The sequence below is a fragment of the Candidatus Marinarcus aquaticus genome, assembly GCF_004116335.1.
GTDB lineage: Bacteria > Campylobacterota > Campylobacteria > Campylobacterales > Arcobacteraceae > Marinarcus > Marinarcus aquaticus.
The window spans coordinates 1-115343 of sequence record NZ_PDKN01000004.1 but is presented as its reverse complement, the minus strand read 5'-3'; the positions used below and the strand labels follow the sequence as shown (position 1 = coordinate 115343).

At 35.8% G+C, this 115343-nt stretch carries 114 protein-coding genes and 2 pseudogenes (1 of these 116 running past the window's edge); 77 read left to right on the top strand and 39 right to left on the bottom strand.

What is annotated here, in order from left to right; translation table 11 throughout:
- The 9 genes in view from CRV04_RS07365 to napA are tightly spaced (at most 24 nt apart) and all read right to left on the bottom strand, a layout consistent with a single transcriptional unit that may run on beyond the window.
- A protein-coding gene (locus CRV04_RS07365) for a hypothetical protein (RefSeq protein WP_128996193.1) crosses the window boundary here: on the bottom strand, positions 1-15 show its 5' end (the start). Its footprint begins 366 nt before the window's first position; 15 of the gene's 381 nt are visible here — the first part of the coding sequence; it begins with the start codon at positions 13-15; the stop codon falls past the left edge of the window.
- Positions 12-455, bottom strand: a complete 444-nt coding sequence (locus tag CRV04_RS07360) for a PAS domain-containing protein (protein ID WP_128996192.1) — start codon at positions 453-455, stop codon at positions 12-14. Before CRV04_RS07360 ends, CRV04_RS07365 begins: the two co-directional genes overlap by 4 nt.
- Positions 455-838: a chaperone NapD gene (locus CRV04_RS07355; protein WP_128996191.1), complete on the bottom strand. Its 384-nt coding sequence runs from the start codon at positions 836-838 to the stop codon at positions 455-457. The genes CRV04_RS07360 and CRV04_RS07355 overlap by 1 nt, the downstream gene beginning before the upstream one ends.
- Positions 835-1779 carry a WD40 repeat domain-containing protein gene (locus CRV04_RS07350; RefSeq protein ID WP_128996190.1) on the bottom strand — a complete coding sequence of 315 codons (945 nt, stop codon included), beginning with the start codon at positions 1777-1779 and terminating at the stop codon, positions 835-837. Before CRV04_RS07350 ends, CRV04_RS07355 begins: the two co-directional genes overlap by 4 nt.
- Entirely contained in the window at positions 1776-2264 is a 489-nt protein-coding gene (locus CRV04_RS07345; RefSeq protein WP_128996189.1) for a ferredoxin-type protein NapF, read from the bottom strand. Before CRV04_RS07345 ends, CRV04_RS07350 begins: the two co-directional genes overlap by 4 nt.
- A gap of 3 nt (positions 2265-2267) precedes the next feature.
- Positions 2268-2900, bottom strand: a complete 633-nt coding sequence (locus CRV04_RS07340; RefSeq protein ID WP_128996188.1) for a nitrate reductase cytochrome c-type subunit — start codon at positions 2898-2900, stop codon at positions 2268-2270.
- On the bottom strand, positions 2897-3712 hold the full coding sequence (gene napH / locus CRV04_RS07335) for a quinol dehydrogenase ferredoxin subunit NapH (RefSeq protein ID WP_128996187.1): 816 nt from the start codon (positions 3710-3712) through the stop codon (positions 2897-2899). The genes CRV04_RS07340 and napH overlap by 4 nt, the downstream gene beginning before the upstream one ends.
- Positions 3705-4487 (bottom strand): ferredoxin-type protein NapG, encoded by a 783-nt coding sequence (napG, locus tag CRV04_RS07330; protein WP_128996186.1) that lies wholly within the window; start codon positions 4485-4487, stop codon positions 3705-3707. Before napG ends, napH begins: the two co-directional genes overlap by 8 nt.
- A 24-nt stretch (positions 4488-4511) precedes the next feature.
- Entirely contained in the window at positions 4512-7322 is a 2811-nt protein-coding gene (napA, locus tag CRV04_RS07325) for a nitrate reductase catalytic subunit NapA (RefSeq protein ID WP_128996185.1), read from the bottom strand.
- Between the two features lie 230 nt (positions 7323-7552).
- Here napA and CRV04_RS07320 point away from each other — a divergent pair, with 230 nt between their 5' ends.
- Positions 7553-8467, top strand: a complete 915-nt coding sequence (locus CRV04_RS07320; protein WP_128996184.1) for a glycosyl transferase — start codon at positions 7553-7555, stop codon at positions 8465-8467.
- An 11-nt stretch (positions 8468-8478) separates the two neighbouring features.
- Positions 8479-9111 (top strand): Crp/Fnr family transcriptional regulator, encoded by a 633-nt coding sequence (locus CRV04_RS07315; protein ID WP_128996183.1) that lies wholly within the window; start codon positions 8479-8481, stop codon positions 9109-9111.
- On the opposite strand, the gene CRV04_RS07310 is transcribed toward CRV04_RS07315, so the two are convergent.
- Entirely contained in the window at positions 9108-9494 is a 387-nt protein-coding gene (locus tag CRV04_RS07310; RefSeq protein ID WP_128996182.1) for a hypothetical protein, read from the bottom strand. The two genes, CRV04_RS07315 and CRV04_RS07310, sit on opposite strands and share 4 nt — an antisense overlap.
- A gap of 11 nt (positions 9495-9505) precedes the next feature.
- Entirely contained in the window at positions 9506-10525 is a 1020-nt protein-coding gene (gene ahbA / locus CRV04_RS07305; RefSeq protein ID WP_228126508.1) for a siroheme decarboxylase subunit alpha, read from the bottom strand.
- A 155-nt stretch (positions 10526-10680) separates the two neighbouring features.
- Between ahbA and CRV04_RS07300 the strand changes: the two genes are divergently transcribed.
- The 4 genes from CRV04_RS07300 (at position 10681) to CRV04_RS07285 (ending at position 13480) form a co-directional block, all read left to right on the top strand.
- Entirely contained in the window at positions 10681-11511 is an 831-nt protein-coding gene (locus CRV04_RS07300) for an SDR family oxidoreductase (RefSeq protein ID WP_128996181.1), read from the top strand.
- Positions 11512-11608: 97 nt separating this feature from the next.
- A complete protein-coding gene (locus tag CRV04_RS07295) occupies positions 11609-12196 on the top strand; it encodes a precorrin-2 dehydrogenase/sirohydrochlorin ferrochelatase family protein (RefSeq protein WP_128996180.1) in 588 nt (195 codons plus the stop codon).
- Positions 12177-12557 (top strand): hypothetical protein, encoded by a 381-nt coding sequence (locus CRV04_RS07290; RefSeq protein ID WP_128996179.1) that lies wholly within the window; start codon positions 12177-12179, stop codon positions 12555-12557. Before CRV04_RS07295 ends, CRV04_RS07290 begins: the two co-directional genes overlap by 20 nt.
- A 290-nt stretch (positions 12558-12847) precedes the next feature.
- Positions 12848-13480 (top strand): Crp/Fnr family transcriptional regulator, encoded by a 633-nt coding sequence (locus CRV04_RS07285; protein WP_128996178.1) that lies wholly within the window; start codon positions 12848-12850, stop codon positions 13478-13480.
- Positions 13481-13492: 12 nt separating this feature from the next.
- On the opposite strand, the gene cobA is transcribed toward CRV04_RS07285, so the two are convergent.
- From cobA to CRV04_RS07225, 13 genes are all read right to left on the bottom strand, one after another.
- Positions 13493-14227, bottom strand: coding sequence for a uroporphyrinogen-III C-methyltransferase (cobA, locus tag CRV04_RS07280; protein WP_128996177.1), 735 nt, complete (start codon positions 14225-14227; stop codon positions 13493-13495).
- Entirely contained in the window at positions 14220-15320 is a 1101-nt protein-coding gene (locus CRV04_RS07275; protein ID WP_128996176.1) for a cytochrome D1 domain-containing protein, read from the bottom strand. The genes cobA and CRV04_RS07275 overlap by 8 nt, the downstream gene beginning before the upstream one ends.
- Positions 15307-16446, bottom strand: coding sequence for a radical SAM/SPASM domain-containing protein (locus CRV04_RS07270; protein WP_128996175.1), 1140 nt, complete (start codon positions 16444-16446; stop codon positions 15307-15309). The genes CRV04_RS07275 and CRV04_RS07270 overlap by 14 nt, the downstream gene beginning before the upstream one ends.
- Before the next feature lie 2 nt (positions 16447-16448).
- Complete coding sequence (locus CRV04_RS07265; RefSeq protein WP_128996174.1) at positions 16449-16751, bottom strand: c-type cytochrome; 303 nt, start codon at positions 16749-16751, stop codon at positions 16449-16451.
- Positions 16752-16808: 57 nt separating this feature from the next.
- A complete protein-coding gene (locus CRV04_RS07260) occupies positions 16809-17624 on the bottom strand; it encodes a peptidylprolyl isomerase (protein WP_128996173.1) in 816 nt (271 codons plus the stop codon).
- On the bottom strand, positions 17621-19198 hold the full coding sequence (locus CRV04_RS07255; protein WP_228126507.1) for a nitrite reductase: 1578 nt from the start codon (positions 19196-19198) through the stop codon (positions 17621-17623). The genes CRV04_RS07260 and CRV04_RS07255 overlap by 4 nt, the downstream gene beginning before the upstream one ends.
- 50 nt (positions 19199-19248) lie before the next feature.
- Positions 19249-20898, bottom strand: coding sequence for a nitrite reductase (locus tag CRV04_RS07250; protein ID WP_128996172.1), 1650 nt, complete (start codon positions 20896-20898; stop codon positions 19249-19251).
- A 95-nt stretch (positions 20899-20993) separates the two neighbouring features.
- Entirely contained in the window at positions 20994-21146 is a 153-nt protein-coding gene (locus CRV04_RS12870) for a hypothetical protein (protein ID WP_164969133.1), read from the bottom strand.
- Positions 21147-21157: 11 nt separating this feature from the next.
- Positions 21158-22576: a cbb3-type cytochrome c oxidase subunit I gene (locus tag CRV04_RS07245; RefSeq protein ID WP_128996171.1), complete on the bottom strand. Its 1419-nt coding sequence runs from the start codon at positions 22574-22576 to the stop codon at positions 21158-21160.
- Positions 22566-23225: a c-type cytochrome gene (locus CRV04_RS07240; protein WP_128996170.1), complete on the bottom strand. Its 660-nt coding sequence runs from the start codon at positions 23223-23225 to the stop codon at positions 22566-22568. Before CRV04_RS07240 ends, CRV04_RS07245 begins: the two co-directional genes overlap by 11 nt.
- Before the next feature lie 15 nt (positions 23226-23240).
- Positions 23241-23567 (bottom strand): hypothetical protein, encoded by a 327-nt coding sequence (locus CRV04_RS07235; protein WP_128996169.1) that lies wholly within the window; start codon positions 23565-23567, stop codon positions 23241-23243.
- 187 nt (positions 23568-23754) lie between these two features.
- Positions 23755-24756, bottom strand: a complete 1002-nt coding sequence (locus CRV04_RS07230) for a type IV pili methyl-accepting chemotaxis transducer N-terminal domain-containing protein (RefSeq protein ID WP_128996168.1) — start codon at positions 24754-24756, stop codon at positions 23755-23757.
- A 1-nt stretch (position 24757) separates the two neighbouring features.
- Positions 24758-25417, bottom strand: coding sequence for a Crp/Fnr family transcriptional regulator (locus tag CRV04_RS07225; RefSeq protein ID WP_128996167.1), 660 nt, complete (start codon positions 25415-25417; stop codon positions 24758-24760).
- A 107-nt stretch (positions 25418-25524) separates the two neighbouring features.
- On the opposite strand from CRV04_RS07225, the gene moaA reads away from it, so the two are divergent.
- The 6 genes from moaA (at position 25525) to CRV04_RS07195 (ending at position 30021) form a co-directional block, all read left to right on the top strand.
- Positions 25525-26484, top strand: coding sequence for a GTP 3',8-cyclase MoaA (gene moaA / locus CRV04_RS07220; RefSeq protein WP_128996166.1), 960 nt, complete (start codon positions 25525-25527; stop codon positions 26482-26484).
- Positions 26485-26613: 129 nt separating this feature from the next.
- Positions 26614-27654, top strand: a complete 1041-nt coding sequence (locus CRV04_RS07215) for a hypothetical protein (RefSeq protein WP_128996165.1) — start codon at positions 26614-26616, stop codon at positions 27652-27654.
- A 94-nt stretch (positions 27655-27748) separates the two neighbouring features.
- Positions 27749-28021 carry a 30S ribosomal protein S15 gene (gene rpsO, locus CRV04_RS07210; RefSeq protein ID WP_128996164.1) on the top strand — a complete coding sequence of 91 codons (273 nt, stop codon included), beginning with the start codon at positions 27749-27751 and terminating at the stop codon, positions 28019-28021.
- 124 nt (positions 28022-28145) lie between these two features.
- Positions 28146-28547 carry an RrF2 family transcriptional regulator gene (locus tag CRV04_RS07205; protein WP_128996163.1) on the top strand — a complete coding sequence of 134 codons (402 nt, stop codon included), beginning with the start codon at positions 28146-28148 and terminating at the stop codon, positions 28545-28547.
- Positions 28544-29590, top strand: coding sequence for a DHH family phosphoesterase (locus CRV04_RS07200; protein WP_128996162.1), 1047 nt, complete (start codon positions 28544-28546; stop codon positions 29588-29590). Before CRV04_RS07205 ends, CRV04_RS07200 begins: the two co-directional genes overlap by 4 nt.
- Positions 29590-30021, top strand: coding sequence for a CoA-binding protein (locus CRV04_RS07195; protein WP_128996161.1), 432 nt, complete (start codon positions 29590-29592; stop codon positions 30019-30021). Before CRV04_RS07200 ends, CRV04_RS07195 begins: the two co-directional genes overlap by 1 nt.
- Here CRV04_RS07195 and CRV04_RS07190 read toward each other — a convergent pair.
- Both CRV04_RS07190 and hsrA read right to left on the bottom strand, forming a co-directional pair.
- Positions 30018-31310, bottom strand: coding sequence for a sensor histidine kinase (locus CRV04_RS07190; RefSeq protein WP_128996160.1), 1293 nt, complete (start codon positions 31308-31310; stop codon positions 30018-30020). The two genes, CRV04_RS07195 and CRV04_RS07190, sit on opposite strands and share 4 nt — an antisense overlap.
- Before the next feature lie 12 nt (positions 31311-31322).
- Complete coding sequence (gene hsrA / locus CRV04_RS07185; RefSeq protein WP_128996159.1) at positions 31323-32009, bottom strand: homeostatic response regulator transcription factor HsrA; 687 nt, start codon at positions 32007-32009, stop codon at positions 31323-31325.
- 248 nt (positions 32010-32257) lie between these two features.
- Between hsrA and CRV04_RS07180 the strand changes: the two genes are divergently transcribed.
- The gene (locus tag CRV04_RS07180; protein WP_128996158.1) at positions 32258-33094 is read left to right on the top strand and encodes a peptidylprolyl isomerase; all 837 of its coding nucleotides are present in this window, start codon (positions 32258-32260) and stop codon (positions 33092-33094) included.
- A 9-nt stretch (positions 33095-33103) separates the two neighbouring features.
- Positions 33104-34171 (top strand): class II fructose-bisphosphate aldolase, encoded by a 1068-nt coding sequence (gene fbaA / locus CRV04_RS07175; protein ID WP_128996157.1) that lies wholly within the window; start codon positions 33104-33106, stop codon positions 34169-34171.
- Between the two features lie 312 nt (positions 34172-34483).
- On the opposite strand, the gene CRV04_RS07170 is transcribed toward fbaA, so the two are convergent.
- Positions 34484-34864 (bottom strand): ExbD/TolR family protein, encoded by a 381-nt coding sequence (locus tag CRV04_RS07170; protein ID WP_128996156.1) that lies wholly within the window; start codon positions 34862-34864, stop codon positions 34484-34486.
- The gene (locus CRV04_RS07165) at positions 34861-35334 is read right to left on the bottom strand and encodes a MotA/TolQ/ExbB proton channel family protein (protein WP_128996155.1); all 474 of its coding nucleotides are present in this window, start codon (positions 35332-35334) and stop codon (positions 34861-34863) included. Before CRV04_RS07165 ends, CRV04_RS07170 begins: the two co-directional genes overlap by 4 nt.
- A gap of 46 nt (positions 35335-35380) precedes the next feature.
- Here CRV04_RS07165 and CRV04_RS07160 point away from each other — a divergent pair, with 46 nt between their 5' ends.
- From CRV04_RS07160 to CRV04_RS07090, 15 genes are read left to right on the top strand one after another with little or no spacing between them, the layout of a single operon-like run.
- Positions 35381-36274, top strand: coding sequence for a 1-aminocyclopropane-1-carboxylate deaminase/D-cysteine desulfhydrase (locus CRV04_RS07160; protein WP_128996154.1), 894 nt, complete (start codon positions 35381-35383; stop codon positions 36272-36274).
- A gap of 58 nt (positions 36275-36332) precedes the next feature.
- A complete protein-coding gene (locus CRV04_RS07155) occupies positions 36333-39245 on the top strand; it encodes an ABC transporter substrate-binding protein (protein WP_128996153.1) in 2913 nt (970 codons plus the stop codon).
- Positions 39246-39281: 36 nt separating this feature from the next.
- Positions 39282-39794: a shikimate kinase gene (locus CRV04_RS07150; RefSeq protein WP_128996152.1), complete on the top strand. Its 513-nt coding sequence runs from the start codon at positions 39282-39284 to the stop codon at positions 39792-39794.
- An 8-nt stretch (positions 39795-39802) separates the two neighbouring features.
- Positions 39803-41101 carry a histidinol dehydrogenase gene (gene hisD, locus CRV04_RS07145; protein ID WP_128996151.1) on the top strand — a complete coding sequence of 433 codons (1299 nt, stop codon included), beginning with the start codon at positions 39803-39805 and terminating at the stop codon, positions 41099-41101.
- Between the two features lie 12 nt (positions 41102-41113).
- A complete protein-coding gene (locus tag CRV04_RS07140) occupies positions 41114-41416 on the top strand; it encodes a DUF2018 family protein (protein ID WP_128996150.1) in 303 nt (100 codons plus the stop codon).
- An 11-nt stretch (positions 41417-41427) separates the two neighbouring features.
- A complete protein-coding gene (locus tag CRV04_RS07135; RefSeq protein ID WP_128996149.1) occupies positions 41428-42324 on the top strand; it encodes a polyprenyl synthetase family protein in 897 nt (298 codons plus the stop codon).
- 3 nt (positions 42325-42327) lie between these two features.
- Positions 42328-43623, top strand: a complete 1296-nt coding sequence (gene hemA, locus CRV04_RS07130; protein WP_128996148.1) for a glutamyl-tRNA reductase — start codon at positions 42328-42330, stop codon at positions 43621-43623.
- Positions 43624-43633: 10 nt separating this feature from the next.
- A complete protein-coding gene (locus CRV04_RS07125) occupies positions 43634-45358 on the top strand; it encodes a proline--tRNA ligase (protein WP_128996147.1) in 1725 nt (574 codons plus the stop codon).
- 9 nt (positions 45359-45367) lie between these two features.
- On the top strand, positions 45368-46159 hold the full coding sequence (locus tag CRV04_RS07120) for a mechanosensitive ion channel family protein (RefSeq protein WP_128996146.1): 792 nt from the start codon (positions 45368-45370) through the stop codon (positions 46157-46159).
- Complete coding sequence (locus CRV04_RS07115; RefSeq protein WP_128996145.1) at positions 46131-47534, top strand: CCA tRNA nucleotidyltransferase; 1404 nt, start codon at positions 46131-46133, stop codon at positions 47532-47534. Before CRV04_RS07120 ends, CRV04_RS07115 begins: the two co-directional genes overlap by 29 nt.
- The gene (locus CRV04_RS07110) at positions 47531-48181 is read left to right on the top strand and encodes a DUF429 domain-containing protein (protein ID WP_128996144.1); all 651 of its coding nucleotides are present in this window, start codon (positions 47531-47533) and stop codon (positions 48179-48181) included. The genes CRV04_RS07115 and CRV04_RS07110 overlap by 4 nt, the downstream gene beginning before the upstream one ends.
- Before the next feature lie 48 nt (positions 48182-48229).
- A complete protein-coding gene (locus CRV04_RS07105; protein ID WP_128996143.1) occupies positions 48230-48700 on the top strand; it encodes a FixH family protein in 471 nt (156 codons plus the stop codon).
- The gene (locus CRV04_RS07100; protein ID WP_128996142.1) at positions 48700-49902 is read left to right on the top strand and encodes a TolC family protein; all 1203 of its coding nucleotides are present in this window, start codon (positions 48700-48702) and stop codon (positions 49900-49902) included. Before CRV04_RS07105 ends, CRV04_RS07100 begins: the two co-directional genes overlap by 1 nt.
- Complete coding sequence (locus CRV04_RS07095; RefSeq protein ID WP_128996141.1) at positions 49899-50924, top strand: efflux RND transporter periplasmic adaptor subunit; 1026 nt, start codon at positions 49899-49901, stop codon at positions 50922-50924. Before CRV04_RS07100 ends, CRV04_RS07095 begins: the two co-directional genes overlap by 4 nt.
- A 9-nt stretch (positions 50925-50933) precedes the next feature.
- Positions 50934-54053, top strand: a complete 3120-nt coding sequence (locus tag CRV04_RS07090; protein WP_128996140.1) for an efflux RND transporter permease subunit — start codon at positions 50934-50936, stop codon at positions 54051-54053.
- On the opposite strand, the gene CRV04_RS07085 is transcribed toward CRV04_RS07090, so the two are convergent.
- Complete coding sequence (locus CRV04_RS07085) at positions 54054-55274, bottom strand: apolipoprotein N-acyltransferase (protein ID WP_128996139.1); 1221 nt, start codon at positions 55272-55274, stop codon at positions 54054-54056.
- 25 nt (positions 55275-55299) lie between these two features.
- Here CRV04_RS07085 and yajC point away from each other — a divergent pair, with 25 nt between their 5' ends.
- The 17 genes from yajC (at position 55300) to CRV04_RS07000 (ending at position 74617) form a co-directional block, all read left to right on the top strand.
- Positions 55300-55569 (top strand): preprotein translocase subunit YajC, encoded by a 270-nt coding sequence (gene yajC / locus CRV04_RS07080; RefSeq protein ID WP_128996138.1) that lies wholly within the window; start codon positions 55300-55302, stop codon positions 55567-55569.
- A 79-nt stretch (positions 55570-55648) separates the two neighbouring features.
- Complete coding sequence (secD, locus tag CRV04_RS07075) at positions 55649-57217, top strand: protein translocase subunit SecD (RefSeq protein ID WP_128996137.1); 1569 nt, start codon at positions 55649-55651, stop codon at positions 57215-57217.
- Positions 57217-58188 (top strand): protein translocase subunit SecF, encoded by a 972-nt coding sequence (secF, locus tag CRV04_RS07070; protein WP_128996136.1) that lies wholly within the window; start codon positions 57217-57219, stop codon positions 58186-58188. Before secD ends, secF begins: the two co-directional genes overlap by 1 nt.
- 418 nt (positions 58189-58606) lie before the next feature.
- Entirely contained in the window at positions 58607-60040 is a 1434-nt protein-coding gene (locus CRV04_RS07065; protein WP_128996135.1) for a hypothetical protein, read from the top strand.
- A gap of 70 nt (positions 60041-60110) precedes the next feature.
- On the top strand, positions 60111-60581 hold the full coding sequence (locus tag CRV04_RS07060; RefSeq protein ID WP_128996134.1) for a hypothetical protein: 471 nt from the start codon (positions 60111-60113) through the stop codon (positions 60579-60581).
- Positions 60582-60652: 71 nt separating this feature from the next.
- The gene (locus CRV04_RS07055) at positions 60653-60997 is read left to right on the top strand and encodes a DUF6394 family protein (RefSeq protein ID WP_128996133.1); all 345 of its coding nucleotides are present in this window, start codon (positions 60653-60655) and stop codon (positions 60995-60997) included.
- Position 60998: 1 nt separating this feature from the next.
- Entirely contained in the window at positions 60999-63467 is a 2469-nt protein-coding gene (gene leuS / locus CRV04_RS07050) for a leucine--tRNA ligase (RefSeq protein WP_128996132.1), read from the top strand.
- A 2-nt stretch (positions 63468-63469) separates the two neighbouring features.
- Positions 63470-64003 carry an LPS assembly lipoprotein LptE gene (gene lptE, locus CRV04_RS07045; RefSeq protein ID WP_128996131.1) on the top strand — a complete coding sequence of 178 codons (534 nt, stop codon included), beginning with the start codon at positions 63470-63472 and terminating at the stop codon, positions 64001-64003.
- Complete coding sequence (locus CRV04_RS07040) at positions 63960-65105, top strand: bifunctional folylpolyglutamate synthase/dihydrofolate synthase (RefSeq protein WP_228126506.1); 1146 nt, start codon at positions 63960-63962, stop codon at positions 65103-65105. The genes lptE and CRV04_RS07040 overlap by 44 nt, the downstream gene beginning before the upstream one ends.
- A 3-nt stretch (positions 65106-65108) precedes the next feature.
- Positions 65109-66014, top strand: a complete 906-nt coding sequence (locus CRV04_RS07035; protein ID WP_128996129.1) for a M23 family metallopeptidase — start codon at positions 65109-65111, stop codon at positions 66012-66014.
- Positions 65957-66376: a bactofilin family protein gene (locus CRV04_RS07030; RefSeq protein WP_128996128.1), complete on the top strand. Its 420-nt coding sequence runs from the start codon at positions 65957-65959 to the stop codon at positions 66374-66376. Before CRV04_RS07035 ends, CRV04_RS07030 begins: the two co-directional genes overlap by 58 nt.
- Before the next feature lie 6 nt (positions 66377-66382).
- Positions 66383-68506: a DEAD/DEAH box helicase gene (locus CRV04_RS07025; RefSeq protein WP_128996127.1), complete on the top strand. Its 2124-nt coding sequence runs from the start codon at positions 66383-66385 to the stop codon at positions 68504-68506.
- A complete protein-coding gene (locus CRV04_RS07020; RefSeq protein ID WP_128996126.1) occupies positions 68506-70110 on the top strand; it encodes a cation:proton antiporter in 1605 nt (534 codons plus the stop codon). Before CRV04_RS07025 ends, CRV04_RS07020 begins: the two co-directional genes overlap by 1 nt.
- Positions 70111-70254: 144 nt before the next feature.
- Positions 70255-71448 carry a TolC family protein gene (locus CRV04_RS07015; protein WP_128996125.1) on the top strand — a complete coding sequence of 398 codons (1194 nt, stop codon included), beginning with the start codon at positions 70255-70257 and terminating at the stop codon, positions 71446-71448.
- Positions 71449-71451: 3 nt separating this feature from the next.
- Positions 71452-72705: an efflux RND transporter periplasmic adaptor subunit gene (locus tag CRV04_RS07010; RefSeq protein WP_128996124.1), complete on the top strand. Its 1254-nt coding sequence runs from the start codon at positions 71452-71454 to the stop codon at positions 72703-72705.
- A complete protein-coding gene (locus CRV04_RS07005; RefSeq protein ID WP_128996123.1) occupies positions 72702-73406 on the top strand; it encodes an ABC transporter ATP-binding protein in 705 nt (234 codons plus the stop codon). The genes CRV04_RS07010 and CRV04_RS07005 overlap by 4 nt, the downstream gene beginning before the upstream one ends.
- Positions 73406-74617: an ABC transporter permease gene (locus CRV04_RS07000; protein WP_128996122.1), complete on the top strand. Its 1212-nt coding sequence runs from the start codon at positions 73406-73408 to the stop codon at positions 74615-74617. Before CRV04_RS07005 ends, CRV04_RS07000 begins: the two co-directional genes overlap by 1 nt.
- A 31-nt stretch (positions 74618-74648) precedes the next feature.
- Here the strand turns inward: CRV04_RS07000 and CRV04_RS06995 are convergent, their stop codons facing one another.
- The 5 genes from CRV04_RS06995 to CRV04_RS06975 form a co-directional block, all read right to left on the bottom strand.
- Entirely contained in the window at positions 74649-75458 is an 810-nt protein-coding gene (locus CRV04_RS06995; RefSeq protein WP_128996121.1) for a DUF4198 domain-containing protein, read from the bottom strand.
- A gap of 12 nt (positions 75459-75470) precedes the next feature.
- Positions 75471-75791: a DUF3325 domain-containing protein gene (locus CRV04_RS06990; protein WP_128996120.1), complete on the bottom strand. Its 321-nt coding sequence runs from the start codon at positions 75789-75791 to the stop codon at positions 75471-75473.
- Positions 75788-77383 carry a PepSY-associated TM helix domain-containing protein gene (locus tag CRV04_RS06985; RefSeq protein WP_128996119.1) on the bottom strand — a complete coding sequence of 532 codons (1596 nt, stop codon included), beginning with the start codon at positions 77381-77383 and terminating at the stop codon, positions 75788-75790. Before CRV04_RS06985 ends, CRV04_RS06990 begins: the two co-directional genes overlap by 4 nt.
- Positions 77384-77392: 9 nt before the next feature.
- Positions 77393-77650 (bottom strand): hypothetical protein, encoded by a 258-nt coding sequence (locus CRV04_RS06980; RefSeq protein WP_128996118.1) that lies wholly within the window; start codon positions 77648-77650, stop codon positions 77393-77395.
- A gap of 73 nt (positions 77651-77723) precedes the next feature.
- Positions 77724-79727 carry a TonB-dependent receptor domain-containing protein gene (locus CRV04_RS06975; protein ID WP_128996117.1) on the bottom strand — a complete coding sequence of 668 codons (2004 nt, stop codon included), beginning with the start codon at positions 79725-79727 and terminating at the stop codon, positions 77724-77726.
- 308 nt (positions 79728-80035) lie between these two features.
- Between CRV04_RS06975 and CRV04_RS06970 the strand changes: the two genes are divergently transcribed.
- Both CRV04_RS06970 and CRV04_RS06965 read left to right on the top strand, forming a co-directional pair.
- The gene (locus CRV04_RS06970; protein WP_128996116.1) at positions 80036-80770 is read left to right on the top strand and encodes a response regulator; all 735 of its coding nucleotides are present in this window, start codon (positions 80036-80038) and stop codon (positions 80768-80770) included.
- Complete coding sequence (locus CRV04_RS06965) at positions 80754-82589, top strand: histidine kinase dimerization/phosphoacceptor domain -containing protein (RefSeq protein WP_228126505.1); 1836 nt, start codon at positions 80754-80756, stop codon at positions 82587-82589. The genes CRV04_RS06970 and CRV04_RS06965 overlap by 17 nt, the downstream gene beginning before the upstream one ends.
- Before the next feature lie 20 nt (positions 82590-82609).
- Here CRV04_RS06965 and olsF read toward each other — a convergent pair whose 3' ends face one another.
- On the bottom strand, positions 82610-84346 hold the full coding sequence (olsF, locus tag CRV04_RS06960; protein WP_128996115.1) for a bifunctional ornithine lipid synthase OlsF: 1737 nt from the start codon (positions 84344-84346) through the stop codon (positions 82610-82612).
- Positions 84347-84478: 132 nt separating this feature from the next.
- On the opposite strand from olsF, the gene CRV04_RS06955 reads away from it, so the two are divergent.
- The 3 genes from CRV04_RS06955 to mfd are packed head-to-tail and all read left to right on the top strand — an operon-like array spanning position 84479 to position 88452.
- Positions 84479-85186 (top strand): DUF445 domain-containing protein, encoded by a 708-nt coding sequence (locus CRV04_RS06955; protein WP_128996114.1) that lies wholly within the window; start codon positions 84479-84481, stop codon positions 85184-85186.
- Between the two features lie 9 nt (positions 85187-85195).
- Positions 85196-85483, top strand: a complete 288-nt coding sequence (locus CRV04_RS06950; protein WP_228126504.1) for a hypothetical protein — start codon at positions 85196-85198, stop codon at positions 85481-85483.
- A complete protein-coding gene (mfd, locus tag CRV04_RS06945; RefSeq protein ID WP_128996112.1) occupies positions 85483-88452 on the top strand; it encodes a transcription-repair coupling factor in 2970 nt (989 codons plus the stop codon). Before CRV04_RS06950 ends, mfd begins: the two co-directional genes overlap by 1 nt.
- Before the next feature lie 11 nt (positions 88453-88463).
- Here the strand turns inward: mfd and CRV04_RS06940 are convergent, their stop codons facing one another.
- Positions 88464-89750 (bottom strand): FAD-dependent oxidoreductase, encoded by a 1287-nt coding sequence (locus tag CRV04_RS06940; RefSeq protein WP_128996111.1) that lies wholly within the window; start codon positions 89748-89750, stop codon positions 88464-88466.
- Between the two features lie 153 nt (positions 89751-89903).
- Here CRV04_RS06940 and CRV04_RS06935 point away from each other — a divergent pair, with 153 nt between their 5' ends.
- The 18 genes and pseudogenes from CRV04_RS06935 to CRV04_RS06855 all read left to right on the top strand — a co-directional run bounded on the left by CRV04_RS06935 (position 89904) and on the right by CRV04_RS06855 (position 106884).
- Positions 89904-90380 (top strand): Spy/CpxP family protein refolding chaperone, encoded by a 477-nt coding sequence (locus CRV04_RS06935; protein WP_128996110.1) that lies wholly within the window; start codon positions 89904-89906, stop codon positions 90378-90380.
- The gene (locus CRV04_RS06930) at positions 90352-91032 is read left to right on the top strand and encodes a response regulator transcription factor (RefSeq protein WP_128996109.1); all 681 of its coding nucleotides are present in this window, start codon (positions 90352-90354) and stop codon (positions 91030-91032) included. Before CRV04_RS06935 ends, CRV04_RS06930 begins: the two co-directional genes overlap by 29 nt.
- On the top strand, positions 91029-92279 hold the full coding sequence (locus CRV04_RS06925; protein ID WP_128996108.1) for an ArsS family sensor histidine kinase: 1251 nt from the start codon (positions 91029-91031) through the stop codon (positions 92277-92279). The genes CRV04_RS06930 and CRV04_RS06925 overlap by 4 nt, the downstream gene beginning before the upstream one ends.
- Positions 92276-93409, top strand: a complete 1134-nt coding sequence (locus CRV04_RS06920) for a BaiN/RdsA family NAD(P)/FAD-dependent oxidoreductase (protein ID WP_128996107.1) — start codon at positions 92276-92278, stop codon at positions 93407-93409. The genes CRV04_RS06925 and CRV04_RS06920 overlap by 4 nt, the downstream gene beginning before the upstream one ends.
- 77 nt (positions 93410-93486) lie before the next feature.
- Positions 93487-94437 (top strand): annotated as a pseudogene (locus CRV04_RS13025) (methyl-accepting chemotaxis protein); the annotation flags it as partial.
- A complete protein-coding gene (locus CRV04_RS13045; RefSeq protein WP_419188591.1) occupies positions 94432-94890 on the top strand; it encodes a CZB domain-containing protein in 459 nt (152 codons plus the stop codon). The pseudogene CRV04_RS13025 and the gene CRV04_RS13045, both read left to right, overlap by 6 nt.
- A 9-nt stretch (positions 94891-94899) precedes the next feature.
- A complete protein-coding gene (locus CRV04_RS06910) occupies positions 94900-95271 on the top strand; it encodes a response regulator (RefSeq protein ID WP_128996105.1) in 372 nt (123 codons plus the stop codon).
- Positions 95272-95275: 4 nt separating this feature from the next.
- Positions 95276-97447, top strand: coding sequence for a sensor histidine kinase (locus CRV04_RS06905; protein ID WP_128996104.1), 2172 nt, complete (start codon positions 95276-95278; stop codon positions 97445-97447).
- Entirely contained in the window at positions 97448-99976 is a 2529-nt protein-coding gene (locus CRV04_RS06900; RefSeq protein WP_128996103.1) for a PAS domain-containing sensor histidine kinase, read from the top strand.
- Positions 99967-100779: a TIGR00282 family metallophosphoesterase gene (locus CRV04_RS06895; protein WP_128996102.1), complete on the top strand. Its 813-nt coding sequence runs from the start codon at positions 99967-99969 to the stop codon at positions 100777-100779. The genes CRV04_RS06900 and CRV04_RS06895 overlap by 10 nt, the downstream gene beginning before the upstream one ends.
- Entirely contained in the window at positions 100772-101404 is a 633-nt protein-coding gene (locus tag CRV04_RS06890; protein ID WP_128996101.1) for a 3-methyladenine DNA glycosylase, read from the top strand. Before CRV04_RS06895 ends, CRV04_RS06890 begins: the two co-directional genes overlap by 8 nt.
- A gap of 3 nt (positions 101405-101407) precedes the next feature.
- On the top strand, positions 101408-102199 hold the full coding sequence (locus tag CRV04_RS06885) for a nucleotide-binding protein (RefSeq protein WP_128996100.1): 792 nt from the start codon (positions 101408-101410) through the stop codon (positions 102197-102199).
- 5 nt (positions 102200-102204) lie between these two features.
- Positions 102205-102444: a hypothetical protein gene (locus tag CRV04_RS06880; RefSeq protein ID WP_228126503.1), complete on the top strand. Its 240-nt coding sequence runs from the start codon at positions 102205-102207 to the stop codon at positions 102442-102444.
- Positions 102445-102465: 21 nt separating this feature from the next.
- On the top strand, positions 102466-103176 hold the full coding sequence (gene ubiE, locus CRV04_RS06875) for a bifunctional demethylmenaquinone methyltransferase/2-methoxy-6-polyprenyl-1,4-benzoquinol methylase UbiE (RefSeq protein ID WP_128996098.1): 711 nt from the start codon (positions 102466-102468) through the stop codon (positions 103174-103176).
- A gap of 156 nt (positions 103177-103332) precedes the next feature.
- A complete protein-coding gene (gene xseA / locus CRV04_RS06870; RefSeq protein WP_128996097.1) occupies positions 103333-104523 on the top strand; it encodes an exodeoxyribonuclease VII large subunit in 1191 nt (396 codons plus the stop codon).
- 109 nt (positions 104524-104632) lie between these two features.
- Positions 104633-105115: a chemotaxis protein CheW gene (locus tag CRV04_RS06865; RefSeq protein WP_128996096.1), complete on the top strand. Its 483-nt coding sequence runs from the start codon at positions 104633-104635 to the stop codon at positions 105113-105115.
- Positions 105116-105123: 8 nt separating this feature from the next.
- Positions 105124-105513, top strand: coding sequence for a response regulator (locus CRV04_RS06860; RefSeq protein ID WP_128996095.1), 390 nt, complete (start codon positions 105124-105126; stop codon positions 105511-105513).
- 3 nt (positions 105514-105516) lie between these two features.
- Positions 105517-106884 carry a hybrid sensor histidine kinase/response regulator gene (locus CRV04_RS06855; protein ID WP_128996094.1) on the top strand — a complete coding sequence of 456 codons (1368 nt, stop codon included), beginning with the start codon at positions 105517-105519 and terminating at the stop codon, positions 106882-106884.
- 21 nt (positions 106885-106905) lie between these two features.
- Here the strand turns inward: CRV04_RS06855 and CRV04_RS06850 are convergent, their stop codons facing one another.
- On the bottom strand, positions 106906-107448 hold the full coding sequence (locus tag CRV04_RS06850; protein WP_128996093.1) for a peptidylprolyl isomerase: 543 nt from the start codon (positions 107446-107448) through the stop codon (positions 106906-106908).
- 151 nt (positions 107449-107599) lie between these two features.
- Here CRV04_RS06850 and CRV04_RS06845 point away from each other — a divergent pair, with 151 nt between their 5' ends.
- From CRV04_RS06845 to groL, 6 genes are all read left to right on the top strand, one after another.
- Positions 107600-107947: a (2Fe-2S) ferredoxin domain-containing protein gene (locus CRV04_RS06845; protein ID WP_128996092.1), complete on the top strand. Its 348-nt coding sequence runs from the start codon at positions 107600-107602 to the stop codon at positions 107945-107947.
- 28 nt (positions 107948-107975) lie between these two features.
- Positions 107976-108359, top strand: coding sequence for an aspartate 1-decarboxylase (gene panD, locus CRV04_RS06840; RefSeq protein WP_128996091.1), 384 nt, complete (start codon positions 107976-107978; stop codon positions 108357-108359).
- Positions 108352-108672, top strand: a complete 321-nt coding sequence (locus CRV04_RS06835; protein WP_128996317.1) for a YbaB/EbfC family nucleoid-associated protein — start codon at positions 108352-108354, stop codon at positions 108670-108672. Before panD ends, CRV04_RS06835 begins: the two co-directional genes overlap by 8 nt.
- Positions 108673-108678: 6 nt before the next feature.
- Complete coding sequence (locus CRV04_RS06830; protein WP_128996090.1) at positions 108679-109539, top strand: polyprenyl synthetase family protein; 861 nt, start codon at positions 108679-108681, stop codon at positions 109537-109539.
- Positions 109540-109671: 132 nt separating this feature from the next.
- A complete protein-coding gene (gene groES, locus CRV04_RS06825; RefSeq protein WP_128996089.1) occupies positions 109672-109932 on the top strand; it encodes a co-chaperone GroES in 261 nt (86 codons plus the stop codon).
- On the top strand, positions 109932-111566 hold the full coding sequence (groL, locus tag CRV04_RS06820) for a chaperonin GroEL (RefSeq protein WP_128996088.1): 1635 nt from the start codon (positions 109932-109934) through the stop codon (positions 111564-111566). The genes groES and groL overlap by 1 nt, the downstream gene beginning before the upstream one ends.
- Before the next feature lie 146 nt (positions 111567-111712).
- Here the strand turns inward: groL and CRV04_RS06815 are convergent, their stop codons facing one another.
- Positions 111713-112729, bottom strand: coding sequence for an AraC family transcriptional regulator (locus tag CRV04_RS06815; RefSeq protein WP_128996087.1), 1017 nt, complete (start codon positions 112727-112729; stop codon positions 111713-111715).
- Positions 112730-112812: 83 nt separating this feature from the next.
- Here CRV04_RS06815 and cowN point away from each other — a divergent pair, with 83 nt between their 5' ends.
- Both cowN and CRV04_RS06805 read left to right on the top strand, forming a co-directional pair.
- Entirely contained in the window at positions 112813-113148 is a 336-nt protein-coding gene (cowN, locus tag CRV04_RS06810; protein WP_228126502.1) for a N(2)-fixation sustaining protein CowN, read from the top strand.
- 88 nt (positions 113149-113236) lie between these two features.
- A complete protein-coding gene (locus CRV04_RS06805; protein ID WP_128996086.1) occupies positions 113237-114925 on the top strand; it encodes a sensor histidine kinase in 1689 nt (562 codons plus the stop codon).
- A gap of 2 nt (positions 114926-114927) precedes the next feature.
- Here CRV04_RS06805 and CRV04_RS06800 read toward each other — a convergent pair.
- Positions 114928-115343, bottom strand: a pseudogene (locus tag CRV04_RS06800) (HAMP domain-containing methyl-accepting chemotaxis protein); the annotation flags it as partial.

Genomic DNA, 115343 nt, shown 5'->3' with positions numbered 1-115343 from the left:
AGTCCGTAATATCATTCGTAAATCACTTTTCGTTTGAGTTCTCCCGGAGCTTCTTTCATGGCATCGTATTTTGTTTGAGCTTCAAGCTTTTGTTCATACGTCATAGGGGTGCGTATGGATTTGTACTCTGTAAGGATGTGGTCTTTAAATATCCCAGATACTTCGGCATGTACCCAATAAAAACCTCCATCTTTACGCATATTTTTAATGAATCCCGTCCATTTTTTATACTCTTTGATGGTTTGCCACATCTCTTTAAAAACCGCTTTGGGCATATCAGGATGTCGTACAATGTTATGAGGCTTTCCTATAAGTTCATCCACACTGTAGCCACTGATATCAGCGAAAGCTTCATTGGCATAGGTGATTTCACCTTTTAAATTGGTACGAGAAACAATTAATTCACTTTCAGGTACGCTGGTTTCAATTAAGAATTCACTGTTATTGTATTGCATTATTTTACCTCGTCAAACTGTTTTGCAAATCCTTCTAAATCTTTCTTTTTCAGATCTCCATTATATACTATTTTTGATGGATCTGTGGTGTCATCATTTAAAATTTTAGGTACAGCGTGTGCATTGTTTAAGACTTCCATATGCTCTTCCAACTCATCTTCACTGTACGCCATTTGCATATCTGCTGCAACGACGTGAGGGATGGCTTCAATGACTCGAAGCTTTTCCAACTCCTCTTTGACTCCATTGCCTTCAATGGTGATAATAATACGCCCTTTTTCATCGTGCATGTGATAATCACACACTTCACATGTTTTAATGTTCTCGACAACTTCTTCTAAATACTGTGGTGTTGTTTGCACAACGATACTTGAAATATTCATGGTAACCTCCAAAAGTTAATTTTTTTACTCTCACTGGCCACAAAGAGTTCTTTATGTTGTGTAAAAAGAATCTTTGTGATGACCGCTTTGTTTTGAATTAAACGGTACTTTTTATTTTGTGTGGATGTATCTATTATCACCACATCATTGTTTTCATTATAGGCAATGGCAGCTAAAGAGGCATTTTCATTTAAAGCACAACTGTAAATTAAAAAATCAAAATCAAACTCGTGTGTTTGGTTATTGATGTAAAGCACACTCTTTCTGTCTTGTCCCGCAGTCAGAAGCGTTTTATGTTTAAAATCGAGTTGAAAAATTTTATCTAAATTAAACGCTTTGTACTTTTTAATCTCTTTTAATGTTCGTGTCTCTAAAGCACGCACAACACCACTTTCATCAGTGGTGATAATCATCTGTTTATCTTCACTGAGTGTGAAGTCTGAAAAAGAGGAAGGGCTGACTTGCTCTATTTTAATCACACTGTTTTTATTTAAATCATACAACACCAACTCATTGCTTAAAAGTGCCAATAGGGCATGTTGTTCATCAATAAAACGTGCCTCTTTAATAAAAAAGTGTTGTGCAATATCTATTTTTTTCTCTAATGTTCCTTGGGTATACAACCACAAGTTGCGATACCCTTTCTCTCCTTGAGAGACAATTAAAAGCGTGTTGTTTAAAACGTCAACGCTGTACACTTTTGCACTCACTTCATCCCCCATAAAATCTTTTATGGCAGGTATTTGTATGGTGAGTGATTTCTTTTGTGTTTGCACATTAAACACATCCACAGTTCCATTACTCGTAGCAGTGTATAAATAAGGGACATGGTAGCTCATATCTTGCACATCACCACTGGCTTGTAACGAGTAGGTTGGTTGCAGTGTAGACATAGAAAAAAGGGATGAACTCAATATAACAATTAATAAAAGCAGTTTCACTGGTCACGCTCCTTTTTATAGTTGATGGCATTGGTAGGACAACGGCTTACACAAAACCCGCAAGCGGTGCATTTGTCGTCAATAATTGAGGGACGAAACATCCCTAAAAATTCTATGGCATTGTCCAAACAAGGCTCTTTACATGAAAAACACAAAGTGTTGTTCCAACTTAAACATTGTAACATATCAATCTCAAATTCAAGTGCTATTTTTTGTTTATACTCTGTATTTAAGACATCACTTGGACACGCCTTTGCACACTCATCACAATAAGTACAACCACTTTTTGAAAAGTTTAAAATGGGAGTTTTGTTTTCAGTAATAACAATAATATTCTCTTGACAAACAGTGCTGCAAATGCCATTGCATTCATGACAGTGTTTGTCAAAAGAATAGATATCTTTATAGTAAGGTGGGCGTATGATTATGTCTTCTCTTCTCTCTTTATCAGAAAAAAGAGAACCTAAAAGTTCTCTTCTTTTCATAATCTACTCTTTTACGGTATCCAGACCATCTGTTAGGTTAGTACCTGTCCAATGAGATTTTTCTGCCCCATCTTTGGTTGTAAAATCTGGGTCAAAATTGTTGTGTACCAACTCCCCTGTACTTTGTGGAGCATGACATAACGTACAGTTAAATCGTGATCCTGAAAGTTGACTGATTTTTTTAATTGAGACTTCGTTTTTCATATTATCAATTGATTTCTCAAATTTTTGACCATCAAATTTATGTTTAGGTCGAAAATCAATCATGTGTGATTCAGGGTAAGGCAATGCTCCTAAACTGCTTGCCACTTCAGGGGCATGACAGCTGACACACTGGTTGTTATTGATTTGTACAGGTAACATCCCTTCAACACTATGTGGAATCATTGGTGGTGCATCTTGGAATGCCCGTTTAAACTTATGACCACTTCCTGCCATACTTTCACTGTATTGTGTTTCGTCTGGTTTGACTTGTTGTTCACTGAACAAGTCGGTTTTTCGTAAACCAATTTCTGTGTCATCTATCACAGGTTTGGCAACTTCATTTTGACCCGGGCTTGCATTGTCGTAGCAACCTACGAACATAAAAGATGAAGCCACGATTAAACCTAAAGCAAATTTACTAACTAATTTCATTTTGTTTCTCCTACTTGAGTTCTTATAGAAAAATTTAAAGCATCATCGTCACATACTTCTACACATCGACCACAGTTTGTACACTCACCGCTTAATACCGGTTGAGTCTCTTTCCCTACCATCCAAAGAACTTGTTGCTCTGGACAGACATCTTTACATTTCATACAAACTGTACATTTTTGCTCATCATGTTTTACTCTTATAAGACTGTATTTTCCAATCACAGAGTAAAATCCACCAAGTGGACAAAGGTATCCACACCACCCATGTTTTAATATAAACAGGTCAAACAAGAACAGTACTAACATTGCTGCCCAAGCCAACCCTAATCCAAAGATAATCCCACGGTGTGTTATTGAAATAGGTGAAACAAACTCAAAAGCTGTTACTCCTAACACATACGAAAGAATCAGACTTAACCCCAGCACATAGTATCGAATGGCTCGACTGGCTGGTTGTTTTTTCTGAATGGCATTAAAGCCCAATTTACGTCGCAGATAATTGGCTGCATCGGTAATCATATTAACAGGACAAACCCAAGAACAAAAGACTCTTCCTCCAACGAGGGCATAAAAGAGTGTGATAATTAAAGCACCCACTAAAATATTGCTTGTAATGAGTGCCCCTGCACTGAACATTTGAAGCGCTGCAAAAGGGTCACTTAATGGAATGGCTCCAAACACCAATGAGGTGCTGAGGTTTCCTTGTAGAATACTCCATCCCCAAATGTTGCCACCCACATACAGAAGCAACAATGAAATTTGAACGATTCGTCGTAATATCAGGAATCTGTGTTTATAAATACTATTCATCGAACAGTCCTTGCATATCATTTAATGAATCCACTGCTTTCTCTTTGCTGAGTTCTGTGGTTGTGGTTTGGCTGTGTGCATTTTTAACACGTGCATCATCCTTTTGATCCCATCCTTTGATGTAGTGATCTCCTACTTGTCCTAAAGCAACCTCTCTTGGTAATACAAAGATGGCTGCTTTTTTAGTAACACAGGCGTGTTCACAAAGTCCACATCCCGTGCAAATATCGCTGTTAACAATGGGTTTTAAAAACGCATGCTTCCCTGTTCTTTCATTTTGTGAATACTCTAAATAAATCGCTTGGTCTAACAATGGACATGCTCGATAACAGGCATCACATTGAATTCCCCAATATGCAATACAGTTTTTTGTATCCACAACGGCTACACCCATTTGAGCTTTGTTAATATCAAGTTGTGCATTGCTTGTTACACTGGCTTCATTTAATGCTCCACTTGGGCATACAGGTACACATGGAATATCTGGACACATATAACATGGTGTTTTACGTGGTTCAAAAAATGGTGTCCCCAAAGGTTTGTTGTCCCCTGGTTTGGCTAAGTGAAGCGTATCAAAAGGACAGGCTTCTACGCACATACCACATTTAATACAGGTTTTTAAAAAATCCTCTTCTGCAAGTGCCCCAGGTGGTCGAAGGGTGAGTTTCGAAGCCGTAACTTCATCCACATACGCACTCCAAACCAATCCACCCAATGCTACTAAACCAATGGTTCGTGCACTGCCTAAGATAAACTTTCTTCTTTCACTTAACATTTTTGAACCTTTTCTAACAGACTATTATGCTTTGTAAATTTTTACCGCACACTTTTTAAAGTCTGTCTGTTTTGATTGTGGACACGTTGCATCCAAACATACTTTGTTGATGAATACTTTCTCATCGAACCAAGGTACAAATACCAATCCTCTTGATGGTCGGTTTCTTCCTCGTGTTTCAACACGTGCTTTGATTTTTCCACGTCGTGATTCAACCCAACACAATCCACCTTGTTTTACATCATATTTTTTTGCATCTTCAGGGTGCATGTAACACAATGCTTCAGGTACTGCTCTATAAAGTTCAGGAACTCTCATTGTCATGGTTCCACTGTGCCAGTGCTCTAAAACCCGACCAGTACTTAACCAAACTGGATACTCTGTATCTGGCATTTCTGGTGGATCCATGTATGGTCGTGCAAAGATTTTTGCTTTGTTAGTCAATGCTTTTTTCGTTTTATCTTTGATTCCAAGCAGGTCACCTTGTGGCAATGCTTTGGCTAATTTTCCATAGAATGCAAAGTCACTGTTCGGATTTGCTTTTTTTGCATATGGATCATATTTGGTGTTAAATCGCCATTGAGTCTCTTTACCATCTACTACGGGCCATTTAAGTCCTCTTACTTTATGGTAAGTATCAAAATCTGCTAAGTCGTGTGCATGTCCTCGACCAAATGAAGCATACTCTTCGAACAGATATTTTTGAATAAAGAATCCATATCCATCAAATACTTTTCCATCACTTCCCACGACATTTCTTGCATCTCCATACCCTTCAGAGTTATCGTACCCTTTTTGAATTGGGTCATTTTCATCGAGTTTGTATGATTTCGCATTTTCATTGGCAAACAGAATTTCATACATTGTTGTATCTTCGTTGTATCCCATTTTCTTAGCTTCTGCGACAACATCAGGAAGTTTTACTTTTCCACCACTGCTTAAGAGTTGTTGCTCTCCCCATACATCTTTTACGGTAAATCGTTTTGAAAGTTCAACCCATTGCCATGTGTCTGACATCGCATCCCCTACTGGTAAAACTTGTTGTCGCCAGTGTTGTGTTCTTCTTTCAGCATTCCCGTATGCTCCCCATTTTTCATAAATCATGGCACTTGGTAAAATCAAATCGGATACTTTGGCTGAAATACCTGGATATCCATCTGAAGTTACGATGAAGTTGTCCATTTGACGAGCAGCTTTTAGCCAGTGGCTGGCACTTGCAGTGTCTTGATATGGGTTACACACATTGACCCATGCAAATTTCATCGTACCATCTTCAAGGTCTCTGTGAATTTTCATGATGTGTTGATGCCCTTTAGGGTTGAGTGTTCCTTGAGGAACTTGCCACACTTTTTCAGTGACACTTCGGTGTTTTGGGTTAGCTACCATCATATCTGCAGGTAATCGGTGAGCAAAAGTTCCTACTTCTCTTGCTGTACCACAAGCACTTGGTTGACCCGTTAAACTGAACGCACCTGAACCAGGTTTGGCTTGTTTGTTCAATAGAAAGTGAACGTTATACGCTAAAGTATTCACCCAAGTACCTCTGGTGTGTTGGTTCATACCCATGGTCCAAAATGAGACCACTTTTCGGTTTTTCTCAATATAGAGGTTGGCTAATGTTTGAAGTTTTTTCTTAAACTCATTGATGTCTTCATCTGGATTCCCTTTAGAGATTTTTGCAACATAGTCTAACGTGTATGGCTCCAAGAATTTTTTATACTCTTCAAATGAGATTTCCCAGTGTTTTAATCCTGCAGGTTTATTCACCATTTTATCACCGGCTTTATATCCGTAAGGTGCTAAAGCAGGTGCTTCTGTTTCAGAAATGATTTTTTCCATCTCTTTAGAGACAATCTCCATCTCTTTTGCGGTGTATTTACCCTCTTTGATTGATTTCTCATCACTTCGTCTCAAACCATATCCCATGTTTACTGGACTGGCTGCAAAGACAATGTGTTCTTTAACGAAATCCCAATCAATGGCTTCAGGGTGGTTGTATACAATCTCTCGTGCAATGTAGTTCCACAATGCAAGATCCGTATTTGGTGTAAAAATAATCTCTATATCCGCTAAATCAGATGTTCTGTGAGTATAAGTTGATAAGTTGATGACTTTTACCTTGTCTGGGTCTGAAAGTTTTCTATCGGTAACTCTTGACCACAAAATAGGGTGCATCTCTGCCATATTGGAACCCCAAGTGACAACCGTATCTGTTAGTTCAATGTCATCATAACATCCACTTGGTTCATCAATACCAAAGGTTTGATAAAAACCAACCACCGCTGAGGCCATACAGTGTCTGGCATTAGGGTCAATGGCATTACTTCTGAAACCTGCTTTCATCATTTTTTGTGCTGCATACCCTTCCATGACAGTATATTGTCCAGAAGCAAAAACACCCACACCTTCAGGTCCTGAAGCTTTAAGTGCTTTTTTGATGTGCACTTCCATTTCATCAAATGCTCGCTTCCAAGAAACCGGTGCAAACTTTCCGTTTTTGTCAAACTCTCCTTTATCATTAACACGTAAAAGAGGTGTTTTTAGACGGTCGGCCCCGTACATAATTTTTGCATTAAAGTACCCTTTAATACAGTTTAACCCTCTGTTTACTGGAGCAGCGGGATCCCCTTTTACTGCAACAATTTTTCCATTTTTTGTTGCCATCATGATTCCACAGCCTGTACCACAAAATCTACACGCTGCTTTATCCCATCTCCAACCAGCTTCAGCTTGGTTTGCTGCTGCAGATAGGTTTGAGGGTACACTCATTCCCACTGCGGCGGCTGCACTTGCTGCTGCTGAACTTTTTAAGAATTCTCTTCTTGAAAGCGCCATGTTGTCTCCTTTAAAATTTTTTTTAACAAATTCATTGTAACACTTTGTAAATACATAAAGTTTGACCGTAGTCAAATTTTATAAGTTTTAAATAAGATAAAATCACTCTTATTTAGAGAACTTTACAACCAACTTATGATAATATAAGAAAGAGCAATTTAAGTTACCATAAAATTTTTTTATTAATAAGACTTATATACATATATTATACAATTACAAATGGAGAAAAAATGAGTTTTTTCAAATACATTAAAGCCGTAGCAACGGGCCCAAAGTCAAACAGAGATTTAACATATGAAGAGATACAAGAAGCGATACAACAAATTTTAGAACAAAAATGTGAGAGTGAACAAGCGGCCGCTTTTTTAATGTGTCTTCGTGTGAAGTTAGAGAGTGATGATGAACTTAAAGGCACATTGAAATCTTTTGATAAATATATCAAAAGAGATAAATTACCTCAAAGTGTAGAGCTGGGGTTTTCGTATGACGGAAAAACAGACCAACCCTTTTTATTCCCTTTAACGGCACAAGTTTTAGAAGCATTTTTTGCAAAAAATACAACTATTGAGCCTTTTTTCTTGGTCGTATCAGGGGATTTGGAACAACCAGCAAAACATGGATTAACACTCAAAGAAGTGGCACAAAGTGCAACGCTTTCATCTGTGGTTAGATTTTATGATCGAGTTGATTATTTTAGAGAGCTTTCACAATTGACTGTTTTACGTAAAAAACTCTTTATGCGGTCTGTGTTTAATACCGTTGAAAAACTGTTAAACCCAGCACAATCAAACTATGCTATTACATCAGCGTTTCATAAACCCTATGTACAGAAATATTTCAAACTCTTTGGTGAAAACTACCAAAACATGTGGGTTATTAAAGGAAGCGAAGGAAATCCAGAAGTGTTTGCTGACTTTAAATATTGGTATATGAATGAGGGTGAAATCACTGAAAAGAGTGTGAGTCTCAAAGAGTTTAATATACAGTACAATAATGAGTATGAAAAAATCTCCTTAGAAGAGAATCTCAAACTTTTAGAAAATCCAAGTGAAGTGCTGATGGATTTAGCCCGTTTGAATGCTGCGATTTTGCTTGTCACCGCACAACGTTATAATACCATTGAAGAAGCTTACGCTGTTTTATAAAAAGGAGAGAGATGTTTGAAGATTTAAAATCGATTTTTCTGTTTGCAGATTTAGATGAGAGTGTGGTCAAAGAAATTGCACAATTCAGTATAAAAACAAAATATAATAAAGAGTACATCCTTTTTTATGAAGGAGATGAGAGCAACTCTTTATATATTTTAAATAAAGGAATAGTCAAACTTTATAAAACGGCTTCCAATGGGAAAGAGTTAGTTTTAAAATATTTTCAAGACAATGAACTTATTGCAGAAGCAGCCAGTTTTCAAGGTATACCATACCCTGCAACAGCAGAAGCTTTTACAGATGTAGAAGTGATTAAAATTGATTTCAAGAAATTAAAAGAGGTGATGCTTTCAAATGCAGAGTTGTGTTTTAATATGCAAATTTCATTGATAAAAAAGATTAAAAATCTGGAAGGAATCATTGCTACAAACATGGTACTGGATACCAAGGAGAAAGTGGCTAAATATATCTGTGATCATAAAAACCAGTTTTTTAAAACAAAAAATATTCATATTGCACAGATGCTGAACATCACACCTGAGACCCTCTCTCGAACATTGAAAGTGTTCAAAGATGAAGGACTCATAGATCCACAAAAGAAGAGAATTGATACCGAAGGTTTGTCCGGCTATTTTCTTTAATCGGGATACTCCTCATTAAACAGCTCTAAACAGCGAGCAGTATGAAACCCTCTGTTGTATTGAGGGTTGGTAAAGATGTGCTCGTTTAAACTCCACCCTTGTGCTTGACTGATAATCACAGAAGGATTGACTTTACGTTGCACGCGATTTTCACAAATGACCGGTTTATGGTCTATAAAGCGTGTTTCTACGTCATTCATTCGATTGGTGGTGACAACATAGTGTGCAATGATAAAAAATGTTAAAATAAGAAAAACTCCTGGAAAACCAATCTTAAAAGCATTTCGGCCTACAAATGGACGAGTCGTGACAAAAGCCGTTACAGCTAAAATAAAAATACCGATTACAATATAAGCGGCTTCGAGTTCAAAAAATAGTTTCATGATATGTTCCTTTAGATATGGTTGAGTTCCCACTGCATAAAATCGTCGCTGAAGTAGCAAATGCGCACTTTTTTAAACTCTCGTGAAGAGTATAAGGGCATATAACCATTATGGGTAATGCGCTTTTTTATTTGGTCGATGACACTTTGCGTCTCTTCGTGGCTTTTCCCATGAATCATAGAAAAGAGATTGTATTGCCAATTGTCATATTTAGGACGTAAGTAGCAATGACTTACGGAGCTAAAACTGGCAACCTCTTTACCAATCTCTTCGGCTTGCTCTTCATTGATGTCCCAAACCACCATAGCGTTGGCATTAAAACCTGCTTTTCGATGGTTTAAAATGGAAGCATATCGTCGCATGACCCCTGCTTCTTGAAGTTCTTCAATCATCTCAAAGAGTTGGAGATAACTGATGTTTAAATATTGAGTAATATGTGCAAAAGGTTCTGATACAAATTCAATATTGTGTTGCAAAAGTTTAATGAGACGAAAATGCTCTTCTGTGAGTGTCAACGCTTTAAATTTTTTTGCTTTAATCTTCTCTTTGGTCTCTTTACGGTGAGTGGTATTGAGTTTAACCGCTATTTTATAGAGTTTTAGTGTGGGCAATATAATATGGTTTTTTGTATGTGTCAATTGAGCTAAAAGTTCAATGGTTTTGTTTAATCCCAATAATGAGTCTGGAGCAACGGCAATGGTAAACCAGATATTGAATTGGTGATTTCTTTCATAATTATGAGAAATACCTGGGTGAGAGTTCAATATCTCTATGGCTTGATCGATTTGCATTGGATCAATTTCAAAAGCAACCAGTGATGAAGTATAACCGAGTCTTGTTGTGTCAAAAATGGCGGAAGTTTGTCGTATAATCTTATCGTTTTTAGCTTTTTGGAGAGTGCTTAGAACAAAAGCTTCTGTAGTATGTAACTCTTTGGCAATGGCATCAAATGGTTGTGCTACGAGTGGAAAATTCTTTTGAATTCTAAAAAGAATTTCATTTTTCAAGTGATTACTGCTTATGCTTGTCATTATCCTTCCTCATAATGGGATTCCAAAATTATAACTTGAAGAAAAATATTAATCCTTGATTTAAAACAATTTTTAAAGTCAAAAGTACCTTGATATATATTAATGATTTGAAGTTGACTTCATACTATGATTGTCTAAATGATAAAGGAGTCAATATGAAAAAAGTTGTTTTAATTACAGGCGCAACTTCGGGTATGGGGTTGCAAACGGCACTGTTATTAGCACAAAAAGGGTATATTGTCTATGCGGGTGCACGAAAAGTGAGTCAAGATTTAGAAGAAATTATTGAGAAGCACAAGGTTACAATTAATATCATTCATGTGGATGTGACTCAAACTCAAAGTATTGAAGCAGCTGTGAATACCATTATGCAAAATGAAAAGAGAATTGATGTTTTAGTCAATAATGCAGGATTCGGTCTTTTGTCAACCTTAGAAGATGGTACAGATGAAGAGATGTACCAGCAGTTTGATGTGAATGTATTTGGTTTGATCAAGATGACCCGTGCAGTGTTGCCACATATGCGAAAAGCTAAAAAAGGTGTGATTATTAATATCTCCTCTTTTTTAGGGAAAATGGGATTACCTCTTTTAAGTCACTATAATGCGAGTAAGCATGCTGTAGAAGGGATTACAGACTCTTTACGATTTGAGGTGGCATCATATAATATTCGTGTACACTCTGTTTTAGCAGGGCTTTTTAAAACAAATTTTGTGAATAAAGGATTGAAGGTCAATGATCAAACCACTTCTTTAGACTCAGCTTATCAAGAGCTGGTTTCACACTTTGCTACGATTGTTGCAAATGCCATCAATGAAGGTCCATCGCCCGTGGCTATTGCTCAAGCAGTATTAAAGATTATTGAAGATGAACAGAGTGATATTGCTGTTCAAGTAGGTGCAGAATCAGAAATTTTTGTGCCTTTAAAAAAGCAGCTGGATGATAAAGCGTTTGAGCAAAAAGTCAAAGAGACATTTAATATATAATAAGCTTGAGCTTTAAACTGTGGGGTTTATTGATTTGAATTAAGAACTCTTTATACGCATTTGGTTAGAATTGTCTTTATTTAAAAAAAGGATGGGTATGGCATATTTCCCTGCATTTATTCGATTTGATGATAAAAAGATTCTTCTCATTGGAGGCGGAAATATCGCTTTGGAGAAGTTAGAAAAATTACTTGATTTTACGTCTGAGATTAAAGTGATTGCCACACGATTCAATGAAGAAACACAAAGTATTATACAAACACATCAACTCTCTTATGAAGAAAAAAAATATGAAGAACGAGATATTGAAGGGTTTGATATTGTTATTGCAGCAGTCGATGATTTTGATTTACAAGAAGAGATATTTAAACAAACCCGTGGGAAAAATATTTTATGCAACTGTGTTGATTTGCAGAAATATTGTGATTTTATCTTTCCTTCTTATATTAAAAGAGATGATTTAACCATTGCTGTATCTACAAGTGGGGCTTCTCCTGCTATGGCAAAACAGTTGAGAATTTTTCTTAGCCAATTAATTCCTGACTCTATTGGAACGTTTTTAGAGCAGATGAAGCATTATCGAAAAACGATGCCAAAAGGTAAAGAGAGAATGCAATTTTTAGATAAAAAAGCACAAGAATATATTCAAACTTGGGGAAAGAAACATGAAGAAAAAACAGACTAATTTACTATTTTTAGGCTTTTTGGCCATCTTTTTTATTATTGGGTATGTCTCTTTTAAAGAGGCACTTCCTGAAGCAAAAAATGAACGTGTGTATGCACTGATTAAACCCTATCTGCCTTATCAAGTAGAGCGCAGATTGGGTGGTTTTACTGTTATTGATAAACTCACAGGTGAAAAAGAGAAACCGCCAGCTTCTGAAGCTTTGAAGTTTATGGACAGCTTGGATAAACAGTGGGGGAAAGAGTATTTGCAGATCAAACAAAATCAACTCTATATTCTCAATAAAGAGAAAAAAGTGCTTAAAACCATATCGCTTTCAGCATCAGAAAAAGAGTGGGTTAAACGTTTTTTTGAAATTTAGATTTGATTAATACAGAGTAATTCTTTATTACTTTGTTTTTTCTCGCTGGGTTGTGTATTGAAAAACGATTTTTGCATCAGAAAAAACTTTTAAAGCAGGGCATCAATTGTTCTGCTTCTTTATCTTTTCCTATTCAGACCATCAATATCTTTATGTTAGTTTATACACGCAATGCCATTGCTTCTTTTCATAATCGCAGAGTAAAAAATCTTGATTAAGGTTAAGAAAAGCAACCTTACAAAATTGTACAATGAATCTCCAGATTAAAAAAATCTTAAACGAGGTGCACTATGACGGGTTATCTTAAAGAGTTCTTTTTGTTTGAAGATTTATGTGATGAAACACTCAGTGAAATTGAGAAGTTTACACGTAAAGTCTCTTATCCAAAGGAGAGCATTGTTTTTTATGAGGGTGATGATTCCAAAGAGTTATTTCTGCTACAAAGCGGTATTATTAAGTTATATAAAGTGACTTCTAATGATAAAGAGATTATTTTAAAATATTTTCACTCTAATGAACTCATTGCAGAGGTGGCCAATTTTGAAAATATGCCATACCCTGCAACAGCTCAAGCCTTCACCGATGTTGAGGTGATTAAAATCGATTTTGCTTCACTCAAAGATGTCATTTATGATAATCCCAGTTTGGCTTTTAAGATACAAGGATCCCTTATAAAAAAGATTAAGAATTTAGAAAATCTGGTCTCTTTGCATGTGGTTTTAGATTCTCAAGAACGCTTAGCAAAGTATATTCATGATCGCACCGAAGAGTTTTTTAGTACTAAAAATGTCTCCACCGCAGAGATTTTAAATATCTCTCCTGAGACACTTTCAAGAATATTGCGTACCTTTAAAGACGAAGGTATTGTAGATATGGGAAAACAGACCGTCAATAAAGAGCGTCTGAAACAGTTTTTTATGTAGTGTTTGAGTGGTTTAGATTTGAAACCACTCAATTTGTTCTTTTAAGTTGACCACTTCGCCAATTACAATCAGGGCAGGCGTTGGTAATCCTTTAGATTTTTGGGCAATATTTTCCAACGTACCTACGACCACTTTTTGTTCAGAGGTAGTTCCTTGTGAAATGACGGCACAGGGGTAATCTTTGCGTTTCCCAAGTTCCAAGAGTTTCGTGCTAATAAGATCAATATTGTGATACCCCATCAAAAAGATGATGGTCTCATCATTTAAAAACGTTTGCCACTCCAATTGGGAAATCTTTTTATTGGGTGTCTCATGCCCCGTTACGACTCTAAACGAGGTAGTGATACCGCGATGAGTTACAGGGATACCTGCATAAGCGGGCACACTGATACTTGAGGTGATACCGGGGATTATTTCATAGGTGACATCTCTTTGTTTTAAGTAGAGTGCCTCTTCACCTCCTCGACCAAATACAAAAGGATCTCCCCCTTTTAAACGCACAACGGTTTCATACTTTAAAGCCGATTGGTAAATAATTTCATTGATTTGATCTTGAGGGACAGAGTGTTTTCCATCTTGTTTACCTACATACGTCAAAACAACACCCTCTTTGGCCATTTTGAGAATTTCAGGATTGGCCAAACGGTCATAGATGATAATATCCGCTTCTTTAATGACTCGTGCAGCTTTCATCGTCATCAATTCAATGTCTCCTGGACCCGCCCCAGTTAAATAGACTTTACTCATTGTTTTTCTCCTCATAGATAAAGATGCCAGAGGGCTTTTTTACCTGTGTTATATTGTGCTCAACACTCCATTTTTTGGTATTGATAACAGCTACTTTGTTGCTGTCATTGACCGAGACATAAAGTTCATTTTTGGTATTTGACCAACGCACATGCAGCACTTTCCCATCAAATTCAAATGTATGAATAATTTTCAGAGTTTTCGTATCAATGATCTGTATGGTTGGAAAATCCTTACCTGAAAACGTGACGGCCAAATACTCTTTAGTGGGACTTAAACTGGTGAAAACCGGTAACCCTTTGGTTGTTATATTGTTCATAAAGTTAAATTCGTTGTCATAGACAAGGACTTTATTATCTCCCACTGCGGGGATAAAAATCTGTTTATGACTTAAACTCCAAAATCCAAAGTGGGGTACTTTTAGTACGCGTTGACGCTCTTTATTTAAAAAAATATCAATTTTTTTGTAACGCATGGTTTTTAAATCGACCACACCAAAATACTGAGATTTGAAAAATCCAGCAATGTACTTTTCATCTTGAATCATCGCATCAAAAGGAAGTTCTCCCACATCATGAAACTCTTTATACAGAGTAAAAAGAGGGGTTTTGGTACCATGAGTTTGGTCTTCATATACTGAAATGGTGTCTTTGTCCATTTGTGAGAAGATTAAAAAATCTTTATAGATTTTAATCCCTACATTTCTTGAACCTGTTTTTATTTTTTTTATGGGTTGTAAATCACGTGTCAAGATATCCACACTTTGATCATCATAATTAGCAACTGCTACATAATGTTCATTGATGACAAAACCAATGGCACTTTTACTGGTTTTATACTCATTGATGACCTCATATGTTTGAGGATTAAAACGAATCACATAGCCATCTCTTGAAATGACATATGCATCTTTGTTATAAAACTTTACGATACCGTGGTTCATATTTCTCATATGAGAGACCGTATGTGTTACTTTGTTATTGTTAATGACAGCAAGGGAGGAGTCCTCTCTTTGTACGACAAAAAGCTTTTCAGCTTGTAAACAGGTCAATAACATGCTTATAAGCAACAGAACTCTTTTAAATGGTTTCATTATCTCTTCTCCTTATCTCTGATTCACTTAAATAACAAGAGGGATCTTCCCTCCATAAATCTCCTGAAATGGCAAACGCACGACTTCTTGAACCTCCATTGCAGATTTCAAGATAGTTGCAGTCATTGCATCTTCCTTCAATTTGTCGAGGGTATTCTCTTAATCGTTTCAATAAAGGTTGTTGGGTGTTGCTCCATATATTTTCAAAATCATTTTCTAAATAGTTTCCCACGGTAAAAGGGAAAAAAGGGTCGGGTTTTACATTGCCCAACCAGTCCATATTTCCCAATCGGTTACCCGCACTGTTGCCTCCCCATTGGGTGAGTTTTTTATAAAGTGTCTTTGTATGTTCAGGATAGTGTTGCTCAAAATATTTCAATAACATGATGGCATCCATCTCCATGTTACCTGTAACAAGGTCAATGTTTTTTCCTTGTTTATAATACTCAAATGCTTTTTGAATAATGAACTCAACATACTCTCGTCGGCGCTCTTTTGAAATATCTATATTGAGGTTTTCTTCGCCTCTTCCTGAGTAGACCAAGTGTGAGATATAGAACTTATTGACATTGAGTTTTTCAACCAAGTCAAACATTGCATAAAAACTGCTTTGTGTCTCTTTGGTTAAGGTAAAACGTATCCCTGCATTTCCCCCATAGGTTTGTATCAGTTTTATGGCTTGTATGGCTTTCTCATAAGAGCCTATTTGCGCTCTGAAAAAGTCATGTACTTCTTTAATTCCATCAATGGATATACCAATGTAATTAAAAGTATCGATGATGTGTTGAACATTTTTAGGTGTAATATACAACCCGTTGGTTGAGAGATATGTGATAATATCATTCTCTTTCATCAATTGGGCAATATCAAAAATATCTTTTCTTAAAAGTGGTTCTCCCCCACTGAAGATGACAAAGTTGATTCCGGCTTTTTTCAGTTTAGGAATGGTCTGTTTTATCTGTTCAAAATGGAGTGTCTCCTTCTCATTGGCATCGGCTTTACTGTAGCAATGATGACAAAGAAGATTGCATCGATTGGTCATATTCCAGATGATAATAGAACCATTGAGTGTTCGACTGGGACTCTCTTCGAGTGTCGTTTTGATTAAGTTTGAAAGTCGAAACATTTTTAGTCCTTGAAACTTTGAATATATGAGGTGAGTGCTTGCAGTTGCTCTGAAGTGAGTCTGTTAAATGCAGGCATGGCACTGCGCTCATATCCCAAAGTGATTGCTGTGTTGGTTGGATCTACAATTTGTGCAATGATTTCTCCACTGTTACGTGTGTTTGCAATTTGTTGAAAAGAGGGACCAAATGCCATAGAAGTTTGGTGATGACACCCCCAACAATAGGTTTTAAAAAGCGTTTCACCCTCATTGGCTAAAAGTGACGTGTGTAAAAACAGTAAAAGGATCAGAAAATTTTTATACATTGGTAACCCCTCTTGAAAAAGTGTAACGTAATGAAAAGTGAATATTCTTGATTCAAATCAGAAATTATCATATTGCACTTCAATATGTGCCTCTTTTTTTAAACGTTGAATTTGTTGTGAGATCAAATGTTGAAATTTTTGCAATTGAACCTCTTGTTCTATGGTGCTATAAATCTCTTTTAGTGTGAGTGTTTTATCTTGTTGTTTGGCATCCAAGTAGATAATATGATATCCGTATTGCGTCTGTAACGGAGTTAATGTAAAGCTTTTTTCTTTGAGGTGTTTCGCTTTATTCCAAAAAGTATCCAGCATTTGTCCTTTTTTAAACCAACCCAAATCACCCCCTTTAGAAGCACTTGGACCAATAGAGTGTTTTTGTGCTAATTCGATAAAGAGTTTTTGAACATCTTTTTGTGTACTTTGCAACTCTTTGATGAGCTGTTGCGCTTTTTGTTCACTTTTGACAATAATATGACGTGCTTTGAGCATAAACTCTTGTTTGTAGTTTGCTTGATGTTCGTTATAATATGTTTGAACCTCTTGTTTGGTCACTGAGATGTTTTGAAATTGTTGTTTGAACCAAAACTCTTTTATAAGTTGATTTTTAATCACTTCTAAAGAGTCTATAAAATCTTTTTGTTGTGGAATATTTGTTTTTCTTGCATGCTGTATAATGAGTTTTTGCTCAATGGCTTGGTCAATTACAAGCTCTTTTTCTCTTGGACTCAATGCTGAAAAAGCAGGGATATCCTCGTGTGATTTGATGATGGCATTGATGTCCTCTATGGTCACTTTTTCATTGTTGACAACAGCAAAAGTGGTTGCATTGAGATAAACTGTAAAAATAATCAAATATAACAGAGTATTTTTCATGATCCTTCCTTCATACTTTTAAGATAATCAAACAGACTTTTTTTCTCATATTTTGAGAGATTTTCTGGTTGACAAGGTAGGGTATTGTTGCAGCGTTGTTTAAAGATATCCATTCCAAATAAACGAGGATAAAATACTCTGTTTTTATTGATAAAGTTGTATTTTCCTACAGGCATGTTGGCTTTATATGCAGTCAATTCTTTTAAAGATTGGGTGTCCAAAATCACAATAGCACCCTCTCTTTCATAGATGCTCAAATACGCATATTTCCCATCACCACTGTATTCTGTGTGAATATATTGTTGGTTTTTTCTGGGGGTAATGGTTTTAGTAGAAAAGTCATTTTTATCAATCAGTACTAATTTATCGCTGCCATTGTCGGCCCAAAGATAAGGGGTATAAGGGTGGGTTTTTACAAAAAAACCATCCCCTTGTATATCGACTTTTTTAATAAATGTCCAATCATACATTTTCCAAACCGTGACATAAGGTTTTTTGATATGCGGTGTTGCAAAATAGAAATCCCCATTATTGTACCAATAGGTTGCAGAAAAGAGGTGAGGCATCCCTTTCATTTCATGTTCAAAAACATATTCATTTTTATTTAAATCATACACGCTTAAGATGTTGCCTCGTCGTGCGGTACCAATAAGAAAATCCTCAAATGGGTCAATAAAAAAGTCTTCAATGGGCTCTTTGATTTTTTTGTAAGTAATATCAAATGTTTTAGTGTCCACCATTGCAAGCAGTGGTTTGTTTCTAAAAGTGAATATGGCTTTGTCTTTGGAATAGAACTCATACAAAGCAGAGATTTTTCCTTCAAGTTTTTGAATTTTTTTAGGCAACATACTCTTTGCATCTAAAACCACCATCTGTTCAGGTAACAAACACGTTGCAAAAATATGAGAACCATCACGACTTAAAGAGATATTTCTTAAGTTGATACAGGCACGTACTTTATTCATTCGCTGACCGGTTTTTAAAGAGTAACGTTGTACAAAACCATCACGTGTGGGGACATAGATGTTGTTGGCATCCATGGTGTATTTGATGCCACCATGGACATTATCTAAATGAAATTTTGAGAGTATTCTTGTATCTTCCATGACCCAAACTTTATTGCCATCACGCTCTACTACTGGAAGAATTTGCTCTTTGTTTTTTATTGCTAATGGAGACAACGGATCATTAAATGAGACGATGGAGTCTCTCATATTGGACGCATTCCATGCGATATGGGTATCAATGGGAGATTTGATATAACGCGCTAATTGTAAGAGTTCATATGGATTTAAAAAGTCAAACTTGGGCATGAGTGTTTGTGGAAAACCATTTTTGATTTTTTGTGCCAAATCTTTTTCTTGATATTTTCGTAAAAATTTGGGTAAAAGCGGTGGCCCCTCTCGTCCAATACGTTGTGTGTGGTGACATGAAGCGCAATATTGGTTATACAGTATTTTGCCAACTTCTTTTTTAGGCAATGCTTCAACCATATGGCCTGCTGCTGAATCTAATGCAAAGGCATTACATAAAAAAAGAGTTATCAGTGATATAAAAGTGAATAAAAGTTGCATAAAAGCTCCTGTAAAAGAGTGCCAAACCCGAAGGTTTGGCAGTATAAAAATCAGTATGTATCTGTCATTGTATTTGTTACGTTGAATTTACCTGTTGGTGTAATTAATCGTTTGTCATCAATTACATTTTTAAGTTTTAATGTTTTTGTATCAAATACTAAGATTGGCGAGGCTTGAAGTTTGTTCCCCCAGATACTTGTCCATACTTCTGAACCATCTGCATTGAATTCAAAGTGAACTGGACCTCTTGCTTTAACTTCTTTACCATCTTCAGTCATTCCTGATTTAAGATATTTTTTAGGAATTTTGATGGTTTTAACTACTTCTAATGAGTCTCTGTCAATCACATAAATTTGTGTTTGTAGCTCTCGGTTTGGATTAACCGGTCTGTCTGCAAAGATGTATTGACTGTTTGGATGACCCTTAACAAATAAGTTTCCTCCACCTTCACCAGGTAAAGCAATTTTTTTAACTACTTTCCATGCATTTTTAGGGTGTTTTTCTGGATCCGTTCCAATAAAGATAATATCATTTGAACCGATGTGTCCTGAACCCCAAATTGGTCCATATTTAGGATGATCAACATTGACCCCTCGACCTGGGTGAGGTTTATTCCCTTGAGAAGGAATATTGGCAACAAGTTTTCCTTCTTTTGTATCAATAACAGAGATGATGTTTTTAGCATTGGCTGCTGTCATAAAGTATCGTTTTGATAAATCCCAACCCCCATCGTGTAAAAATCTTTCAGCTTCTACCATGGTAATTTTTGGATTCATAACATTAGAGTAGTCGTATAACCAAACTTGACCTGTCTCTTTAATATTGACAACCCATTCAGGTTTATCGTGTGAAGCAATAATTGCAGCAACTCTTGCTTCTCTTGTAAATACATTTTCATCATATGTATAACTTGCAGTTGATACAATTTTTAATGGTTCTAATGTATCTGCTTCCAAAGTAACAATTGATGGTGGCCAATAACAACCTACAATCGCATATTTATCTTTATAGTCAGGATGTTTAGATGTATCAATTGCTCTTGCATCGTTACACGTACGAATCTCTGCAACGTTTTTAGGTTCTTTCATCCATAAGTCAATCATAGAGGCTTTCCCATCTCGACCAATAACATACATGTATCGTCCAGATGCACCTGTTCTTGTAATGTGTGTTGCGAACCCAGAAGGTACAACCGAAACAACGTCTTTGGTTACACCATCGACAATTGCAATTTTACCTACATCTCTTAAGATAACTGCAAAGTAATCTTTCCAGTTTTTAGCTTCAGGTGATTTTGGTCTGTCTTTAACAGGCACTAAAATTTTGTGGGTTTTTTTCATATCCGCCATAGATTTTTCAGGTGGTTGAGGTGCTTTAATTTGAATATATTTTGCCATTAGCTCTGTTTCAGCAGCTGTAAGCTCACCAGTTTTACCCCATCCTGGCATTCCTCCAGGAGTACCATTGTTGATGATATATTTAAGTGTCTCTGTACCCATCTCTTTGGATTTACTTGCTTCTAAAGATGGACCTAATGCACCTTTTCTTAACATACCGTGACAACCAGCACATCTATCAAAATAGACCTGTGTTGCTTTTTTCATCTCGGCATCAGAAAGTTTGATTTCTCCTGCGGTTGCTTGACTTACAAAACCGATGCAAGCAATGGTTGCAATACTTAATATTTTCGATAATTTCATACTCTTCTCCTTATATAAAATTATGTTTATCATAGTGATAATCAAACGTACAGCAGAAGTCCCCCAACCGCTACTGTACGTGTCGTATGGTTACATCAATTCTCTTCTTCCATTCTTCTTTTTTCTTGTGCATAAATCCAAAACATTGGAAGTATAATTACTGTATGAAGAAAGATGGTTAAAGTCATTGGTCCTTGATTCAGTGTTCCAAAGAAACTTGGAACCACATCTGTAAATGCTTCAATCATTGTCTGCTCCTTTACCGAACATGTTTCGGATTTTTACCGATACTTAAAAGGTCTTTAACAAGGAATAAGAAACCAATGAAGGTGACTACACCCATTGCTAAACGCCATCCATAACTTTGAGTCATCCAAGTACTCTCTTGAGCGGCAAAGTAACCAACCCAAGTTGCACCCCATTGAGCTCTTTCAATCATTGTTTGAACATACGCGGAGATTGTCAATGCTACAGTCATCCCTAAAACACCACCAGTAATTAACGTAATGGCCATTTTAGATGAGAAGGTTGCTCGTAAATATTTAATATTATTTGAACCTTGAACTCCCATATAAAACATACCAATTAAGATGGTTGCATAAGCACCATAGAACGCTAAGTGACCGTGTGCTGCAGGCCATTGTGTACCATGAGTATAGAGGTTGATTTGTGGCAATGTATGCATAAATCCCCAAACCCCAGCACCTAAAAAGTTACCAAAGGTATTGACAACAAACCAGCTGAATGCAGGTGTGTTTGAAATTTCATGTTTGTGTCCTTCTGCTGCGGCATGACCAGACTCTTTTCCCCAGTCATAAATAACGTGAACAAACATACCAATCAATGGTACAGGTTCTAAAGCAGAGAAAAGTGCACCAATTTCCCACCAGTACTCAGGCGTACCAATCCAGAAATAGTGGTGTCCAATACCTAAAATACCAGAACCAAAAAGCATTGCAACTTCAATCCATAACCACATCTCAACAATTTGTCGTGATGCACCGATGGTTTTAATTAAACCATAACCTGCTAAACAAGCAACAAATACTTCCCAAGTAGCTTCTACCCATAAGTGGATAACCCACCACCACCAGTATTGATCCATTGAGATATTTGCCGTATAGAACATACCTGCAAGATAAAGACCTGCTAATGCAAGTAAGTCTGCCATAAGAACCGTCATGATTCCTGTTCTTTCACCTTTGATGGATGTTAAATATACGTTGGCTAAGAATCCAAGTACAACTACAACGATTCCAATATCTGCCCACATAGGTGCTTCAATATACTCTCGTCCTTGTGTAATAAACCATAATGTTGAGTGATCAGCAGGGCCTACTTGAATTAAAATATAAACAAGCACCACCACTGTAACAGCAGCAACTAAAATACCAAACAACAGTTTTCCAATACCCACACCGACGGTTTCAATTCCAGTCTCTTCAGGCATGATATAGTACACTGAACCAATCATCGCACACAGTAGCCAAACAACTAAGGCATTGATGTGTACAATTCTGGCAATAGAAAAATCCAATACTTCAAATAAGAAGCTTGGGTAAAGGTATTGAATGGCTGCAATTAAACCGAAAAGCAATTGTGCTCCAAAGATTACTGCAGCAAATGTAAAATACCATGTACCTAGTTTTTGTGATTCCCACTTTAAACTATTTTCCATTTACAGCTCCTTTTATCTTTCCAAAGTTTCTAGGGAAACCGTTGGTGTCAATTGAAGACATATGTTTTAAGAATGCTACCAATCCTTTTGCCTCATGTTCAGTGATACCTAAATTTGGCATCATTCTTTCATGAGATGGATATGATGAAGGGTTGGTTAAAAACTCTACCATGGCATCCTCTTTTGTCGCTTGACCTGTCATGGCTTGATATGAACCATTATCTGCCCACATTGGATCTAACCACGCTTTTGTTAAATCAGGGGCATAATACGCACCGTTTCCTAATAGTGTATGGCAATCCATACAGTTCTTTGCTTGAGATGCTAACTTCCCTAAGTTCACCAATTCCATGGCTTCTTCTTCAGAATAGTCATCTCGCCCAAAAAACTTCTCTTTTTCACCAATTACTGGCACCTCATGACCTCTTTTATCACTCAATTCATAAGTGATTTTGTAGTTGATAACTGTAGGTGCTGGTACTCTTTTGGTAATACCACTTTGTAAATCAGCATCTGTTCCCATCGTGATTTGTGGAATAGTATCAAACGTAAGCCATACCAACAATGCAGCACTAAATCCAGTTACCCATGCAGCAGAACGTTTCCAGAAACGATTACTGCCCCAAACTGAAACTTTTTTATCAGTCACTACAACCTCCTTTATTTAATGTTCTACATTTTCATGAGTTTTTTCTAATAAAAAGTAAATGAAATGTGGAATGACTAAAAAGCCAAACATTGCGGCCATCAACACATATTGTGTAAAAGCTTCACTTCGAATTAGAATTCCCAAGTAATATAGACAAAATGTCTGTGCAAGCCAAAAAACGTATGCCACTGGCATAAAGCCGCTTTTTAACTTATTGATTTTTACAAGAGTAAAAATACCAATGTAAAAAAGCCCGAGTATAATTACAAATGCAGATGACAAAAAAATAGGAAAAAAATTCTCAAGAGCAATCTCAGGTCTTATAATTAGTGGTGCATCCATTTTTTCTATCCTCCGAATTTATACTGAACTGAAGATAATTTTAATGGAAAACAAAAAAAATGTGATTGATGTATATCAATGAATTTAAGTTTTAAAAATAAAATATAAAATTAAGTATTTTTTAATATTCTTAAAGAGAGTATAAAATAGAGCTGTTGTATATTGATAAAAAAGAGTCGAAGAGTGCTTATGAACTTTTACGTTCCTCTTTACACCCCTCTTTAAGACGATCAAGTTGCGCTTTTAGCTCTTCAAGTCTTCGCGTAGAGTTCATCAACTCTTCTGTGGATTCAATCACCATATCTTCACTCATATTAAGCTGTTTAGATATACTTGCAGAGTCTTTGAGTGAATCTAAAATTTCATCAAATTCATCGGTGATCTCTTCAAGTTGCAGTGAAGCTTGTTTAGATTGTTCAATTGCTTGCGCAGAGTGATTCATAGCAGAGCTGATTTTATTGATAAAGCAGTTGATCGTATCTGATACTTCCTCAATTTCGCTTTCAGCATTGATTTGAAGAGGTTTGAGCTCTTCCACATCATCTGAATCAATCAGTTGTTTTGTTGATTGAATAAAGTTTTTTGCATTGAGTTCAATGGTTCGCAGTTTAAAAAAGCCATAGATAAACAATATTATCAATGCCAAAGCTGCACCATACTGAAAATAGATGATGTATTGGGTTTTCCCTTGTGCATGATTGGTGTATAATGAAACCAAAGTATCAACCTCTTGAAGAAGTGCATTGTTGGTGTTATAAACTACCTCAAGATTGTGTTCTGCTTTTTGAAAACTTTTTTGTAGCATGTTTTGTTTAAACTCATTGACGTTTTTTAGATAGTTATTCCAAATCACATCAATGATGTAAAACTGTTTGGCAATGGCTTGTGTGGGTGCTGAATCAATTTCAAGCAATTGATTTCCATTTTTGAGTGAATTTAATCCATAGATAAATTCATCCACAGCACTCTCTAATTCTGTAAATTGGGTACTTTTTATATGGTATGTATAAAAAATATTTTTTGCAATTCTTTGAGAGAGCATTCTCTCTTTACCTGCAATGTTGATGATTAAAGCATCTTGTTTGGATTTTTGATTGAGATAAATTGTAGTGACAATAAGTGCCACAACAAGAATAAAAAAGAGTACGCCCAAAGTTTTGATTTTGGTACTGATACGTTGTGATTTCATGTTAGACTCCCATAAAGGTTGCAGTGAGCGCATCTTTGTTGAGTATACTCACTGTTGAACTGCTGATTTCGATGATGTTATTTCTTTTTAAACGGTTTAAGACTCGTGAGAGTGTCTCTGGTTGTATGTGCAATAAAAAAGAGACTTCTTGTCGTTTGAGTGAGTTGAACATTTCCAAGTCATGATGCAACATGAATGCGACCTTAGCTGTGGCATCAAACACCAGTTCTCGATTCAACACACATTGTAAATGGTGCGTTTTTTTTAACAATTCGTTCATAAACTCTTTCACGAAAATGTTTTTAGATAAAAAGTGCTCATTGAACTGTTCAAAGTTTATCGATAAGATTTTTGAATCTTTTGTAAATTCTGCATTTGAAAAACAGAAAATTTCATGTTGCTCAAATGAGGTGATTTCTGAGATCATTGAGTTTTTATAGATATGATAAAGAAAGATTTCATTGTCATATTTGTCAATTTTATAGATCTTTAAAAGCCCCTCTACTAAAAACAGAAGTGAGTTTGAATTCTCATTTTCATAGTATAAAATAGAGTCTTTACTGTATGATTGAACATTGCAAATCTCTTTTAAAACCGTAAGTTGGTCTTCTGTGATGTTATTAAAAAAGTCAATGTTACGGATGGTTTCTGAAATATTCAATATTAGCTCCAAACTCTGCTTTATTTCGTCAAAGTAGAATTTTTTTTAGATTTCCTCTTAAGCAATTTTATATTATCCTAACGAAATTTATAATTAAATGGATAGAGATGTTAGTAGATGGACACAACCGTGTGGTTGATTATTTAAGGGTATCGGTTACCGAAAGATGTAACTTCAGATGCCAGTATTGTATGCCTGAAAAGCCTTTTTCTTGGGTACCTAAAGAGAACTTACTGTCGTATGAAGAGCTGTTTAAGTTTGTACAAGTTGCCATAGATGAGGGCATTAAAAAAGTCAGAATCACTGGAGGAGAACCTCTTTTAAGAGAAGGGCTTGAACATTTTATTAAAATGATTTATGACTATAAAAATGACATTGACTTAGCTTTAACAAGCAATGCGTATTTACTTCCACAAGCAGCACAAAAACTTAAAAGTGCAGGACTTAAACGTATCAACATCTCTTTAGATTCACTTAAACCCGATGTGGCTGCAAAAATAGCACAAAAAGATGTTTTAAGTACGGTGCTAAAAGGGATACAAACAGCTCATGATGTAGGACTTAAAATCAAAATCAACTGTGTACCCATGCGTGGAGTCAATGACACAGAATTAGTTGATATTTTAGAGTTTTGTAAACAAAGAGGTTATACCGTACGGTTCATTGAGTTTATGGAGAATCAACATGCATACAGTGGCGCTAAAGGATATACTTCTGAAGAGATACAAGCCATTATTGCTCAAAAATATAACTTTAAAAAGTTAGAGCGAACGGGCAGCTCTCCATCACAAGATTATATATTGGATGATGGTTATGTTTTTGGTATCATTGAACCACATAAAGATGATTTTTGTGCCACGTGTAATCGAGTTCGACTTACAGCCAGTGGAGTGCTCATACCTTGCTTGTATTTTGAAGATGCACAAAGCATCAAAGAAGCCATAAAAAACAATGATATTGATAAAGCAGTGGCTATTTTAAAAGAGGTATTGGCTAATAAACCAGAGAAAAATAAGTGGAGTGCGGATGACACTTCAAGCCGTGCATTTTATGAAACAGGTGGTTAAGTCATTTCTTTAAATTAACTTAAAAATATTATTTTTTGATAAAAAATATTATTTCTATCATTTTTTTTCTTCCTTTTGAGACTTCTTTTATATTATTATAGTAGAACAGATAAGGTGAAAGGAGTCGTTATGAAAATAGAATCATCACAAGTTAACATGCAAACTTCAACACAAAGTCAGATGGAAATTCACTCAGAACAAGCAATGACGTTTTTACATGAGGTATTGGGGTTAGCTTATGACAACAACCCTAAGAATAAGAATAAAGAGACTTTTGAAGTGGTCGATGAGACTGCCAATCTTCTGGAGCTTCAACAAAATGAATCAAATCTCAGTGCTCGAGAATTGATGATGAAAATTATGTTGGAGCTTATTTTACAACGTTTATTGGGTGGTAAATCCATTAAAATGTATCCTAAAAATGAAGAGTCTGTTGCGTGTTCATGCAATCAAACACCAGTGAACCAACAAAAATCACTGAAAATAGCCGTATATCATAAAGTGGAAATCGAGCGAACCATTGAGTATAGTAAAAAACAGAGCATTGATTTCTCAACTCAAGCCACAGTTAAAACAGCTGACAAAGAGATAACAGTCGATTTGGAACTCTCTTTTTCACAAGAGTTTTATGAAAGACATAAAGAGAGTCTTCATTTTGAAGAAATCAGTTTTATAGACCCGTTGGTGATTCAGTACGATCAATCGTGTCATGCATTTGATATGATTGATGAGAAGATCACTTTCATGTTTGATATCAACAGTGATGAAAGTTGCGAAGAGATACCATTGTTAAAAGATGGCAATGGTTTTTTAGTCTTGGATAAAAATGACAATGGCATGATTGACAATGGAAATGAGATGTTTGGTCCCAATACCAATGATGGTTTTTCTGAGTTAGCAGCGTATGATGAGGATGGCAACAACTGGATAGATGAAAATGACTCTATTTTTGACCAACTGCGTATTTGGACAAAAACAAGTGAAAATGAGGACCAACTTTTAGCTTTAGGGCAAGTGGGAATTGGTGCATTGTATTTGACTCCTTCAGAAGCCAATATTACGATTGATAAATCGGTCAATGAGAGTTTGGCACACCTCAAATCAAACTCGATTTATCTTAAAGAGGATGGCACCGCGGGAGTAATCTCTGCGTTGGACTTTATTGCGTAAACTTGTTTTCTTAAAGAAGTTTTAATAATAGGTTTAATATAATACGCGACCACTTTTTTAAAGAGTGAGATTATATACCAATCAGGAGGTCATTATGGCTTTAGATCAGGACGTAAAAGCAGACATTATTGCGAAATACAGAAGAGATGACAAAGATACAGGTTCATCTGAGGTTCAAATTGCAATTTTAACAGAACAAATTAAAGTGTTAACAGAACATTTAAAAATCAATAAGAAAGATCACTCTTCAAGATTAGGTCTACTAAAAATGGTAGGTAAAAGAAAGAGACTTCTTAAATATCTTAGAAAAACAGATTACGCTAAATTTACGAGTTTAGTTGCTGATTTAGGTATCAGAGCTAAATAATTTAAGGGCCACTTGGCCTTTAAATATCCCCCTTCCAATAAACAAATCAAACTATTTTTTTCAATTTCGCAAACCTTAATCTTATTTTGTGTAAAATAGAACAAATTTTATTAATAGGAAATTTATGTTACTTACAAAAAAGAGTGAATATGCTTTGCTTTCATTGATTTCTATTGCAAAAAGTGATGAGCCTAAAAACGTCGATGTACTCTCACGTGATTTAAATATTTCTAAATCTTTTTTAGCGAAAATCATGCAAAATCTTGCCAAAAATAATATTGTAAAATCTTATAAAGGTGTGAATGGTGGGTTTTCATTGAACAAGCCGTATGATGAAATTACAATTTTAGAAATAACCACAGCAGCTGAAGAGCGAATACCTTCGGTTTTTGAGTGTTCACCTTCTGTACACTCTTGCCCATCTGATTTGGGAAGTTGCTGTACCATTTGGCCACTGTTGAACAACTTGCAAGCTAAAATTAACCTCTTTTTAGAAGACTTAACCTTGAAAGATATTGCTGAATGAGACTCTTCCATATTTCGCATACCGATTTAGATGGATATGGGTGTCAGCTTTTAACTCAAGAGGTTTTCAAAGAGGGATATTTTTTGAATGCCAATTATGGTTTAGAAGTCAAACTGAGTATTGAAACAACCTTATCGAAAATCAAAGAGCATTTAGATGAAGAGGTTCTACTTTTAATCAGTGATTTAAATCTGACAATGAATGAATCAAAAGATTTACACAATGCAGTCAATGAACTCAATGAAGCAGGCGCAAAGATAAATCTGCAACTTTTGGACCATCATGCTACGGGTGAAAAGTGTGCCAACAAGTATGAGTGGTACTATCTTGATACAACTCGATGTGCAACGAAAATAGTCTATGACTATTTAGTGAAAGAGTATGATGCTTTTAAAGAGTCAAACTGGATTGAATCTTTAGTGAATGCCATTAATGCAGTGGATATTTGGCTGGATCATGAGAGCAAAAACTTTGAGTTTGGAAAAGTATTGATGAGAATGGTCAGTCGTGCCCAAGAGATCAACAGTGTGCTTTTTGCCAATGAAAACAGAGCATACAGAATTGCACTGTTAAAAGAGGCATCACGTTTTATTGATGAACCGCATGGACATATTAAACTCGATGATGCCATTCACTTTATGAAAAAAGCCTATTTGGCATTAAGCGATACTGAAGTCGATACCATCGATAATCTCAGTGCCAAACACTTGGTGCACTCTTTAGAGAGTAAAAAAGAGGAACTCACGGTGATGTATAAAGGGCATAAAGGTTTGTTAACGTATACTTTAGGTTCTATTTCAATCCCTGCTAATGCCTTTTTAAAAGCCAATAAAGAGTATGATTTTTTTATCGATGTGAATAAACGAGGCAATGTCTCCTTTCGAGCAGATGGAAAAGTCAATGTGGCAGTGTTGGCTGAAAAAATGGCCAAGGGTGGAGGACACCCCAATGCCTCAGGTGCAAAGCTTTTAGACTTTGTTGAAACCATAAATTATGACGATGTCAAACAGTTTATGCAAGAACGATTAAAAAGGTGTGAATAATGGAATGTGAATTTGCAACAGTCAACTCAAATCAAGATGAGATTAAAGCAATCTTTGAAAAGACCAAAACCATTGCGATTATTGGATGCTCGCCTGATACAAGTAAAGCAAGTAATATGGTGGCAAGCTATCTTAAAAATGCTGGATTTACGATTGTTCCGGTTTATCCCAAAGAGGATGAAATCTTAGGAGAGAAAGTCTACAGAAGTCTAAAAGATATTCCTTTTAAAGTGGATATGGTGGATATTTTCAGAAAGCCCGAAGTGATTGCTCAAGTAGTGGATGCGTGTATTGAACGAGGAGACATTGATTGTGTTTGGACACAGTTAGGGTTGGTCAACAATGCTGCAGCACAAAAAGCGTGTGATGCGGGAATGAAAGTGGTACAAAACCACTGCACCAAGATTGAACACAAAGCAATCTTTGGTTAAATCTTACACGTAGGGTTGCTCGCTAAACACAGCGTAGCAACTGTCCCTTTCACTCCATCTTTTCGATTTTTCAAATCGATACTTGCGCCCAATGAATCCGCAGCATTTTTAGCTAAAAACAGACCCAATCCAGCACCTGCTTCTCCTCCCACTCGTTTAAAAGGAGCAAATAGGTCAATGGCTTCATCGATACCAATCCCTTCATCCATCACTTCAACCACTGCGGTGCCTTCGTTTTCATACAGCTTTACATGGATATGTTTACCCTTAGGTGTAAACTTGATGGCATTTTGAATGAAGTTTTGCAAAATATGCGTTAAAAGCGTGGGTTGAATGATGGTAATAAAGGATTTGACTTTACTGTTAAAGTGAAGTCCTATCTCTTTTTGATTGGCCAAAAGTTTGTAGTCGTTCATTTTTGATTGCATGAAGTTGACAATATCCAACTCAATGGGTTTTTCAAATTGTGCCCCTTCGGCTCGTCCCATGTCCAAAATAGAAGAGATCATTTTATTCATGTCATTAATCTCCTTGATGGTCACTTTCAACGTCTCTTCATATCTCTCTGGTTCTCTTTTTTTCATCAGAGTCACTTCATTTTTCAGCTTCACTACGGCCAATGGTGTTTTAAGCTCATGCGCAGCCCCAATAAAAAGCTCTTTTTTAAACTTTACAAAGTTTTGGATTTTATTGGTTAACGTATTAATGGAGTTTGCTAAAGGGTGAAACTCAATAGGCAGTCGCTCTTTATCGATGTGAGTTAAGAAGTTTTCATTCATCTTTGAAAGCTTCTCAGTGATTTGTAAAATTGGTTTAAGAAGGGTTTTTGAAACGGTAAAGGCATACAAAATAACCATGATAAAACCACCCAAACTCAGCAATAAAATGTTATTAAATATTTTACTGAGCATCTTTCGAGAAGAGTTGATGTTTCGCGTGATTTTAATAAATTTATTCGTGGATAAATCAAAAGGATAAATGAGTTGAACGTAGTAGTCATCATCTTGTTTGAAATTGGTGTATTTGATGTCTTTGACATTATCAATGGTAACAATATCAACGTTGACATCACTCAGTGTAATTACGTTAAAATTGGCGGTTTCTATTTTGGATTCTTTACTCACTTTGTAGATGAGTTTTGCATCTGAAAGCAGACCATCTTTGATATCTTCGTAGATGGTTGCTTTGGTGTATCCATAAAAAATAAAGGACAGTGTTATGATAAACAGTGAAGTCGCAAATATAAGCTTTTGATAAAACTGCTTATATATGCTTTTTGAGTATTTCATTTCGAATGAAAATTACAGACCAGATTCATCTTCTGTATTAGGGTAACAGAATCTATATCCTCTTCTTCTGATGGTTTCAATGGTTGAAATACTTAATGGTTTATCCATTTTTTGTCGAATTTGGTTGATTGCAACCTCGATAACATTTGGAGTTACTAATTCTGGTTCTTCCCAGATAGCATCAAGTAATTGCTCTTTAGAAACGATTTGATCTCTGTGTCGTGCAAGGTGTGTTAAGACTTCAAAAGGTTTCCCTTTTAATTCAATCTCTTCACCATCGTACATGATTTTCTCTTCATCAGGGTTGATTGACAGGTCATCAATCTCAATGATGTTTGTTCCACCAAATCGAAGTCTTGCTTCAATTCTTGCTAATAAAATATCAAAATCAAAAGGTTTTTTAATATAATCATCTGCTCCAGATTTCAGTGCTTCAATCTCACTCTCTTTGTCATCTCTTGCTGAAAGGATCACAACGGCAGTTCGTGAACTTCTGTTTTTTACAATTTTACAAAGTTCAATACCATCACCATCTGGTAACATCCAGTCAGTTAATACAAGGTCATAATTTCGAATGTCAATAAAATATTCTGCGTCTTTATAGTTCTCTGCTGTGTCCACTTGGTAACCAAAATCAGTTAAACCCTCTTGAAGTGTTCTGTTTAGTGTGATTTCGTCTTCTATGATTAAAATTCTCATTAAATTAATTCCCTTTTATGTCGCGTTTTTTAAGCTTAAGATTAAGTTAAGTTTAAAATTTTCGGCATTATAGCATAAGATCAGATAAAATTAAAGGGTTTTTAAGGTAAATTTTAAAATTTGTTGAAATTTGAAGGAGTTGCTTTATAAGTAATATGGTACAATTCGATTTTTACTTTCAGTCAATTAACACTATGTTAATAAAAAAAAGATAGAATAAAACCTACAAAACATTAAGGAAACAGATAATGCAAACAAATAACAGAGTATTTAATGGAAAAAGATTGGTTTTAAGTCTGGTGACTACACTGGCACTTACGACAACAAGTCTGCTCGCAAAAGATGTATATGCGACAGTTGATGGTGAAAATATCACGAAAGATGATATTTCAGTGGTTTTAAGAAACCCTAAAATTGATTTTGACACACTGCCAGAAAAAACACAAGAGACTGTAATCAATCAATTGGTTGAAAAAAAATTATTGACTAAGAAAGCACTTTCAAGTGGCATTGAAAAAGAAGCAACCTTTAAAGAGGCATTAGAGAAAATTAAAAAAGATTTGGCTTTAGAGATTTGGATGCAAGAAGAGTTTAAAAAAGTGAGCGTATCAGACAAAGAGATCAAAGAGTATTACACAAAAAACGAAGAGAAATTCAAAACAGATGAAAAACTCAAAGCGCGACACATTCTTTTAAAAGACGAAGCGGCTGCAAAATCAGTGATTAAAGAGCTTAATGGTGCAAAAGACAAATTGGCCAAATTCACAGAGTTAGCAAAAAGTAAATCAACAGGACCAACAGGTAAAAATGGTGGATCTTTAGGTGAATTTTCAGCAAAACAGATGGTACCTGAGTTTTCAAAAGCAGCCAGTGCATTGAAAAAAGGGGCGTACACAAAATCTCCAGTGAAAACACAATTTGGATATCACGTAATCTATTTAGAAGATAAAACACCAGCACAAAAACTCTCTTTTGATGATGTAAAAGTAAAAATCAAACAAGCATTAATCCAAGAGAAATTCAGAAACAATATCAAAGACGTGGTCTCTGAATTAAGAAAAAAAGCAAATATCAGTATCAAGTAAGGAGTAAAAGTGGGAGTCTTAGACGTTGTTAAACCGGGTGTTTTAAGTGGGAGTGAAGCACACAAATTGTTTGAATATGCAAAAGAGAATCAATTTGCAATTCCAGCAGTAAATGTTGTAGGAACAGATTCAGCCAATGCGGTTTTAGAAGCGGCTCACAGAGCAAAATCACCTGTAATTATTCAGTTTTCAAATGGCGGAGCAGGTTTTTTTGCAGGTAAAGGTTTAAAAAGTGATGATGCAGCCATTTTAGGTGGTATCAGTGGTGCGATGCATGTTCACACCATGGCAGAAGCGTATGGTATCCCCGTTATTTTACACACAGACCACGCAGCCAGAAAACTCTTGCCTTGGATTGATGGTCTGCTTGTTGCAGGTAAAAATCACTTTCAAAGAACAGGACGACCTCTTTATACTTCACACATGTTGGATTTAAGTGAAGAGTCACTTGAAGAGAACATTGCTACGTGTGTAGAGTATTTTAGAACCATGTCAGAAATTGATATGATGATAGAAATTGAATTGGGTATTACTGGTGGAGAAGAGGATGGTGTGGATAACACCAATGTGGATAATGCACTTCTGTATACGCAACCAAGTGAAGTGGCGTATGCTCACCAAGAGTTAAGCCAAATCAGTCCTCACTTTACGATTGCAGCCAGTTTTGGAAACGTTCATGGGGTCTATAAACCAGGAAACGTGAAACTCTCACCGGTGATTTTAGATAACTCACAAAAATTCATCCAAGAAAAACTTCAATGCGCTGCAAAACCAGTGAACTTTGTATTCCACGGTGGATCAGGTTCAGAGCTTTCTGAAATTCGAGAAGCGATTGAGTATGGTGTGATTAAGATGAACATTGATACGGATACTCAATGGGCATTCTGGGATGGAGTACGAGAGTATGAAGCGAAAAACAAAGGGTACTTACAAGGCCAAATTGGAAACCCTGATGGAGATGATAAACCAAATAAAGGGTACTATGACCCTAGAAAATGGTTACGAGCAGGTCAAGAGAGTATGATTAAGAGATTAGAAACGGCATACTCTGACTTACAATGTATTGGAAAGAACTAAGCGTTCTTTCCTTACGGTAAATAAATCAATTTACTGAACTCTCTTTTTTTAAATTTCTTCGTTATTCATATTTTCAAATTCAGTCACATACTACAAGTATGCTCCTAACTTTAAAAATTCTCATGCCTCGAACTTTTTCAAAATAGAATTCATTAAATTGATTTGGGATATTTTTTGAGATTTATAAACATCTGCTTCTTAAATTCAAAGTGAAAAGGTGAAAAAGTCATATTTTAGAGTATGTCAAGGAAGAGAAGCATTTTAAAATTGTTTATATGACGCAGAGATACTTTAAAAGATAGTTTTTAATTATTATTCATCGGTAATGAGAGCAAGATTATTGAGTTTATGCCGTTGCAACACATCCAACACTTCCACCACTTTTTGATATTTTACATTTTTATCAATCCGTAATATCACGGAGTCTTGTTTATTTCGTATCTTCATCAACGCCAAGTTCAGTTCATTTAAATTCACCACTTTTCCTTTGTAGGCCAGTTTATCAGGACCAAGTTCAATGGTGATGTTTTTCTCTTCATATTTGGCCTCTTTCGCATCTGAGCTTGGTAAATCCAAAATCAGTGCCAATTCCTCTTTTTTAAATACCGAAGTTACAATAAAGAAAATGAGTAAGATAAAGACCACATCCACTAAGGGGGTGAGGTCGATGTTGAGCTTTTCACGTCGTTTCATAGTTGCGTATTGGCCTCATTTTTTGCTTTGATTTCAAGTTCATCCAACAGGGCAATGAAGTAGTTATAACAAATATGGTGAGGAATGGCAACAATAAGTCCTGCTATGGTTGTAATCAGAGCAATAGAGATACCCGTAGAGAAAATCGTAGGATTTCCTAAACCGCTCTCACTGATGGCTTCAAAGGCTTTTAAAACCCCTATAACCGTTCCTAGTAATCCCAACAATGGAGCCACAGATGCGATGTTTTTTATAAAGTTTAATCCTATTTCCAAACGTTTAATTTCATACTCAATTTGAGCATTGATATTTTTAGTCAAGTCCAGTTTTGAAAGAATCGTTTGAGTGATGTTCTCTTTTCGTGGCAGGGTTAAAAACTTCCAAATAATAATAGTAAAGCCCACGATATTTAAAGCAATGAGAATATAAACAATGATTCCACCTTTTTCAACATATTCCATCAAATCCATAAAACATCCTCAATAATTTTTTGCTTATTGTAGTATAATCTATGTTATGAATGGTATAAACTCCCCCGTAGAAAAAATAAATTTTAATGGTTTTGAACTCTATGTCAAACGAGATGATTTGCTCAGTCACGATTTCAGTGGCAATAAAGCACGAAAATTTTTATATTTTTTAGAGCACGATTTTTCTAAAGTAAAAAAGCTCGTATCCTATGGCTCTGCTCAAGCAAACTCTTTATATTCATTGGCGGTTTTAGCACAACAAAAAAGATGGCAACTTGATTTTTACGTCAATCATATTGCTTCTTATTTAAAAAACAGTCCCGTAGGGAACTATAAAGCGGCACTGAATTTAGGAGCCAATATCATTGAAAAAAAGGGCGATATGCCTATTCATGACTATGTACTTCAATGCATTGATACCACAGATGAAACGCTGCTTTTTTTAGAAGAGGGTGGACGAGTTAAAGAGGCTCAATATGGCATAAAAAAACTGGCATTAGAAATCATACAATGGGCAAAAGATAAAGAGATAGAAAACCTGGAAGTGATGTTACCCAGTGGTACAGGTACGACCGCACTTTTTTTACAAAAGTATCTGCCTTTTAGAGTTTTAACATGCCCTTGTGTAGGAGATGTGAATTATTTAATGAGCCAATTCAGACATCTTGAACCCAACTTACAAAAGTATCCTACGGTTTTAGTTCCAAAGAAAAAATACCACTTTGGAAAGCTCTATACAGAGTTTTATGAACTCTATAAAACTCTTAAAAAACAGACACATATTGAGTTTGAATTACTTTATGATCCTTTGGGATTTCTCACTTTACAAGAGCATCTAAAAAATAAAAAAGAGCAGAGTGTCACTCTTTATATTCATCAAGGTGGAGTATTAGGAAACCCTTCTATGTGTGAACGATATGAAAGAAAAATAAGTTTTTAAGATATATTTTTAACTTAAAGTCGCTATAATGGTCTATCTTGGTAAAGGTGGGATATAAATGAGATTATTGCTCTTTCTTTTTTCCTTATTTCTTTTCACTTTTGCTTATGCAGCACAAGACGTAGAAAAAATTAAACTTCAACTGAACTGGAAATATCAATTTGAGTTCGCTGGTTTCATCGCCGCCAAAGAGAAAGGCTTTTATAAAGAGATGGGCTTGGACGTTGAACTTATTGAGTTTTCTAATCAAGACATCATTCAAGATTTAAAATCTCACGAAGTGACTTATGCACTCTATGATCTATCACTGCTTGCTTATTTGGATGAGCAGATGCCAGTGGTTCTGCTTGCAAACTATTTTAAACGTTCAGCACTCATTTTTGTTGCTCAACAAGATATTATCACTCCGTATGATTTACGCAATAAAATCATCATGGCTTCGCACAATGAATTGACAAACTCAGTTTTGGGTACACTGTTAAATAAGTTTCGTATAACACAAGATCAATACACTTACTATCCTCATAATTTTGGTTCAAAAGAGTTTATTGATGGCAAAGTGGACGTTATGAGTGCTTATATTTCAAATGAACTGTTTGAACTGCAAAAAGCAGGAAAACCGTATAACATTATTGATCCCATTAATTATGGAATCAATGGTTTAGGTTCAAACTTATTTGCCACACAAGAAGAGATTCAAAAAGACCCCATTAAAGCCAAAAAGTTTTTGGATGCGACTAAAAAAGGGTGGCAATATGCACTTAAAAATAAAGAAGAGATGGTTGATATCATCTATAAAAAATATTCGCAACATAAATCAAAAGAGGCCTTGCTGTTTGAAGCCAATGAGGTTGAAAAACTCATCATGCCAGAAATTTATAAAATGGGTGAAATTGATAAAACGCTTTTAAAGAAAAATATTTTTTATTTCATTAATAGTGAGAACTCTTCCAAAAAAATTGATTTGGACAAGTTGATTTTTGAACTCAATGTCAGTACCAATGAGATTGACACTTCAATCTTTTTTACACCCCAAGAGAAAGCCTATGCTGAAGAGAAAAAAGTCATTACGATGTGTATTGACCCTGATTGGATGCCGTATGAAAAGCTTGAAAATGGTGAACATATTGGAATGACATCCGATTATATGAGACTTATTGAGTCTAAAATAGGCATGAGCATCAAACTCATACCAACAAAAACATGGACACAATCAATTGAGTATGCCAAACAAAGAAGATGCGATATTTTATCGCTTGCAATGAAGACAAAAAGTCGCGAAAAATATTTAAATTTTACAGAACCATATTTGACCTTTCCATTGGTGGTTGCAACCAGAAATGATCAATTTTTTATTCCTAATGTCAAAGATGTAATTGCTAAAGAGACCTTGGCCATTGTTCGAAATTATGCTTTTACAGAGATTTTGAAACAAAAATACCCTGATAATAGACTGTTGGAAGTTTCCAGTGTAAGAGAAGGCTTAAAGCTTGTTTCGCAAGGAAAAGTGTTTGGGTTTGTTGGAACTTTAGCAACGGTGGGATATGAGTTGCAAAACTATTATATTGGGGAATTAAAAATTGCAGGAAAATTTGATGAACAGTGGGAGTTAGGAATTGGTGTACGTAATGATCAGCCAAAACTTTTAAGTTTACTAGATAAAGTCATTGAAACCATTAATACGGGGAATCAACAAGAGATTTTGAATAAATGGGTCGCGGTTAAATATGAAAAATCAATGGATTATGCCTTGATAACACAAATTGTTGTTTTCTTTTTAGCGGTGATTATTCTAATCATTATTCGAAATACGCAGCTGAAGAAATACAATGAAAAAATCGAATCACAATCCAAAAAACTCTCTGAAACCAATGACGAGCTTCATATCACTAAACAGCAACTGGAGAAGTCTTTAAAAAGTACGGAAGTACTCTTTGATTGTGTTTTAGATGCGGTGTTTGTGTTTGATTCTCAAATTTGTATTGATGTGAATGATGCCGCCGTTAAAATTATGGGTTATAACTCTAAAGATGAGATGAGAGGGTTACATATACGGCATTTTTCTCATCCTAACTCTTTTCAAGAAGTCAGACGAAAATTCAGACAAAGCACTTCTGTGTATGAGTCAAAAGCACTTCGAAAAGATGGTACCAGTTTTCCTGTGTTGGTCAAAGGAAGCAATGTGGTATTAAATGACAGAGAGGTGAGAATCTCTGCTTTGGTTGATATTTCTGAAGTGAAGAAAAAAGAGCAACTGTTGACTCAACAAAATAAACTCGCAGCCATGGGAGAGATGATTGGAAATATTGCACATCAATGGCGACAACCGCTCAATATTGTCAGTACAACCGTAACAGGACTCAAACTGCAATTGGAGTATGGTGGATTTAAACAAGAAGATGCCGTTGTTGAACTGGAACGACTCAATAATACCGTACAGCACCTCTCCCAAACCATTGATGACTTTAGGAACTTCTTTAAACAAGATAAAGAGAAAAGTACATTCAGTATCAAAAGTCTGTTAGAAAAAAATATGCATTTGCTTGAAGGGATGTTAAAAAGCAATCAAATTGAACTCATTTATGAAAATGTAGACAACGTCACCATTCATAATTTTGAAAATGAGTTTTTACAAGCACTGTTAAACATCATTTATAATGCCAAAGATGTGCTTCAAAATAAAGAGACTGAACGGTACATTTTCATCAATGTCAAAAAAAGAGAAAATAACTGGGTGGAGCTTTCAATTAAAGATAACGGTGGCGGTATAGCAAAAAATATCATTGAACATATTTTTGAACCCTATTTTACCACTAAACACAAAAGTCATGGCACAGGTATTGGGTTGTATATGACACATCAAATCATTGTAACGCATATGGGTGGAAAAATTGAGGTGGGCAATACCAAATACTACTATAATGAGAAGCAATATGAAGGTGCTGATTTTAAGATTCATCTGCCACTTTGACTAAAATTTACTTTTATTTCGATATAATCTACGACTATGAAAAAAGATAATATTATACTAATGGGTTTTATGGGTGTTGGAAAAGGCACCATTGCACGAGCACTGGCAAAAGAGTCAAAAATGTTTGCTATTGATACAGATGATTTAATTGAGAGTTTACAAAATCAAAAGATAAAAAAAATATTTGCCCAATACGGGGAAGCACATTTTCGAAGTTTAGAGCAAGAGTGCGCCAACTGGATTGAGCAAAATGTTCAAGGAACCATCATCTCAATTGGTGGAGGCTTTTTTAAACGTCCTAATTTTAAAAATTTAGGCACCATCATCTACTTACAATCAACATTTGATGGGATTTTAAATCGAATTAATGCTGCACCAAATGCCAAAAAAAAGCTCAAAAAAAGACCACTGTTACAAAACATTGAAGAGGCACGAAAACTCTTTGATGAACGACAACCGATTTATGCAGATGTTGCCAATATCGTTGTAAACGTAGAGAACAGAGAGATCGACGATATTGTACAAGAGATTATTGAAAAGACAAGATAGAGGACAAGATGAAAATTATTAACACAAAAGATGCTGATTTTAAAGCACAATTTGAACAAATCTTAGCACGAGCAAAAACAGATATTAAAGAGGTTTCATCAATTGTTACGAGTATCATTGATGATATTGTAGAGAATAAAAACCAAGCCATCAAAGAGCACATTGCCAAATTTGACAAATGGGATGTGAAAAGCGACGAGCAGTTACAAATTGACCCAGCAGATATGAAAAAAGCGTACGATAAGCTTGATCATAAATTAAGAAGTGCCTTGCATATGGCGTATGACAGAATCAAATCGTATCATGAAAAACAACTGCCAAAATCATGGGTTGATTTTGAAAAAAATGGAACGATTTTAGGGCAAAAAGTAACGCCTGTTGACAGAGCGGGGCTATATATCCCAGGTGGAAAAGCAGCGTATCCAAGCTCACTTTTGATGAATGCCATTCCTGCAATTGTAGCAGGAGTTGAAGAGATTGTGGTGTGCACTCCCACTCCTAATAATGAAGTCAATGAACTGTTGCTAGCTGCGTGTCACCTGTGTGGAATCACAAAAGCTTTTAAAGTAGGAGGAGCAAGTGCTGTTGCAGCCATGGCATATGGTACTGAAACTATTCCAAAAGTCGATGTAATTACTGGACCAGGAAACATCTTTGTGGCAACTGCGAAGAAGTTGGTTTTTGGAGAAGTACATATTGACATGATTGCAGGACCCAGTGAAATTGGTATTTTAAGTGATGGCAGTGCAAACCCTCACTACTTAGCCATTGACTTGCTTTCACAAGCAGAACACGATGAGATGGCCAGCTCAATTATGATTACGACATGTGATGAAATTGCAAACTATACCAGTAAAGAGGTGGAGAACTATTTGGAGACTCTTTCTCGACGTGAAATTGCAAAAAAATCGATTGATGAAAGAGGGGCAATTATCATTGCTCAAAACATGGATGAAGCAATTGATTTGATGAACGAGATTGCACCTGAACACTTAGAAGTGATGACGCACAATCCTTTTGAACTCTTACCAAAAATCAAACATGCTGGAGCTATTTTCTTAGGTCAAAATACACCTGAACCTATTGGGGATTATATTGCAGGTCCAAACCATACACTGCCTACAGGAAGTACAGCGAAGTTTTATAGTCCATTGAATGTGGAGAACTTCTTGAAGAAATCTTCAATTATTAACTTCTCAAAAGAAGCCATTGATGAGTTGGGTGAAGCGTGCGCACTGCTTGCAGATACGGAAGGTTTAACAGCGCACGCAGAGTCTGTACGTGTACGATTACGTAACGAACACTAAGAAGGAACAACTATGAGTTATATGAAAGATTGGTTCACTGAAGATGAAGATGACATCTTTATGGGAAGCCCAAAATCAAAATTCTTTGACATTGTACAACAAGCCAGTGAGGATGTGGTGCAAGATGAAATTGATAAAATCATTGAAAAATTTGCAGTGATGGAAATCTTGCTTTCAAAAGAGCATGGAGAGCATTTTGACATTGACAAGATGTTGTATCAATATGCATTTGAAAATTCAGATGAAGTAGAGAAGATGAAAAAAGGTCTCTACATGGAGTTCGCAGGCGAAATTATCTGTAGATTAGACTCATAAGGTGTAGTATAGTGGAAGCGTTAGAAGATGTAAAACAACAAATACGACTCTTTGTTCAAGAGTGTAATGACAAAAAGTCTTTAGAGCTTTTAGATTTATTGGCAACAGGAAAAATGTTGCGAAGTAAATTGGTTCTAAAAATTGCAGGAGTAAATGTAGAGACCATCAAACTGTGTGCAATCATTGAGATGATTCACGCGGCATCACTTCTTCATGATGATGTGATTGATGAAGCCGATACCAGACGAGGCGCCCCTTCAGTAAACGCCTTGCATGACAATAAAACGGCCATCATGTTTGGAGATATTCTTTATTCTAAAGCCTTTACAGAACTTTCACAAATGGACAAACGTGTTGCGTACACAGTTTCTAACGCCGTAACACTTTTAAGTATTGGTGAGATGTTGGACGTGGATTTAACCCAAAGTTTCAACAGCGACTATGATAAATACATCGATATGATTTATAAAAAAACAGGTTCATTGATTGAAGCGGCAGCAAAAGCAGCTGCTATTATGGCACAAAAAGATGAAGAAAAATTTGCTCTGTATGGAAAAAATCTGGGACTGGCGTTTCAAATGATCGATGATATTTTAGACATCACTCAAGACTCTGAAACATTAGGAAAACCTGCGATGCTTGACTTTGTTGAAGGAAAAGTAACAATTCCTTACTTGCTGTTACATGAAAGAATTGAAGATAAACAGACATTAGAAGATTTGTATAAAGTACCATTAAATCAAGAGCAACAAACGTGGATTAAAGATCAAATGATTCAAACTGGTGCACTTGCTGAAGCGATTAAACAAGCAAAAGTGCTAGGTCAAGAAGCCATCGATGCACTCCAAGATGAAAACAGTGAAGATTTAATTATGATTATGAAAGCGATGATTGAAAGAGAGTTTTAATAAATGAGCTATTTAAGTATCAGTTTCACACACAAAAATACCGACATTCAAACCAGAGAGAAATTGGCATTTTCTGATGATAACATGGTTGAAGCCTATCTCAAAACGATTTTAGATAACTCTATTATTCGTGAAGCAGTTTTATTGTCAACCTGTAACCGAGTGGAGATTATGACCACGGTTAATGATATAGAGCAAGCCAAAGAGGTGATTTTAAAAACACTTTCAAACTACTCTACGGTTGATTATGAGGAGCTTTCTAACCGTGCAGACATGTATGACAACACGGGAGCGATTCATCACCTCTTTACAGTGGCTTCTGCCTTGGACTCTTTGGTCATTGGAGAGACTCAAATTGTAGGGCAGCTCAAAGATGCCTATCGACTTTCCCTTGCAAAAGGACACTGTTCACAAGGCATTACGCGTGCCATGACCTACGCGTTTAAATGTGCAGCTGCTGTTCGAACTGCGACCAGTTTAGGAACAGGTTCTGTTTCAGTTGCAAGTACGGCTGTGGCTAAAGCCAAAGAGATTATTCACGATACACAAAATGTAAAAGCGCTGGTTATTGGTGCAGGTGAGATGAGTGAATTGACGATTAAACACCTTATCTCTTCTGGATTTGATGTGGTATTAGTCAGTCGAAACATTAAAAAAGCCAAACTGCTTGCAGATACCTTTGATAAACCTATTTGCGTTGAACCGTATGAAAAAGTAACACAACTGTTAAATGAAATTCCCGTGATGATTACAGCAACTTCTGCTCCGTATCCCATTATCAAACAAAACATGGTGCAAGAGTGCAGTTTCAACCGATATTGGTTTGATATTGCCGTACCACGAGATATTGATGACATTAAAAGCAATCATCTTCAAATCTTTGCGGTGGATGACTTACAAGATATTGTGAATGAAAACATGAGTTTGCGAGCTGAGAGTGCGAAACAGGCTTATTTGATTGTTAATCAACTCTCTATGGAGTTCTTTGAGTGGTTAAAATCTTTAGAGATTGAACCTGTAGTAAAACAACTCTATCTAAAAGCCAATGATGTGGTACAAAAAAAAGTTGAAAATGCCATTAAAAAAGGCTTTGTGGATGCAAGCAATGAAGAAAATATTCGAAAACTGTGTGAAACAGTCTTAACAGAGTTCTTGCATGAACCAACCAAGCAACTTAAAACTATCTCTCAAAATGTAGAGTGTGATGTTGTTTTAGGTGCCGTGCAATCAGTATTTGGACTGCAAAACGATTCCAATATGTTCCACCAATGTGAACACGCTATAAAATTTAATAACTAGGAAAATGTGAATGAAATTCAGTAAAATGTTTATCCCAACAACCAAAGAGACACCAAACGATGCAACGCTTCCATCGCATCAGTTTTTAGTACGTGCAGGATTTATTGCACAAACAGGTGCAGGAATTTATGACTTTATGCCGTTGGGAAAAATTGTTTTAGATAAAATCAGAGCGATTGTAAAAGAGGAGATGGATGAAGCCGGAGCCAATGAAGTACAGTTTGGTTTTGTAACGCCATTAAGCCTTTGGCAAGAGTCAGGTCGAGCCACGACAATGGGACCAGAGCTTTTACGATTTAAAGACAGAAAAAATGCGGATTTTGTTCTCAGTCCTACCAATGAGGAAGCGGTTGTAAATATGGTAAAAAATAGAATCACTTCATACAAAGACCTGCCTATTAATCTTTATCAAATCTATACAAAATTCAGAGATGAAGCACGACCAAGATTTGGTTTAATGCGAGGACGAGAGTTCTTGATGAAAGATGCTTACTCTTTTCATGCCACACAAGAGGATTTGGTGCGAGAGTTTGAACTCATGGAAGCAACCTATAAAAGAGTCTATGAGAGATTGGGATTAGAGTTCAGAGTGGTTGAAGCAGACTCGGGTGCCATTGGAGGAAGTGGTTCAAAAGAGTTTCATGTTCTTGCAAACTCAGGGGAAGACACCATTGTTGTATGTGATTCATGTGATTATGGTGCGAACATTGAAGCAGCAAAAAGAAAGAAACGACACTTTACGCCTTGGTTTGAAAACACTGAAATCGATGTGAAACAAGAGAGAGTGGAAACCGTTGGGTTTAAAACCATTGAAGAAGTGAGTAACTTCTTGAGTGTCTCACAAGCGCAAACGATTAAAGCTGTGATTAAAACTGCCGTGTATGAAGAAGAGAAAAAAGTGGTGGTCTTTTTTGTTCGAGGAGATGATGAACTTGAAGAGACCAAAGCGTGTAACTCGGTGGATGCTTTAGAATTGCTTGATTCAAGTGAAGATGAGATTACACAAGCTGGACTTTGTGCAGGTTATGTAGGACCATTTAATCTGCCTGCAGGTATCACATTTGTTATTGATGAAGAGATTAAAGGGGAGCACGGTTTGGTGTGTGGAGCCAATGAAGAGAACTACCACTTAACAGGTACGGACCTTTCATCACTTAAAGATGCAACCTATTTTGACTTAGTTGCGGTACAAGAGGGGGATAAATGTAACTGTTGTGGTGGAGAACTTCGATATACTAAAGGGATTGAAGCAGGGCACATCTTCCAATTGGGAAGCAAATACTCTGAAGCAATGGAGGCAAACTTTTTAGATGCCAATGGAAAATCTCAACCCTTTATCATGGGATGTTACGGAATTGGTGTATCACGACTCGTAGCAGCAGTGATTGAACAAAACCATGATGAAAAAGGGTGTATTTGGACAAAAACAACGGCACCATTTTTAGTGGATGTGATTGTATCAAATGCTAAAAAAGATGATGAACTTAATGCCGGCCTTGAAATCTATGAAGGATTGAAAAAAGCAGGTATTTCAACCATTATTGATGACAGAACCAAAGAGCGATTTGGTTTTAAAATGGGTGACTTTGAACTCATTGGTTTCCCATACGCTGTGGTTGTAGGTAAAAAACTCACTGAAGGGTTTGTTGAAATTGTGGAGAGAAAAACGCTAGAGAAACAAGAGGTGGCTTTAGATAAAGTGGTTGAAACCCTTCAAACTTTAATTGCACAATAAGGATAAGCGATGGATATGATTTTTGAATATGCAGTGAATATCATCTATGCACTGTTGATTTTTTTTATTGGTAAGTGGGTAGCTAAAGAGTTGACTGGATTCATTGCAAAAATGATGCATAAAAATCCAAAACTTGATGACATGTTGATTAACTTCTTTGAAGATATCTTATACTACTTATTGCTTGTAGTAGTGATTCTTACAGCCTTAGAGCAAGTAGGCGTTGAGACCACTTCATTCCTAGCTGTGCTTGGTGCTGCTGGTTTAGCGGTTGGTTTGGCTTTAAAAGATTCGTTGTCAAACTTTGCGTCTGGAGTAATGCTGATTTTCTTTAAACCTTTTAAAGTAGGTGATGTGGTAACAGCTGGTGGTGTGACAGGGAAAGTAACAGAGATTCATCTGTTTAATACGGAGTTTACAACACCCGATAATCAAAAGATTTTAGTACCCAACTCAGGTATCACTGGTGGAAACATCGTTAACATTAATGCACATGAAAAACGAAGAGTCGATTTGGTTGTGGGGATTGGTTATGATGATGACATTAAAAAAGCCAAAGAGGTGTTAACTTCAATTATCAATGCCAATGAAAAAGTATTGCTTGATGATGGTATCACCGTTGCCGTGAGTGAACTGGGCGATTCATCAGTGAACTTTGTAGTACGAGCATGGGTAAACACACCTGATTATTGGGATGTAAAGTTTAACCTGACTGAAACCATTAAAACAACATTTGATGCAGAGGGTATCTCTATTCCTTATCCTCAAACCGATGTACACGTATACAAAGAGAAAAAATAACTTCATACGCGTACCTTCTACGCTTGAACCTATTTTAAACGCTTTACAAGAACAAGGCATTGCTCCTGTTCTTGTAGGCGGTTGCGTTCGAGACTTCTATTTAGATAAACCCATTAAAGATTATGATATTGAACTCTTTGGTTGCAGCGATGAAGCTGTGATTGAAAAGACCCTTTCACGCTTTGGTGAGATAAAGTTTGTGGGAAAAAGTTTTGGTGTGTATAAACTGCATGTGGACAGTGATGAGTTTGACTTTGCGTTGCCAAGGCGAGAAGAGAAAACAGGAGTTGGGTATACGGGATTTGAAGTCACTTGCGATGCCAGCATGGATTTTATAACCGCAAGCTTACGCCGTGATTTCACCATGAATGCCATGGGGTTTGACTATACTACTCAAACATTTTTAGACCCACACAATGGTTTAGAGGATTTAAAAAAAGGAACTCTTCGGCATATTAAAGATGAAACTTTTGTGGAAGACCCCTTACGTGTCTATCGTGCCATACAGTTTTGTGCACGTTTTGATTTAACGTTGCATGAAGCAACCTTTTCTTTATGTCAATCTATAGTTAACTCTGGCGAATTAGAAGCGCTTTCTAATAACCGTATCTTTGAAGAGTTTAAAAAACTGCTTCTGAAATCAAAAAAACCCTCACGTGGCTTTGAACTGCTTAAAGATTTAAATATCCTGCCTTATTTTCCAGAACTTGAAGCTCTTGTAGGGTGTGAGCAAGAACCAGAATATCACCCAGAAGGGGATGTGTGGGTGCATACACTGATGTGCCTTGATGAGATGGTGAAAATCCAAACCACCGATGAGAGTGAAAAACTGTTATTGATGTTGGCAATTTTATGTCATGATTTGGGAAAACCAATGACAACGGAAATCATTAATGGAAAAATCACCTCTTATAAACATGAAAAAGAGGGAGTAGCTCCTACGCTTTCATTTTTAGAGCGTTTAACCAATGACAAAAAACTCATCAAAGCGATTGTGCCTTTAGTGGAGTATCATTTAGCACCTTTTCAACTCTTTTTACAACAATCCTCACTTAAAGCCGTCAAACGATTGGCAAGCAAAGTCAACATTGAGCTGTTGTGTAAAGTGGCCTTGGCTGATTGTAAAGGACGAACACTTCCAGATAGTTCTAAGTGTGATAAAGCCATAGCGTGGCTTTTAGAAACGGCACAAGAACTCAACGTGAAAAATGAAGCAGAAAAGCCTTTAGTCTTGGGAAGAGATTTACTTCAACTGGGGATGCAACCCTCACAAATGTTCAGTGAAATTTTAGAGTTTGCATATGAACTGCAACTGGACAATCCCAATAACGATAAAGAGCAGATTCTAAAAGCGATTAAGAAACACTATCTATGAGATACTTAGGGATTGACTTAGCGTGGTCAAGCAATAACATTACCTCTTTAGCACTCATTGAAGAGAATCAATTGTTGGAAGTTGTTGATTTACAAAGTACACAAGAAATCGTTGAATATATTAAAGAAAAAAAGCCTGATAAAATAGGCATCGATGCACCACTGCTTATTGAAAATGAGCAAGGTAATCGTCAAATAGAGAAAAACTTCTTAAAAGACTTTTCCAAATACAAACTGGGAGCCTACCCCGTTAATCGCACACTTTTTAAACGTTTGTATAAAGAGATACGAGGCGAAGAAATTGCAAACAGTATTGAATACACATTAAGAGAGAATCTTTTTGAAGTCTATCCTCATGCAACCATCATACAACTCTTTACAAAAGATCATGTCTTGCCTTATAAACGTAAAAAGGGAAGAGATGTTCAATATATAAAAGAGCAACTGCAACGATATGCCGAATATCTTTCACTGTATATTTGTAATATTCCTGATATGAATATCCCGCATGCAAAAGGGAAGCAACTTAAAACCACTGAAGACAGACTCGATGCCATTTGTTGTGCATTAACCCTTTGGTACGGTTTTAAGCATGGACATCACTCTTATGATAATCTGCTGATTGTCCCTCAAAAACTACACATATAATCCACACGTAACATCGTATACTTTCTGAAATCAAGTAAAGGAAGAAGTATGCAAAAGTTAAAATCAATTGTTGTTGCCTCAGTACTTATTGCTGCAACAAGTATGATGGCTGAGAGTCATAATATGAATAACATGGATCACTCTAAAATGAATCATGCACAAATGAATCATGACATGGGACAAGGTAATGCAATGGCGTATCACAATGAGATGATGACACGAGAAGGGTTCAATGTAATATTAAGCAGTGAGAAACCATTGACCAATGGAAACAATGAAATGCACATCATGATTGGACACCAAGGAATGATGATCAATGATGCACAAGTGAAAGTGAAATTCTTCATGCCAGAGATGCCAGGTATGCCATATATGGAACATAAAGGTAATGCAAAATTTGAAAACGGTAAATATAAGTGTGATGTGAATTTAAGTATGAACGGAACATGGCAATACCAAATCAAGTTTAAAACAGCCGATGGAAAAGTTCAAATGGTTAAAGGGAGTGTAAACTACTGATGTTTAAAAAATCTCTTTGGCTTATCTTCTTAGCAGCGCAATTGAGTTTTGCCCAAAATATACAGTCGCTTATTGATAAAAGTCTTGAACAAAACTATACGATTCAAGGGTTAGAAAAAGCAATAAAAACGGCTGATGAGAACATCAAACTCTCTACAAAGTGGCAAAACCCGACATTAACATTTGGTGTAAATGATGTGCAATCAGGAGATATCAGTCGAAGAGATTTAGAACCCATGCAAGCTCAATATATTGGAGTTTCGCAAGTGGTTCCTTTAAGCAGTCGTTTAGACATACAAGAGCAAATCGCCAAAAAAGACAGAGCCATCACGGCTTTGGTTTTAGAGGATAAAAAACTGCAACTCAAATCTAAAATCATAGAGTTGGGATACTCTATTGTGGTTTTAGAGAAAAAAAAAGCACTTTTTAAAACCTATTTGCACAACATTGAACAACTTAAAGCACTCACCACAGCACTGTATGAAAATGACCAAACATTGCAAACAGAGAGTTTAAATGTGGAAGTGTTGTATCATAAAACGCTTTTAAACATTGAGCGATTGGATAACATCATTGCAAACTTGTATCTCAAACTTGAAGAGATAACACAGCAAAAAGTTGAGCATCTTGAAGTGGCATTAGAAACCACTCAAAAGCATTTGAATATTGATTATTTGAGTCATCCAAAAATCAAAATTCAAGAGCTTAAAATCAAACGGTTTTTAGACCAAGAGGCACTGGAGTATGAAAAGAAAATTCCCGATGTGAAACTCAATATGGCGTATTTTCAAAGAGATGATAAGTATGAAGACTACTTTAACTTCTCTTTGGGGATTCCATTGGCCATTTATGGCAGTGAAAATATCAAAGCTTTGCAAGCGAAGTCAAAGTCGTATGAAGAGAGAAGCAAACTTGAAGATTTGAAAACAAATTTTCAAACCAATATTGCACAAATTCAAAATGAACTTGATATGAGTATACGAGCATTGGAAATTTTACAACAAAGCATTATCCCTACCAAACAAAAAATGCAAGAGGCCGTTGAGGTGTATAACTCTTTACAAAAAATCAAACCTCAAGCAGTGATACAAAATCTCAATGAGCTTATCAGCTTTGAGTTTGAGGTTTTAGATGAACAAAAAAACTATTACAATAATTTAGCACAAGCCATCTATTATGGCTACGCTTGGAGCAATCAATGAAAACACTACTTACTTTGATAATACTGTTCGTGCTTATGACACAAGCTAGCAGTGCAAAAATTTTAGAAGCCAAACAACTCTTTAACAAAGAGGTGGTTGAGGTTGTTAAAAAAAATATTCATGAACAAAAAACCTTTTATGGAAACACCGCTGTAAGTACAAGTGCCATTGAAGATGTGGTGATACGTTTTGATGGATATATTACGAACTTAAATGCTTCAAAAGATTATATGCTCTTAAAAAAAGGAGAGCCACTTTTCTCTGTTGATTCCAATGAAGTGCAAACGATTCAAAAAGAGTTACACATTGTAAAAAGCATCAATGAAAAACTCTATGCAAGTGCCTATGAAAAACTGATTGCTTTAGATATTGATACTAAGATGCTTCAAAAGATAAAATCGTCATCGAAAGCTTTAGATGAGGTGAGTTTTTATACGCCTTTTAATGCACTGGTTTTAAAACGAAACATCAATAAAGGAAGCTTTGCTAAAAAAGGGCAACTGCTTTTACAATTGGCCAATATTGACCAACTTTGGTTTATTGCTAAAGTCTATCAAAACGATGTGGCATCACTCAAAGAGGGGATGAAAGCTTTAGTCAAGATTGATGGTGTTGAGCAAGTGTTAAAAACAAGAGTTGATTTTGTCTACCCTTATTTGGATGAAAAGAGTCAAACGGTGGACGTGCGATTTGTGGTGCAAAACCAAGACTTACAACTGCGTCCCAATATGTTTGGAAAAGTACAAGTGATGATTCAAAGCAAAGAGGCATTGGTATTGCCTAAAACAGCTGTGATTACCAAAGGGGAAAAACACTATGTTTTCTTGTTTTTATCACAACAAGAGTATGAACCAATAGAGGTCACAGCAAAACGAATCTCAAGCAGTGAATATGAGATTATCAGTGGGGTAAAAGAGGGTGAAAAAGTAATCAACAATGCTCTTTTTTTACTTGATTCAGATGCCCTAACCAATGCTTTATACAAAAGTGGCGGTGATGATTGGGATAATGAGGATTGGTAGGAAAACATCATGGTTGAAAAAGTAATATCATACAGTGTAAAAAACCGATTTATCATTCTGTTTTTATGTGCCGTTTTAGCAGTGGCGTCTTTATGGTCGGTTAAAAACACCAGCCTTGATGCTTTGCCAGACCTTTCACCTCCACAAGTGATTGTGCAAGTCAAATGGCCAGGGCAAAGTCCTAAAACCATTGAAGAACAGATTTCATACCCTTTGATTTCAAACTTGATGAGTCTGCCAAACATTGAAACCGTTCGAGCCATGAGCAGTTTTCAAAATGCATTGATTTATGTTATTTTCAAAGATGGCAGTGATTTATACGATGCAAGAAACCGTATCTTAGAACAGCTCTCAACGTTGCAAGGAACTTTTCCACAAGGTGCGAGTGTGGCTATTGGACCAGATGCCACTGGGGTTGGTTGGGCGTATGAGTATGCTCTTAAATCAGATACTAAAACACTAGCCGAGCTTCGAACGCTTCAAGATTATTACTATAAGTTTGCACTATTAGGTGTGGATGGGGTTTCTGAAGTTGCATCCATTGGTGGCTTCATTAAAAATTATGAAATCACACTCAACCAAGACAGGCTCGTGCAGTACAATGTCAGCATCAATGAGGTGCAACAAGCCTTAACAAAAAACAACGATGACAAAGGGGGTCGACTCCTTTTAGAAAATGGCTTTGAGCATATCATCACTGCCCGTGGATATTTACAAAGTGTGGTGGATATTGAGAATATCACCGTCAAAACCATTGGCAGCAATCCTTTAAAAATAAAAGACATTGCACAAGTTAATGTCACTTCAAGCAACCGTCGAGGGATGGCGGATTTAAATGGAGAGGGTGAAACCGTTGGGGGAATCATCGTTGTACGATATGGTGAAAATCCCTATAAAGTCATCAAAGCTGTAAAAGAGAAACTGAAAACTCTTCAAGTGCCTGATGTGGAAGTAGTAGAAACCTATGACAGAAGTTCTCTGATTGATAAAGCCATTGATACACTCAAACATACACTCATAGAAGAGAGCATCATTGTGATGATTGTAAGTGGGTTGTTTCTGTTTCACTTTAGAAGTGCGTTGATTATCATCATTACGTTGCCATTGACCGTGTTGTTTGCCTTTTTACTGATGAAGTTTTTTAACTTGGGTTCAAACATCATGAGTTTAGGAGGGATTGCCATTGCCATTGGTGCGATGGTGGATGCCACCATTGTCATGGTTGAAAATGCCCATAAACACTTGCAAAACAAAGAAAACCTCACTTCCCAAGAGCGCATGGATATAGTCGTGCAATCAGCCAAACAAGTAGGGCGTCCTATCTTCTTTGCACTGGTGTTAGTCGTGGTCTCTTTTTTACCTATTTTTGCATTGACGGGTCAAGAGGGACGTCTCTTTTCCCCATTGGCATTTACGAAGTCGTTTGCCATGATTGCTGGGGCAGTTATCTCAATTACACTCGTACCAATTTTGATGATTTATTTTATCAAAGGGCGTATTGTGCCTGAAGATAGAAACTATTTGAATAAGTTTTTTGTGAAGTTGTATTCGCCTCTACTCAAGCTTGCCTTGAGATTTCGATACGCGGTGGTAGCTGTTTTTGCGGTGACGGTGATGGCAGCTTATCCGGTGTATAAAAACATGAACTGGGAATTCATGCCCATGATGAACGAGCAAACCTTTATGTATATGCCTGTTACTCCGTATGGTATCGGTGTGGATTTGGCCAAAGAACTCACGCAAAAAACCAATGAAGTTTTAAAATCATTTCCAGAAGTACAGACGGTGTTTGGTAAAGCAGGGCGAGCAGACACAGCAACTGACCCAGCCCCATTGGCCATGATTGAAACTATTATTCAGTTTAAACCAGAAGAGCAATGGCGTGAGGGCATGACCTATAAGCAACTCATGAAAGAGATGGACCAAAAACTTCAAGTGGCGGGTTTGATTAACTCATGGACCTATCCTATTCGAGGACGAATTGATATGTTACTCACAGGGATTCGAACCCCATTGGGAATTAAGCTTTATGGAAACGACCATGAGAAACTGGAAGAAGTAGCACTGCAAATTGAGCAAACACTCAAAAAGTTTGACAAAACGTTGAGTGTCTCAAGTGATAAAATCAACTCAGGATATTATTTGGATATTGCTTTAGAGCAAGAAGCCTTGGCACGGTATGGAATTACCAAAAATGATGTGTTAAGCACCATCTCTTTAGGTGTGGCAGGAACACAAGTCTCTACGATGTTTGATGGCTTAGAGCGATATCCAATCAGTTTGCGATATGAAATGAGTCAACGTGAAGATATCACTACACTCAATAACTTGCAAATCAAAACCAAGTTAGGGTTTCAACCTTTAAGTACTTTTGCAAAGCTTGTTTATGAAGAGGGACCATCGGTGATTAAGTCTGAGAAGGCATTGAATGTAAACTTTATTTACATCACCCCAAATCAAGAGATTTCAGCCAAAGCGTATAAAGATGAGGCCAAAGAACTCTTAAAAAGCATCGAGTTGCCCTCAGGCTTTTATATGGAGTGGGCAGGACAAAGTGAGTATTTAGAGAGTGCCATGAAACGTTTAGTGTATATCATTCCTTTGACGTTTGTGATTATCTTTTTGCTTATTTTCTTTGCACTAAGAAACATGATTTATACAGCAATCATATTCTTCACCTTACCGTTTGCACTCACGGGTGGGATATTTTATTTGGAGTATTTGAACTTTAATATCTCAATTGCTGTGATTGTGGGATTCTTAGCGTTGCTTGGAGTAGCAGCAGAAACCTCGATTGTGATGTTGGTTTATTTGCATGAAGCGATGTTGGAACTCAAAGAGAAGTGTTTAGAGGAAATCAATAAAACGCACATTTTCCATGCCATTTATAAAGGAGCAGTGTTACGACTTCGTCCAAAACTCATGACACTCTTTGCTATTTTAGGGGGGCTTATTCCTATCATGTATATTGATGGAGTGGGAAGTGAAGTGATGCAACGAATTGCTGCACCGATGATTGGAGGAATGATAAGTTCAGCCTTTTTAACGCTGATTATTATTCCTTCAATTTTCTATATCTTAGCCATTCGTAAAAAAGGTGAGATGGGACGCGTTGATTTATCTCATTAATTACGGAGTGATGATGGCATTCTCGCTGCCATTGGCTACTGCGTAAATCGTCACGCCATATAATCGAGCATAATACTTCATCAACAGTTTTTGTAACACTGGCTCAATAGAGGGTGTAAACCAGGCATTGTTTGAAATAGAAATCATCTGTTTGACTCCATTGAGATTCTCAAAAATCTCATGTGTGGTGGTCTCATAACAAATGGCATTTCTAAACGACTCCCCTTTGATATTAAAATCTGTAGGTGCAGTAGCTCTAGTGTAGTCTTTAGCCCCATTGTAAAAGGTGTCATTGATAAAGTTGCGAAGCACTTCAGGAAGCGGTACGGCTTCTCCAAAAGGCACAAGTACCACTTTGTTGGCTACACTCATTTTCCCTTGTGAAAAGTGATAGGTTGAGTTATGGTAAAGCTCTCCTTCTTTAAACAAAGAACCCAAAACAATCTCAATGTAAAACGATTTCTCTTTAAGTTTATCCAGTAAAACATCGTTTTGATTCAGAAGCAATGGCAAGGTGGTTTCAGGTAAGATAATCAACTCTTTGTCTTCCCAAATGGCATTATCAATGAGAGTCAAATTAAGTTCAATGATTTTATTTAAATTGCTTCTTTTCCACTTCTGCTCTTGTGCAATTTCCAGTTGAGGCATGGCAATATCAAGTTTACTTGTAATCATTGTTGGCGTACCAAACTGCACGGCAAATACTAAAGGAATAAGTGCAATGAGTCGAAACTGTGTCACCATCGCCATACTTAAAACGATGAGCATAAATGAGAGTTTATCGATATCAAAATAGCTGTGCACAAAGAGCAGTTCAGGGTTGAACCAGTTAAATCCAAAAGGTTCTAAGAAACTCAATCCAATCAGTGCCAGTGAACGAAAGATGATATTGTCTATAATAGTGCACGCAAAAAAGAGAAAACCATAAAACAAAGCAAAGCCTAAAATCACTAGAGGGATTAAGTAAGCAAGTTCATAATAGGTAAAACTGAAACCCACCCAATAAAACCATAAAATGCCCACAAAAAAACCAGCCATAAAGAGTGCTTGACGAGGCACACGCAAAAAGTGATAAATCGCCAAAAGAGCTAAAAGTGTATGCAAAAGTTTGAATTCAATCTCAAAGAGGCTTAAATAGATAAAAGCACTGAAAAAAAAGCTGGTATACAAGCCTTTTATTATATTTGTTTTGTTAGAATTTATGCGTTTTATTAAAAACATAAAAAATACTCATAAAGGAAATTTGATGGGACAAGGTGGAGATTTAATAAGCTCATTATTACCTCTGGTTGCATTATTTGCAATTTTTTATTTTCTAATCATTCGACCGCAACAAAAACAAGCTAAACAGCATAAAGAGATGGTTGCTAACTTAAAAAAAGGTGATAAGATTGTAACACACGGTGGCTTAATGGTTGAAATTACTAAAGTAGAAGAAGAGTACTTAATTGTTAAAAACCATGACAACAGTGAAATGAAACTTGTTCGAGAGTTTGTTTCTAAAGTAGAAGCATAAAAAACACTGCACGATAAAACATGTAAATCTTTACATGTTTTAGCCGATTTATACATACCAACTCACTTAAGGGAAAGACTTGAAAATCTTTAATTACAGACTAATAATATTTGCACTCAGTATCGTCTTTGGTGTTGTTTTTGCTATGCCTTCATTTTTACAAATGGAGAGTGGAAAAAAGATTAACTTAGGGCTTGATTTACAAGGTGGATTGCACATGCTTTTAGGGGTGAATACCGATGAAGCAGTCTCTTCAAAAATTAAAACATACGCAACGTCAATTAAATACTTCGCTGAAGATGAAGAGATTTTAATTGATGATTTAAGCATGAAAAATGATACCATTCGTTTCATGGTTTTAGATGAAGATGAACTGCCAAAAGTAGATGAAATGCTTTCGACTATCAAAGGATTAAGTATCCAAAAACCAACACCGTTGGACTATGTGATTACTTTAACTGCGGAAGAACAAGCTATTGTAAAAGACCTCTCAGTGACACAAGCTGTAGAGACCATTCGAAATCGTTTGGATCAATTTGGTTTAGCAGAACCAACTGTAATACGACAGGGTGAAGCCGACATTGTGGTGGAGTTACCAGGAATTAAAACCATTGAAGAGGAGAGAGCCGCACGAGAGCTTATCTCAAAACCTGCCAACTTAGAGCTCATGGCCGTCGATGAAGATATGGCGGATCAAGTTTATTCTTTAAGTCCAGAACAAGCGGCACAATATGGTGATATCATCTTAGAACAACAAGATGACCCAGCGCTTAAATATTTGGTCAAAGAGATTCCGATTTTAAATGGAAGTCAAATCATCGATGCTAAAGTGGCGTTTGACCAATCCAATCAACCCATCATTAACTTTACACTTAATTCAAGTGGGGCAAGAATTTTTGGTGAATTCACTGCAAAAAGTATCGGTAAACGACTGGCGGTGGTGTTGGATGGAAAAGTCTACTCAGCACCGAATATTCGAGAACGAATTGGTGGAGGAAGTGGTCAAATCTCAGGTGGATTTACCATTACTGAAGCAGGAAACGTGGCGATTGCTTTACGAAGTGGGGCATTACCAGCAAGCGTGAAACTTTTAGAGAAACGAAGTGTGGGACCAAGTTTGGGTGCGGATTCGATTCAAGCATCACTGCTTGCACTTATTTTAGGTTTTATTTGTGTGGTTGTTTTTATGATTGTTTATTACCGAATGGCAGGAATCGTGGCAAACATTGCATTGATTACCAACATCTTTATTATCGTTGCTGTTATGGCGATGTTTGGCGCAACCTTAACGCTGCCGGGTATGGCAGGGATTGTTTTGACTGTGGGTATGGCTGTGGATGCAAACGTTATTATCACAGAGCGTATACGAGAGTTGCTTAAATCAGGCACCTCAATTGGTAAAGCCATTGAAGATGGATACGCCAATGCCATGAGTGCAATTTTAGATGCAAACATTACCACGCTTTTAGTAGCAGTGATTTTGTATGCATACGGTACGGGTCCTATTAAAGGATTTGCTGTAACGATTTCTATTGGTATTTTGGCCTCAATGCTCACTGCAATTTTAGGGACACACGGTATTTATGAGATGCTTTTAAATAAAATTCAAAAATCTAAAAACACACTGTTTTGGTTTGGAGTGAAATAATGGAAATTTTTAAATCAGATAAAATCTTTGACTTTATGGGAAAACGACTTCCATTTTTAGCGCTTTCTGCACTTTTGTTTTTAGGTTCATTAGGGATTATTTTTACAAAAGGTTTGAATTTTGGTATTGACTTTGCGGGAGGAACACTCGTACAAGTAAAATATGAGCAAAATGCACCCATTGATGATATTCGTCAGATACTGCAAGCTCATCCAAAGTTTGCCAATGCAAGTATCACGGAGTTTGGAACTCCACAAGAGATTGTTATTCGAATCTCTGGGTCGTCAACGGAACTGGGAAATGATATTGGCGATACCGTACATACACTTTTGGATCCTACGGGAGCATTTGAAGTTCGACGTGTGGACATGGTGGGACCAAAAGTAGGGGATGAACTACGAGAAAAAGGGATTATGGCGATGTCTCTGTCATTGCTTGTGATTTTGGCGTATGTGAGTTTCCGATTTGAGTGGCGTTTTGCGGTGGCTTCTATTTTGGCACTCATTCATGACGTGACCATTGCCATTGGGGCATTGGCACTTTTTCAAGTGGATGTGAACTTGGATATTTTAGCCGCGATTTTAACAATCATGGGATACTCGCTGAACGATACAATTATTGTATTTGATCGTATTCGAGAAGGGATTAATACCTCTAAAGAGTCGAAACTTCTGTTGGTCATTAATGAGTCGGTTTCACGAACACTTTCAAGAACTACGTTGACATCATTAACCACATTCTTCGTGGTGGTAACGTTGTTTGTATTTGGAGGTGAGATTATTCATGGATTTGCCTTTACGATGGTTGTAGGTATCATTGTGGGGACCTATTCATCTATCTTTGTTGCTTCGTCATTTTTGGCACAGTTGAAGTTCTCTGTGAATAATTATAGAGCACGTGAGGCTGAGAAGCTCAAAAAACAAAAAGAGAAAGAGAAAATGCGGGCTATGTATGAGAAAGGCACCGTCTAGAAATATTTGTTTCTAAGCATCATCTTTCACACAATTTCTGCGTTGAAGAGAGATTTTAAATGCTCACGTACTTCATGTACGCTCCGCTTTAAAATCTCTCTTCGCCTTGAACTTCCATAAAATCTAATCCTTATAAACAAATATTTGTAAAAAAATTAATTAAAATCTAAAAAAACTACTTAAAAACTTCAATATAACAACGTACATGGGAATATTAAAACTCAACTCCTGCAAGAGCTGAGAAGAGGAAAATATTTTTTGATTTGAAGGAATTTACGAAGTAAACTCTGAAGCTGTTGAGGAGGTTCTTTGCTAAGTTTCTTTACGGAGAAAGAAAGTGTAAGCGAAAAGCTTTAGCTTTTTAAGATAATAATATATATTATGATAATATTGAGACAATAAATTTAAAAGAGTATAAATGAGTAGTTGTAGTTTGCATGATTGTACATTAGAGGTTTTTGAAAATAAAGATAAATGTATTTTACATTGTGAAAAAGATGATTGGTATGATATACATGATAATGTTAAAATCTGGAATAATAAGAAAGTTAATGATTTCTGGCAGTTTATTCAAGATGATTTATCAACTATAAAAGATATAAGTCTAGAAGATTCATATGTCTTATCAGAAAGACAAATCTATAGTTTTGTCATATTTCCTAAATTTCAAAAAGAATATTTGTATAACCATTATGAAGATAATCGTATGGATTTAGCAACTAATTTTTATTCTTTTGAATATCATGTAAATGATTTAAATACAGTATTTAATGAATTAAATATTATGTTTTATCAGTGTACTTTTTTAGAAGTTGCAGATTTTAAAAAATATGCATTTAAAAAGAAATTGAACTTTATGTTATGTAAATTCTATGATGAACTTAAATTACCCAATCATATTACAGAACCATTAACAATAGATAAATGTTTTTTTGCTAGAAATTTATTTTTAAAAGGTATAAATTTTTCTAAAAAAACTGTAATTTTATCACCAAGAGGTGAATCTAGCCTTATAATCGATAATTGTAATTTTGAAGATGATTTTTTATTAAGGCTAGAAAAATTAAATCTGCTTGCAATTAGCAATACCTCTTTTAAAAATAATGTATGGATATTAGGTAATAATTCACAATTTGATGCATTAGATTTTCATAATAGTAGTTTTTATAATTTATTGACATTAAAAAATATAAAAATACAGAATCCAGTTACGTTTACTGATATAAGGTTATTTAATAAAACAAGATTTTCTAATATAGATTTTCCTGTTCAAAATAGAGAGACAGCGCGAATTATAAAGGATTCTTTTGAACAAGAAAATAATATAATCGATGCGAATAAGTTTTATGCACTAGAGATGAGACAGTATGATAAAGAAATAACTTGGAAAGATAATTTTAAAGAAAAATTAATATTTAAATTACATGATTATTCTAGTCAACATTCACAAAATTGGCTTTTAGCACTGTTTTGGATACTTATTTTAAGCATGGGATGTGGATTTATTCAGAACTATTTTTTAGATGTAAAAATAGAGTTTATGAAACCTTTGATAGCAAATATATTTGGTTATTGTTTTATTAGTATATCTATACCATTGTTGATTGATAATATATTAGAAAATCAAAAGTTAAAGAAGTATACATTATCGTTTGTATTTTTAATAATAGGATTTTACATATTAAGTACCAAGGATTTGTTGTTGGAATTACCAGCAAAAGCAATAAATCCATTTTCTTTTATGTATAGTGATAGTCATATAAATGGTTTAGAACTTATTTTTAAAGTCATCATCGCCTACTTGATTTACCAACTCATCATCTCCATTCGACAAAACACTCGTCGAAAATAATTTTTAAAAATGTGATTATTTAAATTATTATTTGCTATAATTTTTATTATATAACGAAACGGATATGACCATGAGTAAACTGAAAAAATTACGACACGGTTTTGATAAAATCACTTCAAACCACGCTCAAAACTGGCAACTGGTTATTTTTTGGATTATCATCTTTGAAATCTTTGCCACCATATTTGAGTACCTATTTATCGGCACGGGTTCAGTGTATATTGATAAAACAGACGACACGGTAGCAAAAGAACTCTTTGCAGGGTTGTATTTCACAATCTTTATTTGGGGTTGTGTTTATAACTTTATATTCTGGAATTTGACCACTCTTTTATGGCTTTTCCTCTTTGGAGTTACGGGTCTGTATTTTGTTATTACTGATGACTTAACCTTTAATATGATGATACATAATCTCTTTCCTATACACTATTTGCAAGCAGGTTTTAGTATTGCTTTGATGGTGGAACTCTTTTTTAAACTCATCATCACCTATTTGATTTACCAATTGGTGGTTGCTTTACGAAATAAAAACCAAGACTAAAAGCATTTTCTTACCAATCTTTAGATAAAATAGAGCCTTTATTACAACATTCAACAAATAAAAGGACAAACATGGATTGGGGTAAAGTAACCTATATTTTCTTTTCACTTATGTCATTGACAACTACGGCAGGTTTCCTCTATGAGCCAAATGCCATTGCACTGTTTCTAGCAGCAGGTGTTAATGTGATTTCTACAATTTTAAAAATAGGTGTAAAAAATCTTCTCGCAGCAGAACTCTTAGCAAGTTCTTTAGTAGCAGACTTACACTTGATTCCAGCATTCATGGTTTTAACTTTTACAGACAATATTAGAATGGCGATTGCCTTAGCAATCGGTGCGATTGTTGCAAATATTTTTTCAGTAGCATTAGCATTGATTGAAAGCGCAAAGAGCCAAGAGAAGGACACGTATTAAGATGGATTATAGCCCAAAAGATATTGAATATAAATGGCAGTCATATTGGGATGCAAACAACAGTTTTGAACCAAGTGACGAACAAAATAAAGAGAAAAAATATATTTTAAGTATGTTCCCGTATCCAAGTGGACGAATTCATATGGGACATGTTCGAAACTACTGTTTGGGTGATGCGTTTGCACGTTATTATCGAAAAGCAGATTACAATGTATTGCACCCAATTGGGTGGGACAGTTTTGGAATGCCAGCAGAGAATGCCGCTATTAAACACAAACTGCACCCTAAAAAATGGACGTATGAAAACATCGATTATATGAGAAAAGAGCTCAACTCGTTAGGGTTGTCTTTTTCAAAAACACGAGAGTTTGCTACAAGCGATGAATTGTATACCAAATGGGAACAAGAGTTCATCATTAAAATGTTTGAACAAGGGTTACTCTACCGACACTCAACAACAGTAAACTGGTGTGAAGATTGTCATACGGTTTTAGCCAACGAACAAGTAGAAGATGGATGTTGTTGGCGATGCGGTAATGAAATTGAGCAAAAAGAGATGCCCGGATACTACGTGGCAATCACACAATATGCCCAAGAGCTTTTGGATGATTTAAAAAGCTTAGAAAACGATTGGCCAAGCCAAGTTTTGACCATGCAAGAGAACTGGATTGGACGAAGTGAAGGGTTAGAGTTTACGTTTAATTTAACACTGGATTCACGATATAAATTGGATAAAAACTTTAATTTATATAAAGTTTTCACCACTCGACCCGATACCATTTATGGGGTAACGTATTCAGCCATTGCGCCTGAACATCCTATTGTGGAGTACATGTTAGAGAACAATTTATTAGATGAGTACAAAACAGAGAAAATCAAAAACATGCTCAAACACTCTGAAAGAGACAGAGCAACGATGCCTAAAGAGGGAGTGAGTTTAGAGATTGATGTGCTTCATCCTTTAACCGATGAGAAAATCCCTGTATGGGTGGCGAACTTTGTGTTAGGTTCATACGGAGGAGGTGCAGTGATGTGTGTGCCTGCGCATGACCAACGAGACTATGAGTTTGCACGTGAGTATGATTTACCGATTAAACAGGTTATTGCAAAATCAGATGGTTCAGAAGTGCCGTTGTATAAAGAGGCTTTTACTGAACCCGGTGTGTTAATTGAGAGTGAAACCTTCACTGGATTAAAAAGCAATGAAGCGAAAAAAGCGATTATCTATCACTTTGAGAAAAACTCATTTGGTAAGAAACAAATCAATTATAAATTAAGAGATTGGGGTGTTTCACGACAACGATATTGGGGAGCACCTATTCCATTTGTTCATTGCGATGATTGTGGATTGGTGCCTGAAAAGATTGAAAACCTTCCCATTGTACTACCTGAAGATGTAGAAATCACAGGAAGCGGAAATCCTTTGGATTCTCACCCAACATGGAAACACTGTAAGTGTCCAAAATGTGGGAAAGACGCCATCAGAGAGACCGATACGTTGGATACGTTTGTACAATCAAGCTGGTATTTCTTACGATACGCAACCAATCCAAAAGTGTGGAACAAAGAGGGTGTGAGCAAGAGTGACTCGAATTATTGGATGGATGTGGATCAATACATCGGTGGAATTGAACACGCCATTTTACACCTGTTGTATGCACGATTCTTCACCAAAGCACTCAATGCATTAGGGTACACCAACTCTAAAGAGCCTTTTAAAAAGCTTTTAACCCAAGGGATGGTGTTAAAAGACGGGGCTAAAATGTCCAAATCAAAAGGAAATGTGGTTGACCCTGATAAAATCATTGAGCAATATGGTGCAGATACCGCGCGATTGTTTATGATGTTTGCTGCTCCTCCGACCAAAGAGTTAGAGTGGAATGACAGTGCGGTTGAGGGTGCGTTTAGATTTATTAAAAGATTTGCAGAGCGTTCTTCTTTGGTTGATTTTGAAAATATCGAACAAATAGAGAGCATCAATCATGATGCTTTAGATAAAGAGGAAAAAGAGGCGCGGAAAAAAGTTTATGAAGCACTGAAAAAATCAAATGAAGTGTTCAATAAAACGTTTGCATTTAATACGTTGATCGCCTCATCTATGGAAGCGATGAATGCACTTCAAGCACAAAAGAACCCACTCCTTTGGGCTGAAGGGTATTATATCTTAACCAATATTTTAGAGCCAATCATCCCTCATCTTTGTTGGGAGCTTTCAGAGAAGTTGTTTGAGCGACTCAATTTTGATAAGCCACTGCCAATCAAAGAAGAGGTCTTTACGCTTGACAGCATTGAATTGGCTGTTACTATTAATGGAAAAAAACGGTGTGAAATCGTCGTCAGTCCTGATGCGAGTAAAGAGGAGATTTTAGCTTTAGCAAAAGAGACAGCGGTGAAACACCTTGAAGGTAAAGAGTTAATCAAAGAGATTTTAGTACCAAATAAATTGGTGAACTTAGTTATAAAAGGGTAAGTATGAGATTTAACAGAGGGTTATTGGCTGTTTTAGCAGTGCTGTTTTTAGTAGGGTGTGGGTATAAACCTTCATCGCATTACGCAAAAGAGCGAATCAAAGGGAAAGTCTTTGTGGATATGTATGTAAGCTTGGAGGACCCTAAAAACTCTGTTATTATCAAAGACTCGATGAGTGAGATTTTAGTAAGCCGATTTGGTGCTACATTGGTTCATGACAGAGAGTTAGCAGACACACTTGTCTTTTTACGACTGGCTTCTGTATCAATGTCAACGTTGCAATACGATGAGATTGGGTATGAGAAACTCTATCGAGCCAATGTTACGATTAATGTAAAGTATGACGGTCCTGAAGGAAAAGGAAGCTTTAACGTTACAGGACGTTATGACTTCAGTGTCGATGGGGACAATGAAATTTCAGAAGCAAAACGGTTTGAAGCAATTCGAAACGCATCAAGTAAAGCTTTAGAAGAGGTTATCTCTAAAGTGGCGATTGACTCTTTTAGAAAAGAACCATCAAGCGATGCAAAACAGTAAACACTCATTAGAAGGATTTTTAGAGCACAAAACGCTCTATTATGATAAGATTGATTTTAATACCATTAAAATGGCATGGGAGTTTTTACGTCTATATGTAAAACTTCCCTATGTCATTCATATTGTGGGCACAAATGGAAAAGGCAGTACGGGACGATTTTTAGCCTCGTATTTACACCAAAGTCGATACACCACCATGCACTACTCTTCACCACATATCATTAAATTTAATGAACGCATCTGGATCAATGGAGAGGATGCCAATGATGAAACACTCGAACAAGCACACAAAAAACTGCAAGATATTCTGCCGGATGATTTAATTGAAAAACTGACTTACTTTGAGTACACCACATTAATGGCATTGTTGTTAAGCTCTCACTTGGACTATCTTGTCTTAGAAGCAGGTTTAGGAGGAGAGTTTGATGCCACCAATGTGGTGATTAATGATTTAAGTTTGATTACCGCGATTGATTTAGACCACCAAAGTTTTTTAGGCAACACCATTGCTGAAATTGCAAGCACTAAAATGCGTGCCTGTGACAATAAAATGATTGTCAATAAACAAGCTCATGAAGAGGTCTATGATATTGCTTCTTGTTATAACTACGAAAAAGCCAAAGAGTATGACACGAGTTCAATCAAAGGCTTACCTTCATATTTACATGAGAATTTGAACCTTGTTATTTCAGCCTTAGAGTACATGAATATCCCAGTAGATTTAGAGAAATTCCAAAACATACAACTCTTTGGACGATGTCAAAAAATTGCTTCAGATATCACCATTGATGTAGGGCATAACCCTCTTGCAGCCAAAGCTATTGCTAAAGAGTTTGAAGACAAAGGTGAGAAAGTAACTTTGGTCTATAACAGTTTTGAAGATAAAGACTATAAAGGCGTATTGATGCTTTTAAAACCAATTATAGAAAGCATTGAAATCATTGAAGTAGAAGATAAACGGGTCTTAAAAAAAGAGGCACTCCAAAGAGTGTGCAGTGAACTTGGGCTTAAAGCCAGTGATTTCAAAGGCGTTGAAAAAGGGAAAAATTATTTGGTGTTTGGCTCTTTTACTGTTGTAGAAAAATTTTTGAAGATGATGTAACCTATGAAAAACAGATTGATTATTACCGTATCGGATATTAATGGAACCAAATCCTATAATGTCCATCAGTTTATAAAAAAGAGTGTCAAAATCCTCATTCCTTTAATTCTTTTGATTTTGGGAGGTTCTTTTTGGTTTATTTCAACACTCAAAGATGATATTGACGAAATTAAACAAGAAAAAGAACAAAAAATCAAAATCTTAGAAGAGCGAGAGAATAAACTTAAAGCTCAAAACTCGATGTACTCAATGCAGATTAAAGATAAAATCAAAGACATCGATGAGTTGGGTTCGAAACTGGATGATATTGAAGAACTCATTGGTATCAAAGGGGATGACACAGCCACACTCATTCAAAGAGCCACTTTAGCACGAATGGACATGAAGCAAAAGACCTTTATGTTGCAAATCATTCCAAGTGGAAGCCCTTTAACAGATTTTCATGTTACAGCCAGTTACGGGTACCGAATTCACCCTGTGACTAAAACCAAAAAATTCCACCGTGGGATCGATTTACGTGCTAAAATGAGAACACCCGTACATGCAACAGCCGATGGAGTCGTAAAATATGTACAAAATCGAGACCGAGGTGGTTTTGGAAAAGTGGTCATGGTTTTACACAATTACGGTTTTGAGACAGTGTATGCACACTTAAATCGAACCAAAGTAAAAGTGGGAGATGTAATACGGAAGGGGCAAATCATTGGTTTAAGTGGAAACAGTGGACGAAGTACAGGGCCACACTTGCACTATGAAATTAAGTATGCAACGAAGATTTTAAACCCTTGGCATTTTATTAAGTGGAACATTAAAAACTATGAAAACATCTTTCAACAACAAAGGAGAGTAGAATGGGAATCTTTAGTGGCAATGATAAACGGTCACAAGAACAAATTGGAGCAACAGTAATCCCACAAGGTACCCATTTAATTGGGGGCTTGACCACTAAAGGTACCATTCACATTGATGGTAAATTTGAGGGGGTGATTACCATGGCCAAATATGTGATTATTGGAAAAACCGGAGAATTCTACGGTAAAATTGAAGCAGAAAATCTCTCTGTGAATGGTTATGTCGATGGTAAAATTGATTGCGATGAAATTGAAATCTTAGCCAATGGAAAAGTAAGAGGAGATTTAAAATATCGTCATTTGACCATTGAACCAAAAGGTCTTTTTGAAGGTCAAGGAAAAGTGAAGAATTACACACTCAGCAGTCGGTATGCTCATTTACAAGAGAGTATAAAAAGCAGAATCCCAAACAACCAATAATCCTTTATGAATGAGTTAAAACGGCGTCTTAGCGAGCTTCATGCACAAAAAGAGGCCATAGAAAATGAAATTGCAGCATTAGAGCAACAACTCAATTTTCATACTAAAAAAGAGCTTTCCAAAGAAGAGAAAATAGAACTTTTTAAAGCTCTGTTTATATCAAATCCCACTATTTTTGCTCGTAAATGGATCAGTCAAGATGGCAGCAAACAGAATTACTTTCCTGTCACACAAACCTTTAAAGGAGAAGACTATCTGCCCTTAACCAACGAGATGATAGAGAAACATTTACGAGGGTTAGAGGAGTTAGCAACCTATCCCATTACTTCAGAAAACAATTGCACCTATGTAGTGTTGCAACTTTTACAACAAGATGTCTCAAAAGTGCAAAAAGTATTACAGCATTTGCATATTCAAGCAGCTTTTGAGTGCAATGCCAATGCCGATATTCATGCGTGGATTTTTTTCAGTACGTCTATTGAAGCAAAACGAGCCAGAGCTTTAGCTGAGAAGATTTTACGACAAGCGCATGTGGGCGCTAAGATTTACCCCTCACAAGAATTTATCAATGCGTCTAATTTGGGCGATGCTTTGCCTCTACCACTTCATTTAAAACATCGACAGCATCATAAAACCATCTTCTTGGATGTAAAGACCATGAAAGTCTTAGAACATCAATGGCAATACTTGCAACAACTCAAACGACTTTCACGAATTGAAATTGAGCATTTAACCAGTGAAGAGGCGTTAAAACCAAAAGCACTTGAAGACTTGGATGTGGAGTTTCCCACGTTTGGTTTGAAACTTTTTTTAAATGACTTTATCTATATCAATACCAAACATCTCTCTAAAAGTTTTTTAAATAAGCTTAAATCCTTTGCGATGTTTGATAACCCACAAGTTCAAGTGCTACTTCGGCTTCGACGACCTTTGTATAACACCCCTCGTGTGATTAAATCTTTTGAAGAGGAGAAGAATTTTTTAAAACTTCCACGAGGATTGTTTCAAACACTCATTGAGTATTTTAACCAACACGGTGTGAGTTATGAAGTGGATGACCGACGTTTCTTTGAAGCCCACCATTTTCCTCCTATTTTGTACACGTTAAGAGAGGAGCAAGAGGAGGCCATAGCAGCCATTTTAAATTATGATTGCTCTATTTGTGTGGCACCTCCAGGGTTTGGAAAAACACTCATAGGTGCAGCCATGATTGAAAAACGTGCAAGCAAGACTTTGATTGTGGTGAATAAAAATATGCTATTAAATCAATGGATGGATCGTTTTAAAGAGTACTTTGGCATGCCAAAAAAAGAGATAGGATATTTGGGAAAAGGAAAAAACAGACTCAATGGCGTGTTGGACGTGGCAACCATGCAGAGTTTGAAAAATGCACCTGAAATCATAGAAAACTACTCGTTTGTGATTGTCGATGAGTGCCACCATATCCCAGCAGTTACTTTCGAGCAAATCATTAAAACTTTTAAAGGAAAATACATCTTAGGGTTGAGTGCTACACCCAAAAGAAAAGATGGTTTGGAACCTATTTTGTTTCAACAACTGGGCGATGTGGCGTATGAGTTTAAACCCAAAAAAAGTTTTTTAAATCGTGTGGAAGTGGTGCGAACTGCCTTTCAATCAAACTTAGACAACTACTCCAATATCATCACAGAGTTGTGCCTGAATAAAGAGAGAAATCTTCAAATTGTGCAAGTAATTAAAGCGCATCAAGAGCGCTCCATTTTGGTCTTAACAGACCGACTTGAACACATCAGTGAGTTGGAAAAACTCTTAGATGAACACCAAGTGACTTACTTAAGCGTGCACGGGAATTTAAGTAAAAAAGAGCAACAAGAGAACATGGATGCAGTAAAATCGAATCAACTCATTTTAGCCACCACTTCTTTTTTTGGAGAAGGTATAGACTTCCCTCATTTAAACACGATTATTTTTGCAACGCCCATCTCATATTATGGTAGACTTATACAATATTTGGGTAGAATCGGGCGAGACGGTCAAGAGTGTTTGGCCATTGATTTTTTAGATTCTCAAAATGCAATGCTCAATTCTGCATTCAGTAAACGAAAAGAGGGATACAAACAGATGCATTATAAATTTACGAAAGGATTTTGATGTTGGGCATCATTGTAACAACAACATTCATTGCTATTGTTGTTAATTTACTATTAAAACGTTTTCATTTACCCACAATTATTGGATACATTATTACTGGAACCATTATTGCTTATCTCTTTGGTCTGCATGATGCAGTTAATAACCATGACTTAAAAGAGATTGCAGAGTTTGGAGTGGTCTTTTTAATGTTCACCATTGGATTGGAGTTCTCCTTTCACTCTTTGATGCGCATGAAAAAAGAGGTGTTTGTTACGGGCTCTTTACAAATCATCGTCACCACAGCCTTTGTTTATATCATTTGTTATTATGTATTAGGGCTTGATTTTAGAACCTCCATGGTCATTGGAGCGGCGTTATCTCTCTCCTCAACGGCTATTGTTTTAAAAACATTTAATGAAACCAGAGAGATCAATAAACCGTATGGACGACGAGTATTGGGGATTTTAATCATGCAAGACATTGCGGTTATCCCAATTCTTTTAATGATTTCGATTTTCTCTTCATCGGGGCATGACAACATTATCAGCATTGTATTGCATACTACCGTTGCAGCATTTGCTTTGATTACGGTTCTTTTTTTATGTGGAAAATATCTGCTAGAGCCCTTCTTTGAACATGTGGCAAAGTCAAAATCAGATGAACTTTTTGTGGCGTCTGTTTTGTTTGTGGCCATTGGGGCTTCATATTTAGCACACTATTTTGGTTTTTCTCACTCACTGGGAGCTTTTGTTGCAGGGATGATGATTGCAGAAACCAAATTTAAACATCAAGTGGAAGCCGATTTAACCCCTTTTAGAAATATCTTATTGGGGATTTTCTTTATCACCGTGGGAATGCAGATTAACTTTGCAGTGATTGGGGAACACTTCTTTAAAATCTTGATTTTATTGCCTATTTTAATCATTGTAAAATACATCATTATTTATACCATCGTGCGAATAGATGACACCAAACGAGTTGCTTTTAAAACGGCGGTTTCTTTGGTGCAAATTGGAGAGTTTTCACTGGCTGTTTTAGAACTTGCCAGAAACAACCATTTAATTAACCCCACGCACTCTCAAATTTTGATTGTAACGATTGTGATTTCGATGATTTTAACCCCTGTGGTGTTAAAGAATCTTTCACGAATGGCTGCAAGCATTATCCCTGAAGACAGCATGATGATCTGCAATGCCTTGCAAGTCGATGAAGACACGAAGAATCATGTCATTGTACTTGGGTATGGTAATTTAGGGCAAGAGGTTGTAAAAGAGTTAAAAAAAGAGGGCAAAGAGTATTTTATCATTGAGCACAATATGAAGTATTTTGAAGAGGGTAAAGATGCCAACGAGCCAATTTTATTTGGAAATGCCGTACAAAAGCATATTTTGGAATCGGTGAAAATCAAACGTGCTTCTGCAATTATTGTGGCCATTGATAACCCTGAAAAATTGCACCTTATTTGTGAAGTGATTGATGATTTGACCAAAAATATTAAAACCATTGTAAAAGTGGCTAAATGTTCAGAAAAAGAGGAACTCGATGGTCTTCACCTTAAACACATCATCGTACAAAATTCTGAAATAGCCAAAGCATTGGTTAAAGAGACCAATACTTTTTAAAAAGAGAGCGCTGAGCTCTCTTTTTTTTTGTCTTATTAATGATAATAATTATAAATATTAATCTTGTTAATAAGTGGTTAATATCGTGTTCAAGAATGGTTTAAAAGAATTATTTATAATGAACGTATTGAAAAAGGAGTGCGATTGAAAAGAACAGTTATCGTATTGGGTCTGTTGACCACATTGTTGTGTGCAGATGATTTAAGTCTATTAAATAAAGAGAAACAAGAACTTCGTGAAGTAGAAAAAAAGATGTTAGAACAAGAGCATGAAGCTTCTAAAAACAGTTGGATATCTCCTGTAAAGATGAGTGGCAGTATCACCCGAAATCACTCATTCAGTGAAGAGAGCAACAGTCTGCGAAAAACAGTTTCTATTGGGTTTTCACAATCTGTATTTGAATCAGGCGGTATTGGCTTTACCATTGATTATGCCAATGACAAATTTAAATCAGATCTGCTGGCATGGGAGAATGAGAATAAGCAGATTTTGCTTTCACTGTACAATACATTGTTAGAAATCAATAAATTGAACATTGAGCTTAAACAAAACAGAGTGGAGCTTGAAAATGCAGAAATAGAGTTAACATTAAAGCGTATTCAGTATGAGAATGGAAACAGTGATATTACAGAACTCAATGATGCCATCATGGCAAAAAACAACCAACGACAGCAAAATGTCAATTTACAAAACTCTTTAAAACAACAAAAAATAGAGTTGTCAAAATATACGACATTGCAATTTGAAGAGATTCAATTGTTGAATTTCAGTGCTATTGATGAAAAAGCATATTTGAATAATCATATTGACCTGTTCTATGAAGATGCATTGATACAACTGGCTCAAACAGCCTATAACCAACAAAAGACAGACTATTTACCCAAATTGAGTTTTTCAGCTTCAGCATCCTATACGCATAATGAAGAGATGGTCAATGAACGTAAAGAGGACAGTACGGATGGTTCTCTTGGATTGACTCTTTCAATGCCTCTGTATGACATCAATAAAAAGCCTACACTTGAAAAAGCACGTTTAGAAATACTCAAACAAAAAGTGACTCGAATGGATTTAAAAAATGAACTTTTACAAGAGTTTGAAGCGGCATTAAATAAAATTAATACTTACAGAGAGTATAACCAAATACTTAAAGAGAACATTGCCTTATATGGGGATTTAATAGAGGTTAATCAAGCATCTAATGCGGTAGGAATGTCTTCTGATTTTGATTTAGAGATATTAAAAAATACCCAAGTGATTAATGAGTATGGGATTGAAATCAATCGCATCAATATGCAACAAGAGTATGCAAAACTATATTTTAAAGTAAAGGCAGATTAAGCAATGGATTCTAATTTACAAGAGCAGTTGAATATGTACCAACAAGAGGGAAAAAAGAAAAAAGTTACGGCAAAAATTTTGGTCGTACTTGTTCTGGGCTTGATTTTGGCTTTATGGTTTGTGTTAAAAAATATGAACAGCAATGATGAAATCAGTTATGAAACACAAAAAGTAACTCAAGGTGATATGCAAGTGACCGTTATGGCCACAGGGAATCTCAATCCTACAAACAGCGTGGATATTGGTATTGAGGTTTCAGGTACGATTAAAGAGATTTATGTTGATTTTAATGACCAAGTCACTGTAGGACAAATACTTGCAAAACTTGATACCACGAAACTCAAAGCACAAGTGGACAGTTCTAAAGCTTCTCTTTCAATAGTAAAAGCCAATTTAAAAGAGAGCGAAGTGAATGTGAAAAACAAAAAGCTCTTTTTGAATCGAACCCAAAAGATGTTTGCTCAATCTAAAGGAAAATATCCTTCTCAAAATGATGTAGATGATGCACAGTTTTCATATGAGAGTGCCATTGCTTCTTATGAGGCTGCAAAAGCACGTGTGATGCAAGCAGAGTATAACCTTAAAACCGATGAAGAGAATTTAGAAAAAGCCGTTGTCAAATCTTCAATCAATGGGTTGGTGCTCAATCGTGCGGTTGAAGTAGGGCAAACCGTTGCTGCCTCCATGTCTACACCAATACTTTTTACTTTAGCAAAAGATCTTTCAAAGATGGATTTAATCGTCAGCATTGATGAAGCCGATGTAGCAGATATTAAAGAGGGATTAAATGTAACCTTTACCGTGGATGCTTACCCCAAAGAGAATTTCAAAGGAAAAATAAAACAAGTACGGTTTAATCCTATTGAAGAGAGTGGGGTGATTACTTATGAGACAGTTGCATTGGTTGAAAATGAGAAGTTACTTCTTCGACCAGGGATGACTGCATCTGCAAAAATTATCACCAAAGAGCTGAAAAACACACTGTTAGTACCTAATAGTGCATTGAGATTTAAACCCACCAATATGCAAGAGAGCAAGTCAGTCTCTTTTGTAGGTCCACCAAAACGGGATCGACCTGCAAGAAAACCCAAAGATCTTGGCAAAGAGAGTTTCAAATTTCTTTATGTATTGCAAAATGCTGAGCCCAAAAGAATTCGTGTAAAAGTATTAGAAACCGATGGAAAAATGACCAGTATTCAAAGCAAAGAGATTCAAGCAGGTGATGAGGTCATCACCTCACAAAAGAGCGCTTCATGAGTGAAGCCAAAATCATCATAGAATTTAAAGATATTGTTAAAACCTATGGGAAAGATGAAGCCAAAACATTTGCTTTAAACAGGGTGAGTCTTTCTATCAAACAAGGTGAGTTTGTCGCCATCATGGGTGCAAGTGGAAGCGGAAAATCCACTTCTATGAACATGATAGGGTGTTTGGATTCTCCTTCAAGTGGAGAATACCTTTTTGATGGTTTGCATGTTGAAAAACTCAACCGAAATCAAATGGCACTTATACGCAGAAACTACATTGGGTTTGTCTTTCAAGGTTTTAATCTTTTAGGACGTACCAGTGCTTTAGAGAATGTGGAATTGCCTCTTATTTATAGACGCATTCCTGTAGAGCAAAGGAAAGAGATGGCGTATGAAGCCTTAAAAAAAGTAGGTTTAGAAAGTGTTGTAAAGCATACGCCTGCTGAGCTTTCAGGAGGGCAACAACAGCGTGTGGCGATTGCACGAGCAATTGTGAGTAATCCATTGATTCTATTAGCAGATGAACCCACCGGAAACTTGGACAGTATTAAAAGTGTGGAGATTATGAATTTATTAAAGGTCTTAAATAAAGACTCAGGGATTACCATTATTATGGTGACACACGAAGAGGAGATGGCTGCGTATGCGGACAGAATTGTTTACTTCAGAGATGGGCATATTGAAAAAAGTCTGAAAAAAGGGAATAAATAATGTTAACCAACGCATTTTTAATTGCAATCAAAGAGATAAAGAGAAATATATTGCGTTCCATATTAACAATTTTGGGTATTGTCATAGGTGTGGCTTCAGTAATTTCTATGGTGATGATCGGTGATGGAACAACCGCGAATGTACAAGAGGGTATTTCAAAACTGGGTACAAATATGTTGACTTTACGTGTGGGACAAGAACGAAGAGGAAAACCAAGAGGTGATAACAGTGCACGAGCCTTTAAAGAAGAGGATATTAATGTCATAAAAAGTGAGATACCTCATGTTAAAGCAGTTGCTGCTGAAAACAGTAGCACCATGAATGCCATTTATCTCAATAAAAGTTATGCCACCAGTGTCGTTGGGACGAGCAATGATTATTTCATCATCAAAGATTGGGGCATACAAAGTGGGCGTGTATTTGAAGAAGCGGAACTCAGTTTTGGACAAACCTCGTGTATTTTGGGAACGACCATTGTCAAACAGCTCTTTGAAGATGCAAATCCCATTGGAAACAAGATCCGACTCAACAGTTTTGGGTGTACGGTTGTGGGAGTTTTAGAATCCAAAGGAGCCGCTGCTTTTGGACGAGACCAAGATGAAATCATTATCGTGCCATTAAAGATGTTTCAACGTAAAATCCAAGGAGATAAAGATATCAGTTCCATACTGATTTCCATTGATGAAAGTGAGCATATCAACCAAGCCAAAGCAGACATCACGCTTTTAATGCAAGAAAGACGAGCTATAAAACCAGGAGAGGATGATAATTTTCATATTCGAGATATGGCCGATTTACTTTCAACCATGACATCCACAACGAAAATGTTAACTTATTTATTGGGCTCGATTGCAGCTATTTCTTTGCTTGTTGGTGGAATTGGCATTATGAATATCATGTTGGTTTCTGTAACAGAACGAACCAGAGAGATTGGTACGCGTTTGGCCATCGGTGCCATGGAGAATGAAGTGTTGTTGCAGTTCTTGGTGGAAGCCGTAGTATTATCAACCTTAGGTGGTATGATAGGGATTGTGTTAGGCTTACTTATTGGAGTAGGGGTTGTAAATATGATGGATCTGCCTTTTATTTTAAACATGCCCATCATCGTTATTTCATTTATCTTCTCGACGATTATTGGAGTGGTATTTGGGTATTTCCCTGCAAAAAAAGCAGCCAGATTAAATCCGATTGATGCGTTACGATATGAGTAGTCAGTAGAAAGATTTCTCTTTCTACTGTGATTTATTGAATATTTAAAGTAGCCGAAGTTTTTTGAATATGAGTTATATCACTTTCAGTTTTATGCGTCACATTGAAAATCCATACACCTTTGTGTGGTACAACAAATGAAGCTTTTCCTTTTTTAACTGGAGCAAACAAAGCATTGGCTCTTGGATTTAATGCACTTTTGGCAGTAACATAACCACTGCTTAAAGGCTTACCTTCTAATAAAACATCAAACGTAACACCTTCACTTTGATTAATAGTTGTAAAGTCATTGGTTGGTATTAGTTCGATTGGGTGTCCAACTGGTTTTGGTGCACTCCATTGATTAAACACAAAATAGCTTTTTGCAAAAGTATTGATTTGATTGGATTGTAAAATCTTTTTTGCATCGGTAATTTTATCTTTTGATAGACGTTTAAAACGCTCTTTTCCTTTGATATCAATATATTTTGTAAAATACCCCGTTTTAGTTGCCAAAGCAACACTGTAAGTCCCTTTGAGTGCCTTTTCTTGAAAACTTATTTTTTGCATTGCCATATTACTTTTTGAAATAGCCAGTTGAGCATCTTTATAGATTTCCTCCACTTTTTCTAAAGGCATTTCTAAAGCAATTGCTTGATTGGAAGGGTCAATTAAGTTAAATGAGTTCAGCTTCATTTTTGTTGGAACCGAGTCGTCAATACTAAGATGATGACCCCATCCAATAGAAACGGTCGTATGACCACCTTTTGGTGTTGTTGAATTAAATGAATTTACCCAAAGTGAGTGGGCAAAAAGACTACTTGCTGTAAGTGTTCCAGCAACAATTATTTTAGATATGTTCATGATTTTCCTTTGTTATAAAATTGATACGATACTCAAAAGCAATACAAGTGCAGAGATTTTGAGTATGAGTTTTGGTCTGTAAGTCAATAGCAATGCTATAAAGACAACAATGGGCGTAAGTGCTCCAACCCAATAGGTGGCTCCTAAACCAAAGCCAAACTGTTGAATATAGAGCACAAAAGAGATAAGAAGAAAAAAATACCCCAATGCAGTAATAATATATTTAAACTTTTGAGTGAACTCTTTGTTTAAAATCTGCTTGTAGTGTTTTTCTAAACTCATTGATAGCAGTAAAAACCCAACATACAAAACAGAAGTTGCAATGGCTGTCATACGGTCTCCTTTTTGAGATTGAATTTTTTAGAGAGAATATAAGCACTCAGAATAAAAACAATGGCACTGAAAATAAAATAAATATCAAAATAGTGCACAATGCTGTCCCTGCTTACAAACTCTTTCCAACTTGGTGTTAAGATGACAACATTAATTAAAGGCAGGCTGATATAGATCAAGGCAGTTGCATAGAGTTGTTCAATCCACGCATGACGTGTCTCTCTTACAAACGCATGGATATAACTGAGTAACCAAGTAATAAAAAAGGCTTTTATCTCTAAACTTGAACGACTTTCAGCCATAACTGAGATGAGTCGATTGGCAATAAAATAGGCACCTATCCCTATAAACAGACCCACAATGGTTCCTAAGTTGAGTTTTTCAACCAATGTAAACCCTAAGCTGTTTTTTTGTTCATACTTCTTTTTTCGTTTAACAACCCAAATAATGAGGCCACTTCCTATTAAAACACATCCACTTATACCTGCAATGAAAAAGAGAAACCGTAATACAGAGTCTGCAAATCGTGCTTGGTGTAAAGACTCAAATACATAGAGAGTATTTAGGATACTGCTTGGCGTTGTCGGTGGGATATTTTTCTTTAAAAGTTCACCACTTTGACCATCAAATACCAGATACTCTCGTTCAAATTTTAAGCTAAAAATAGTTGACTGCTCTTTTGGACGTACTTGTACTTCAATGCCTCTTTTGGTTTTAGAAACGGAGTAACCTCCGATATTATTTGGCCAATAACTCTGTGCTTCTTGTAAAATGGTATTGAGTGTTTCAGGAGTCAATTGTTGAGGTTTTTGCTCTTTGAGTGCTTTTCTTTTAGCCGGTCTTTGTTTTTTTACGGACTCACTTTGATTGAGGTTTTGAGTTTGCAGTTGAGTGATATCTGCTCGATAAGCTCTGAAATCATTTTTATACGCTGCATCCATTCCCCAAGGCATCATCAAACGCATAAACAAAAGAAGACCAGAATAAGTAATCATAATATGAAAAGGAAGTGCTGCCACGGCAGGCAAAATATGGACGTCCATCCAGCTTCGAACCCCTTTTTTAGGTCGAAATAAAAACATATCTTTAAAAATACGTTTATGTATAATTACCCCTGTGATAATGGCCACAAACATAAACATGGTAGCAATTCCCACAATCCAACGTGCAAGATGTCTTGGCATGTTGTAAAGTTCAAAATGGAATCGATATAAGAAGTGTCCACCTGCAGTCTCTCTGGAGATCAGTTCTTCTCCTGTGGAGGCATCATAGTTTTTATAAACACGCCGACCTCTGCTTCCTTGTTCACCTTGTTCTCTCCACATAGCAGAGATGGTGTTGGAACGCTCATTGGGCAAAGTAACGAAGAAATTTGTTTGATGTTGTGCCAGTTCTATGACTTTTTGATGAGCGATTTCAAAACTCTTGGTAGACTCTTTTGAAAAGTGTAGTTCGGGTTTCATCCACAGTGTGGTTTCATCCTTATAGTAAGCACTGGTACCTGTCACAAAAACAGCAAACAGAAGCCATCCAACAAGCAGACCACTCCACGTGTGTAACCAACGCATTGATTGTCTAAAACTTTGTTCCATACGGTCTCCTTATACCGATTCTAAGTAAGTGTTTAAAGAAAACAGCAAAGCACAGGCCACAATCATACGAATCAATAAAGAGTTGGCATTGACACGGCTGAAAGTATAAAGAACAAAAAGCAACCAAAGAACAAACGAGAGCATGGATGCAAAGACAACACTTTCTGCTTTATTTGTAAAAGGTAAAAGGTGGACCAGTGTTACCGTAACAAGAGAAGAGAGCAAATAGCCTCCCACGCTTGCAGATAAAATTTTTTGTATATACATAGTTCTTCCAATAAAAAAATTTGTTATAAGTAATTTGTGTCAACAGACAGAGAGTTCTGTCTGTTTAAGAAAATTAGAATTTCATTTGCATAGCAACGCTGTAACGTCTTCCATCTAATACCATGCTGTATTCATCACGGTTGATCTCTTTGTTCATAAGGTTATATACCCCAGCACTGATTGTTAAGTTTTCTGCTAAGTCATAAACCAAACCTAAGTCAGCCAGTGTGTATGATGGGTCACCATCCTCTTCCTTAGCAGTATGACTTCGATAATTCACTTGTGTCCACATATCGAGTTTGTTGGTCACTTCCCAATCTAAACCAACATTGAACATGTGTTTAGAGATATCGTTTAAGGGTTCACCAGCACTGTCACCTGTTTTTTGCTCAGAGTCTGTGTAGGTATAACTGTGTCGGTATTTTAAGGCTGAAGTGATATAGTAATCAGTCGTTAATTCTACCCCTCTAATCTCTGCTTCATCAACATTGATTCGAACTTTATACCCATATTGATGTGGGTCATACGTTACACCATTATAAGTACAAGGGGCATTTTTAGCACACACATAATCTGACCGTGTGATTTTGTTTTTAAAATCAGTTTGATACACCGTCAGTGTTGAGTTGAAACCTAAGTCATCATTGTTGTAAGCAATGGCTGCTTCATAGTTGACACTCTCTTCTGGTTCTAAATCAGGGTTACCAATACTGACCCCACCTCTTGAAACAGCAGCATAGTTTGGTGCAGTGTTTCGTAGTGTTGGGGTTTTATATCCTGTTGTTACCCCACCTTTAATCGTGAATGCATCATTGATATGATAAACAGCATAGGCTTTAGGACTGAAATGTGTACCAAAATACTCATTTTTATCCAATCGACCACCCACAGTTAATGAAAGGCTGTCTGTGATGGCCCATTCATCTTCTAGAAAAAGTGCATATTGATAAGCATCCATTTTTACGATGTCATCATTTAAAGCACTCGTTGCACCATCTTCTAAATTCTCTTTTTTATAGTTAAAACCAAGTGTAGCAACGTTATTCTCAAAGAAGTATGTACCTTGTGTATTGAACGTTAAGGTATCTGCTTCAATACCATTTCCCGTTGTGGCATTGGTTCGTGAAGGGTTTCGTGCTTCATCATAGTTCACATATGAACTGATGCTGTAATTTTTTACTCGATAATCATGCGTTAAGTAGTAGTTCTCTTTATATGAGATGTAACTTCTGTCATCTTGTGGATTTCCTCGTGAGTCCAATTCAGATAAACTTCCACCTACATTGTAGTAACGCTCTTGTTTATTGTACATATACCCAAGTGTAAGGGTGTTGTATTCATCGGGTGTTAATGTAAATTTAACTCCTAAGTTTTTCTTTTTATACTCAGGGTCACTTCCTGCACTTTCGGTGTTATTGGCTTGATAATCACTCTCTTCAGTGTAGTTGTATGAGCCATTTAATGACAATGATAAAAGGTTATCAATCAATGGAGTGTTGATGTACATGGTGGTATTCATACCATCATTATTGATATCATTAGACGAATCAGCTGCAATATATTCATAGGTGATTCCAGCAGAAGTTTTATTGATGTTTTTCTTTGTAATGATATTAATCACCCCACCCATTGCATCTGAACCATATAAAGATGAAGCAGGTCCTCTTACAATCTCAATTCGTTCAATGTTTTCAACTGAAGGTAAGAAGTTCATTTGAACTCCTCGTAGATTCCCGTTTGGAGTAAATGCGTCTGCATTTTGCATTGGTCGTCCATCAATTAAGAACAGTGTATAGTCACTTGCCATTCCTCTCATGATGATTGATTGATTGGCACCACCTCCATCAACAAAGACACCCGGTACATTTTTTAACGCATCCGCAACGTCTGTGTATGACTTCTTTTGCAGTTCTTCACCTGAAATAACCGTAATGGTTGCAGGAGCATCGGTAATATTTTGTTCAAAACCAGCAGCACTGACAACGATGACTTCTCCCATCTTAGCAGTTTCATCTGCATATACTGAATGTAATGATGCAATAACAGCCAATGATAATAGACTTTTTTTTAAATTCATAAACTCTCTCCATTTAATTTTTGATGATGGTATTGTATTGATAAAAAATGATTAAAAAATGATATTATGATAATCATTATTAAAAAGAGAGAAAAAATAAGATGCAACTGTTACGGCACAGCTGCATCTTATTTAATATATTAAAGAATAGCTCTAAGTTGTGAATATTAGGAGTTTAAAACTATTCAAAAGAGATTCTATATAAATATAATGATAGAAAAATGATATTTAATATTTAGGGAAAATTTAAATAAAATTATATATAATACTGAATATGATTATCAAAATTAAATAAAAAGGAAGACTTTTTGTCAACGAATCTAATAGCAAATCGAGACTTTGATGTGTTGGTAGTAGAGGATGAACCCATTCTTGCCATGGCCATGGAATTAAAACTCAAAAAGTTGGGATTAAATGTGAGTGGCATTGCCAACTCTCATGACAAAGCCATCATGCATGTACAAAATAACTTTCCTGATGTCGCTATCATTGATATTAATTTAAACTCAACAAAAACAGGCATTGATGTGGCAAACTATTTATGGAAGAACTATAATATACCCATTATTTTTTTAACTTCATACTATAACGACAATATTCTAAGTAAAGCAATGGAGTCTGAACCGTATGCGTATTTAATAAAGCCTTGTAGAAAAGAAGAGCTTAAAGTCGCCATCAGCACGGTTATGCATAAACATCAATTCTTTTTTAAAAACAAACAACTCTTTGCTTGTAAAAAAGAGAAGTTTATAAAAATAACTGAAAATTTAAAGTTTGACCGTTGTAATTCTGAACTTTACAACGACAATGAAATCATAAAACTGACAAAAAACGAGAAAAAACTTTTTGAAATTCTTTCAAATAACCCAGGCGAAATTTTGAGTTTTGATGCTATTTTTAACTATATATGGCGAGAGGATGTGTACGATTTATCAAAACTGCGCTCTTTGATTTATCGTTTGAAAAATAAATTGGGGTGTAATCCTTTTGAGAATTTGTATGAAGAGGGATATAGGATAAAACTGTTTGGAAAAAATCATTAATCTCTTTCGTCTGAAAAACTACTCCTTTACAACCAAGGTTATTTTTGCTTTTTTTATTATCATTGTGATGTTCTCAATTATTCGGGCCATTTTGACACTGCCTAAAATTCAAGCCAAAAATGAAAAAGAGGTGGTTGATTATGTGAGTCGAACCTTGGGTATTATTACAAACCAGTTTGCCATGACGGGAAAATCAATTAAAATGCAAGCGCAGTTAGAGATGGATTTAAACCGACAAAAGATTGCTCTTGAACTGCTTACATTAAAGAGCAAATCACAGAACAAAAGCCTTGAAGAAGTTTTAGAGCGTTTTTCCCAAAATAAAGTGTTGAGTCTGTGCAATCAGACAACGAGTTTGGAGTCTCAAACACAAAGATTTCACTACAATCAAAAAGATGTTTTAAATCAATGGCTAGAAGTAGAATCAAGCCAACTGAACAAAACATATAAAAACAAGAAGTACTATTTTTATAATACATTTTTTCCTGCACAAAATATCACACTCAGTATGGCATGTACACGACAAGAGTTAAACAAAGGGCATGGCCCTTTTGAAAAGAGTCTTAAAGCTCATATCCACACCAAACTTTTAGAAGACTCAACGCTTCCAAGTACACAAACAGCACTCTTTTGGGTCAATAATCGTATGAAAAGTCAAATGGATGAGCCTCTATATATGCAAAATGAACAACGAAGAAAAGAGCGATACACGGTCAGTTTGTTATCCAATGTACGCAATATCCCAACGGGAAATCTATCCTTGCAAAATATCTTAAATGCAAAACAGAATGAACCCATTGAGCATGAGATTGAAGGGCGCAGAGTTTTAACGTGGATCATCAACCTTTCAAACAATGCAAAAGGGCAGTACTTCTTTTTAGCACACACGATTGATAAAAAAGAGATACAACAACGCAACAATGCAGGGCTCTCTTTTTTATTAACCGAGACACTCATTGCCATTGGGTTGAGTTTTTTGATTATTCTGTTTTTATTTAAAAAAGCGTTTACAAAAGTCGATACCATTACCAAAACAGCACTGCTTGTCAATCAAGGAAGTAAGAATATAAGAAGTCATGTTAAAGGAGAAGATGACATTGGTATTTTAGGTCAAGCGTTTGATTCGATGTTGGATCGCTTTGAAAACAGCATACAAACCTTGGATAAAAAAGTGGAAGAGAAAACCAAAGAGATCAGTAAATCTTTAAAAGAGAAAGAGATATTACTCAAAGAGATTCATCACCGTGTGAAGAACAATTTGGCGTTAACCATAGGATTACTCGAACTTCAAGAAGAAGAGGTGCAAGATTCTAAAACCAAAAAAGTCTTAATAGAGATTCAAGAGAGAATCTTTACCATGGAGTTACTGCATCGAAAACTCTATGAGTCATCCAATATCAACGACATCCCCTTTAAAGAGTATGTGATAGATTTGGTTCAAGCCATTGCACGTACCTATGATATGAATAAAGAGGTGAAAGTTGATATTGTCATGAATGCACTTCAAATGAACATTGAAAAAGCGATGCCATTTGGTTTGGTTCTGAATGAACTTGTAACCAATGCTTTTAAATATGCATTTAAAGAGAATCCTTCTCCTACACTGCTTATCTCTATTTGTGAAGAAAATGAGCAGTTAATTATGACCATACATGATAATGGAAAAGGGTTGCAAAAGAGTTTTGAAGAGATACAAAATAACACCTTGGGACTTAAATTGATGAGTACGATTGTTCGCCATCAACTCTTTGGAAAGATTGTGTATGAGTATGATAAGGGTGCGAAATTTACGATTACAGGAGAGTTTCAAAACGCTTAAACGTTTTAAACTCAATGTTGTTAACCCTCTTGATTTTTTCTTTTTTTCTTATTTTCAATATAGCGCTCTTTTTGTGAAGTTTTGATTTTAGTAACATCGACTAAAATAAAACCATCGATACAATCCGAAAAACTCTTATCCACATTAAACCCTAAAAATTGAACCCCATCTGCTTCACACAAATCAGCATACTGTTTATAAAGCGTTGGTACCGTTACTTGCATGTTTGAAAGTGCAAATTTGAGATTCTTAAAATCTTTTTTTGCACTGTCTAAAGAGTACAACTCTTGTATATCTACAATTGAGTTGTGGTATTGGTAGGGTTGTTTGGGTTCGGCGAATTTTTGTTTGCTTTTAAAGTAGTAATCATAATAAAAAATAATCAAATCTTTGGCCGTTTTAGGGTATGTACTGCTTAAACTCACGGGTCCAAACATATATTTTATATGTGGATTTTGTTTTAAATACGCACCAATACCATACCACAAATAATCCAATGCTCTTGTGCCCCAATATTTTGGTTGTACAAAACTTCGTCCCAATTCAATGGAGTTGTCCAATTTTTTATACAATTCATTGGAGAATTTAAACAAAGAGTGTGAATAAAAACCCTCCATACCCAAATGTTCTTTGATAAAATTGCTCTCTCCAATACGGTAAGCTCCCACAATTTCTAATGCCTCTTCGTCCCATAAAATAATATGTCGATAGTAAATGTCATATTTGTCGGTGTCGCGTTTTTTATTCACTCCTTCACCCACTTTGCGAAAGCTTATTTCTCGAAGTCGTCCAAGCTCCTTTAATACAATGGAATCATCGCTGTAATCATACAAATAGATTTTTTTACCGTCGCTGGTTTGTCCAATGAGTTGTGCCGTTTTAAGCTCCTCTTTAATCGCTCTTGGGTCTTGGGGATGAGAGATGGCCTTTTGTGTAATAAAGTAAGATTTTTTCCCTTTTTTCAAGCTGTAAAGATGTTTTTTATAGAGATTAATCAGGTACTTTTTATCGATACCCTTGGGTGCAATGAACTCGTTTGGAATGAGTTCTCCTACTTTGATATTGATGTTTTTAGACTTTTTATTGAACATCTCATTGCTTAAAAGAAGGGTAGAAAAAGTTTTGTTTAACACAGAAATCGTATAGAACGTACGTGAGTTTTTGCCATCTACAAAAATAGGTAAAATAGGTGCATTGGCGTTGATCGCAAAATTTAAAAATCCTTTTGACCATACGGGATCTTTTATCCCTTTCGCACTCACTCGACTCACTTCTCCTGCAGGAAAAATAATGATGGCATGTTCATTTTCAAGTGCCTCATAAATGGTTTTAATGTCTTTTTTAGACTGTTTGACTTTAAAATTATCAATGGGAATAAAAAGTGATTTCAGCGCATCAAAGCCTGCTAAAAAATCGTTGGCAATGATTTTTACATCACGTCTTATTTGTCCAATGAGTTTAAGCAGACAAAGTGCATCCAAACCACCTAAAGGGTGATTGGCAATAATGACCACTTTGCCTGTGCTTGGAATATTTTCCATGTCATTACTTGAAACGGTATAATCAAAATCAAAATACTCCAACACCGCATCAATAAACTCAAACCCTTTGAGATGAGCATTATCTTGTATAAATTGATTGATGGTATCTTCGTGTACGATACGTTTGGCTATTTTAAGCAGTGATTTTTTCAGTATGGAACTGTCTTTTTCCAAGTTTGGAAACTTCTTCATTATCTCTTTTTCTACATCTATCATCTGTTTTTATCCTTGAATTTGCAAAATTGTAGAACAAATTGATTACAAGCAAGTTACGTCATACAGGCTATTAGGCAGTAAGTATTTTTATGCTAAAATCCCGTTTTTAAAATAAATAAAAGGAAAACATCGATGAATAAATCTTTGATTTCAAATTTGATGGCTTTTGTTATAGCCATTGTAGGCTTTTTTTTAAACAACGACATTTTATTAATGGTAGGGCTTTTTGCGTTAAGTGGGGCTTTGACCAATGCCATTGCAGTGCATATGTTGTTTGAAAAGGTGCCTTTTTTATATGGAAGTGGTGTGGTTGAAAACCAATTTACTCAGTTTAAAGAGGGGATTCATCATTTGATGATGACGCAGTTTTTTACGCAAGAAAATTTACAAACATTTTTTGAACAAGAGGTGACTTCAAAGGAGTCGCATTTTAACTTAACGCCCATTTTAGAAAAAACAGATTTTACACCTGCGTTTGACTCACTCAAAACAGCTGTGGTTGAATCATCTTTTGGTGGAATGTTGGGCATGTTTGGTGGTGAAGCAGCACTGGAACCACTCAAAGAGCCTTTTATTAAAAAGTTGCAAGCTTCATTGGTGAGTATTTCAAAAAATGACTCCTTTCAAAAAGCATTGCATGAGAGCTTAGAAAACAGTCATGTTACTGATGATATCCACGAAAAAATAGGTGCAGTAGTCAACAGACGATTAGAAGAACTCACACCTAAGATGGTCAAAGAGATTGTACAAACCATGATTAAAGAGCATTTGGGTTGGCTTGTGGTTTGGGGTGCCGTTTTTGGTGGTGCTATTGGGCTTATTGCCGCAATAATTAAATAAGGAGAAATTGTGGAACTCATATTGGTTGTAGATGTTGAAGGCTTGGAAGATAAAGAACGGTTTAATAAACATCTTAAAAAAGAGGGTTTTGTTTTAGTAGAAGGGGAAGAGTTAGTGTATACTGCAACTTCAAATACCACGACATTTTCAACCAAAGCCTATATTTTAGAAGTGGTGAAAGTGGGATTAAAAAAGAGTGGTTTTAAAGAGTGTAAATTGATTTTTCAACTCGATGAACTGCCTTGGCAAGCCTATAAGTTTGACCACTCTACCAATGATTTTGAAGAAGCAAAATAATGCAACACCTTTTTGAATTTTTTAAGAGTAAAAATGAGTGTCAACTTTTGGTTGTTAATGATGACAAACAAGCCATCGTTGGACGAGATATCGTGGCATTCAGTGGTTTGCAACCATTCGTTTTAGCTGATTTTAGAGCCAATTTTGGGGATGATTTGCTCTCTTTTAGTGAAGAGTTACAGCACATCACCAAAGTTTTAGGAGAATACTACAATTATAAAAAACAAAACAAAGTGCTTATTGCTCCTTTACGAACCATCAGTTTTGCCCTTCCAAAAGAGCAGTGTTTTGACAGCTTTACCATAGAGTTTGCACAAACGTTAGATATAGAAACGTTTAAATCCAAACTCTTTAACTGGGGATACTATTTTGTGGATATTGTTACGAGTGAAGGGGAGGTTTCTGTTCGTGGAGATATCATTGATATTTGCCCTTTAGGAAACAGTTTTGGATACAGAATCTCTTTATTTGATGATGAAGTAGAGAGTATTCGACAGTTTGATATTGAAGATCAAAAATCCAATAAAGAAGAGATTGAGTCGTTTACAATAAACCCTGCCTTTTTAGCACTCAATGAAGAGCATTTTGAAAAAATCAATGACGAAATTCAAAAGGTGCAAACGGATGCCTTTATTCAAGACATTCACTCTTTGGGATTTTGGTATTTGGATGACTTAGGAGAGTATCTTCCGCAACGATTGAATACTTATATAACGTATGAAGCGTTAGATGAACTGGAAGAAGCCTATATTTTTGATGCCAAAAGAGTTCATAAAGAGAAGTTTTTGACGCTTCCAAAAGTACCCAAAAGCAGAAATTATGAAGTGGTCAGTCCTGCAAATATTCAAGAGTTTATCACCTTTCATGAAGGCAAAAAACTCACCATTATCTCTGCTTCTGAAGCCAAAATCAAAGCGCATGATTTCGATTTGGCCAATAAAAACATTAAGTATGTTTTAGAAGATTATATCATTAACCTTGTCAGTGATGATGAGGTGATTTTATCGCTGAATAAAGAGCATAAAAAGCGGCGTAAAAAACGTGTCAAACTCGTACTTGATGAGCTTCAAGTGGGTGATTATGTGGTGCATGAAGAGTATGGAATAGGACAATTTAAAGGCATTGAACCTGTGGTTGTTATGGGTGCAAAACGTGATTTTGTGATTGTGATGTATGCCAATGAAGACAAACTGTTGTTGCCTGTTGAAAACATTGATGTCATTGACCGATATGTTGCAGATGGTTCAAGTTATGCAATGCTTGATAAACTGGGGAAAGGAAGCTTTGCTAAACTAAAATCCAAAGTCAAAGAGCGTCTGTTTGCCATTGCCAATGATATCATACAACTGGCAGCTGCCAGAGAGTTGGTCAATGGAATTCAAATGGATACCAACAGTGAAACGCTTAAACAGTTTGCTTTAAGTGCAGGTTTTGAGTACACCAAAGACCAAAATCGTTCAGTCAAAGAGATATTTGATGATTTAAGTTCGGGTCGTGTGATGGACAGATTGTTAAGCGGTGATGTGGGATTTGGTAAAACTGAAGTGGCGATGAATGCTATTTTGGCGTGTTTTGTCAATGGGTATCAATCTTTGTTTATTTGTCCAACAACGCTGCTTGCTACGCAACACTTTCACAGTATGCAAAAACGGTTTGCCCCTTTGGGACTTAAAATGGCAAAACTTGATGGAAAAAGCTCCACAAAAGAGAAAAATGAGATAAAAAAAGGTTTAGAGCAAGGAGTCTATGACTTAGTAGTGGGAACACATTCACTGCTTGGAGTTAAAACCAACAACTTAGCACTTGTCATCATTGATGAAGAGCATAAGTTTGGAGTGAAACAAAAAGAGAAACTTAAAGCTTTAAGAGAGGATGTGCATATCTTCTCCATGAGTGCGACTCCCATTCCTAGAACATTGAACTTGGCATTAAGTAAGCTTAAAGGGATGAGTTCACTTTTAACGCCACCAAGCGAGCGACTGGGAGTAAGAACCTATGTCAAAGAGTACAGTGAACAGCTCATTAAAGAGATTATTTTAAGAGAGAAACGACGAGGTGGACAGCTTTTTTATGTGCATAATAACATCGCTTCCATTGAGGCAAAAAAAGCGGACTTAGAATCCATTTTACCCAATATTAAAATCGAGATCATTCACTCTCAAATCAAACCAGCCGATGCTGAAAAAATCATTGACGCGTTCAGTGAAGGTCAGTTTGATATTCTTTTAGCCACTTCTATTGTGGAATCAGGACTTCACTTGCCACAAGCCAATACCATTGTCATTGATGGGGCAGACCGATTTGGAATTGCTGATTTGCATCAACTTCGAGGTCGAGTAGGGCGTGGAAACAAAGAGGGTTTTTGTTACTTTGTGGTTGAAGATAAAAAACGTATCACGCAAGATGCCATCAAACGCTTAGTCGCACTGGAGTCAAACTCATATTTAGGAAGTGGTACGGCGTTAGCCCATCAAGATTTGGAAATCCGAGGGGGTGGAAATATCATTGGAGAAGCTCAAAGTGGACACATCAAACAAATTGGTTATGGTCTCTATCTTAAAATGCTTGAAGATGCCTTGGCAAGTCTGAGTGGTGAGAATAAAACAACACACAAAACGGTGGATATTAAACTTGCCATCAGTGCCTATATCAGCAGTGATTATATTACCCAAGACAGAGTACGTTTAGAGTTGTACAGACGTCTTTCAAAAGCGGTAAATAAAGAGGAAGTCTATACCATTGAAGAGGAGATGGAAGACCGATTTGGAAAACCAGATATTCCAACCAAACAGTTTATTGAGCTGATTTTAATTAAAATTTATGCGCTTCAAAAAGAGATTAAAACCATCTCCAGTTATGAGATGAATATCACCTTTACCAAAGAAGATGACACAAAGCAGACCATTAAGTCTCCTTCAAAAGATGATGATGACATCATCGCAACTACCCTACAATTTTTGCGAAAGTAGCCTTTTAAAGGCTACTTAAAAAGCTCAGCTGTTAACCCTTCATACCAATTTTTAGCAGACAATGCGGTGCCTTCATCAATAGCAGAAACAAAACTGCTCACCGTTGGTTTTTTATCATACGTATAGGTGTGCATGATGGAGACCGCTTTGGTATCAGAAACCAATGAATAACAAATATTACCTGGCATGTTCTCTTTAAGCGAGTAGGGCAAATTATACAGACGCGATACAATCTCATTGGCCACATTCAGTGCACAGGAGTTGGCCATTTGTGCTGATTTTGGAAAAGGGTATTCCCCTTGAGCATCTCCTAAAATATAGACATCATCATCGATACTGGATTGAAAAGTAGGAGGTTTGAGTTTGGCAAAACCGTGGTCATTGAGTTCCAGTTTTGCCTGTTTAATAAGCTCATTGGCTTTGTTGGGTGGAATGATATTCGCTTGCTCAAACGGCACTGTTTTATCCACATAATCAAAGTTTTTTTTATCAAAACTCTCTACATAAACCTCTTTAATTTTAAAGTTAATGTCTTTAAGGTTGGTAAGTCCATGATACTCAATGGTGTTTTTATAAAGCGTATTAAAGACTTCTAAAAACTGTTTTGGTTTGGCTGCAGGTTGTTCTCTTGGGTCAAGAATGATGACTTTTCCCTCAATACCATGCGTTTGAAAATAGTGCGCAATCATGCACGCTCTTTCATAGGGTGCTGGTGGGCATTTGTATGAACCATTGGGTACGGTGATAATAAAATTGCCCTTTGTAAAGGTTTCAATCATACCTTTGAGTTGTTCATGTTCAAAAGGAGGTTTTAATCCAGCAGGTGCTTTACTCATAACCTCTTTGATGGTTTTTTCATTGTTAAAAAGTGCCTCATAGTTATAATCAATGCCTACAGCCATAATGAGAATATCATAAGAGATATTTTGATATTTGGTGTAAACCTCTTTTTTGTCTCGATTGATTTCATAAATCTCTTCATTGATAAATCGACATTTGTTTTTCTTTATGGCATCTTTATATGAAAATGTTAAAGAGGATAGAGTAATATCTTGAACTTCACCTAAATAGGCATTTGAAAAAGGACAAGAGACAAAACGTCTGTTTTTCTCTATGATGGTAATATCTAAATAATTGTTGAGCTCTTTTAAGTAGTGTGCAACACTCAATCCTGCATACCCACCGCCACAAATCACAATTTTTGGTTGCATACTTTTTTGAAAACGTGCAAAGTTAGAGAGTGGAAAGAGCAGGGCAGCAGAAAAAAGTGAATAGCGCAAGAAATCTCGTCGTTGCATGACCACTCCTTATATTATTTGAACTAATAATAATTATAACTCAAAAGCGATTGTTTAAAACTTACAATGGTTTATAAACGGTTAATCTGGGATTTAAGCTTGGTTTATTTACTCATTTTATAATTTGATTAACAAAACACTAAGGAGTTTTTTATGAAAACAAAAATGATAACAGGTTTAATGGCAACACTTTTAGGTGCCAGTTTATTAAATGCACAAATGATGAATCAAAATGATTCAAGATGTGATGGGAAAAAAGCAAAAATGTCGTATTATAAAGGCGTTCATGGAATGAAAGGAAGTCATATGGGCATCATGCCACTTCTTTTTAAACTCAATTTAACACAAGAGCAAGAAGAGAGAGTTCAAAAGATCATGACAACGTTTAAATCTCAAATGCCTTCACCGTATGAATCATTCAGTGCAGACAAGTTTGACGAAGAGAAATACATCCAACAAGCTATGACAAAAAAAGAAAATATGATAAAATTACGAGCAAAAATGATTTCCAAAGTCTATGATGTGTTAACGGATAAGCAAAAGTCTCAACTGAGAGTCTTAATGGATTTAAAAGAGGAAAAACTAAAACAAGGATGCCGTTTTGATAAAAATAGCAATGGTCGAAGATGATACCGAACTGGCGTGTGTCTTGACCCAATATTTAAAACAGTTTAATATGGAAGTAACGAACTTTGAAGAGCCTTTTTTGGCTCTTTCAAGTTTGAATTTGCACTCGTACGATTTGATTATCTTGGATTTAAGTCTTCCTGGAATGGATGGTTTGGATCTGTGTAAAGAGATCGTAAAAAAACATGATGTGCCTATTATTATCTCAAGTGCCAGAAGTGATATCACGGATAAAGTCATTGCGTTAGAATTGGGTGCGGATGATTACTTGCCTAAACCATACGACCCACGTGAACTTGAAGTACGTGTAAAAACGATTTTAAGACGTTTTAATAAAAACAGTCAAACCACACCTGAATTGAATAAAAAAACATTTGAATTTGATGAAGACAAAAAAGAGATTCGAAAAAATGGCGAATATGTCAAATTAACGGCTGCTGAGTATGAAGTGGTATTACTGTTGTTAAAGCGAGAAGGTTTTGTCGTCTCACGAGATGAAATTTTTGAGAACTCAGATTTACTCAACAGTGATTATGACAATGTAGGAAGTTTGGCGGTGATCATCAACCGAATTCGACAAAAAATAGAAGCAAATCCTAAACAGCCTGAGTTCTTACAAACCATACGAGGTATGGGGTATAAGTTTGTACAATGAGACGTGATTCTATTCTCTTTACTCTGACCATTACGTTTGTCATTACACTTATTTTGCTGGCAATCAGCTTTTTAATTCTTATGGGGCATGCTATAGAAGAGAGAGACCACCATATAAAAAAGAAATACTCACCTGTTGCACGAATGGTTTTAAGAGAATACTTTGAAAACCATAAAGCAACACAACCTTTTATTAATGCCATGGATGAGATTGGCTTTACTTACAGTGAAGATAAAAAAGAGATTTCTGCTTTAAAATACAACCCAAAAACAAAAGTAGAGTTTGAACGTTTTTATCGAGATATACTCTTTCGAGTTTTACAATTAAAAGGGGAGTACTATATCTATTTAAAACAAGAAAACAATCGTTTTGAAATTATTCTAAAAGATACTCAAGCAGAGATACGAAATGGTAGGGTTTATATTATGGCGGTGTTTACTCTGCTTCTTATTGGAATGTGTTTTGCGTATTTAACCACGTATCGTAAAATCTATCCACTCAAACAGTTAAAAGAGAAAGTGATGAACTTAGCTGAAGAAAACTTTGATATCCAAGGGTGTGATACGAATAAAAACGATGAAGTTTCAGCATTAGCGAGAGAGTTTAAAAAAGCAGCACAACGTCTCAAAGAGATCAAAGAGTCTCGAAATGTTTTTATACGAAACATCATGCATGAACTCAAAACTCCTATTACTAAAGGGAAGTTTTTAACGCAACTGCCACACGATGAACAAAACGATGAAAAGATGAAAAACGTTTTTAATCGTTTAGAGAGTCTGATCAATGAGTTCAGCTCAATTGAAGAGTTGATTTCTTCTTCGAAACATTTTGAAAAAAGTTACTACTATTTAAATGATATTGTCGATAATGCGGTGGATATTTTAATGCTTGAAGAGGATGAAATCAAATGTGAGTTTGAGAATCTTAAACTGCATGTGAACTTTAAACTTATGACTTTAGCAGTAAAAAACCTTATTGATAATGCCATTAAGTATTCCCCGAACAAACAAGTTTGTATTAAAACGCAAGGTCAAGAGATTGTATTTGAGAATGAAGGTGAACCTTTAAAATATGATTTGACAAACTATTTTGAACCGTTTTTTGCCAATGAACAAAAAAACAAACAGAGCTTTGGATTGGGGCTTTATATCGTGCACTCGATTTTAAATGCCAGTGATTACAGCTTGAAATATAATCATGAAAATGGTATAAACCAATTTAAAATAGTACAAAAAGAGCACGTTTGAAATATGATATAGTCATAGTGGGAGCGGGAGCAAGTGGATTGATGCTCGCTTCACTTCTTAAAAACAGAAAGATTTGTTTACTTGAAAGCAATGCAAAAATTGGAGCCAAAATCCGTGTGAGCGGTGGAGCTAAGTGTAATGTCACCAATAAGTACATGAGTGAAAAACACTATTTAGGCCATCAAACGTTTGTGCATAACATACTTAAAAACTTCGATCAACACGATTTACTGGCTTTTTTTAATCAACATCATGTCAAACCTAAAATTGTTGAAAAGATTGTCAAAGGAACGTACTTTTGTAACAGTGCCCAAGAGGTGACGGATATGTTTTCAAAACTGATTTCACATGTGGATTTGAAACTCAATTGTGAACTCAAAGAGGTGACATACAATCAAGAGTATACCTTGCATACAAGTAAAGGTAAAATTGAGTGTGAGCATTTGGTCATGGCAAGCGGTGGTTTGTCTTACCCTTCTTTAGGTGCAAGTTCCATTGCTTTTGATGTGGCCAAACAGTTTGGACACACGGTGCAAAGACTCTCTCCTGCACTTGTAGGATTTACCGTACAAAAAGAGCAGTTTTGGTTCAAACAATTAAGTGGTCTCTCTTTGCCTGCACTGGTAAAAGTGGGCAATAAAGAGTTTGAAGGTTCGTTTTTATTTGCCCATAAAGGGTGTTCGGGACCTGTGATTTTAAATGCCTCCCTTTTTTGGGAAAAGGGACAATTGAGTATTGATTTTTTACCTCAAAAAGCATTAGAAAAGTTTATGAAAAGTAACAAACATATCAGTTCAGCACTTCCTTTACCAAAACGTTTTGTATCAGAATTTTTAAAATCAGTTGAACTCAAAGATCAACCCATCAGTGCTTTAAACAATGAAGAGAAAAATAAGTTAATGTTATTAAAAAATTATACCTTCTCTCCTGCAGGAAACTTCGGTTATACCAAAGCTGAAGTGACCAAAGGAGGAGTCTGTACTTTGGAAATAGATGAGTTGACACTGCAAAGTAAATTACAAAAAAATCTTTATTTCTTAGGGGAGTGTTTGGATGTCACCGGAGAGTTGGGTGGATATAATTTTCAATTTGCTTTCTCTAGTGCTGTAAGTTGCTCGAAATCGATCTAGCTTAAAATCATTTTATGTGTTATTTATGAAACTTTTTGTACAATCCAGCACAATATAACGTTAACTAAGGCAGATCAATGTTTTTTAGAAATCAAAAAATGCAGTCTGAAATTCTTCATTTAGAAGCACAGATTGAGCAACTGAAAAAAGAGATTGAAACAAAAAATAATATCATTAACTCTTTACAAACTGAACTTTCAAAAGCACCCAAAGAGGAAGATTGTACAGAAGTAAAAAATGAACTTGCGCTCTTTAAAATCATAGCCGCTGTTTCTCAAGAAGAGGGTCTGGTTGTTTTTGATCCTAAGAATAAAGTCTATTTTGCAAATACATTGGCAAAAAATAATATCAGTGATTTCTCTGTGGTGTTAGAAGCTGTGTTAGAGAGAAACGATTTTCTTATCATGGATGATTGCGAAGCGAAAGTGATGATTGTTGAACATGCTGGATATAAAATTGTGGCACTTAAAAAAACCTCTGTACATGATAACAAAGAGGGAGGGCTTTTAGAGCGACACAATAAAAATATGACACTTTCATTGACCAATACTCAAACAACCTATCTTTCTTTGTTGGATGAACTGCAAGAGATGATGAAAGAGTCTAAAGAGACGGCTTCAGGTTCTACAGAAGGTTTATCTTTAACACAAGAGATTGTTAAAGACACGGGTAATTTGCATCAACAAATTGAGATTGAAAATGAAGTGGTGAACTCTTTAGTTGTTAAAGGAAAAGATATTTCAGAAGTCATCACCCTCATTCAAAATATCGCTTTCCAAACCAATATTTTATCTCTCAATGCGGCTGTTGAAGCGGCAACCGCAGGTGAAGCAGGAAAAGGTTTTGCGGTGGTTGCTCAAGAGGTTCGAAACCTTGCAACACGAAGTGCGGATGCTGCGAAACAGATTAAAGATGTGGTGGATTCAATTCACTTAGAGACACAACGCATCAAAGAGAGTTCCGATGTGGTTGCTGGTGTAGTGAACGAAACAAAAAACCGAGTAGCAGTGTTAAATGATTTAATGAACAAATTCCAACGTAACTCAAATCGATCGGTGTATGAAGTTGAGAGCATTTCAAATAAAATTTTCATTAACCTCGCAAAACTGGATCACGTGATTTATAAAAATAACTTGTATCAATTAATTTTTGGTGGAGAACACAGCTTTAAAGCGGTTGATCACCACAATTGTCGATTAGGGAAATGGTACGACACAGGACTTGGACGAGAAGAGTTCAGTTTTGTGCCTTCATATAAACACTTAGAAAAACACCATCACACCGTCCACCATGAAGCCAATATTTTAGCAGAAGAGTGTTCTGGGTTAGCCGTAGCATGCTCGAAACAACTGATTGAAGATAAGATTGCATTAGTTGAAAATGCGAGTGAAGAGGTCTTCTATTATTTGGATAAAATTTTAGAAGAGAAAAATGAATCGGTGATGAAAAAAGCGGCTAAAGATCTTTTTGATAAAAAGTAGGAGAGCAAAATGAGCACATATAAAATTGCAATTATTGATGATGAAACAGAAATTTTAACGATGTTGAATCGGTTTTTGAGTAAATCAGGCAAGTACACGGTTTCAACCTTTTCTAACCCTGTTATAGGAGTAGATGCGGTTAATCGAGACAGTTTTGATTTGGTTTTATTAGACATCATGATGCCTCAAATGAATGGTTTAGAAGCATTAGAAAAAATCATGGTTAAAAATCCAGCACAAAAAATTGTTATGATGACCGCGTATTCAACGTTGGATAGGGTGTTGAAATCACATAAAGAGGGTGCAACCAATTATGTGATGAAACCGTTTGATTCACTGCAAGCTTTAGAGAGTAAAATTACTGAAGTTTTAAAGTCGTAGTTGAATGAATAAAAAGAGTTTGGCACTCAAATATGGGGTGCTTTTTTGTATTGTAAGTGTGGTCCTTTTTGTAGCAAACCACTCTTACAAACAACAACAAACTACTTTACAACTGCAAAAAGAGATACAACACGTCAAAATGGCGTATAAAAGTGTCATTGAAGAGCATCAAAAACTCAGCGAGCTGATTTTTTTCAATGATTTACTTTATGATGATAAAGTGGTTGAAAGTTTCAAACAAGCCACACATCATTTAAAACAAGAACAGCAACAACTCTACGAATACCTCAAACAAAAATTTTTTTATTATAAAAGTTATGGGGTGAAAAATATCAGTTTTTATTTTCCCAATAATGTTCTTTTTTTAACCATGGATGACAAAGCCAATCCCATTGAACATACCGTACAAAAAAAGAGTCTGATTTTTGCAAACTCAACACTTAAAGAGATGTCCAGTATTGAAATAGCCAATAACAAAGCATCACTGGTGGTCACAAAACCTCTTTTTGATAACGATTTAAAACATATTGGTGCCATTGAGTTTGAGTTGAGCTTGGACTATCTTGCCAATATGGTGGAGAAAAAAACTGAATACGACATCTTCTTTTTATACGATAAAAAAATGCAAGCACATTCAGCAAGCAATGAGTTCAGTGATTTTTTAATCAACAATAAATATGCCATTGAAAATTCAACACACAAAATTTTTCGATATAAAGAGGAGATGATGCAACTCATTGCATCTCAACAGCAAGAAAAGATTGTAAAAAACATGAATACACAACAAGAGTTTGCTGTGCCTTTTGAGTTTGAAAAACGCGTTCAAGCGATGGTATTTATCCCTTTACAACACGCCTTAACCAATGAACACAATCTCTATTTAATGGGTTACTCTATGAATGAAGAGTCCGAGTTGGATGTCATAGAGCAGATGAGTTATTGGATATTATGGATTTCGTTGAGTGTTGCATTTTTAGTGATTTTGGTCATTTTTATTTCACATCTTGACCGTATTCGAACACAAGCATTACGAAAAAAATATGATGATTTGGTCAATGCCATTGATAAATATGTAATCATGATAGAGACCGATAAAAGCGGGTTTATTACCTATATTACTGAAGCTTTCTGTAATATTGCAGGGTACAGTAAAAATGAGCTTATAGGTCGAAACATCAATGTACTAAGACATCCTGATATGTCTAAAAAGTTTTTTGAAAATATGTGGTATGAATTGCGAACCAAGAAGCGTTGGGAAGGTGAAGTTAAAAACCGAGATAAAAATGGAAACTCTTATTGGGTACGGGGTATCATTTTGCCCAAATATGATATTAATAATGAAATCATTGGGTATACCTCAATTCGTGTCAATATCACCGATGCTAAACAGCTTAAAAAAATCAATAATCTTTTAAAAGAGGATTTGTCCAATAAACTCAATGAGATTAAAATGCGTGATGAAACTTTGATGCAAAAGACACGTATTATTCTTATGGGGAAAATTTTGGATTCAGTTTCACATCAATGGAAAACACCTATGTCCAATATCACGATTGAATTGGCCAATTTAAAAGCCCGTATTGAAAATGAATCGTTGGATTTGACTCAACTTAAAATGATTCAAGAAGAGATTGAGTATCAACTCAAAACACTCTCCATCACACTCAATGAGTTTAAAACTTTTTTCAGTGAAGAGAATGACAGTGATAAATTTAATGTTTACTCAGCAGTCAATGAATCAATTGCATTGGTTAAAAAAGAGTGTCAATTGCACAACATCTTCATTGAATTGAATGCCTCTAAAGAGATTTTCTGTTTTGGAGTATTTAATGATTTACGACAAATTATCACCAATTTATTGAGAAACAGTGTGCATCAACTCATTGTCAACAATATAGAAAAAGGTGCCATCAAACTTAATATTATTGAAGAGGGGAAAGAGGTCATTATCATGTGTGAAGATAATGCAAAAGGGACCTCTAAACGTATCATTGATGAAGTTTTCTCTGACAGTTATGAAGAGAAAGTCAATAAAGATGCAGGCATTAATCTTTTTATTGTCAAACTGCTCATACAAAAAATTGGGGCACAATTGTTGTTTGAAAACAAAGAGGATAAAACCATTTTTTATATTAAGTTGGTCAAACGGGACCGAAGAAAAGAGAAAAGAGACTAAATGAGAGTTTCATTTTATATTAAAATATTCACTGCTTTTATCATTTTCTCTTTGATATTGATTGGTTTTTTTGGTTTTGTGTTTAAAAACTTCTTTGAAATGGACATTCAAAAACGAGAAGTGGAGCGTATCAATAAAGAGCTGGAATACAAACACGATATATTAGTAGAAACCATTTTAGATATCAATGAGTTGGTCATCACTCTCTCTCATACAAACCCCAAAAATTATCCAGAACTTTTTAATTACAGTATGCAAAGCAATGAAAATATTGTACAAATGAAGTTTTTAAATTCCCAAGGGGTTGAGTTGCTTCGATACAATCGAATGGATAAAAAGATTCTAAAAGTACCTGATTCTCAGTTACAAAATATGATCATACAAGGGTGCTGTAAAGAGATACGAGCGCTTCAAGTAGGGGAATTATGGCACTCATCTGTGGATATTTTAAAACAGAACAGTGAGGTGGTGCGACCCATTACGTTTGTGCTTCGTTTTGTCATTAAAACAGACAAAGGGTTTGTTGTACTGATTTTAGATATCAATGAACTTTTTGAAAAAGTGCAACAAATAGCAAACACCAACTCTTATATTTTAGACCAAGATGGCAATTTTATACTGCACAGTAATCCAAAATATAATTGGTCCAAATACTTTTCACCGACAAAAACCATCTTTAAACTCTTCCCTAGAGAAACAAAGAATATTTTAGACAGTGATTATTTTGTCTCAGAACATTTTGTCTCTAAACGTGTTTACATCACTTATAAAGATTATGTGGTATTACTCTCAACATTTAACAAATCAGAGATTATCAACTATTTTAGAGAGTTTGAAGAGTATTTTATCACTATTTTTGTATTGGGTATTGTTGTTGCCATTATCCTTTCACTGCTTTTTGCAGAACCACTTGCAAAGCTTAATCGAAAAACCGAAGAGGTCAATAAAGATTTGGACATGAGCATTAAAAAGAGTCATGAGGCTTTAAATGAGAGTCAAAATATTATTGATAAATATGTAATGTCCATACGAATGGATAAAGAGGGAGTAATTACAGATGTCAGCAATGCTTTTTGTGATGTTTCAGGTTTTTCAAAAGGGGAACTCATTGGACATCACCATAAAGTTTTGGTCCATTCAGATATGAGTAATGAAGAGTATGACGCCATCTGGAAACCCCTTAAAAAAGGACAATCCAATACTTTAGAGCTTAAAGCACTTAAAAAAGATGGGGGATACTTCTGGACTGAGTCGTATATGGATCCTATTTTCGACTCTGAAGGTGAAATCATCGGTTATACGGTAATACGAAACAACATCACTGATAAAAAAGTGATTGAAAATCTTTACAGTGATATCAACTACCAAGTACAACAATACAATGCTATTTTTGAAAATGCACACAGTGGTATTGGTTTGATTGATTTATTGGGGAACTTTAAAAAAGTGAACTTTATGTTCTCTAAGCTGTTGGGGTACACCAGCAGTGAACTTCTGAACATGAGTTGTTTTGATATTGTAGTACCAATCTCCATTAACTTTTTTAGAAAACTTTTTGTAGAAGCTCAGGAAATAGGTGCCATTGCCAATATTGAAAAGGTTTTTTTACATAAAGATGGTTCAGAGATTCATCTTCAAATGTCGTTGAATCTGTTGCCCGATAAAAAGCATTTTGTTTTGGTGGTCAACTCTTTACAAGATAAACGAAAACTTCAAGAACTCAATCAAACTCTTGAACTTAAAATCCAAGAAGAGGTTGAAAAGAGTCGCCAAAAAGATAAGATACATCAAGAAGAGCAAATTCGTAATATTAAACTCACCTCAATTGGAACACTCGCTGCAGGAATTACGCATGAGATCAATACCCCTTTAACATACATAAAAGGAAACTTTGAGATGATGGGGTATGATATTGAAGATTTACCAGACAGTGAGATAAAAACACGTATGCTTGAAGACAGTGAGCGCATTAAAGATGGGTTAAATCGTATTGCTAATATTGTGGAATCCATGAGAGAAATCTCTCAAAGCTCCAATGAGAGTAAAGAGAATGTAAATATATATTCGACTATAATTACCGCTTTAACCATGACATACAATCGTTCAAAACAGATATCACGTATCTATCTCAATGACAAACTTTTTGAGATTGACAGCATCAATAAAAATGAGTTTGAGTTTATGTGTAAAGTGCAAAAACAGCGTGTAGAACAAGTGTGGATAGTCATTGTCAATAATGCATTGGATGAATTGACCAATGTAGAAGATTATGAACAACGGGCACTTAAAATCTATATTGAAGAACAAAAAGATGATGTGGTGGTACGTTTTGAAGACAATGCAGGTGGTATAAAAGAGGAGATGATAGAAAAACTCTTTGACCCTTTTGTTTCGTCAAAAGAGCACAGTGGTATGGGTGTGGGATTAAATATATCTAAAAAAATCATAGAACAACAAAATGGAGAAATCACGGCGTATAATAAAAATAGTGGTGCCGTGTTTGAAGTGAGATTACAAAAATGCGAATAGCTTTTATTGGAGATATTGTCGGTCGACCGGGTCGAAAAATCATCAAAGACAAATTAAAAACTTTTATAAATAAATATGAGATTGATTATGTGATTGCCAATGGTGAAAATGCAAGTCATGGCTTTGGTTTAACAATCAAAAACTGTGATGAGTTGATAAAATCAGGCATTGATCTTTTTACCGGAGGCAATCACTCCTTTGATAAACGTACTGAAGTAGAAGCTTTGTTTAAAACAAAACCGGTACTTCGCCCAGATAACTACCCAGAAGGTATTCCTGGAAAAGGGGTGGAAATTGTTGAAATCAAAGGTGAGAAGTTGGCCATCGTTAATCTTATGGGGATGTACTCCATGCCTCATGTAGAGAACCCTTTTAATTGGGCAACCAAGCTCATTGACTCTTTGCATGAAGAGGGCATTAAAAATATTTTTATTGACTTTCATGCAGAAGCAACCAGTGAAAAACGTGTCATGCACATGATGTTTGAAGGAAAAATCAGTGCTATTTTAGGTACACACACGCATGTAGGTACGGATGATTTACAAATTTTAAATGGGACAGCGTATGTAACAGATGTGGGGTTAACTGGTTGCAGAGACAATGTCATTGGTATGGATAAACAAATGCCCATTTATAGAGCCACTACAGGGTTAAATGGTCATTTTAAAGTACCAAGTACTTGTAAAGCGATTTTACAATTTGTGGTCATGGATATTGAAAATGGTCAATGTCATGATGCTTTTAAACTCAAAGCGTATTGCGACATAAGCGAAGAGCTGATCATAAAGGCTTTATTTGAATAACAGTTTTGAACTGCTGATTTTTTTAAAGCAAAAAGAGTTGTTAAAAGATGCACCAAAATATTGGTGGCCGAGTCATGGTGGTTTTGAAACACTCATAGGCGCCATTCTTACCCAAAACACTAAATGGACGAATGTAGAAAAGTCCATTGCCAATTTAATGCAACTCAACCTTTTACACTTAGAAGCAATGGCTCAAAGTGATATTGGTGTATTAACGTATGCCATTACTCCAAGTGGCTTTAAAAATCAAAAATCCAAACGACTTAAACAGCTGTGTAATAATATTCTTGAAACCTTTGAAACCTTTGAGCAATTTCAAGAGGAAGTGAGTCGTGAATGGTTGCTCTCTCAAAAAGGTATTGGTTTAGAAACAGCAGATGCAATACTGTGTTATTGCTGTTGTCGTGAAGAGATGGTGGTTGATAAATATACACAACGACTGGTTGAAACTTTTGGCTACACCTTTGAAAGCTATGAGGAACTCAAAGCGTGGTGTGAATATGGAATTAATGAAAATTTCGATAAAATAGTTCAACTTTATGGCTATAACATTACTTTGAATGAACTGTATTGCAGATTTCACGGTAAAATTGTAGAGTTTATGAAAATAAATCCAAGGGTTTAAACTATGATAATCATTCCACAAACCAAAGGTGGTGTCGGTAAATCAACAGTTGCCATGCAAATCATTGCACCTTTTTTATACAAAATGCATGGGAAGAAAGTAACCTATATAGAAATTGATGATGAAAATAATGATTCCAAATCATTTACACGAACGGATATTGTCAATAAACGTATGTTAGGTACCAATAAATTAACAGAACTGGATGAACTGATTTTAATGGACGATAACCATGAAATAATTGTTGATGTAGGTGGAAATAAAACCTCTACACTTGTTCTTGATGAGATTAAAAAGATTGGTACTTATGGAAACGTGAAGTGGATTATTCCATTAGGGGATGGGGAGCTTGATGGTAAAAATGCCATTGCTACCATGAAAAAAATCAGAAAGATTGAACAACACCCCGAAAAAAACATGTTCTTTGCACTTAATCGAGCGATCAGTATGGAAGCAGACTACATTGAAGAACAGTTTATTAACTTCTTTGGACACAAATATCTTAACAGTGATTCAGTGATTTGTGATTTTGTAGAGAATCCCAAATTCTTCCCTGTAAAAAATGATAAAGTCATTACCATCAGTCGGTACTTAGGAAGTACCGTTTGGGAGATGGCATTTAACAACACAGACTTTGCAGAAAAAGCGATGCAAGCCAAAGAGTTAGGCGATTTAGCCAGTGCAAGAAAATACCTCTTTTTCAGACGAATGCAAATTGAATCAAAAGATTATACGATTGATGTGTTGTATAAGATTTTTTCACAACTAGAGAAGTGGATTGAAATTAAAAAATGAGTGACATGAGCTTCAAACAGGCCAAAGAGCTTGTTGAAAAAATTGAACTCACCGAGTTGAGTTTAAAAAAAACAGTCGATGATATTGATGCATCATCGAAGAGTTTTAATGAAGCTTTACGCCAACAACGTATCATTATGGATTTAATACCACGAGCCAATTTTAAAATGGGTCTTTTAAAACTTTTAATTGCTGTACAAGTCGGTTTCATCGCTGGAATTTTTGTCGGCATCTATATATTATAATATTTTAGGAAATGAAGAAGAATGGATAAACAAGAAAAAATTGTATCAATGTTTGATCAAATTGCAGGTAAATACGATATTGCCAATCGTGTCTTAAGTATGGGGATTGATAAATCTTGGAGAAATAAAGCGTGCAATTTGGCTTACTCATTTTATGATAAAAAAGTGATTGATAAAGTCATTGATGTGGCGTGTGGTACAGGGGATATGATCGATTATTGGCAAAAAACAGCAGCACAAGCCAATGTTGAGCTTAATAACATTGTAGGCGTTGACCCAAGTGTTGGAATGATGGAAGTGGCTAAACAAAAACTGCCAGAAGTGGAGTTTATTGAATCAGGGGCTGCATCGATGCCTTTTGAAGATGGTATGGCTGATATTATCTCGATTTCTTATGGTATTCGAAACGTGGTTGAACGACAAAAAGCATTTGATGAATTTGCACGTGTGCTTAAAAAAGATGGACTGCTTGTAATTTTAGAGTTTACTAAAAATCCAAAAGAGACACCGCTTGATTATATTAAAGATTTCTATATGAATAAAGTGTTACCAACCTTAGGTGGAATTATCTCTAAAAATAAAGAGGCCTATACGTATTTACCTAACTCTATTGATGAGTTTTTAACAACAGAAAACCTTTCTAAAGAGTTACAAAATGCTGGATTAGAACCTATTTTTGTAAAAGGGTTTTCTATGAATATATCAACACTGTTTATTGCACGAAAGATTTAATCTTTCAGTTCTTTTTTGAAGCTTCTTTGTTGAAATAGAAATTTTATTCACTCAGATACTTCCATGTATCATCCATCATAAAATTTTTATTTCGTCTTGAGTCTTTAAAAAAATATCTTAAAAGCTTAAAACTTTAAATAAAACAATGGAAGAAAAATGAATGGCCCAATCACTGTCTCAGAACTTAACGGACAAATCAAATCTCTTTTAGAAACCACCTTTTCTTATGTCTATGTTGAAGGGGAAATCTCTAATTTAACCTATCACAACTCCGGACACATTTATTTCTCAATCAAAGATGACAAATCAACCATCTCTTGTGTGATGTTTAAAGGCAATGCGCAATATCTTAAATTCAGACTTGAAGTAGGGCAAAAGATAAATATCTCGGGTTCAATTACTGTGTATGCCCCACGAGGAAACTATCAACTGTTGTGCCAAAAAATTGAACCTTCTGGCATTGGAGAGTTGGCTTTAGCGTATGAACAACTTAAAAAGAGACTGCAAGCACAAGGGTATTTTAATCCTGAGATTAAAAAAAGTTTGCCCAAATATCCTAAAACCATTGCCATTGTAACTTCAAGTACAGGTGCCGCCATACAAGATATGAAAAAGGTGGCATTGCATCGTTGGCCATTGACAAAATTTATTTTAATACCTGCTTTGGTTCAAGGGCAAGGAGCCAAAGAGGATATAGTAAAAGCCATAAAAAAAGCAGACAGCTTAAAAGCAGATATTCTTATTGTAGGGCGTGGTGGAGGAAGCATTGAAGATTTGTGGGCATTCAATGAAGAATGTGTGGCTCAAGCCATTTATGAAGCTTCAACCCCAGTGATTTCTGCAGTGGGGCATGAGGTTGATTTTGTGATTTCTGATTTTGTAGCAGACGTACGTGCTGCCACACCATCCAATGCCATCGAGATTGCATTGCCAGATATGAATGAGATGCTTCAATATCTCGATGAGTTGCACAATGATTACAATCGAAGTTTTACCTATGTACTCAATAATAAAATTCAAGCTCTTAATCACTTGATACAATCATTCAAGCAAAACTCCTTTGCCAATAAGTTTAAGTTCATTGAAGAGAATATTAAAAGTGTCAAAGAGAAGTTTAACCAAGCATTTTCTCAACAACTTCAAAACAGATTCAATGATGTGGAGTTTTTAAAAAATTCCTTTGAGCTCAATCATCCGGATAAACGAATTAAAAAAGGGTATGTACAAGTGACCAAAGAGAATAAAATTATTGCTTTGGAAGATGTAAAGATAGATGATGTGATTGATTTACAAAGCACACACAAGATTGTACGAAGCAAAGTGTTGGATATAAACTCAATCAAATAGTTTTTTAAATAAAACGTGTTAAGTTTTAAGAGTATATTTCGTATAATTAAGAAAGATTGAAAAGACTTTATCTAAAGCCAGAAGCATTAATAGGAATGAAGGAGCGTTTATGGAACAACAAGCAGAAGATAAAAAAATAGATTATGCCAACACAGCAGAGTACATGACTTTTGAATTAGGAAGAATGAAATATGCAATTGAACTTCCTAAAATTCGAGAGATTTTAACATACCCAAAGATTATTACAACTCTTCCAAACACTCGAAAATGGGTTAAAGGTTTAATCAATTTACGTGGTGAAGTTGTGCCTGTATTGGATATTCGAATTAAGTTTAAAACAGGTGAAATTGTTTACAACGATAACACAGCAGTTATTGCTGTTATTACAGAAGATAAACGAATGATTGGTATTGTTGTTGATAAAGTGGATGACGTTCAACGACTCAACATCAATGACCTTGCACCTGTATCGGACTTAGGTTCTGCAATTCCATCAAAATATTTAAAAGGATTTGTTCGATTAGAAGACAGTAAAATGCTTGTAATCATGGACATCGAAAGCGTTGTTCACAAAGATGAACTTCAAGATTAGGATTGCCTATGCAAGAAAAAATTGAAAAGCTCAGAGAGCTGAAACTTCTGTTTGTTGAAGATGAAGAGGATCTGATCAATATCATTGAAGATACTTTGAAAAAACTCAATGCCAATTTTGTAACCGCACGTAATGGAAAAGAAGCCTTGAACCTTTTAGATGAGCAACCAGATATTGATGCCGTTATTACGGATATCAATATGCCCATTATGAATGGTTTAGAGATGATTGACCTTATCAATCAAAAAGGGTTGAACTTGCCTATCATTGTGATGTCTGCACATACTGAAACAGAGTTTATTAAAAAAGCAGAAGAGTTGGGTGTAAAAAATTATCTCTTAAAACCATTTGACTTTATTAAGTTTATTGATTTAATTGTAGGAATGGGTATAAAATAGTTCATGGCATCTGTGGATAAAAAACTTCTAAAACGTCTGAAAGTCTTATACGTTGAAGATGATGATAAAATCAGAACAGAACTCTCTTCTTTGCTTGAAAATTTTTTTGGCAAAGTCTACACGGCAGTTGATGGACAAGATGGTTATGACTGCTATATGAAAAATCAAGAGGATATTGATGTTATTTTAAGTGATATCAATATGCCCAAACTCACTGGTATTCAAATGGTCGCAAAAGTACGCCAAAGCGATATGAAAGTACCTGTTATCTTCGCAACAGCCTATTCTGACAACGAATATCTGGCTGACGCGATTAAACTCAAAGTTTATGACTACATCATTAAACCCATTGACATTCGTAATCTTTTAACCGTCATGAATGACTTGGCCAATATTTTGTATCAAGAGTTTTTGATTGAACAACAAAACAAAGAGCTTGAAAAGTATAAAGATGTCATTGATCAAAACAATATTGTAATCAAAACCGATACCAAAGGTATCATTACGTACGTCAATACACACTTTTGTGAGATTACAGGGTATGAAAAAGAGGAACTCCTTGGTGAACACTTTGCTTTTTTAAAACATAAAGACACAGCACAATCGTTGATTGATGAAATGTTTGAAGCTGTACTTAAAAATGAAGCATGGCAAGGGAAAATTAAAAACAAAACCAAATTTGATGATGTCTATGTGGTGGATGCATACACTATTGCCATACTCACTGATGCTGGAGAAGTAACTGGAAGCATCTCAATTCAAAGAGATATCACTGCAGAGGTGAATCAAAAAAGAGAGATGCAAAAAGCATTGATCAAAGATAAAAGTGAGATTTACTTAAAAGGAAAAGAGAGTACGGGTGAACTCAATGCAATCATCAATGAGTTAAATAAACGTATCCATGATTTGCAAAAGATGATTCAAACTTCACACAAAGATAAAGAGCGTATTTTATTTAACATTGACAAACTCACGGTTGAAAACAAAAAACTCAAAAAAGAGTTGACTTTGGCAGTGAGTAAAATCCCTGATGAAGATGAATCGGCACAAACTTTGAAGATGAACAAAAGCAACCAAGACATGAAAATTGAGCTTAAGAAGTTGCATGAAGAGAATGAACAACTCAAAAGCGATATGACCAAAGAGGTCAATCAAGTGCGTGTGAGTCTTGAAACACGTATTAAAGAGCTGGAAAAACTCAATAAAGAGTATCTGATACAAATTGAAGAGACTGAAGATTTACGAACTCTCAATGAAAAGATAGAGTACTGGAAAGGCAAAGCCAAAGAGGGGCATCGAAGAATTGAGCAATTAGAGCGTGAATTGATTCAAACAGGTGATAAGGGTTTGATGAGTCGATTGTTTAAATAAGAGTAAAACTACTCTTATTTATTAACTGTTTGAGCTCTCTTTGATAGTAATTGAGATGACTTTTTGCTCACTAAGTGGTTTGTTTCCTGCAGACTGACCATTGGTGGGGGTGTACTCAATTTTTTGTACCACATCCATCCCTTTTTTTACATAACCAAAAATTGTATGTCGACCATTAAGCCAATATGTTGGTACGGTTGTGATAAAAAATTGGCTTCCATTGGTATTTGGACCAGCATTTGCCATGGCTAAAATACCTGCTTTATCAAAAACAGCATTGGGAGCAAATTCATCTTTGAATGGTTTGTTCCAAATAGACTCTCCACCTCGTCCTGTTCCTGTTGGGTCTCCCCCTTGAATCATAAAGTTTTTAATCACTCGGTGAAAAATCAAGCCATTGTAGTATCCATTTTTTGAATGCGTGATAAAGTTTTCTACAGCTTTTGGTGCTAAATCGGGTCGAAGTTCAATCTCAATCTCCCCTTGATTTGTTTTCATCACAGCAACTGGATTGGAAGCAAACAGCGCTGCACAGAATGTAACAATTAGTAATACAACTCTCATTAAAAGTCCTTGTTTCTTGTAATCTTGTGTAAAATCGTGTTAGTATAATATTTATATTTTTAATATGTGATTAAAACATTTTTTTTATATTGCATTAACCTGATTTGTACTATAATCGGACAAAAATTATCTTATATAAAGGAACTCAAATATGGAAATGCCAGCAATGCCACAACCAACATTTTATATGTTTAAATGTGAACAATCATCACCTCCAGGAATGCCAAAACCGAGCTGTGTGAATGAAATGACAAAAGATTTGTTTAATCATTTGGCGCAAAAAATGATGGAAAAAGGACTTATGGGACCTGTCCAACCGATTCGAACATCCTGTTTGGGGCGATGTCAAATGGGACCTGTTATGTTAGTGGAACCTGGACATCATATGTACGTACAATTATCTAAGGAAAAAATTGATAGAATTGTGGACGAACATATACTGGGCGGAAACCCAGTACAAGAGTTTTTAATTCCAGAGCAATTCTGGGGAGAACCATGACAATTAAATAACTAGAAGGTAGCAGTAAATGACATTTGATATGCTTTATAGTAAAATCCATAGAGCAACCGTAACCGATGCAAATCTTAACTATGTGGGGTCTATTACCATTGATGAAGAGCTTATGCAGGCTTCGCATTTAAGAGTGGGACAAAAAGTAGAAATTGTTAACGTCAATAACGGGGAACGATTTGCAACGTACGTAATTAAAGGTAAAGCTGGCAGTAAAGATATGTGCTTAAATGGCGCAGCTGCAAGAAAAGTAGAGATCGGTGATAAAATTATTGTGATTGCTTATGCCGCATACTCTGAAGTAGAATTAGAACACTATAAACCTACAGTTGTATTGGTTGATGATGAAAACAATATCACATGCGTGACCAATGAACTTGTTGGAAGTGACCATGTTTGATGGCGTAGATTTAAGCAAACTCAATTTAAACGATGTCATGAAACAAGTTCAAGACATGGCCGAACAAGCAAAAGAGCAAAATGAAGGAAAAATCTTCACCTCAAAAGCGGGTGGAGGAATGGTTGAAATCTCAATCAATGGAAACTCTGAAGTGGTGGATTTACAAATTGATGACTCTTTGCTTGAAGATAAAGATTCCTTACAAATTCTTCTAATCAGTGCCATGAATGATGTGATTAAACAATCCGATGAAAACAAAAAAATGATGGCCATGAACATGATGGGTGGTATGAACCCATTTGGTCAAAAATAGAGTTTCATGAAACAACTACTTGAAGAATTTGAAACGTATTTAAATACGCATTTACCCCAATCAAAAAGTTTCCACCCTAACTTTGAAAAAGCCTTACAAGAGATGCTCCGTGCAGGTGGAAAACGATTTCGTCCAATGCTCTTGTTGAGTGTGGTACAAGCCAAACAATCACTGCTTATAAAAAATGCCATGAGTGTGGCGCTTGGTTTAGAGCTGTTACACACATACTCTTTAATACATGATGATCTGCCTGCGATGGATGATGCCAGTTTACGAAGAGGGTATCCGACACTTCATACAACCTATGATGAAGTCACAGCCATATTAGTTGGGGATGCACTTAATACGCATGCGTTTAATCTGCTTGCCAATGCAGCCTTTTCAAATGATGTGAAAATTGAATTGATTAAAATCCTCTCAAGTGATGGAGGAATTGATGGAATGATCATTGGACAAGCCATTGATTGTTATTTTGAAAATCAAAAAGTGGAACTTTCACAACTGGAGTTTTTACATATTCATAAAACAGCAAAACTTATTGCAGCTTCTCTTAAGATGGGGGCTATTATTGCTGGATTATCGGATGAAGTACAAGAAAAACTCTATGCCTTTGGTATCGATATTGGCTTACTGTTTCAAATTCAAGATGATATTATTGATGAGACTCAAAGTGAAGAGGAAGCGGGGAAAACAACCAATAATGATGGAGCAAAGAACTCTTTTGTGAACCTTTTAGGTTTAAATGGAGCCATCAAAAGTGCCAATGAATTGGCCAACAAGTGTAAAGAGACACTGAATCAATTTGACACCGAATTAAACACAAGCTTACACCAACTGTTGCAAAAATATCTGTACAGACATCAATAAAAAGTTTATGTAATACTTTAGTCATTATAACTCAGACTACTTGACAATTAATAAAAAATTTTATACAATTTTAGCACTCAAAAAATAAGAGTGCTAACTCAAACACGATTTAATCTTATAGGAGAAGCAATAATGAATTTTCAACCATTAGGTGAAAGAGTTCTTGTAAAAAGAACCGAAGTAGAGAACAAAACCGCAAGTGGAATCTATATTCCAGATAACGCAAAAGAGAAACCATCAACTGCAGAAGTAGTTGCAGTGGGAACAGAAGTTAAAGACGTCGCATTAAAAGATACGATTGTATTTGGTAAATATGCAGGTACTGAGTTGACACTTGAAGGTGTAGATTATTTGATTTTAGAGATAAAAGATATTTTAGGAGTGATTAAGTAATGGCAAAAGAAGTATTATTTAGCGATAACGCAAGAAACAAACTGTTTGCAGGTGTTGAAAAATTAGCAGATGCAGTAAAAGTTACAATGGGACCAAGAGGAAGAAATGTACTTTTACAAAAATCATTTGGTGCACCCAACATTACTAAAGATGGTGTTTCCGTGGCACGTGAGATTGAACTTGCAGATACATTAGAAAATATGGGAGCTCAACTTGTAAAAGAGGTGGCTTCAAAAACAGCTGATGAAGCAGGTGATGGAACTACAACTGCAACCGTTTTAGCATACTCTATTTTTAAAGAGGGTCTTAGAAATGTAACGGCTGGAGCAAATCCTATTTCACTTAAAAGAGGAATGGATAAAGCGTGCGAATCAATTTTAGCACAGCTTAAAGCTTCATCAAAAGAGGTGGCAAACAAAACTGAGATTGAGCAAGTTGCAACGATTTCTGCAAACTCTGATAAAGCCATTGGGGCTATGATTGCTGAAGCAATGGACAAAGTAGGAAAAGATGGTGTTATCACTGTTGAAGAGGCAAAAGGTATTACAGATGAACTGGATGTGGTTGAAGGTATGCAGTTTGACCGAGGTTATCTTTCTCCATACTTTGTAACCAATACAGAAAAAATGGTTGCAGAATTGGATAATCCATTTATTCTTTTATGCGATAAAAAAATCTCTAACTTAAAAGAGATGTTACCAATCTTAGAGCAAGTAAATCAAGCGGGACGACCACTGTTAATCATTGCTGAAGATGTAGATGGTGAAGCATTGGCAACATTGGTTGTTAACAGACTTCGAGGTTCATTAAATATTGCTGCAGTAAAAGCGCCAGGTTTTGGTGACAGAAGAAAAGCAATGTTACAAGACATCGCTGTGTTAACAGGTGGTACCGTGGTAGCTGAAGAGATGGGAATGACTTTAGAAGGTTCTGGAGTTGAAGTGCTAGGTACGGCATCTAAAATTGTTATTGACAAAGACAACACAACCATCGTTGATGGTAATGGAGATAAAGCAGCTGTTGAAGCACGAGTAGGGCAAATCAGAAACGAAATTGCAAACACGACAAGTGATTATGACAGAGAGAAACTGCAAGAGAGATTAGCAAAACTTTCTGGTGGGGTTGCTGTTATTAAAGTAGGTGCTGCAACAGAGACAGAGATGAAAGAGAAAAAAGACCGAGTAGATGATGCACTTTCTGCAACACGAGCGGCTGTTGAAGAGGGTATCGTTATTGGTGGTGGAGCTGCACTTATTCGAGCGGCTTCAAAAGTGGCTTTAGAACTCGATGGTGATGAAGCTATTGGAGCAGACATTGTATTAAGAGCAATCAAAGCACCAATGAAACAAATTGCACAAAATGCAGGATTTGATGCAGGTGTGGTTGTAAATGAAGTTGAAAAAGCAAAAGATGAAAACTTTGGATTCAATGCGGCAACGGGTGAATATGTGGATATGTTTGCTGCAGGTATTGTGGATCCTGCAAAAGTTGAAAGAGTGGCAATGCAAAATGCGGTTTCTGTAGCATCACTTCTTTTAACAACTGAAGCAACTGTTACAGACATCAAAGAAGATAAACCAGCTCCAGCTATGCCAGACATGGGTGGAATGGGTGGAATGCCAGGTATGATGTAAGCAAACGTTAAAAACGTGAATTGATTGACGTTTTTAGTTTGCGCACCCGAAAGTGATGTGCGATAGCACCACTGAAGGGAGAAAAGGTTTGCGCACCCGAAGTCGATGTTCTATAAACTCACTTCACTCAATTAAAAGGCAAGGATTTACTCCTTGCCTTTTTTTATGCCCTTTTTGTGACTCGAAGGTGTTTTCTTCGTCCATTTTTTATAGGCTCTGAAAAAAGAGCTCGCTTCTGAGTAGCCCAGTAAATATGCAATGCTCGCATAATCCATTTTGGTTGTTTGTAAGTAGTGATCTGCCAGTTGCATTCTTACAGCTGTAAACGCATCTCTGAAGTTTTTCTTTTCACTTTTTAAGTAATTTTGCAAGGTGCGAACACTAAGTTGCATTTGTGAAGCGACAAACTCAATGTTGATGTCATGTTCTCCAATATTTTTTACAATAATGGTTTTCACTTTTCCATAATAAGAGGTTTGATTCAAATCTTGTAAAATCGCATTGGCTTGATTCTCAAAATATCCCAACATTGAGGGGTTTGAGTTTTTTACAGGGATATTGAGTTCATTCTTATTAAAGAGTATGGAGTTTTCATCTTTGCTAAAAAAGATATTCTCTCCAAAAAGTCGATGATAGGCGGTTAAGTCTTGAATTTTTTCTTGTGAAAAAAAAGTTTGAGAAGGAACAACTTGTTGTCCTAGAATTTGAGTCAAGATACTTACAATTGCAGATAAGTGTACCTCTGCATGATAACTTGGAACAGGAATATAGGGGTTTTCATTGATATAAATGGTGAATTTATAAGAGTGTTCATTTTCACTGAAATGGAATTTTAAATACCCACCTACGAGTTGTTGGTAGTGTGCAAATTTTTCAATCATCTCTTTAAGTGTTTGTGTATTTAAAAGTAAATAACCTAAAAGACCTAAGGAGTGGTAAGAAATTGACTGTCCAATATCCAAAGCCAATGTTTTATTTTGAGTATTTTCTATACAGTATCTGAAGATATCTGAAAGTTTATGGCTTTCTATGCCTTTGGGATTATTTTTTAAATCCTCTTCATTTAAGTCGACAAAAGCAAGCATATCATCCATAGAGAGTTTGGTGTTGGCGCATAAAGCTTTTAAAACATATTCAAATGTAATGGTGGAAATTCGTTGCAACAAGACTCCATTTTCGTAAAATGTCAATTTATTTACGTATTATAACATATAATTTTTTGTTTATTGTATATATAATATACAAGATGAAAAAAGGAAGAGAAGATATGTCGCAAAATGAAATCAGAGTAGATGAGAGTTATATCAGTTTTAAAAACATTGATTGTTTTGAAAATGCATGTGTTGTGATAGACCACATGATACGAGTTTTAAAAGATCCTAAAAATATGAATATCTATTGGGAAAAGTTTATGCCTAAGATTCCACAAGCATATTACAGTAGAAATCCCAAAGATGATCCTGAAGAGAAACTGCTTTATTTGGTCTGTTCAAACTCTTTTTATATTGATGATTTGTTTGAAGATGCCCAAGATGAAGTTGCACAATTGGCACTTCATAAATGTGAACAAGAGTGTTGTTAAAAAATCAATGGAGCAGATAATCATATAAATGTGATAATTTAATCACTAATGTGTTACTATGATTTAAGAGAAATTATGGGACACAGTTATGGACAGATTCAATCATAAAACTATTTTTTCTAAATTGACCAAACTTTTTTTTATATTTGGTTTGTTTCTGATAGTCATTGCTACATTAGTAATGTATTACTTGCAACAACAAATAGAAGAGTCTGAAATTGAACAAAAATCCCAATTGGTCTTAAAATATAAACAACATGCTTATGTTGAATATATTCAAGAGGCCAAAAAACTTTTAAAATCGATACAAAACAGTACATTTTTAAAACGCTATTTAAAAAATCATAACAATAAAAATGATGTTGAAGAGCTTTTTTATACGCTTGCACAAGCTAATAGTACCATACTTCAAATTCGTTATTTAAATGAGCAAGGGCAAGAACAAATTCGTATCAATAAAGATGCGGCTCAAAACCGTATCACTAAAGTTCCAATACACCTATTGCAACAAAAAGATCATCGATATTATGTTGATGAGATAAAGCGTTTAAAAGAGGATGAAACCTATCTTTCAAAATTGGATTTAAATATCGAAAACGAACAAATAGAAGTACCGTATGTCCCCACGCTTCGTTTGGCCAATGCTGTTTATAAAAACAACAAAATTGTGGGCATGATTATTATTAATTTACAAATGAAAGAGATCCTTGATAGTACGGTCAGTTCTGATATTTTTAACATCTATTTGGTGGATGAAAAAAACAATGTGGTTTACAGTAACGATGAGAGCAAAAACAATTGGTCCAATACGTTGAATGTCTATTCTCGAATTAACACCGAAGAGATTATTAATAAAGAGATGCTGTTTCAAAGCAATCAACATAAGCTTTATATTGCACTCAAACAAAAAGATTTTGGAAACAAAGCGATTATTAACAATACCATTGTAGTGATTGTTTTGATACTTGTATCAGCGAGTCTCTTTTTTGTTTATTTATTACGAACACGAGTCAATTTTATTTTGGAAAAATTCAATGATCAAAACAAATATGTGATTCAACAAGTCAAACTTGAATCCATTGGTAAACTTTTAGAAAACTTAGCACACCAATGGCGGCAACCTTTGAATGTCATTTCAAGTTTGTCGTCCAGTTCAAAAATGATGATGCAAATGGATCTTTTAAAAACGAATGAGTTGTATAATAATCTTGACCAAATCACTGCAACGTGTATTGGACTTTCACACACTATTGATGATTTTAAAAACTTCTTCAAAATAGATTCAAGTATCACTTCATTTCAACTTTTAGAGTTAAAGCAAGAAGCATTAGAAAAATTAGAAGAGCTTTTAGATAAAAATGGCATTGCTTTTATCACCGATAAAAAAAGTATTAACCTTAAAATGAAAGGTTCTAAAAATGCTTTGGTTCAAGTCTTGATGGTATTGATTAAAAACTCGATTGAAGCACATATGAGCAATCCTTCAAAAGAGCGTTATATTTTCTTTTTGGCTCAAGCCACTAAAGAGAACATTACCATCACCATTAAAGATAATGCGCAAGGCATACCAAGTGATATTATGGATAAAATATTTGAACCCTATTTTACCACCAAACACCAATCACAAGGCAAAGGAATGGGATTATATATTGTCCATCAAGTCATTACTCAACAACTCAATGGACAAATTGAAGTGCATAATGTGCAGTATCGATATAATCATCAATTACAAATAGGAACAGAGTTTTGTATTACTCTGCCTATTCAAATATCATAAGATTAAAACTCTTCCCACGTTGCATTTTCATGAGAGCTGTGCACTTTTTGACTCTCTTTTGGTTTTGAAGTGTGTTTAAGGTTTTCTTTTTTTATCTCTTGTGAAAGATTCTCTTTTTTTGCTTGCAGTGCTTTTGCGTCGGCTTTCCCCCAAAACTCTTTTTTATTGGCATCATTGACAATGTCCTTGGCAATACTGTCTGTTTGCATTGCAATCTCTTGTGTCTGATTTGCGATTGATGCATTTTGTTGAGTTTGTTGATCCAGTTGTGTCACGGCATCATTGATTTGAGTAATCCCTGCTTCTTGCTCTTTACTGGCATTGGCAATCTCTTCAATCATGTGTGTGGATTTACTGATATTATCCAACAACCCTTTATACCCTTCAATCATATCTGCACTGATGGTCTTACCATGTC

Bases quoted from the DNA above. Each gene is read 5' to 3' on its own strand.
- CRV04_RS07360 (WP_128996192.1), bottom strand. From the start codon at position 455: ATGCAATACAATAACAGTGAATTCTTAATTGAAACCAGCGTACCTGAA.
- CRV04_RS07355 (WP_128996191.1), bottom strand. From the start codon at position 838: ATGAATATTTCAAGTATCGTTGTGCAAACAACACCACAGTATTTAGAA.
- CRV04_RS07345 (WP_128996189.1), bottom strand. From the start codon at position 2,264: ATGAAAAGAAGAGAACTTTTAGGTTCTCTTTTTTCTGATAAAGAGAGA.
- CRV04_RS07340 (WP_128996188.1), bottom strand. From the start codon at position 2,900: ATGAAATTAGTTAGTAAATTTGCTTTAGGTTTAATCGTGGCTTCATCT.
- napH (WP_128996187.1), bottom strand. From the start codon at position 3,712: ATGAATAGTATTTATAAACACAGATTCCTGATATTACGACGAATCGTT.
- napG (WP_128996186.1), bottom strand. From the start codon at position 4,487: ATGTTAAGTGAAAGAAGAAAGTTTATCTTAGGCAGTGCACGAACCATT.
- napA (WP_128996185.1), bottom strand. From the start codon at position 7,322: ATGGCGCTTTCAAGAAGAGAATTCTTAAAAAGTTCAGCAGCAGCAAGT.
- CRV04_RS07320 (WP_128996184.1), top strand. From the start codon at position 7,553: ATGAGTTTTTTCAAATACATTAAAGCCGTAGCAACGGGCCCAAAGTCA.
- CRV04_RS07315 (WP_128996183.1), top strand. From the start codon at position 8,479: ATGTTTGAAGATTTAAAATCGATTTTTCTGTTTGCAGATTTAGATGAG.
- CRV04_RS07310 (WP_128996182.1), bottom strand. From the start codon at position 9,494: ATGAAACTATTTTTTGAACTCGAAGCCGCTTATATTGTAATCGGTATT.
- ahbA (WP_228126508.1), bottom strand. From the start codon at position 10,525: ATGACAAGCATAAGCAGTAATCACTTGAAAAATGAAATTCTTTTTAGA.
- CRV04_RS07300 (WP_128996181.1), top strand. From the start codon at position 10,681: ATGAAAAAAGTTGTTTTAATTACAGGCGCAACTTCGGGTATGGGGTTG.
- CRV04_RS07295 (WP_128996180.1), top strand. From the start codon at position 11,609: ATGGCATATTTCCCTGCATTTATTCGATTTGATGATAAAAAGATTCTT.
- CRV04_RS07290 (WP_128996179.1), top strand. From the start codon at position 12,177: ATGAAGAAAAAACAGACTAATTTACTATTTTTAGGCTTTTTGGCCATC.
- CRV04_RS07285 (WP_128996178.1), top strand. From the start codon at position 12,848: ATGACGGGTTATCTTAAAGAGTTCTTTTTGTTTGAAGATTTATGTGAT.
- cobA (WP_128996177.1), bottom strand. From the start codon at position 14,227: ATGAGTAAAGTCTATTTAACTGGGGCGGGTCCAGGAGACATTGAATTG.
- CRV04_RS07275 (WP_128996176.1), bottom strand. From the start codon at position 15,320: ATGAAACCATTTAAAAGAGTTCTGTTGCTTATAAGCATGTTATTGACC.
- CRV04_RS07270 (WP_128996175.1), bottom strand. From the start codon at position 16,446: ATGTTTCGACTTTCAAACTTAATCAAAACGACACTCGAAGAGAGTCCC.
- CRV04_RS07265 (WP_128996174.1), bottom strand. From the start codon at position 16,751: ATGTATAAAAATTTTCTGATCCTTTTACTGTTTTTACACACGTCACTT.
- CRV04_RS07260 (WP_128996173.1), bottom strand. From the start codon at position 17,624: ATGAAAAATACTCTGTTATATTTGATTATTTTTACAGTTTATCTCAAT.
- CRV04_RS07255 (WP_228126507.1), bottom strand. From the start codon at position 19,198: ATGCAACTTTTATTCACTTTTATATCACTGATAACTCTTTTTTTATGT.
- CRV04_RS07250 (WP_128996172.1), bottom strand. From the start codon at position 20,898: ATGAAATTATCGAAAATATTAAGTATTGCAACCATTGCTTGCATCGGT.
- CRV04_RS12870 (WP_164969133.1), bottom strand. From the start codon at position 21,146: ATGATTGAAGCATTTACAGATGTGGTTCCAAGTTTCTTTGGAACACTG.
- CRV04_RS07245 (WP_128996171.1), bottom strand. From the start codon at position 22,576: ATGGAAAATAGTTTAAAGTGGGAATCACAAAAACTAGGTACATGGTAT.
- CRV04_RS07235 (WP_128996169.1), bottom strand. From the start codon at position 23,567: ATGGATGCACCACTAATTATAAGACCTGAGATTGCTCTTGAGAATTTT.
- CRV04_RS07230 (WP_128996168.1), bottom strand. From the start codon at position 24,756: ATGAAATCACAACGTATCAGTACCAAAATCAAAACTTTGGGCGTACTC.
- moaA (WP_128996166.1), top strand. From the start codon at position 25,525: ATGTTAGTAGATGGACACAACCGTGTGGTTGATTATTTAAGGGTATCG.
- CRV04_RS07215 (WP_128996165.1), top strand. From the start codon at position 26,614: ATGAAAATAGAATCATCACAAGTTAACATGCAAACTTCAACACAAAGT.
- rpsO (WP_128996164.1), top strand. From the start codon at position 27,749: ATGGCTTTAGATCAGGACGTAAAAGCAGACATTATTGCGAAATACAGA.
- CRV04_RS07205 (WP_128996163.1), top strand. From the start codon at position 28,146: ATGTTACTTACAAAAAAGAGTGAATATGCTTTGCTTTCATTGATTTCT.
- CRV04_RS07200 (WP_128996162.1), top strand. From the start codon at position 28,544: ATGAGACTCTTCCATATTTCGCATACCGATTTAGATGGATATGGGTGT.
- CRV04_RS07195 (WP_128996161.1), top strand. From the start codon at position 29,590: ATGGAATGTGAATTTGCAACAGTCAACTCAAATCAAGATGAGATTAAA.
- CRV04_RS07190 (WP_128996160.1), bottom strand. From the start codon at position 31,310: ATGAAATACTCAAAAAGCATATATAAGCAGTTTTATCAAAAGCTTATA.
- hsrA (WP_128996159.1), bottom strand. From the start codon at position 32,009: ATGAGAATTTTAATCATAGAAGACGAAATCACACTAAACAGAACACTT.
- CRV04_RS07180 (WP_128996158.1), top strand. From the start codon at position 32,258: ATGCAAACAAATAACAGAGTATTTAATGGAAAAAGATTGGTTTTAAGT.
- CRV04_RS07170 (WP_128996156.1), bottom strand. From the start codon at position 34,864: ATGAAACGACGTGAAAAGCTCAACATCGACCTCACCCCCTTAGTGGAT.
- CRV04_RS07165 (WP_128996155.1), bottom strand. From the start codon at position 35,334: ATGGATTTGATGGAATATGTTGAAAAAGGTGGAATCATTGTTTATATT.
- CRV04_RS07160 (WP_128996154.1), top strand. From the start codon at position 35,381: ATGAATGGTATAAACTCCCCCGTAGAAAAAATAAATTTTAATGGTTTT.
- CRV04_RS07155 (WP_128996153.1), top strand. From the start codon at position 36,333: ATGAGATTATTGCTCTTTCTTTTTTCCTTATTTCTTTTCACTTTTGCT.
- CRV04_RS07150 (WP_128996152.1), top strand. From the start codon at position 39,282: ATGAAAAAAGATAATATTATACTAATGGGTTTTATGGGTGTTGGAAAA.
- hisD (WP_128996151.1), top strand. From the start codon at position 39,803: ATGAAAATTATTAACACAAAAGATGCTGATTTTAAAGCACAATTTGAA.
- CRV04_RS07140 (WP_128996150.1), top strand. From the start codon at position 41,114: ATGAGTTATATGAAAGATTGGTTCACTGAAGATGAAGATGACATCTTT.
- hemA (WP_128996148.1), top strand. From the start codon at position 42,328: ATGAGCTATTTAAGTATCAGTTTCACACACAAAAATACCGACATTCAA.
- CRV04_RS07125 (WP_128996147.1), top strand. From the start codon at position 43,634: ATGAAATTCAGTAAAATGTTTATCCCAACAACCAAAGAGACACCAAAC.
- CRV04_RS07120 (WP_128996146.1), top strand. From the start codon at position 45,368: ATGGATATGATTTTTGAATATGCAGTGAATATCATCTATGCACTGTTG.
- CRV04_RS07115 (WP_128996145.1), top strand. From the start codon at position 46,131: ATGTACACGTATACAAAGAGAAAAAATAACTTCATACGCGTACCTTCT.
- CRV04_RS07110 (WP_128996144.1), top strand. From the start codon at position 47,531: ATGAGATACTTAGGGATTGACTTAGCGTGGTCAAGCAATAACATTACC.
- CRV04_RS07105 (WP_128996143.1), top strand. From the start codon at position 48,230: ATGCAAAAGTTAAAATCAATTGTTGTTGCCTCAGTACTTATTGCTGCA.
- CRV04_RS07100 (WP_128996142.1), top strand. From the start codon at position 48,700: ATGTTTAAAAAATCTCTTTGGCTTATCTTCTTAGCAGCGCAATTGAGT.
- CRV04_RS07095 (WP_128996141.1), top strand. From the start codon at position 49,899: ATGAAAACACTACTTACTTTGATAATACTGTTCGTGCTTATGACACAA.
- CRV04_RS07090 (WP_128996140.1), top strand. From the start codon at position 50,934: ATGGTTGAAAAAGTAATATCATACAGTGTAAAAAACCGATTTATCATT.
- CRV04_RS07085 (WP_128996139.1), bottom strand. From the start codon at position 55,274: ATGTTTTTAATAAAACGCATAAATTCTAACAAAACAAATATAATAAAA.
- yajC (WP_128996138.1), top strand. From the start codon at position 55,300: ATGGGACAAGGTGGAGATTTAATAAGCTCATTATTACCTCTGGTTGCA.
- secF (WP_128996136.1), top strand. From the start codon at position 57,217: ATGGAAATTTTTAAATCAGATAAAATCTTTGACTTTATGGGAAAACGA.
- CRV04_RS07065 (WP_128996135.1), top strand. From the start codon at position 58,607: ATGAGTAGTTGTAGTTTGCATGATTGTACATTAGAGGTTTTTGAAAAT.
- CRV04_RS07060 (WP_128996134.1), top strand. From the start codon at position 60,111: ATGAGTAAACTGAAAAAATTACGACACGGTTTTGATAAAATCACTTCA.
- CRV04_RS07055 (WP_128996133.1), top strand. From the start codon at position 60,653: ATGGATTGGGGTAAAGTAACCTATATTTTCTTTTCACTTATGTCATTG.
- leuS (WP_128996132.1), top strand. From the start codon at position 60,999: ATGGATTATAGCCCAAAAGATATTGAATATAAATGGCAGTCATATTGG.
- lptE (WP_128996131.1), top strand. From the start codon at position 63,470: ATGAGATTTAACAGAGGGTTATTGGCTGTTTTAGCAGTGCTGTTTTTA.
- CRV04_RS07035 (WP_128996129.1), top strand. From the start codon at position 65,109: ATGAAAAACAGATTGATTATTACCGTATCGGATATTAATGGAACCAAA.
- CRV04_RS07030 (WP_128996128.1), top strand. From the start codon at position 65,957: ATGGGAATCTTTAGTGGCAATGATAAACGGTCACAAGAACAAATTGGA.
- CRV04_RS07025 (WP_128996127.1), top strand. From the start codon at position 66,383: ATGAATGAGTTAAAACGGCGTCTTAGCGAGCTTCATGCACAAAAAGAG.
- CRV04_RS07020 (WP_128996126.1), top strand. From the start codon at position 68,506: ATGTTGGGCATCATTGTAACAACAACATTCATTGCTATTGTTGTTAAT.
- CRV04_RS07010 (WP_128996124.1), top strand. From the start codon at position 71,452: ATGGATTCTAATTTACAAGAGCAGTTGAATATGTACCAACAAGAGGGA.
- CRV04_RS07005 (WP_128996123.1), top strand. From the start codon at position 72,702: ATGAGTGAAGCCAAAATCATCATAGAATTTAAAGATATTGTTAAAACC.
- CRV04_RS07000 (WP_128996122.1), top strand. From the start codon at position 73,406: ATGTTAACCAACGCATTTTTAATTGCAATCAAAGAGATAAAGAGAAAT.
- CRV04_RS06995 (WP_128996121.1), bottom strand. From the start codon at position 75,458: ATGAACATATCTAAAATAATTGTTGCTGGAACACTTACAGCAAGTAGT.
- CRV04_RS06990 (WP_128996120.1), bottom strand. From the start codon at position 75,791: ATGACAGCCATTGCAACTTCTGTTTTGTATGTTGGGTTTTTACTGCTA.
- CRV04_RS06985 (WP_128996119.1), bottom strand. From the start codon at position 77,383: ATGGAACAAAGTTTTAGACAATCAATGCGTTGGTTACACACGTGGAGT.
- CRV04_RS06980 (WP_128996118.1), bottom strand. From the start codon at position 77,650: ATGTATATACAAAAAATTTTATCTGCAAGCGTGGGAGGCTATTTGCTC.
- CRV04_RS06975 (WP_128996117.1), bottom strand. From the start codon at position 79,727: ATGAATTTAAAAAAAAGTCTATTATCATTGGCTGTTATTGCATCATTA.
- olsF (WP_128996115.1), bottom strand. From the start codon at position 84,346: ATGATAGATGTAGAAAAAGAGATAATGAAGAAGTTTCCAAACTTGGAA.
- CRV04_RS06955 (WP_128996114.1), top strand. From the start codon at position 84,479: ATGAATAAATCTTTGATTTCAAATTTGATGGCTTTTGTTATAGCCATT.
- mfd (WP_128996112.1), top strand. From the start codon at position 85,483: ATGCAACACCTTTTTGAATTTTTTAAGAGTAAAAATGAGTGTCAACTT.
- CRV04_RS06940 (WP_128996111.1), bottom strand. From the start codon at position 89,750: ATGCAACGACGAGATTTCTTGCGCTATTCACTTTTTTCTGCTGCCCTG.
- CRV04_RS06935 (WP_128996110.1), top strand. From the start codon at position 89,904: ATGAAAACAAAAATGATAACAGGTTTAATGGCAACACTTTTAGGTGCC.
- CRV04_RS06925 (WP_128996108.1), top strand. From the start codon at position 91,029: ATGAGACGTGATTCTATTCTCTTTACTCTGACCATTACGTTTGTCATT.
- CRV04_RS13045 (WP_419188591.1), top strand. From the start codon at position 94,432: ATGAACAAATTCCAACGTAACTCAAATCGATCGGTGTATGAAGTTGAG.
- CRV04_RS06910 (WP_128996105.1), top strand. From the start codon at position 94,900: ATGAGCACATATAAAATTGCAATTATTGATGATGAAACAGAAATTTTA.
- CRV04_RS06905 (WP_128996104.1), top strand. From the start codon at position 95,276: ATGAATAAAAAGAGTTTGGCACTCAAATATGGGGTGCTTTTTTGTATT.
- CRV04_RS06900 (WP_128996103.1), top strand. From the start codon at position 97,448: ATGAGAGTTTCATTTTATATTAAAATATTCACTGCTTTTATCATTTTC.
- CRV04_RS06895 (WP_128996102.1), top strand. From the start codon at position 99,967: ATGCGAATAGCTTTTATTGGAGATATTGTCGGTCGACCGGGTCGAAAA.
- CRV04_RS06885 (WP_128996100.1), top strand. From the start codon at position 101,408: ATGATAATCATTCCACAAACCAAAGGTGGTGTCGGTAAATCAACAGTT.
- CRV04_RS06880 (WP_228126503.1), top strand. From the start codon at position 102,205: ATGAGCTTCAAACAGGCCAAAGAGCTTGTTGAAAAAATTGAACTCACC.
- ubiE (WP_128996098.1), top strand. From the start codon at position 102,466: ATGGATAAACAAGAAAAAATTGTATCAATGTTTGATCAAATTGCAGGT.
- xseA (WP_128996097.1), top strand. From the start codon at position 103,333: ATGAATGGCCCAATCACTGTCTCAGAACTTAACGGACAAATCAAATCT.
- CRV04_RS06865 (WP_128996096.1), top strand. From the start codon at position 104,633: ATGGAACAACAAGCAGAAGATAAAAAAATAGATTATGCCAACACAGCA.
- CRV04_RS06860 (WP_128996095.1), top strand. From the start codon at position 105,124: ATGCAAGAAAAAATTGAAAAGCTCAGAGAGCTGAAACTTCTGTTTGTT.
- CRV04_RS06855 (WP_128996094.1), top strand. From the start codon at position 105,517: ATGGCATCTGTGGATAAAAAACTTCTAAAACGTCTGAAAGTCTTATAC.
- CRV04_RS06850 (WP_128996093.1), bottom strand. From the start codon at position 107,448: ATGAGAGTTGTATTACTAATTGTTACATTCTGTGCAGCGCTGTTTGCT.
- CRV04_RS06845 (WP_128996092.1), top strand. From the start codon at position 107,600: ATGGAAATGCCAGCAATGCCACAACCAACATTTTATATGTTTAAATGT.
- panD (WP_128996091.1), top strand. From the start codon at position 107,976: ATGACATTTGATATGCTTTATAGTAAAATCCATAGAGCAACCGTAACC.
- CRV04_RS06835 (WP_128996317.1), top strand. From the start codon at position 108,352: ATGTTTGATGGCGTAGATTTAAGCAAACTCAATTTAAACGATGTCATG.
- CRV04_RS06830 (WP_128996090.1), top strand. From the start codon at position 108,679: ATGAAACAACTACTTGAAGAATTTGAAACGTATTTAAATACGCATTTA.
- groES (WP_128996089.1), top strand. From the start codon at position 109,672: ATGAATTTTCAACCATTAGGTGAAAGAGTTCTTGTAAAAAGAACCGAA.
- groL (WP_128996088.1), top strand. From the start codon at position 109,932: ATGGCAAAAGAAGTATTATTTAGCGATAACGCAAGAAACAAACTGTTT.
- cowN (WP_228126502.1), top strand. From the start codon at position 112,813: ATGAAAAAAGGAAGAGAAGATATGTCGCAAAATGAAATCAGAGTAGAT.
- CRV04_RS06805 (WP_128996086.1), top strand. From the start codon at position 113,237: ATGGACAGATTCAATCATAAAACTATTTTTTCTAAATTGACCAAACTT.